The following is a 115,343-nucleotide window of genomic DNA, read 5'->3' on the forward strand; positions in this document are numbered from 1 at the left end:
TAACGGTGTTAAGGCGCTGTCCGATAAGAATGTAGACAGCCCCCTGAGTCAAGTTACTATCCAGTCAATCAGCTAACGTAAATTTATGAGTAGTCCTTTGTTTTCGCCGCTGCAAATCCGCAGCTTGCAGCTGAAAAACCGGCTGGTTATGTCGCCCATGCAGCAGTACCTCAGCCCCGAGGGCCTGGTGGGCGCCTGGCACCTGGTGCACCTGGGTAGCCGCGCAGTAGGCGGGGTAGGGCTGGTAATTACCGAGGCCACGGCCGTGTCGCCGCAGGGGCGCAACACCTTGTTTGATACCGGCTTGTGGAACGAGGCCCAGGTGGCGGCGTGGCGGCCGGTGGTGGAGTTTGTGCAGGCGCAGGGCGCCAAAATAGCCGTGCAGTTGTGGCACGCGGGCGGCAAGGGCAGCCACGCGCACCCCACGGCGGGCTTTCACTACCTGCCGCCCGCCGAAGGCGGCTGGGTCACCAAGAGCGCCTCGGCCGTGGCGCTCGACAAGCAGCACACCTCCGAGGCGCTGACCCTGGCCGAAATAGCCGACTTGGTGGCCGAGTTTGCCCAGGCTGCCACCCGGGCCGTGCGGGCGGGCTTCGATGCCATCGAGCTGCACGCGGGGCACGGCTACCTGTTTCACCAGTTTTACTCGGCGCTGGCCAACCACCGCACCGATGCGTACGGGGGCAGCTTTGAGAACCGCATCCGGCTGCTGGTCGAGGCGGTGGATGCGATTCGGGCCGTCATCCCCGCCACGATGCCGCTGCTGGTGCGCCTCTCGGCCGTCGATTTTTCGGACGAAGAACACGCCTGGCACCTGGCCGATTCGGTGCGGCTGGTAGCGGTGTTGCAGCTGCACGGGGTAGACGTGGTGACGGCCTCGGCCGGTGGGTTTGGCATGCCCGACCGGGCCAAAGTAGTGCCCCTTTACCAAGTACCCTACGCGGAGAAAATCAAAGCGGATACCGGTATCCTCACTGGCGCCGTGGGCCTCATTACCACGCCCGAGCAGGCCAACGCGCTCATCACCAACGGCCAGGCCGACCTGGTGCTACTGGCACGGGAGCTGCTGCGCGACCCGTATTTTGCGCTGCGGGCGGCCACTGAGTTGCACGCTGACGCGCCGGTGCCCGTCCCCTACGTGCGGGCCTTCCCCACCCCTCGTTAGGGGTAGGAGGTCGCTTTTCCCCGCCCACCGCTCATGATTAAACTCACTCTTTTCGGCTCGCCCGATGCGCCGGAGCTCTACCCGCTGCGCGATTTTTTGCAGCGCAGCGTGGTCCAGTACGATTGGGTCGACGCGACGGTCGACTCCGCAGCGCTGCCCGCGGGCCTGCGCCAGGCGTACGCGGCCGGGCAGCGGGTGCCGGCCATCGCTTTTCCCGACGGGCAACTGCTGCTGAATCCCACGGTGCAGGAAGTGGCGCAGCACCTGGGCTGGATTAGCAAGCCCAGCCGCCAAGAATACGACTTGTCCATCTACGGCGCGGGGCCGGCGGGCCTCAGCGCGGCCGTGTACGCCGCCTCCGAGGGCCTGCGCACCGTGCTGATTGAGCGCGAGGCTATCGGCGGCCAGGCGGGCACTAGCTCCTTGATTGAGAACTACATGGGCTTTCCCGAGGGCATTGCCGGGGCCGAGCTGGCCGAGCGCGCCCGCCAGCAGGCCCTGCGGTTCGGGGTCGATATTCTGCTGCTGCGCGAAGGCATCAAGGGCACGTTTTACAACCACCGCATTCACGTGGACCTGGCCAGCGGCGACCAGCTAGTGGCCCGCGCCAATATTTGCGCCACCGGCGTGGAATACGCCAAGCTCGGCCTGCCCAACGAGGCGCAGTTTTTCAACAAGGGCCTGTACTACGGCGCGGGGGCCAGCGAGGCGATGTTTTGCCGGGACAAGGACGTGTTTGTGGTGGGCGGCGGCAATTCGGCGGGGCAGGCGGCCAGCTACTTCGCGGGCTTCGCGCGGAAAGTGTACATGGTGATTCGCAAGGGCAGCCTGGCTGCCACGCTCTCCGATTACCTCGTCAAGCGCGTCACGACCACGCCCAACATCGAAATCCTGTACCACGCCACGGTGCAGGAGCTGGCCGGCCACCAGGTGCTCGAAGGCATCAAGCTGGCAAACTCGGAGGACGGCACCGCCACCTGGCACGAGGCCGGCAAGCTCTTCATTTGCATCGGCGGCCAGCCCAACACCGACTGGGCCCGCGAAACGGCCATCATCCGCGACCCCAAGGGCTACCTCATTACCGGCCCCGACCTGGTGGGCCGCCCCGGTTTCCCCGCGTGCTGGCCCCTGGTGCGCCCGCCCTACCACCTCGAAACCAGCGTGCCCGGCTCGTTTGCCGCCGGCGATGTGCGCCTCAACTCCGTGAAGCGCGTGGCCTCGGCCGTGGGCGAAGGCGCTATGGCGGTGACGCTGGTGCACAAGTACTTAGCCGAGCAGGACAAAATGCCGGGCTAGCCTGAGTATTGCATCCCTCAGCGAGTCCGCACCCCTACTTGAGGTGGTCTAGCTAACCTAAGTTTCGGCCTAGTGCCTAGACTGCTCCAAGGTGTGGATAAATAGAAGGAGAACCAACTATTGGTATGAAGTCCCCGCGGTTACGGCATGGATGTGCTGGAAAAAGCGGGCTGTGGCCTGACTGAATGCGGTTTTCGAGACGCTTGCGAAAGAACTGAATTAAAAAACGTTGTGTAGACTGGCTCCACCTGCGGCAAATCCTTAGAACGGCCCCGTAGTTACCTCAGCAGAAGCTAAGTGTTAATCGGTAATTATCTATTATTAAAATAGTTAACAAATAAAAAAGACAACTACGACCAGTGGCTTAGCCGTAAATCTGAGGGGTAGCAACAAGCTCCCGTGACTTGGCAGTCTGCTTCTGGCAGCTGCCTTTTACTTCTCAATCTATGTCTTCCAAACCCACTGCCCTACCCCCGCAGCACCAAGACCACCAGCCCGGCCTCGAAGCCGAAATGACCCCGCCGCCCTAATACATCCGGGCTAATTACCGCGGCAGCGGCAAGCTCGACGGCAAGGTGGCCCTCATCACGGGCGGCGACTCGGGCATCGGGCGGGCCGTGGAGCTGCACTTTGCCCGCGAAGGCGCCGACGTGGCCATTTCCTACAAAGCGGAGGAGCAGAGCGACGCCAACGAGACCGAGCGCCTGGTGCTGGCCGAGGGCCGCCGCTGCCTCCAGCTGCCTCAATTTTTTTCCGCTGGTGTGGGTGGTGAAAGCCGCTTTGCCACACCTGCACGAAGGCGATTCCATTATCGCCACCTCGTCCATCAATGCCTACCGGGGCAACCAGCAGCTGGTGGACTACACCGCCACGAAGGGGGCCATTACGGCCTACATCCGCTCCATTGCCCAGCAGCTGGCGGAGAAGAAAATCCGGGCCAATACCGTGGCGCCTGGTCCTATCTGGACGCCGCTTATTCCGGCCAGCTTCCCGGCCGATAAGGTGGCCGAGTTTGGGCAGGACACGACCATGAAGCGCCCCGGCCAGCCCTCCGAGGTGGCCCCGGCCTACGTCTTTCTGGCTTCGGAAGACGCGTCCTACATCACGGGCCAGGCCATCCATCCCAACGGCGGCGAGGTGCTCAATACCTGAGGTTTAACCTAGCCGGGGCGGCTTGGCGGCCCCAGCAACTATTCTCCCCCCTAGGATGCTAAAAACTACGCTCTTACTCCTGAGCCTGCCGCTGCTGGCCCAGGCCCAAACGAACGCCCCGGCGGCGCACTTTCCGCTGCGCCACACGGTGTTTGCGGGGGTGCAGCTGCCGCTGAGCTACTCGGCGGGCTACCAGCTGCAGGCCAGCCGGCGCTTTTCGGCGCGGGTACAGGGCGGACTCATCGTGCCGCCCTTCGACCGCTACACCCTCAAAACGCTCGAAGGCTTTGGGCTCGACCAGCAGCTGGGCGATGCTATTGACCGCTCGTTTCGGCGGGGCAGCTCGCTGAGCGTGGGCGTCAACGTGCACGCCAACTCGCCCTGGTATGCGGGGCTGTTTGGGCAGTACGTGCACCTGGCCTCCGGGGCCATCACGCCGGCCGAGGGGCTGGGGGCGTATTTCGGGCGCGACTTCTCGGGCTTTGGCCTGCTGGCTTCGCCAGCCCTGGTCTTCGAGATGCAAACCAACCTGTGGCTGGGCGGGCTGCGGGTGGGGCGCTCGTTCGAGTTCAGCGACTCGCGCTTCGGCCTGAACCTGGAAGCGGGCCTGGGCAAAATCTTCACCAGCCGCAGCCAGTTTGCCTCCAACCGCTCGCTGGTCGATGCCCTAGGGGTCACGCAGCAGCTTTATACCGACCTCGACCACGAAGTCGATACCAGCCTGCGCCGTCATGGCTACCTGCCCACCCTCGATGTGCTGCTCACCTACCGGCTGGCTGGCCCGCGCTGAGTTGGAAGCGGGCTTTTTTGCTCCCTAGGGCCCTGGATTTCTACGGCGCCGGGGGCGGCTTCTTCAGGAGCCGTGTTTACGCACTGTCTGCCATTGCGCAGGGGTCGCCGCACGAAGAAACGAAGTCTTATTTGGCCTTATGCTATTGCTTATCAGATTATTGAGCTATCGTCACTTTCCTCCTCCTCTCTTATGCCCATACCCGTCGCCACCGCGCCGCTCGGCCACACGGCCGTCGCGCTGCCGCCGCAGCACCCCATCACGCTCACCCTCAACGGCGTGGAAAAGCACCTAGAGGTAGCGCCCTGGACCAGCATTCTGGACCTGCTGCGCGAGTACCTCGACCTGACCGGCACTAAGAAAGGCTGCGACCACGGCCAGTGCGGCGCCTGCACCGTGCTGCTCAACGGCACGCGCATCTACTCCTGCCTCACGCTGGCCGTGATGCAGGACGGCAGTGAAATCACGACCATCGAGGGCCTGGCCAAGGGCGACGAGCTGCACCCGCTGCAAGCCGCTTTTATCGAGCACGACGCCTTTCAGTGCGGCTACTGCACACCGGGCCAAATCTGCTCGGCGGCGGGCTTGCTGAGTGAGGGCAAAGCCAAAACAACCGCCGACATCCGCGAGCTGATGAGCGGCAACATCTGCCGCTGCGGCGCCTATCCGGGCATCGTGGCGGCGGTGGAAGAAGTGCTGCACCAGCAAAATCAAGCCCCCGCTTACTCGATATGAACAGCTTTACTTACTCGCGGGCCGACGCCGTGGCCACGGCCGTGCGCGAAACCACCGCCGACCCAGTCGCCAAGTTCATCGCCGGCGGCACGAACCTGCTCGATTTGATGAAGGAAAACGTGGAGCGCCCCGGCCACCTAGTGGACATCACGCGCCTGCCCCTGCACCAAATCGAAACGCTGCCAGAGGGCGGCCTGCGCCTGGGGGCGCTCATGACCAACGCCCAAACGGCCTACCACCCCGAGGTGGAGCGGCGCTACCCGCTGCTGTCGAAAACCATCTTGGCGGGGGCCACGGCGCAGCTGCGCAACATGGCCACCGACGGCGGCAACCTCTTGCAGCGCACCCGCTGCTACTATTTCTACGACACGGCCACGCCCTGCAACAAGCGCGAGCCCGGCACCGGCTGCTCGGCCGTGGGCGGCTACAACCGCATCCACGCCATTCTGGGCACCAGCGAGCACTGCATCGCCACGCACCCCAGCGACATGGCCGTGGCCCTGGCCGCCCTAAAGGCCGTGGTGAACGTGACCGGTCCCGACGGCGAGCGTAGCATCGAACTGGCCGATTTTCACCGCCTGCCCGGCGACGAGCCGCAGTACGACAACACGCTGCGCCCCGGCGAACTGATAACCAGCATCGACCTGCCCGCCCAGGGCTTCGCCGAGCACTACACCTACCTCAAGCTGCGCGACCGGGCCAGCTACGCCTTCGCCCTGGTGAGCGTGGCCGTGGGCTTGGACATGGACGGCGACACCATCCGCGAGGCGCGCATCGCCCTAGGGGGCGTGGCCCATAAGCCCTGGCGCAAGCCCGAGGCCGAGGCGCTGCTGCACGGCCAGCCGGCCACCAAGGAGAATTTTCGGCAAGTGGCCGAGGCGCTGGTGCAGGGTGCCAAAGGCTATAGCAGCAACACGTTCAAGATTGAATTGGCCAAGCGTGCCATCGTGCGCGCCCTGCAACTGGCCGTCGATATGCAGCAACCCTCCCCCGCCCTATGAGCCACCCTACTTACATCGGCAAGCCGATTAGCCGCGTCGACGGCCGCGCCAAAGTAACCGGCGAGGCCAAGTACGCCGCCGAGTTCAACACCCCCGGCCTGACCTACGGCTTCGTGGTGAGCAGCGCCATCACCAAGGGCACCATCACCGGCATCGACGCCACCGAGGCGCTGGGCCTGCCGGGCGTGCTGCAAGTTTTCACTCACGAAAACGCGCCGCACCCGGCCCGGCTCGACCGCAGCTTCAAGGACGAAGACTCGCTTTCGGGGTCGCCCTTCCGGCCGCTCTACAGTCCCGACGTCAAGTTTGGCCAGCAGCCCATCGCGCTGGTCGTGGCCGAGTCGTACGAGGTGGCGCGCTACGCGGCCTCGCTGGTGCGGGTCGAGTACGCGGCCGAGCTGCCCGACACCGACCTGGCCAGCAAGCGCAAGCACGGCTTCGACGCGCCCAAGGGCAAGTCGGGCTTTGAGGCGCCCAAAAGCCGGGGCAACTTTAAAAGCGCCATGAAAAAGGCGCCGGTGCAGTTCGAGGCCGAGTACACCCACATGCCCGAGCACCACAACCCGCTGGAGCTGTTCGGCACCACGGTGGTGCTGGAGGAAGACGGCAAGCTAACCATCTACGACAAGACGCAGGGAGTGGTGAACAACCAGGCGTACGTGATGAAGGTCTTCGGCCTGAAAAAGAGCGAGGTGCGCCTGCTGAGTCCGTACATGGGCGGCGGTTTTGGCTCGGGATTGCGGCCGCAGTACCAGCTCTATTTGGCCGTGATGGCCGCCCGCGAGCTCCGGCGCTCGGTGCGGGTGGTGCTCACGCGCCAGCAGATGTTCAGCTTTGGCCACCGGCCTGGCACGCTGCAAACCGTGGCCCTGGGGGCCGACCTCGACGGCACGCTGCAAGCCATCAGCCACGAGGCGCTGGCCGAAACTTCCACCTTCGAGAACTATACAGAAAACGTGGTGAACTGGTCGGGCATGCTCTACCAGTGCGACAACGTGGACCTAGGGTACTTCCTGACGAAGCTCGACGTTTTCACGCCGATGGACATGCGCGCCCCCGGCGCGGCCACCGGCGTCATCGCCCTCGAAATCGCCCTTGACGAGCTTTCCTACAAGCTAAATATGGACCCGCTGGAGCTGCGCCTGAAAAACTACGCCCCGGAAAACCAGATGGAAGGCAAGCCCTTCTCCAGCAAAGCTCTGCGTGAGGCCTACGCCCAGGGCGCCGAGCGCTTTGGCTGGGCGCGCCGCGCGTCGCAGCCCCGCGCCACCCGCGAGGGCACCAAGCTCATTGGCTGGGGCATGGCCTCGGGCATGTGGGAGGCCAAGCAGGGCAAGGGCTCGGCCAAGGCCCGCCTCTCGGTGACGGGTAAGCTCGAAGTGGGCAGCGCCACCGCCGACATCGGCACCGGCACCTACACGGCCATGACGGTCATTGCGGCCGAAACTCTCGGGCTGCCGCTCGACCAGGTCACCTTCCGGCTCGGCGATACCGACCTGCCCGAAGCGCCCTTCGAGGGTGGCTCGCGCACAGTAGCCACCGTGGGCTCGGCCGTGAAGGAGGTCTGCGAAAAGATAGCCAAGCAGGTATTCAAGCTGGCTCAAAAGGTGGAAAACTCCCCGCTCGCCGACGCCGATTTTGACGAGGTCGAGTTCACGAACGGCTACGTGCAGCGCCGCGACGAGCCCGCCACCGCCGTGTCGTTTACCGAAGCCATGCGCCAGGGCGAGGTCATGTACCTTGAGGAAGAAACGACGGCCATTCCGAGCGTGGTCAACCAGTTGCGCTTCGCCTACTACTCGCACTCGGCCGTGTTTGTGGAGGTGGAGGTAGACGAGGACCTCGGCCAGATTTGCGTGCGCCGGGTGGTGAGCGCTATCGCCGGCGGCCGGGTCATCAGCCTCAAGACTGCTACCAGCCAGATTAGCGGGGCCATCGTGTGGGGCATCAGCATGGCGCTGGAAGAAGAAAGCGTGCTCGACCAGAACCTAGGGCGCTTCATGAACCACAACCTGGCCGAATACCACGTGGCCGTGAACGCCGACATCCACGACATCGAGGTGATTTTCGTGCCCGAGCCCGACGAGCACGTGAATCCGCTCGGCGCCAAAGGCCTAGGCGAAATCGGCATCGTGGGCGTGCCCGCCGCCATTAGCAACGCCATCTACCACGCCACTGGCAAGCGCGTGCGCGACTTCCCGATTACGCTGGATAAGCTGCTTTAGGGCAGCTTATCCAGCACCGCACCCTACAAGCTGGCTCACTTATTCGTTAGTATCCCGGGTTCTGCGTCAGGCGCAGCAAATCAACGTCGGCCTGGGGCAGCGGCAGCAGGCGCGCCCTGCCCACGGTGAAGTTGCTGAAATCGTCGTCGTGCGCCCGCAGCTGGGCGATGCCCGCCTGGTTGTCGAGTAGGCCCCAGCGCTGCAGGTCAAACCAGCGCACGCCCTCGCCGGCCAGCTCGGTGGCCCGCTCGTGCATGAGCTGGGTACGCAGGGCGGCCTGCGTGAGCGCGCCCACCGGCAGCGGGGCCAGCCCGGCGCGCTGGCGCACCTGGTTGATGAGCGGCGCGGCCGCGCTGGGCTGGTTTTGCTCGTTGAGGGCCTCGGCTTGCAGCAGCAGCACATCGGCGTAGCGCATCACGCGGAAGTTATTGGGCGAGTCGAGGTCCTCGAAGGCGCGGTAGTAGTCGCTCTGGTACTTGCGCCAGTACACCCGCGCTCGCTGGGTGCGGGCGGTGGTGCCGGTGGGGTCGTCGGAGGTGGAGCGGTAGCGGCTCAGAAAGCCTACGCCGTAGGCCAGCGTGTCGGCATCGGCGGGCAGGGCGGCGGGAAACTGCGTTTGGTCGCGGCGGTTGTAAAACACGGTGGCCGCTAGGCGCGGGTCGCGCTGGCCGGCGGCGGTGCCCTCGCGCAAGAACTCATTTACCAGCCAGGGCCGCACCTCGCCGTCGTTGTAGCCGGTGCTGCCCACCTGCCCTGGCGTGCTGGGCACGCCCCAAAACTGCGGCCGCTGAAAGCCCTGCGACGAAGTAGCCGTGGGGCCGCCCGCCGCATCGTTGCCGCCTCGGTTAATATCCGAAAACTGCACCTCAAAAATCGACTCCGAATTATTCTCCGACGTGTGGCGAAAATTGTCGGTGTAGGCGGCCGTGAGCCGATACGTGCCCGCGCTGATGACCTGCGCGAACTGGACCTGGGCATCGGCCCAGCGGCGGTTTTGCATGTAGGCCTTGCCCAGCAGCGTGGTGGCGGCCCCGCGGGTGGCGCGGCCTAGGTCGGTGCCGGTGTAAGTGGCCGGCAGGTCGGGCTGCGCGGCCTGCAAGTCGCTGATAATTTGGGCCCAAACTGTGGCCTCGGTACCTTGGGGCGTGGCTTGGCTTAGCTCGGTGCTGTAGGTGAGGGCCAGCGGCACGTTGCCGTAGAGCGACACCAGGTTGAAGTATGATAAGGCGCGCAGAAACCGGGCCTCGGCCACGAGACGCAACTGCAGCGCGGCGTCCATGCCCTGAATTGTGGGCACGCGGTCGATGACCTGGTTGCAGCGAAAAATGGTGCGGTAATGGTCACGCCACAGGTTGTTCGACACCTCAAAATCGTAGTTGTTCTGCACGAAACGCGTGAAGTCGCGCAGCTCGCCCCAGGGGCTTTGGCTGAAGCCGATGTCGTCGCGGATGTCGTAGGCGAAGCTGAGCCAGCGCCGGTACATGCCCAGCCCTTGCAGCCCCGCGTAGCAGGCCACGGAGGCGCGCACGGCATCGTCGCTGGTTTGCCACGACGATTCCACGGTGGGCAGGTTAGGATTTACCTGGTCGAGCAGGTTTTTCTCGCAGGCGGTGGCGCTTAGCAGCAGGGCGGCGGCTACTCCCAGGCGCGGTACGTAGGTGAATTTCATGCTATTACCTAGCTAAATGCGGTGGAGAGAAGATTAAAAGCCGGCCTGAATACCCAGCGTAAACGAGCGAAGGTTGGGGTACGAGCCCACATCGGCCCCGCGCGCCAGGGCGCCTAGGCCCACGGTTTCGGGGTCGAAACCGCTGTAGTTGGTCACCGTAAACACGTTTTGGCCGGTGAGCACCACGCGCAGCGAGGCCACGTATTTTGAGCGCGTCAGCAGGTCTTTGGGCAGCGAGTAGCCGAGCTGCACGTTTTTGAGGCGCAGGTACGAGCCGCTTTCCAGCCAGCGCGTCGAGTTGTAGCGGGCGTTGTAGCCGGCCGCGATGCCGCCTCCGCCCGCAATGATGGCCCTCGGGGTAGTCGTAGAGGGGTTGTCGGGCGTCCAGGGGCTGTAGTCGGCCCGGTAGTTGCCGTTTTCGTCGCTGCGGTCGAGCCAGTAGCGGGTGTCGTTGAAGACGGTATTGCCCTGCACGCCCTGGAAGAAAATCGCCACGTCGAAGTTGGCGTAGCTGGCCGTCAGGTTCAGGCCGTACTGGATTTTGGGAAATACCCGGCCCGCGTGGATGCGGTCGCGGTCGTCGATGGTGCCGTCGCCGTTGGTGTCGCTGTAGCGCACGTCGCCGGGGCTCAGGCCGGCCGGAATGTTGGCCTCGCCGGTTTGGTACACGCCGTCGAAGGGGTAGAGGTAAAACGAGCCCACTTCGTAGCCCACCTCGGTGCGGGTGATGTTGCCGGGGCCGCCCGTCAGGAAGTTGGCCGTCGTGCCCTCCTGCGCCCCGCTGTTTAGGCTCAACACCTTATTACGCAGCGTAGTCAGGTTGGCGGTGATGCCGTACTTGAAGGGCTTGCGGTCGTCGGCGTAGCCGAGCTGAAACTCAAAGCCCCGGTTTTCGAGCTGGCCGAGGTTCTGGTAGGGCAGGTCGCCGGCGTTGCCAGCGGTGGCGGGCAGGTTGGGCTGAATGAGGGCGTCGTAGGTCCGCGAAATGTAGTAGTCGGCCGACAAGCTAAAGCGGCTCTCAAGCAGCGCCAAATCGAGGCCGTAATTTTGGGTGCGGCGCTCCTCCCACTTCACATTGCTGGCCAGCGTCGTCTGGATAGCGCCGTTCTGCACGGCTTGGTTGGCACCTAGGGCGTAGTTGGCGTTGGTGTTGATGAAGCCCTGCGAGATGTACGAGCCGCCGTAGGCCCCACTCAAATACTGGTTGCCGAGGCTGCCGTAGCTGGCCCGCAGCTTCAGGTCGCTGATGAGCTTGATGTCCGCCAAAAACTTCTCTTTCGAAAGGCGCCAGCCTACCGAGGCCGCGCCAAAATTGCCCCACTTGCGGTCGGCCGCAAACAGCGACGAGCCATCGCGCCGAAACGCGCCCGTGACGAGAAAGCGCTGGTTGTAATCGTAGCTGAGCTGCGCAAAAAACGACTCCTTGCCCTGCACGTACGACGAGCCGATGACCTGCGGTGTCTGGTTGCCCGCATCGAGCGCCCAGTAGTACACCGGCCCGGTGCCGTAACCGTAGTTTACGCCGCCCGTGTACTCGTACTGGCGGCGCTGCCGGCTGTAGCCGCCCACCACCGTCAGGTTGTGGTCGCCAAAGCTTTGGTCATACGTGAGCGTGTTTTCGGCCTGGGTGAATAATTCATTGCCCTGGTCTTCAGCAAAATAAGACGGATTGAGCACATCGTTGCGCCGCCACACGCCGTACTTGCGCCGCTGCTGGTCGTGAAAGCCGTGGTACTCCAGCCCTAGGTTGAGGCGGTAGCGCAGGAAGTCGAACAGCTGCACCTCGCCGTACACGTTGCCCAGCACGCGGTTGGAGGTGCCGGTATCATTGAGCAGGTCTTGCAGCGCGAGCGGGTTGGTGCCAAACGTCACGGCGTTGTTGGTGCCGATGCCGTAGCCGCCCGGCTGGGTCGGGTCGTACACGGGCACCACGGGGGGTAGGCGCACGATGTTGGTAAAGGGCGACCCGTTCACGGCCGGCGCGTTGAGGCGGGTTTGGTTAGCGCGCACCAGCTGGAGGTTTTCGCCCACCCGCAGCCGCCCTCGGTTAAAGCCCGTGTTTACGCGCATCGTGTAGCGCTCAAACTCTGGCCCCACCACCGTGCCCTTCTGGTTGAAATAGCCGCCCGTCACGTTAAAATTGGAGTTGGGGCCGCCGCCCGAAAACCCTAGGTTGTAGTCCTGCACCGAACCTTGCCGGAAGAACTCGTCTTGCCATTTGGTGTTGGTACCCGGCAGGGTGGCGGCGTAGGCCTGGCGCAGCAGCCCGGCGTTGTCGTAGGCCTGGTTGTTGATGGCCGCCCACTGCGCGGCATCGGCCAGGTCGAGGCGATGCACCAGGTTCTGCACGCCGCCCTTGGCGTTGAAGGTGATGGCCGGCACCCCCTGCCGGCCCTTACGGGTCGTGATAACAATCACGCCATTAGCGCCCGAGTTGCCATACGGGGCCAGCGAAGCGGCGTCTTTCAGCACCTGCACCGACTCGATGTCGGCGGGGTTGATGTCGCGCCCGGCGCTGCTCGTGGGCTCCAGCCAGAGGCCATCCACCACGTAGAGCGGCGAGCTGTTGGTGCCGCCCAGCGTGCCCAGGCCCCGAATGTTAACGACCGGTGCCTGCCCCGGCGAGCCCGAGTTGGCCACCTGCACGCCCGCCAGCCGCCCCTGAATGGCCTCGCCCACCGACGCCACCGGGGCGCGCTGCACGTTGGCCCCGCTCACGGTGGCCACCGAGCCAGTCACATTCTGGCGCTCCTGGGTGAGGTAGCCCACCACCACGGCCTCCGACAGGTTTTGCACGTCGGGCACCAGCTGCACGCTCAGCGTGGTCTGGTCGGTGAGCGGGATGGTCTGCGTCGCGTAGCCCACCGCCGAGATGATGAGCACCGTACCGGCCGGCACGTCGAGCGTGAAATTGCCGCTGATATCGGTCGAGGTGCCCTGAGTACCGTTGCGCACGCGCACCGTCACGCCGGGCAGTCCCTCGCCCTTCTCGTCGAGCACGCGGCCGGTGATGGGGGCCGTGGGGTGCGCCCGGGCCGCGGCGGGCCGGGCGTGGGCGAGCCGTGGGGCGGCCCCGACAGCCGCGGCGGGCAGCCAGCAAGCCAGCACCGGCCACAGCAAGTAGTTGGGTGGGAGTAACGGCTTAGCCATACAGGTGAGGAATAGGTGGAAGTGCAAGAATGCCTCGTCGCCCGCTACCGCCAGGGGCGCAGGCAGTGGCTGTCAAGGCCGGCGAATAGCCGGCATTTGGGGCCGGTGGGCGGGCCGGAAACGAGCCGCCCGGCCACCGGCGGGAGAGGGCAAAAGTAGAGTTAATTGCCTGTTAGTCAACAGTTGAGCTTTTAAAATAAGGCTTCTGCCCTGGCCGTTAGGTGAATATTTCGGGTGCCGTTGGGCTCGCGGCGGGCGGCACGGTTTTGCTTAACCGGGGCGAGCGCGGCGCAGCTCTCCTGCGTCCCATCCGCTTTTTCGTATACCTTCCTGCCCTCACTTTCTCCGAGGCTCCGGCCTGGCTTTACTGGCTAGGCACCCGTATCCTGCCGCGGCCCGCACCTACACTAATCCCGTTGTGGCCCGCGACTTTCCCGGCCCTTTAGCGGCACCTATTTCCTCACCGAGCACGCCGTCGATTACGGCGTGGCCAAGCATGTGCTGGGGCCCTACCTCGATTCAGGCTCCGATGCCGGGGTGCGGATGCTGCACGCGGTGCCCGGCCACGCGCAGCACCCGCGCCCCGGCCACCACTGCCACACCCTCAGCCCCAACGGCCGCACCGAATACCTGGTCTACCACGCCTAGAACGCCGCCATGACCGAGCGCCAGCTCTGCCTCGCCCCCCTGGCCTGGACCGCCGCCGGCCCTAGGTGCCTGGGGCCAACGTACACGCAGCCGCCCGCGCCGCGCTAGGGCGGGCGGCAGCGGGCTGGTGAATGCTTAGCCAGTCGTTGCGCGGGGTAGCGATTTCATAAAAACAGTTGTCCTTGCGAGCGCAGCGAAGCAATCGCATCACAACGAGCCGCGCTGGCATGATTACTTCGCTGCGCTCGCAAGGACAGGTAGTTTTTGAGCAATTAAGAACACTGCCTACACCAGCGGGAACAGGGTATCGAGCCGCAGCAGCCGCAGGCAGCGGTGCAGCACCGGGTCCACGTTGACCAGAAATACGCGGGCGCCGCCCTGGTGCAGTACTAGCAGCTGCGACACTACGTAGCTGACGCCCAACTGGCGCAGGCAGCGCAGGCGGCTGCAATCAATCAGGAGCTGAGGCGCATCCAGGCCCAGGTCGCGCACCACGAAGGTGGCTTCTACCTCATCTAAATTTACTAGGGTGAAGGAGGCAAGGGCGGCTGGTGGGGATAAAGTAGTACGCATAAAAAATGAGGGGAAATTGGGGACTTGGAATAGCTGATAATCCTGGCCCAGGCCAGGAACTAAGGGGGCGAATAGCAAAGTGACGTGCCGCAATTGATTGCTCGGCGAGCAATCTCCTGCCGCTAGTTGGCTCCCGGATTAGGACGGGTTTATTAGCCCGATAAACCCGTGTTTTCTACCAGAGAAACGTAGCAGCGGGTTGAAAAACCACTAGTTCGGCCTGGCCCCCGGTAGGTCCGGCCAAAGCCCGCTCAGCCGGAAGGCTGCGGGCGCCGCTACCGCCCCGGTAGCCGGCGGCGGCAGGTAGCCGGCAGGCAGCGCCGGGTGCCCCGCCAGCGGGCAGCAAGGATGATAAAAGGCCAGTTGGGGCGGCCGCCCCGCGGAGTAAGATGTTCCTGCGCCATGCCAGAAGGTTAATTAAATCCTAATCAAAGCTAGCTTCTTTCAACGGTGCTACGGCGCGCCGCGGTCGTCTTTTTGACCCCTAACCAGCTTAATTACCAACTTATAAGGAGGACGGTCTCCGACTTTGCCGCAGGCTCAGCCGGCCCGGTCAGGGTTTTGCGCGGCGGCGGCGGCAACCACGTATTTCGGGAGAGTTTAGTACGTAAGCCCGGGCCCGAAACTCGGCTTGGCCACGCCTTTTTGGGCAGCTGCCGACAGTTTCGCTTCACCTAAAAGGCCCATTGGCTTACGCGGGCCGGCTCTTCTTGGTAAGCAATACACTATATCTCCATAACTTTTTCCTCGCTCTCCTTTTCCTCTTTACCATGTTCGACAAGATTGAAATCCTCGAAGACCGGTTTGAATTGAAGCTGCAGAGTTGGTACAACGCCGAAAAGCAACTCGTGAATGCCCTGCCTAAAATGGTGGCCGGGGCCACTGGCCAACGCTTGCGCCTAGGTATCAAAAAGCACCTGCGCGAAACAGAACCCAGGTCGGGCACCTACAACGAATGACCGTGTACACGGCCCCCGTCACGCTTCTAAACCCCGCCGCGCTGCCCGCCGACACCCTGGCCGGCGCGGCGTGGCCACTCTCGGTGGCCCAAATAACTCGCTGGACCTGACGGGCCGGCGCCGATAAACTACAGTTAACTACAGTTATAGGAGCGCCGGGCCGGGAGTCCGTGGCCGGCTAATTTTGCCGGCCTAACAGCGGGGCATGCGCATTGGCGTGGTGGTCCGGCGTCGGCCACGGCTATGGCCACGGCCATATTCGAGCGATTTTGGGTGCGTAATGAGTGATGGGTGGTCTTTTTGCGTCCCGATAGGTAAAAGGCTTGCTTCCAAATTAAGAGAGATAAGAAAACGGGTTATGTTGAACGCAGTGAAGCACGACCCGTTTTTAGCGCTTTCTACCCAAAGAACAAGTTTATTATTCTAAACTCATATCTGCTCCGATAGCTGCCAATAGAACTTTGGAGTACTGGGGCAGGACTTTGCGCCGCTCAGGCGCCAATTCGGCCGCAGTAAGCCCGGCGCTACTTGCTTTCGGCCTTAAACTCAGCTATATCCAAGCTGCCGGGCCTGCGTTGAACCTAGGGTATACCAACAGACGGCCCCCATGGAAGTAAAGACGCGCAGCTTGAAAGGCCTCGATTGGGTAAGCCTGCTCATGGCCGATGTGAAGGATGGCGTGGGCGTCTACTTATCCGTCTACCTGCTCACCGTGCGCCATTGGTCGGCCGACAAAATTGGGATAGTCATTGCCGCGCCCAGCATTGTCGGCCTCTTGGTGCAGGCCCCGGCGGGCGCGTTCATCGACCGGACCCGGCACAAGCGCTTGCTGCTGATGGTGGCCTCGCTCATCATTGCGGGGTGCTGCCTGTCGGTGGTGCTGAACAGCAACTTTTACCCGGTGCTGCTCTCGCAGTTCGGGGTGGGCTTCACGCAGTCGGTGTACGCGCCGTGCGTGGCGGCCATCACGCTGGGCATTGTGGGGCACGCGGCGCTGTCGCAGCGCATCGGGCGCAACGAAAGCTTCAACCACCTAGGCAATATGCTGGCCGCCATCATCGCGGGCGTGATTGGGCGCTACATCTCCTACGAAGGCATTTTCTACTTTTCTATTGTGCAGTGCGTGCTGCTCGTGGGCGCGGTGCTCGTGGTGCGCGAGCAGGACATCGACCACGACCTGGCGCGGGGTGCCGCCACGGCGGCCGGGCAGCCAGTGAGCGCGGCGAGCGTGAGAGAGCTACTGGGCAACCGGAGCATTCTGGTTTTTACGGTGGCCATTGCCCTCTTTCACCTGGCCAATGCGCCCCTACTGCCGCTGCTGGGCCAAAAGCTGGGTTTGGCCGACCAGCAAAACTCGTCGCTGTATTTGTCGGCCGCCATCATCGTGGCGCAGGGCGTGATGGTGTTCGTGGCCAAATACGCGGGCAAGGCCTCCGAAAACGGTCGCAAGAAGGTGCTGCTGGTGGCTTTTGCGCTGCTGCCGGTGCGGGCGCTGCTCTTCGCCTTCATCGACAATCCGTACGCCCTCATCGCTATTCAGCTGCTCGATGGCATCGGGGCGGGTTTGCTGGGGGTAGTCACCATCCTCATGATTGCCGACCTCAGCTCCGGCACCGGCCGGTTCAATCTGCTTCAAGGCGTGGTGTACTCGGCCATCGGGCTGACGGCGGCGCTCAGCAGCATCGGGGCGGGCTACGTGGTCGAGCGCTTTGGCTACGCGGTGGGCTTTTGCGCGCTGGCGGGCGTAGGGGCGCTGGCCACCATTTTTTACTGGGTGCTAGTGCCCGAAACCAAGGATATTCAACTGGCCAAAGTGTAAGGAGGGGTGACGCACGGGGGCCATGCTGCTGGTGGCTGCTGAGTACTACTGTGCACACCAAGCTCCGGCTACTGCCATATGCCTCTTATAACTTACTCAATATGTGTGAGCTAGATTCAAAATGATTCAGTAGATAATTGTATGAAAAAGGAAGAAGTTATTTTTAGTGACTGGCACCGTTGGCTGTTCGGCACTGCCCCCCCGGCCTTCACGGGCGAAGTAGCTATTCGGGCGTTTATCATTTTTACGGTGATGTTGCTAATCGTGCGCCTGCTGGGCCGGCGCATGAAAGGCCAGCTGTCGGTGAGCGAGCTGGCCGTGGTGCTAACCCTAGGGGCCATAATTGCCGGGCCTACCCAAATACCCACGGCGGGGCTGCTGCCCACGGTGGTGGTGCTGGTGGCGGTGCTGGGGATGCACCGGCTCAGCAACTGGCTCGCGTTTAAGTATCGGCGGGTAGAATTATGGCAGCAGGGCGACCTCGCCGTGCTGGTGCGCAACGGCTGCATGGAGATGGAAACCCTGCAACTCCACGCCATTTCGCAGGACCAGTTATTTGGCCTGCTGCGCAACGAAAAGATTGCCCAGCTCGGCGAACTCAAGCGCGTGTACATGGAAGCCAACGGGCGCGTGAGCTGCTACAAGCGGTCGGAGCCCCAGCCGGGCTTGAGCCTACTGCCGCGCGCGGCGGCTGCACCAGCCTCCACCGATGCCGCGTCGGGCCCGCAGGTGTGCGCCACCTGCGGCCGCGTGGCCAAGACCCCCGCCGACCGCACGGATACTCATTGCCCCCACTGCGGCGCCGACAACTGGCAGCCCACCACGCTGGCTTGAGCAGCCAAAGCCAAGTGCTTGATTTTTAACTATTCTATCTAATTAGATATGCCTCCCGCCCCGCCCCCCAAGCTAACCGATTATCTACGTATTCTGATGGGCGACATGCCCTGGAGCTTCCTGCTGGAAGCCTCCATCAGGCTAGTGCTCATGTACTTGCTTTTGCTGCTGGGCTTGCGCCTGATGGGCAAGCGCATGGCGGGCCAGCTCAGCCGCACCGAGCTAGCCGCGCTGATGTCGCTGGCGGCGGCCATCGGTATCCCGCTGCTGTCCGCCGACCGAGGCCTGCTGTCTCCCTTGATAATTGCGAGCGTAGTCGTAATAGGCCAGCAGCTGACGGCACGTTGGTCGGCCCGGCGCCGCCAGGTAGAGCGGGTGCTGCAAAGCACGCTCACGCCCGTAGTCGCCAACGGCGTGCTGCAACTCGACCACATGGAACACGTGGTGCTCTCGCAAGAGCGGCTTTTTGCCGAGCTGCGCGGTGAGAACCTGGAGCACCTAGGCCAGGTCAACTACCTTTTTTTAGAGGCCAACGGCACGTTTAGCCTGGTTGAGGAGAAAGAACCCCAGCCGGGCCTATCCCTCATCCCGGGCTGGGACAAGGAGTTTCGCGACGAGCAGCCAGTAGCGGCGGGCACCTTTGCCTGCATCAGGTGCGGGCAGGTGCTCAAAGCCCCGCAAAAACCGACGAGCACCTGCCCCCATTGCGAGGCGCAGCAATGGGAGCCGGCCGTGCTAGCTTCCAAATAATGTAGCCGGCAAATAGCTAGGTGTTTAACGACTATTTAGATTCTGCGAGCGCAGTTTGGTCAAGAGGAGGTTTGCGCGTAGCGAAGCATGACTGAGAACTATTTCTTCCCAAAAACCCGCTGCAAAATAGCGGTGCTCTGCGCGGCCGGGTTCTGGCGGATTTTGGCTTCCTGCTGGGCCAGCAGGATGAAGAGGCCGTCCACGGTTTGAGCCGTCACGTAGTCGGTGAGGTTGTTTTTGGCGGGCGTCATCAGCGGGATTTTGTTGTAGCGGTCGATGAGCTTGGCGTAGGCGGCGTTGGCGCCCACCTGGTCGAGGCTCTGCACGATGCTGGGGCGCAGGGCGGCGGCGAGGGCGGCCTCCGAGTTTTTGCGCAGCAGCGTGGTGGCGGCGTCTTTGCTGCCGCTGGTCACGAGCGAGAGGGCGTCGGTGAGGGTGAGCTGCTGCACAGCGTTGAGGAAGATGTCCTTAGCGGCGGGCGCAGCGGTTTCGGCGGCGCGGTTGATGAGGTTGGTGGCCTGCTCTACGGCCGCTTTGCCGAGCGGGCCGGGTAGCGAACCTAGGGTAGTAGCCACGAGCTGCGCATCAGCCGGGAAGGGGATGCGGATATCGTCGTTCAGGTTAAAGCCATCTTTTTCGGAGGCGAAGGCCACGGCTTTGGTCACGCCGGTGGTCAGGGCCTCCTTTAAGCCGGTGTTGGCTTCGGCCTCGGTGAGGGGCGCCACGGGTGCGGGGGCCGGAGTGGCGACGACGGCGGGTTTGGCGGCAGTAGTCGTGGCTTTTTTGACAACGGTCGCTTTTTTGGCAGCGGGCTTGGCAACGGCTTTTTTGGTAGTGGTTTTCTTGGTCGTGGTGGTTTTGGTTTGGGCCACGGCCGGCGCGGCGGCGAGCAATGCCAGGGCCAGTAGGAGATTTTTCATAAAAAGCAGGTGGAAAAACGCGGGCTCAAAAACCAGACTGCTCGTATAGCTGTCCTGCAAGCACCGCTGCGCAAAGTTGCCTACAAAACCTTGCCAAACTCCGCACTACCTTCTCATGGACGTTGAAATTATGACCATCGGCGACGAGCTGCTCTACGGGCAGGTCGTGGATACCAATTCGGCCTTTATGGGCCAGCAGCTCGGCCGCCTGGGCCTGCGCGTGCGCCAAATCACGAGCGTGAGCGACCGCGCCGACGAGATAGTGGCCGCCCTCGACCAGGCCCGCCAGCGCGCCAAAGTCATCCTCACTACCGGCGGCCTAGGTCCCACTAAAGACGACCTGACCAAGCACGTGCTGGCCCGCTACTTCGGCCGCGAGCTGGTGCTGCACGAGCCCACGCTGCACCATGTAGAAGAGATTTTCCGGCGCTTCAACCGCCCTATGCTCGACGTGAACCGCCAGCAGGCCATGGTGCCCGAAGGTACCGAAGTGCTGCACAACGCCGTGGGCACCGCCCCCGGCATGTGGATAGAAGACCAGGGCACCGTGTTCATCAGCATGCCCGGCGTGCCCTTCGAGATGAAGCGCCTGATGACCGATGAGGTGCTGCCCAAGCTCCAGCAGAAGTTCAATCTCGCCCCCATCGAGCACGTTGTGGTCATGACGGCGGGCCTGGGCGAGTCGTTCCTGGCCGAAAAAATCAAGGATTGGGAAGCGGCCCTGCCGCCCAACATCAAGCTGGCCTACCTGCCCAGCCTGGGCAGCGTGCGCCTGCGCCTCACCGGCACCGCCGATGGCCAGCCCGACCTGCGCGGCCGGATGCTGGCCCTGCTGCCCGCGCTGCGCGAGCGCATCGGCAGCTACATTTTCGCCGAAGAAGATTCGCCCCTCGAAGTGGTAGTCGGTAAGATTCTGCAAGCCAAAAAATGGCAGCTCGGCACCGCCGAAAGCTGCACCGGCGGCACGGTGGCGGCTCGCATCACGAGCGTGCCGGGCAGCTCGGCCTACTTCCGCGGCAGCGTAGTAGCCTACGACAACGACATCAAAGAAGCCCTCCTGGGCGTGAATGCCGAAACCCTGGCCCAGCACGGCGCCGTGAGCGAAGCCACCGTACGCGAAATGGCCGAAGGCGCCCGCGCCCGCCTAGGCTGCGATGTAGCTCTGGCCACCAGCGGCATCGCCGGCCCCGGCGGCGGCACGCCCCTCAAGCCGGTGGGCACCATCTGCATCGCCTGCGCCACGCCCAGCGGCACCGTAAGCCGCCAAATCAACATCGACCGCGGCCGCCAAACGAACATCGAGTACACCGCCCAGGCCGTGCTGATATTACTATGGCAGCAGCTGGCGGGGCACAAGGAGGCGGAACTGTTAAAGGTGTAGTTCTAACGCAGCGCCTCCCCCCCCGGCCCCCTCTCCGAAAAGGAGAGGGGGAGCCACAGCGAAGACTTATTAAACATCAATAAAAACGGCTTTCAGCGTCTGCTGAAAGCCGTTTTGCTTTTATCAAAAGTCGTCAGGCTCCCCCTCTCCTTTTCGGAGAGGGGGCCGGGGGGTGAGGCACTACGGTCTGCAAGAAGCAACCTAAGCCGCCACCAAAGCCGCAGCCGCTACCCCATCCTGCGCCGCCTGCGCTACCACGGGCGCACCGGCCATAATCTCCGCGTTTGCCGCGGCGGCGTACTTCTCAAAATTGGCCACGAACTTGCCAGCGAGCTTGGCCGCTGCCTCATCGTAGGCGGCTGAGTCGGCCCAGGTACGGCGCGGGTCGAGCAGCTCGGTTGGGATGCCGGGTACTGCGCCGGGCACCTGCACGCCGAAAACGGGGTGCGGGCGGAATTTCACCTCGTCGAGCTGGCCGGTGAGGGCGGCCGTAATGAGGGCGCGGGTGTAGCTCAGCTTCATGCGGCTGCCGGTGCCGTAGCCTCCGCCCGTCCAGCCGGTGTTCACGAGCCACACGTTTACGGGGTGGTCATCCATTTTCTGGCCCAGCATCTCGGCGTATTTGGTGGGGTGCAGCGGCAGGAATACCGCTCCGAAGCAAGCCGAAAACGTGGCCTGCGGCTCGGTAATGCCCATTTCGGTACCCGCTACCTTGGCCGTGTAGCCGCTCAGGAAGTGGTACATGGCGTGGCTTTTATCGAGCTTGCTCAGGGGGGGCAGCACGCCGGTGGCGTCGGCGGTGAGGAAGAAAATATTGGTTGGCACAGGCCCGGTGCTCGGCACCGCGATGTTGGGAATGTAGTTGATGGGGTACGCCGTACGGGTATTTTCGGTCACCGACTTGTTGGCGTAGTCCACGGTGCGCGTGCCGGGTATAAAGCGCGTGTTTTCAACGATGGAGCCGAACTTAATGGCGTTCCAGATTTCGGGCTCTTTTTCGGCCGAAAGGTCGATTACCTTGGCGTAGCAGCCGCCCTCAAAGTTGAAAATACCGCCTTGGCCGGGCAGCCAGCCGTGCTCGTCGTCGCCCACGAGGTGGCGGTTGGGGTCGGTAGAAAGCGTGGTTTTGCCGGTGCCCGAGAGGCCGAAGAACACCGCCGCGTCGCCGTGCGAGCCGATGTTGGCCGAGCAGTGCATGGGCAGCGTGTCCTGCTCGTGGGGCAGCAGGTAGTTCAGCACCCCGAAGATGCCCTTTTTCATCTCGCCGGCGTAGGCCGTGCCGCCGATGAGGATGATTTTTTTAGTAAAATTGAGGATAGCAAAATTCTTCTGCCGGGTGCCATCCACGGCCGGGTCAGCCTCAAAGCCAGGTGCGGAAATGATGCTGAAATCGGCCGCCCAGCTGGTATCAGCACCTGCCTCGGGCCGCAGAAACAGGTTGTAGCAGAATAGATTGTGCCAGGCCAACTCATTGACGATGCGCAGCTTGAGCTGTGAGGCGGGGTGCGCCCCGGCGTAGCCCTCGCGCACGTATAGCTCCTTGTCTTCCAGGTAAGCCACCATCTTCTGGTGCAGCTGGTCAAACTTGGCGGCCTCAAACGGAATGTTGATGTCGCCCCACCACACGCTCTCGGCCGTGTTCTCGTCGCGCACCACAAACCGGTCCTTAGGCGAGCGGCCCGTGAACTGCCCGGTATCCGCCATCAGCGCGCCGGTGTCGGTGAGCACACCTTCTTTGCGGCACAGGGCAGCCTCCACCAGCGCGGCGGGCGGCAGGTTGAGGTGGGCCTGGGCCACGCGGCGGAAGCCCAGGGGTTGCAAGCGGCTCAGGATGTTGGCGGTAGCTGACATAAACGGAGAAATAAATTGATAAAAAGATGGTCTTAGCAGTAGCCAGTGCAGGGTTGAAGCAGCCTTCGCTCTAACCCTGCAAAAGCGGTGAGTGGGAATCTGATGCAAGTATACGGTAGCGAATTTTATTTATTAGCGAATTTTCGCTAATAAATAAAATTCGTGCTGCGTGCCTACTATCTTGCGTTAGTAAAAGGCTGTTTTCATTATTCTAGAGCACTTTTTGAGCGCCGGAAATTTTTAAGCGAAATCGTGCAACCAGTTGGCAGCAAGCAACTCCGAGTGGATCACTGCGCCAGTGCTTCGCAGTTACTCCATACCTTAAAACCCAGCAGCCGACTGCGCCACGTAGCGATACCACGTTTGTAGCCGAGAAGCAGCCTGTGCCGCGTGTGCCGCGTAGCGGTGCCCGAGCAGGTTATTTTTGGCGGGCTCGCCGCTCATGGACCTCACCCCTCAGCCCTATTTTTACCCCTTCCCTATCCTAACTTATGCTGAACCACGGCCAAGTCGTCCGTCTCATTTTTGGCCTGAAGCTGCGCGAGCTGCGGCAAGAGCGCGGCCTCTCGCCGGCCGAGCTGGCGCGCGCCTGCGACCTGAGCGTGAGCTACCTCAACGAGATTGAGAAGGGCAAGAAATATCCCAAGGCCGATAAGATACTGAGCCTGAGCAAGTGCCTCGACATAAGCTACGACCAGCTTACGTCCACCACGCTGCCGCGCCGCCTCGAACCCATCGCCGACCTGCTGCAATCGCAGGCGCTGCAAGAGTTTCCATTGCAGCTCTACGGCCTGGAGCCCATGCAGCTGTTCGAGCTCATCGCCAACGCGCCGGCCAAGATGAATGCCTTCATCAGTACCATCTTCGAAATTGCCCGCAATTACGAGCTGCGCCAGGAGCACTTTTTTGTGGCCGCGCTGCGCTCTTATAAGGAGATGCAGGACAACTATTTTGAGGACTTGGAGCAGGATGCGCGCACCTTCGTGGCCAGCCACCAGCTCGCCGCCGCCCCGCCCTTCGACCTGGCCCGCCTCGAAGCCATCCTGACCCAGGACTACGGCTACACCATCGACCGCACCACGCTGGCCGGGCACCCGGTGGTACTGGCTGGGCGGCTGCGCTCGGTATTCCGCCCCACCACTAAAACCCTGCTTATGATTCCGACCCTGAGCCGGGGCCAGCAGGCGTTTGTCCTAGGTAGGGAGCTAGGCTTCAATTACTTGAAGCTGAAAGAGCGGCACTACGCCAGCCCCAACCCGCTGGAGCCCCGCTCGTTTGAGGAGGTGCTCAATAACTTCCGCGCCTCCTACTTCGCCAGCGTACTGCTGATGGACGAGGACAGCCTGGTGCGCGACGTGCGCGGGCTATTCGCGGCCCCCACCTGGCAGCCCGAGGTACTACTGGCCCTGCTCACGCGCTACGAGGTGAGCCCCGAGATGCTGATGCAGCGCCTCGCCGCACTGCTGCCCAAGCACTTCGGGCTCAATAGCTTATTTTTCCTGCGCTTCGACCAGGCCACCGCCGACGCGCCCTACCACCTCACCAAGGAACTGCACCTCTCGCGCCTGCACAATCCCCACGCCAACGAGCAGCACGAGCACTACTGCCGCCGCTGGGTGAGCCTGCAGCTCCTGGCCGAAGGCCGCGCCCTGCCCCCCACCGGCACCCCCCAGATACTGGCCGCCGCCCAGCGCCCGCAGTACCTAGGCACCACCGACGAGTACCTTTGCTTCTCACTGGCCCGCGTGGGCACCCCCACCGAGCCCGCCATGAGCGTCACCATCGGCCTGCGCTGCGACGATAGCCTGCGCCAGCAAGTCGCCTTCCTGCCCGACCCCGCCCTGCCCCTCATCACCGTCAACGAAACCTGCGAGCGCTGCCCCCTCGCCGATTGCACCGTGCGCGCCGCCCCGCCCACCCAGGTGCAGCAAGCCGCCCGCCGCGCCACCTTCGAGGCAGCCGTGGCGGAGCTGGTGCAGGGGTAGCTTTAGACCGCCGCTAGCTGATGCAGTGGCGAATCCGCCAGTACTATCCGCTTGCTGGGTAGCTCCTCGTGGTAGTCCGCAATAATCTTGCGCAGTATCTCCATATCCTTGGGGCAGGCTTGGGCAAACTCGTGCCAATTAAGTAGCACTACTTCGTCCGGCATTTCTACCACCGCAATTATGGCGTCCCAAAGAGCATCCCAGCTTGGGCCGTACCATTCCGGAAAATCCAGCTCGTGCTTCAGCAGCAGGTGAAAAGCAGCTTTGGTAGTGATGCCAGTGAGGTCAATGGTCATTTATTATGCTGTGCTTTTCTTTTTATGACAGCAACTATTAGCTCAAGATTATTATCGCCGCTAATAGATATTTCTTGTTTTAATTCACTAATAGCCTCAGGATACTTTTTCTGTAAGTTGTATATGAAGGCACTTGCATAATATGCGCCTCCTTCGTTCTTGAATAGCTTTTTCATTTGTTGGCATCTTCGTAATCCTTCCGCTAATCTTCTGGCTTCAATATTTTTTGCAATTAATTTATTCAGTACTGCTATCTTAGTAGAATCTGAAACTGATGCCATTTGAAAATTGCTTTTCAATATTTTAATGGAATCTAGATTAGCTGCTGAACTGTCGATAGGATACCATTTATCATACAGAGCTTCGACTTCTGCCCCATAAGCATCGCATGAAACAACTAGATTCTGCATCATGCTAGACATTTTATATAATTCTCTGGATTTCATAGCGTTCATCTTAGACTTCATGCTGTCCACCGCTGCAACTGAGTCTTGCAGACTATGACCTTCAGGAAGATTAACTGTCTGAGAGTAATTTATACTCTTTATACAAGGTGTCAGCCGAGTATCAATATCACCTTTTTGATTGCTAAAACAATCACATGCTTCTTGGCTCAATTCTGCAATTGACTTCTCCTTGTCGTTGGTGCTTATAACCTCGCTGGAATATTTAATCTCGCAGGAAGAAGCAAAAATTAAAACACAAAGTAAGAGTAAGAGCTTGCAGAAGAATTTGCTAGTGTATCGTAGAGCCATAACTCAAATATACTGCACTCACAGCGCCGTATCCAGCACCTCGTCGCCGTCGTCGGCCATCGTTTTAGCCAGCTTCTCAATATTCAAGCTCCGCGCCGAGGCGTCGAAAATCTCGCGGTAGGTACCGCGCTTTTCGTAGAGTTGCAGGTGGGTGCCGCTTTCCACGGCTTCGCCTTTTTTCATCACGTAGATGCAGTCCGCATCCACAATTTGGGCGAGGCTATGGGAGATGATGACCACCGTACGGCCCTGCTTGATAGCGTCGAGGCTGTTTTTGATTTGCTCGGTGGCGATGGCGTCGAGGCTGGCGGTGGGCTCGTCGAGGAAGATGATGGGCGGGTTTTTGAGGAAGAGCCGGGCGATAGCGATGCGCTGCTGCTGCCCGCCGCTGAGCTGCTGGGCGTCGCTTTGGTAGCCCCTAGGTAGGTCCAGAATCTGGTCGTGGAGGTAGGCTTGGCGGGCGGCGGCCTCCAGCTCGGCCTGGGTGGCGGCGAAGTTGCCGTAGCGGATATTCTCCTCGATGGTGCCCTTGAAAATGTGGTTTTTCTGGAGCACCAGCCCTATTTGCTGGCGCAGGGCGTGGGTGTCGTACTCGGTCAGGGGCTGGCCGTCGAGCAGCACGGTGCCGCCGTTGGGGCGGTAAAACTCGCAGAGCAGGTTGATAATCGTGCTTTTGCCGGCGCCGCTGAGGCCCACGAGCGCGGTGGTTTTGCCGGCTTCGATGGTCATGCTCACATCGTGCAGGGCCGCGGTGCCGCTGGGGTAGGTAAAATCGACGTGGCGCAGTTCGAAGCGTCCGTAGAGGTGGGCGGGACGCAACGGGCCGGGACGCTCGGTCTGGTCGTCGGCGTCGAGGATGGCGAAAAAGCCCTCGGCGTAGGTCAGCGCCTCGTTCATCTCGTCGTAGATGCGGTGCAGCTGCCGGATGGGCGCCGACACATTGTTGAATAGCAAGATGTGAAACATGATGGCCCCGATGCTAATCTGCCCATCCAGCACGAGGTAGGCGGTAAGCACGATGATGGCCACTATCCCGATTTGCTCCACGAAGGTCTTGAGGCCGTCGTAGCGGAAGTTGGTTTTGCGGGTCATGAGCTGGGCTTGCTCCAGGCGGTCTTGCACGGCGAGCTGCTTATCGCCCTCATAGGCTTCGCGCACAAAGCTCTTAATCACCACGATACTGTCGATGATGCTGATGAGGCCGTGGTTTTTCTCCTCGCGCAGGCTCCGCAGGTTGCGGCGGGTGCCGTTGAGGCGGTCGGCCTGCCGGTAGCTCAGCCAGAAGTAGGCCGGCAGCACGGCCAGCGCCACCATACCGACCCATTTGTTGGCAAAAAACATGACCACCAGCGCCACGATGGCATTGGCAAAGAGCGGCAGAATGTCAATAAAGAAGTTTTGCACCAGCTTCATCAAGCTCTCCACGCCCCGGTCGATGCGGGTCTGAAGCTTGCCGGTCTGGTTGCCGCCTTCCGAGAAAAAGCCTAATTCATACCCTAGGATTTTGGTCACGGCCTCCTCGGCCAAGGCGCCCGATACGCTGATGCGGATTTTCTCGCCGTAGTACTTCTGGCCGAAGGTAATGGCCGTGTTTATCAATTCCTTGACTAGCAGCAAGCCACTCACCCACAGCAGCATGTGCCAGCCTGCAGCTAGACCTTGGCCCCGATTCAGCAGACCCTGCACGGTATCGACGGTGTAGCGCAGCACAAACGGATTAACCTGGGCCGCTAGTGAGCCCACCAGCGTGAGCAGTAACGTGCTGACGACCAGGCTGCGGTAGGGCCGCACGAAGGGCAGCAGGCGCTGAATAATTTGCCAAAGACTCATCGATTTACAGAAACGGGAGGGTGAACCGGTATAGACGCGCGCGCCAGGCAGGAGGTTATTCGGCACTGGCTTAGACGGCGCCCTAGGTTAGGATTTAGAGCTGGGGTAATTGCACTACGAACACAACACGTCCACATCACACTTAAATTTTTCGTCACGTACTAAGCAAGCCACAACTAGAGTTAGGAGCACTGTAGCAGCGCGCTACGGCTGGCTTTGCCAGTTACTTCTTTCTCTATCCTCCTTTTTTCTATGCGGACTGCCCTCTTCATCACTGGCTTAATCGGCCTGCTGGCCACGGCGGCCGTGGCTGCCCCCACCGAAAGCGCGTCGGCCACCTGGCGCGGCCGGGGCTTTCGGCACCACCGCCCTAGCCAGGGCGATTACGTGCCAGTGTATGCCAGCTACCGCCACCACAGCCGCGAGCAGCGCGGCGTATTTGGCTTTTTGCACCGCGGCAACCCGGCCGCCCGGCACCATGGCAAGCAGCCGCTTAAGCACGGGGCTAGCGGCCGCAAGCATACTACGGGGCTATTTTAGGGCGGCGCGTTTCCATCCGTTTGCCACGTTTATTCGTAAGGCTGGCTATGAAAAAACTACTTTTTAGCACTGCTGCTGCCGCGTTGGTAGCCGCTGCTGCGGCCCCAGCCGCTCATGCGCAATCGGTTCGCTTTGGCCTCAAGGCCGGCGCCAACCTCTCGAATCTTTCGGGTGACCTCACCAACCAGGACCAGTACAAGAACCGCTTCGGCTTTCACGGCGGCGCCATCGTCAACTTAGGGCTAGTGGCCGACGACTTCCTGGCCATTCAGGTTGAAGGCCTGTATTCGCAAAAGGGCTTTAAGTACGCCGACCAGCAGTACACGATACTAAATAACACGTTCCGCAATACCGGCAACGTGCGCTACGACTACATCGATGTGCCGGTGCTGCTGCGCCTCAAAACGGGCGGCATATTCTTCGAAGCCGGCCCCCAGTACAGCTACTTGCTGAGCATCAGCAACAACCGCACCCTGACCCAGAACGGCAACGTAATTAGCTCCGCCAGCTCGGGCACTTCCGACCTCGACCGCGTGAAGCGCAGCGAGCTAGGCTACGCCGCCGGTCTGGGCTTCCAGGCCGAGTCGGGCTTCCTGCTGGGGCTGCGCTACAACGGCGCGTTCACCGATTTTGCCCGGGACGGCTACAGCAACAACGAGTTTCGCAACGCCCGCAACTCCACCTTTCAGGCCTACGTGGGCTTCATGCTCGGCGGCAAATAGACCGCAGATTTAGCGGATTCAACGGATTGCGCAGATACGCCCGGCTGTGCCGGGCTGACTACTCCAGATTGGATTGGTTGCGCACTTAGGTTATTTAGAATCCAAAAAGTCCCTCCTGACGTTCAGGAGGGACTTTTTTTGTGATTAGCAAGCGTGGTGCTTAGCTGGCGGTTGGGTTGGTTTTCATTTTCAGCTTGCCGTCCTTAACCTTGAGCTTGCCATCTTTCATGCCGTGGCCGTGGTGGCGGCTGGTGGCGAGGGCAGTGTACTTGGTGAACTGCTCGGGCGTCAGCACTTGCTTGAGCTGGTCGTCGTACTTGGTGCGGTTAGCCTGCATTTGCTCGCGGGAGGGGCGGGCGCTGCCATCGGCTCGCAAGGCTTGCATTTCCTGGGCGCGGGCAGCCATTATTTGCTCTACTTTGCTCGACTGGTCGGTGCTCAGACTTAGCTCTTTGCTGAGACGCTTGGCCTGGTGGCCGGCCATTTCCTGGGGCGAGCGGCGGGGGTGGTCACCTTTTTGGGGCGGGGTGGTTTGGGCGGCGGCGCTGAAGGAGATGGCCACAACGGCGAGCAGGGGCAACAAAAACTTTTTCACGAGAAAATATTAAAAAGAAGTGGAAGGAATAAAAGGAACGGAAAGTTGACTAAATAGCTAAGATCTTGTCAGCAAGCACCTAGCGGCGGTAGCTAGCCTCCCAACGGGCGCGCTCCTGGGGCGTCACGCGGTGGTTTTGGTCGTAGCCGTAGTTGTGGCCTTCTTCCCAGTGGCGGCGCTCGTCGCGGGTCACCTTATGGTCGCGGTCGAAGCCATAGTTTTGGTTGCGGTCGAAGCGGTCATCGGTGCGGCGGTCGTTGTTGGGGCGGTTGTCCGCGCGGCGGTCGTTGCGATGCTGGGCCTCCCAGCGGGCGCGCTCCTGGTTAGTTACGCGGTGGTTTTTGGCGTAGCCGTAGTTAAAGTCGCGGTCGCCGGGGCCCTGGGCAAAGCGGGGGCCGTCGATATCGCGGCCGGGGCCGGGGAGCGGGGCGGCGAAGGTGCTAGTGGCCGTGAGCAGTACAGCGGCGAGCGTAGCGAAAAGGGTATTTTTCATGGGAAGGAGTGCAGCGAAGCACTTAGTAAGCAAGTTGTTGAGTACATTCAGCGGCGACTACCGCTGCTTGAACCAACTTATGCAAACCCCCGGCCGAAAATGGCCCGCCCGCAAAAAATACGGGCGTACGCCCGCCAAACCCCGACCAAGCCCCCAAATTTCCAGACCTACCCCGCGTAGCCGCCAGGGCTGCCTCACTCACGAGCCGGCCTAGCCCCTCGCTTTATGCCAAACGCCGCCGCTGGCTACCCTTAATTGGTAGCCAGCGGCGGCGTTTGAGAGCCTTAGCGCCTCTTTCTTCGCGCCAGCTAACCTAGGCGCCTGGGCCCGGCATCAGCCGCACCGGAGCCGCAGCAGCACCTGCAGCTGGCAGCCCGGCAATGGCTGCGGCAACTCGCGCCGCGGGATTTGCGAAAAGGAGACACTGCCCCAAACGGGCGCTGCCGTAGCCGAGGTGTTCCATATCGCCGGGGCAGACCAATGTGGGCGGAGTGGCACGCAGGTTTTCATAGGTGACATTGGTGGGGACAGAGTGGCCCCGGCTTTTGCACCATAATGCTTATTTATAGCACAAAGTCAGGATTAATTGCAAAGCAACTACATCCGGCGGGGCCATCCAATACCTATAAGTAGGTATTTGTGAAGGCAAGCTGAATACTAGGGTCCGTCTGCTTGTTGCGTTCTGCTACCAAGCTCCTTAGCCGCGCCGCAGCCACCTTAGGGAGGGTATTTGGCGCAGTTCGCTGGCCTTGCTTGGGCCGCCGCCAACCTTGGCGTACCAAACCCGGTTCACTTTGCGGCTACCTTTGCGGCCACAAGCTCCCTCCCACTCTACCCTCTCCCTTAATCCCCCCGACCTTTTTTATGGCCCGAGTGGAAATGACGATGCCCAAGATGGGCGAATCCATCATGGAAGGCACCGTACTCAAATGGCTCAAGCAAGTTGGCGATGCCATCGAGCAAGACGAGTCGGTGCTGGAAGTAGCTACTGATAAAGTAGATACCGAAGTGCCCGCTCTGCACGCGGGTACCCTGGCCGAAATACTGGTGCAGGAAGGCCAGGTGGTGGCCGTGGGTGCGCCCATTGCCCGCATCGAAACCGATGCCAGCGCCCCCGCGCCCGCCCCGGCCCCCGCCGAAAGCAACGACGACCTGGAAGAGGCCAGCGCCAACCCGCCCCTGACGCCCGACAACATTCCGCCGCTGCCCACCGCGCCCCCCGGCCCGGCCGAGGTGCCCTACCTGCCCAGCCCCGGCACGCCCATCGCCCCGGCCGCCCCGGCCGCCCCGGCGGTGGCCGACGAGCACCCCGTGCAGGCCGGCCGCTTCTACTCGCCGCTGGTGCTCAGCATCGCCCGCGAAGAAGGCGTGAGCATGAGCGACCTCGAGCGCCTGCCCGGCACCGGCCAGGAAGGCCGCGTCACCAAAAAAGACATCCTCGACTACGTAGCGGCCGGCAAGCAGCCACTGGTGCCCGCCCCGGCCGCCAGCGCCCCTGCAGCCCCCGCGCCACCGGCCCCGACCCAAGAACCAGCTCCGGCGGCACCAGCCCCAGCGGCATCAGCGGCGGCGCCCGCCGCCCCGGCCCCTAAAGAGGCCGCGGCCCCCAGCGCCAATGGCCAGCAAGCCGCCACCGCCAAGCCCGAGCCGCCGAGCCCCAAGCCCCAGGCCCCGGCCGCCAAGCCCGCCCCCTCGGTGTCGGGCAGCCAGGAGCTGGTGGAGATGGACCGCATGCGCAAGCTGATTGCGCAGCGCATGGTCGATTCAAAGCGCATTTCGCCGCACGTCACCAGCTTCGTGGAAGCCGACGTGACGGAGCTCGTGAACTGGCGCAACCAGCACAAGGACGCCTACAAGAAGCGCACCGGCGAAAATCTGACCTTCACCCCGCTCTTCGTGTGGGCCGTGGCCCGCGCCATCCAGGACTACCCCAACATCAACGTGTCGGTGGATGGCGATTACATCATCAAGAAGAACGACATCAATATCGGCATCGCCGTGGCCCTGCCCTCGGGCAACCTCATCGTACCGGTCATTCACAACGCCGACCAGCTCAACCTCAACGGCCTGAGCAAGAAGGTCAACGACCTCGCCAACCGCGCCCGCCAGAATAAGCTGAAGCCCGAAGACCTGGAAGGCGGCACCTACACGCTCTCCAACGTGGGCTCGTTTGGCAACGTCATGGGCACGCCCATCATCATGCAGCCGCAGGTGGCCATTATGGCCGTGGGTGCCATCAAGAAGAAGCCCGCCGTGATTGAGACGCCCCAGGGCGACCTCATCGGCGTGCGGCAGTTTATGTTCTTGAGCCACAGCTATGACCACCGCGTGGTCGATGGCTCCCTAGGGGGCATGTTTGTGCGCAAAGTGGCCGATTACCTCGAGCAGTTCGACCCGAACACGGCTATCTAGGGCTACGTTTCTGCTCATCTCATGACGTCCGTCATGCTCATCTGGCGTCCGCTTGTCGAAGCATCTCTACCGCTTCATCCAGACCGTTCAACGGTGCGGTAGAGATGCTTCGACAAGCGGACGCCAGATGAGCATGACGGACGTTTTTTAGCTTACTCACCATTTATGAAAAACATCCTTTTCATTGGAGCCCTGGTCATTGCCCTAGGTCTCATCGCCTTTCTCTACCAGCGCCTCGGCGCCACCGAAACCGCGCTCAAGGAAGCGCAGAAGCGTTTTACCGACTGCGAGCAGGTCACCTTTCAGCTCCAAAACCAGCTCAGCGCCGACGAACGAAACGCCGAGGCCCTAGGCACTACTGCGCCTTCCATCAGAAAGTAATGCAAACGAGATTGGGGCGTTATTTGCGCGTTCGGCTGGCTCGCCGAATGCGCAAATAACGCCCCAATCCCGTTTGTAAGGCCGGCTTATAACTAAGACTTTTCGCCCAGCAAAAGCAGCATAAACGCGTACTGCCGCGCTACGTCGTGCAGGGCCTTGAAGCGGCCCGAGGCGCCGCCGTGGCCGGCTTCCATGTCGGTGTGCATGAGTAGCAGATTCTTGTCGGTCTTGGTGGCGCGGAGCTTGGCTACCCACTTAGCGGGCTCGAAGTACTGCACCTGCGAGTCGTGCAAGCCGGTGGTAACGAGCATATTGGGGTAAGCCTGCGCCTTTACGTTGTCGTAGGGCGAGTACGAGAGCATGTAGTCGTAGTACTGCTTTTGGGCGGGGTTGCCCCACTGGTCGTATTCGCCGGTGGTGAGCGGAATGCTGGCGTCCGACATGGTCGTGACCACGTCCACGAAGGGCACGGCCGCGATAACGCCTTTGTAGAGGTCGGGGCGCATGTTTACGACCGCGCCCATGAGCAGGCCGCCGGCGCTGCCGCCCATGGCGAAAAGCTTGGCCGGCGAGGTGTACTTCTGCTTCACCAGGTACTCCGAGCAGTCGATGAAGTCGTTGAACGAGTTGATTTTGTGCAGCATGCGGCCGTCCTCAAACCACTGGCGGCCCATTTCCTGCCCGCCCCGGATGTTGCAGAGCACGTAGGCAAAGCCGCGGTCGAGCAAGCTCAGGCGCGCCGCCGAGAAGGTCGGGTCCATGGAGGCGCCGTAGGAGCCGTAGGCGTATTGCAGCACCGGGCCGGTACCGTCCTTCTTGAAGCCCTTTTTGTAGACGATGGATACGGGAATCATCTTCCCGTCCCGCGCTTTCACAAAGGCGCGCTCCTCGGTATAATTGGCCTTGTTGAAGCCACCTAGGACGGGCTGCTCCTTCAGCAGGGTCTGCTGGTGGGTGGCCATGTTATAGTCGTAGGTCGAGCTGGGCGTGGTGAACGACGTGTAGTTGAAGCGCAGCTGCTGGGTATCGAACTCGGGGTTGGCGCCGATGCTCGACGTGTAGGCTACCTCGTTGAATTTCAGATACTCATCCTTCTTATCCTGCCACCGGATAACCCGCAACTGGAGCAGGCCATCCTTGCGTTCGTTCAGCACGAGGTAGTCTTTGAAAAGCTCCATGCCGGCAATGAACACTTCCTGGCGGGCCGGAATCACGTCTTTCCAGACCGTTTTGGCGGTGTTCGTGAGCGGCGTACTCACGACGCGGAAGTTGGGCGCCTGCCAGTTGGTGTGCACGTAAAACTGCCCGTTGGCATCTTCCACATCGTAGAGATGGTCGGCCTCGCGGGGCAAGAATACCTTGAACTCGCCGGTGGGCTTGGTGGCGTCGAGGTAGCGCGTTTCGGACGAGAGCGAGCTATGCAGTACGACAAAGAGATACTTTTTCGACTTGCTGCGGGCAATGTGCGTGCTGAAGGTGTTGTCCTTTTCCTCGTACACCAGCGCATCCTGCTGGGGGTCGGTGCCTAGGGTGTGCCGGTAGATTTGAAACGCTAAGAGCGTGGTAACGTCCTTTTTGGCGTAGAAGAACGTTTTATTGTCGGCGGCCCATACGCCGGCACCTTCCACGTTCGGAATTTGCTCGGGGTACAACTCGCCGGTTTTCAGATTCTTAAAGCGCACTGTATAAAGGCGGCGGCTCACGATGTCGGTGCTGTAGGCCAACAGCTCATTGCTGTCGCTCACCTCGTAGCCACCGATGGCGAAGTACGTGTGGCCCTTGCCCATCTCGTTGCCATTGAGCAGCACTTCCTCGGGCGCTTGCAGGCTACCCTTCTTGCGGCAGTAGAGCGGGTACTCGCCGCCCGCCTCGTAGCGCGAATAATAGTAGTAGCCGTTGTCGCGGTACGGCACCGACTGGTCGGTTTCCTTGATGCGGCCCTTCATCTCGGTGAACAGCTTCTCTTCCAGCGCCTTCACGGGGGCCATCTGCTGGTCGAAATAGGCATTTTCGGCCTTGAGGTAGTCGAGCACCTGCGGGTTCTCGCGCTCGTTGAGCCAGTAATAGTTGTCGGTGCGCGTGCCGTTGGGCGACGCGAGCTGCTTGGCCTTGATGGTGGCCACGGGGGGTTGAGGCATAGAAGTGGTAGTGGTGGCCTGGGCCTGCGCGGCAAACGTTGCCAGCGCACCTAGGCAACCTAGCCAGAGGGTAGGAAGTGCATTCATGGGCTAAATCAGAGTTGGGGAGCCCAAATAAACGACTATAAATTCATTGTTAGTTCTTATTTTTCACTGATAACCCCTCCGCTGAAGGGGTAGCGCCCAGACTACGCGCCCACCTAGGGGCGCGTGGCAAACGCATAGGTGCCGGCGCCCACCTCGTACACTGCCTTGCCGTGCTCCAAGCGCAAGAACTGCACGCCCGGCGCCTGGGCGGCGCGGCGGCCGCCTTCGGTCACGCGGCGCTCTTGGGCGGCGGGCAGGTACAGGGTGGCCGAGGTGTTGGCGGGCACCACCAGCCGGTACTGGTAGGTGGCGCCGACTTTCTCCCAGCCGCTCTCGATGCGGCCGTACATCGAGTCGTAGTAGCCTTTGGCGTAGGTCATGGCGCCGGTGGGATCAGGCGTGGGTTGCAGAATAAAGTGCTGAAAACCGGGCGACTGCTCATCGCGGGCGATACCCAGCGACGTGTCGCAGAGCCACGCGCCCACCGCCCCAAACGAGTAGTGGTTGAAGGAGTTCATGCGATTATTACCGCCGAAGCCCTCGGTGCGGGTGTAGGAGTTCAGCCGCTCCCAGATGGTGGTGGCGCCCTGCTCGACCGAGTACAGCCAGGACGGATACGTGGTTTGCTGCAACAAGCGGTAAGCCACGTCGGGGTGCCCGTTTTCCGAAAGCACCTTCGAAATCCAGGCCGTACCGATGAAGCCCGTCATGAGCGAATACGGCGGGGCCGTGCCGCCGCCGTCGAGCTTGTTCTCCCGCGTGATGGTGGCCAGCAAGTTGGCCACCGCCGGGGCCTGGTTATCGGGCGCGTAGCCCCCTAGGGCCAGCGGCAGCACGTAGGAGGCCTGCGTATCGACCAGGTCGCCGGGCCGGGGGTTGGTGTCGGGGTACTGCCGAAAGCCCGAGTGCACGGTGCGCTTGGTTTGCTTATCGACGTAGGTGGCGTTGAAGAACTGCTGACGCTGCGCGTGCAGCGCGGCAAACTCTTGGGCATCAGTATTTTCACCTAGCACCGTGGCCACTTTGCGCATAATGTCCAGGTCGAAAAGGAAGTAGGCTTCCCAGAGCAGCGTGTTGTCGTTGCGGCCCTGCTCGGGCCCCAGCCAGTCGCCTAGGTTGCCCTCGGTGAGGATACCCGTTTTGGGGTCGAGGTAGCGGCGCAGGTAGGCGATGTAGCTTTTCATAGCCGCGTAGTGCTCGGCCAGCAGCTGCTGGTCGCCGTACTGCTGGTAGCTTTCCCAGGCCACGGTGAGGCCGGCGCTGCCCCACAAGGCGCCCCCAAAACCGCCGCCCAGCGGGGCCACGTCGGAGAAGCGGCCGTCGGCCCGCTGCACGTCGCGCATGGCTTGCATGTGGCGGCGCAGGAACTGCGGCACCTGCCCTAGGTAGGTGGCGGTGCGCGAAAACACCGAGATGTCGCCGCTCCAGCCCAGGCGCTCGTTGCGCTGCGGGCAGTCGGTGGGGATGGACAGGAAATTGGCCCGCGTCGACCAGGTGATATTCTCCCAGAGCTTGTTGACCAGCGGGTTCGAGGTTTCGTAGTGCGCGGCCAGCCCGTCGAGCGAGCTGAGGACTGTGCCCTGTACCGCGGCCAGCGGCAAGGCCCGCTCGATGCCGGTTATTTCGACAAACCGGTAGCCGTGGTAGGTGAAGCGCGGGGCAATGGTTTCGGCGCCGCCCTTGGCGATATAAATGTCCTGGGCCATCGCGGCCCGGATGTTTTCCAGCATCAGCGTCCCGGTATTGCCTTTGTACTCGGGCAGGTCAGGGTATTTCACCTCGGCGTAGCGCAGCACCAGGCGCTGGCCGGGCCGCAGCCCGGTAAGGCTAATGCGCGGTACGCCCACCATGTTCTGGCCCATGTCGTAGACGAACACACCGGGGCGCACCTCGGCCACCGACTGGGCCGTGAGCTCGGCCACCGGGCGCACGGAGGGGCCAAACTGGCCCAGCAGTTGGAGCTGCGAGTAGTCGTCCACGGGCGGCATGTTGGCGCGGGCATTGGCTTCGTCGTGGCTGATGTGGCCCTCCAAGGCTACTTCCTGCGCCGGGTGCCAGCCGGTGGCCGCGTAGGCGGGCGTGCTCCACCCGGTCACTTGCGCCTCGCGGGTAGCGTCGTATACCTCGCCCTGAAAGAAGCTGCCGTACACCGTCGGGCCGCCGCTGTAGTACGACCAGGTGGCCGGGTTGCTCACCACAACGTCTTGCTTGCCATCGGTATAAGTGATGACCAACTTGGCCAGCAGCGACTGCCGGTCGCCGAAGAAATTCCAGAACTGGCCCATGTAGGTGGCGCCGCCGCTCCACCAGCCCTCGGCCAGAATGGCGCCGAGGGCGTTGGGGCCGGGGCGCACTTGGGCGGTCACGTCGTAGGTCTGGTAGAGGTGGGTTTTGATGTACTGCGTGAGGCCGGGGTTGAAGTAGTCCTCGCCGATACGGCTGCCGTTCAGGTACACGTCGTAGATGCCGCGGGCCGTGACGTAGAGGCGGGCCTTGGCAATCTTGGCTGGGGCCGCCGCGAAGGTGGTGCGCAGCATGGGCGTGGCATTGCGGCTCGGGTTACCCAGCACAAACGCGCCCGCCGCCCCGCCCGCCACCTGGTACGCTCCGTTGCGCACGCGCACGGCGGGGGCCGCCGCAAAAATGCCCGCGTAGGGCGCCGCCGTCAGCGGCTCATCAAACAGCACGTTGGCGGGGCTGCGCAGGTTGCGCACCGCCACGCCGGAGAAGGCGGCCGCCTGCCCTTTCGGTACCGCGAAGCCGATATCCCCCACCACCGGGAAGGCGATGTAATCGCCACCCTGGCCCAGCGGGTTCAGGTTGAGCTCGGCCACCTGGTTTTCGCGCTTCGTGCCATCTAGATAAACACGGGTAGCGCCTAGGTCGGAGCTGAGCTCGAAGGTGTGCCGGGCGTACTTATTATCGTTGTGCAGGAGCGCGGCGGGGATGGGGTAGCTCTTAAAAGGTACTTCGGGCTTATCATCGGGGTGGTAGCCGGCCCGGTAGATGCGCAGCTGGGCGCTGCCTAGGGTAGCCAGCGGGGCAATATCCAGCTCCAGCCGCAGGTAGGCCGCGTTGGGCTGGTTTTGCAGGTGGTACAGGTTTTTATTCTTGTCGAGCAGGCGCGGGTCGTTGGCCCCGTACACGAAGCTGGCGCGGGTGCTGCGGGTGGCGGCGTCCAGCTGCACGGCGTAGGTCAGCTTGAATACGGGCAGGTAGGGCGCGTACAGCACCATGTCCGCATCGCCGCCGCCTATCCACTTGGCCCCGCCCCAGGCCGCGAGCTGGGGGTCGGGGTTCAGCAGGCCGGTTTCAAACCACGAGCTGGCCGTGTGCTGGGCCTGCTGCTGGTCCCACACCGCCACCGCCCAGGTGTAGCGGGTGGTGGCAGCCAGCGGCCGGCCGGCGTAGCGCACGTTCAGCGAGGTGGCGCCCGATACTTTGCCCGAGTCCCAGACCAGCTCGCCGGCCTCGTTGGTCACGCGCAGTTGGTAGGCCACTTGCCGGCTGCCGCGCGGCTGGTTGGGCACCGCAGCCAGCTGCCAGCTAAAGCGCGGCGCCGCCACATCCATACCCAGCGGCGTGGGCGTGTACTCCACTTGCAGATTCGCAACGCGCAGCTCGGCGGCCAGCAGCGCACCGGGCAGACAGGACAGCAGCAGCAAAAGCCAGGTTCGGATGGTCATGGGCGGGAAGGATAGCGCGGCGGGGCAGGCCACGCCTGCGCGCTAAAAGTACGGGCTGGGCTACTCCCGCGCGGCGGCAAAGCGCGCCCACATCCCTGGCCCGCCTTACTTTGGGCTTATGGATGAAGCAGAAAAAGGCGCCGCGCCCGTCGAAGCTACCCTGGTGCGGTCGCTGGGGGTGGTCACGGGCACGCTGCTCGTGGCCGGGGTGATTATCGGCTCCGGGGTGTTCAAGAAAATAGTGCCCCTGGCCCAAACCGGCCTCAGCGAAGCCTGGATTCTGGCGGCCTGGGTGGCGGCGGGCCTGCTCACCTTGGGCGCGGCCTTCAACCTAGCCGCCCTCACCACGCTCACCAAGGAGTCGGGCGGGATTTACGAATACCTGCGCCTGGCCTTTGGCAACCCCGCGTCTTTCCTGTTTGGGTGGACTGATTTTACCATCATCGGCTCGGCTTCGGTGGCCGCCCTAGGCTTCATTTTTGCGCAGACGGTCAACAGCTTCTTGCCCCTGCCCAACCCCTTGCAGGCCTGGGCCCACCTCTCGATTGGTCACCTAGTGTACCCGTTTGCCGACTCCGGTATTAAGCTGCTGGCCCTGTGTACCATCGGCCTGCTTACGGGGGTGAATTACCGCGGCGTGGCGGCCGGCGGCACGCTCAGCAACGTCTTCACGGGTGCCAAAATTCTGGGTTTGCTGCTGCTCATGGTGGTGGGCCTGCTGGTGGCCAGCCCCGCCCCGGCGCCGGCCGCCCTGCCCAGCCCGGCGGCGGCGGGCGCCGGCCCCTCGCTCTGGAGCGCGTTTTTCAGCGCCCTGCTCAGCATCTTCTGGGCGTATGATGGCTGGGTGGACCTCTCGTTTGTGACGGGCGAAATGAAAAACCCCACCCGCGACGTGCCGCGGGCCATTATCGGGGGCGTGGCCATTGCCATTGGGGTGTATGTGCTGGTCAACTATGCCTACCTGCACGTGCTGTCGCTGGCCCAGCTCGCGGCCGTGGGGCCCAACGAGATTGGGGCGGCCGTGGTGGCCGAGGCGGCGGTGGGCCGGTGGGGCAAAATCGGGGTCACAGCCCTCATCATGGTCAGCGTCTTCGGCACCCTCAACGCGGTGCTGCTCTCGCACAGCCGCATTTACTTTCGCATGGCGCAGGAGCAGTTTTTCTTCGCCCGCGCCGCCGTGGTGCACCCGCGCTACCGCACGCCCCACCTGGCCCTGCTCTACACGCTGGGCTGGAGCAGCCTGCTGGTCGTGTCCGGCACCTTCGACCTACTCACGGACCTAGTCATTTTCGCCACCTTTTTCTTCTACGGCCTCGTAGCCGTGGCGGTGCTGAAGCTCAAGCAGCAGGGCCGGCTGACGGGGCCGGTGCGGGGCTACCCTTTCCTGCAAATATTCCTGCTCCTCTTCGCCCTCACGCTGCTGGTCAACACCGTGGTGACGCAGCCCACCCAGTCGCTGCTGGGGCTGGGGCTAATGGCGACGAGCCTGCCGTTTTACGCGTACTTCAGTCGGCGCGCCAAAGCAGTTTCCAAGTGAAGAGCTAAGGGTTTAGAACTTACGCAAAAGTCGCCTGTCATTGCGAGCATGTTGCGCATCAAGCAAGGACGAAGCAATCACACCTGAATGGTTCGTTGTGATGCGCAACATGCTCGCAATGACAGGCGACTTTTGCGTAACTCCTGCCCTACCCTATCTCCAACCGCCATGACCAAAGAACAAGCCCCCAGCTTGTGCCCTAGCAGCCCGCAGCAGTGGCGCGAGTGGCTACTGGCCCACCACGCCACCGAGCGGGGGGCCTGGCTGGTGTACTACAAAAAAGCGGCCGGCCAGCCCTCGCTGAGCTGGAGCGAAGCCGTGGACGAGGCCCTCTGCTTTGGCTGGATAGACAGCCAGGCCAAGCCCCTGGACGCGCAGCGCTACCAGCAGTTCTTCAGCCCGCGCAAGCCCACCAGCGGCTGGTCGCGCATCAACAAGCAGAAGGTGCAGCACCTCACGGCCGCCGGCCGCATGACCCCGGCCGGCCTGGCCAGCGTGGCCGCGGCCCAGCAAAACGGCACCTGGGCGCTGCTCGACGACGTGGAGGACCTGCGCCTGCCCCCCGACCTGGCGCAGGCCCTGGCGGAGCGGCCAGCCGCCGGCGAGTACTTCGCCCGCCTGAGCCGCACCGCCAAGCGCTCGCTGCTACTGGGGCTGGCCCTGGCCCGGCAAGCCCCCACCCGAGCGCGCCGCATAGCGGCTATTCTGGCGCAGGCCGAGGCAAGCATCCTAGGCCAAAGCATTCAGGACCAATCGCCTATATTAAAGCCGTAGGTGCTCTTCCTCTCTCCCAGGTATGGTGCAGGTGAAATTAATCGACACGGACCCACTCCTTCCAGAGCTTAAAATCAAGTAAGCGTCCTTACTCCCCGAAGTTTTGGCCATGCGGGCTGGTAGCGACCACGCGGCCGGACAGGCGTAACGCGGGGTTGCCACCGGCGAGGGTAAAGCCGGTAGGGCGGGCAGCGGGGCCCGGCGGCGCAGCCGGCTTGTTGAATGGTAGGTGAAGGGCTGCTGAAGAAACCGTAACCGATAGGCTTGGGCAGGAAGGTCAGCGGATAACTAATTGAACCTATCCGTTCTAGTGGCGTATGCGGTTCATCTTATCTGGGGCAGCCAGCCGATTTTCTGGCTGGTCAGTATTGCTGCTCGGCAGCCGTTTTTCTCCCCTTCCTCCCTGTGGCTGAAGCACCTTGCCCGCTTCCCAGTGAGCGCCGGCCCCTAGGGTACGTACCAGCCGCCGCCCGGGCCAGGCATGGGCAACGACGCGGCCAGCATCGGCGCCGGGGAAGATAACGGCACCCTGAGCACGCAACTCGGCCCCAACCGCAACGCCCGGCCGTTGCACCCTAGCCCTTAACCTATTTTCTTCAGCAGTAGCCACCTAATGTCAACGAGTGTAATCTTAATTTGGGTAATCTCGGCGCTATCCATCGCTTTAGTTATCACGCGCCCTTTTAAAGTGCCGGAGTTTGTGTGGGCGGCGGGCGGGGCCGTGCTGCTGCTCGTGCTGCGCCTCCTCACGCCCGCCGAGGGCCTGGCGGGCGTAGCGAAGGGCCTGGACGTATACCTGTTCCTGACGGGCATGATGCTGCTGGCCGAGGTGGCCCGCGAGGAAAAGCTCTTCGACTGGCTGGCCGCCCACGCCACGCGGCTGGCCCAGGGCTCGGCGCAGCGGCTGTTTCTGCTTATTTATTTGGTGGGGGTGGTCGTCACCACGTTCCTTTCCAATGATGCTACGGCCGTGGTGCTCACGCCGGCCGTGGCCAGCGCCGTGCGGGCGGCCAAGGTCAAAAACCCGCTGCCCTACCTCTTCATCTGCGCCTTTATTGCCAATGCGGCCTCGTTTGTGCTGCCCATTTCCAACCCGGCCAACCTCGTTATCTACGGCGCGCACATGCCGCCGCTGCTCGAATGGCTGCCGCGCTACCTGCTGCCGGCGGCCGTGGCCATTGCGGCCACCTACGCCATTCTGCGCTACACGCAGCGCGCTGAGCTGAGCCAGGCTATCGAGAAGGACATCGAAATCCCCGACCTAGGGCGCGGCGGGCAGGTGGCGCTGGGCGGCATCGGGCTCACGGCCGTGGCGCTGCTCGCGGCGTCGGCCTTCGACCAGCCGCTGGGGCTGCCCACGGCCATTACGGGCACGCTCACCACGGCCGTGGTGCTGCTCATTGCGCGCAAAAACCCGCTGGTGGTGGTCCGCAGCGTGTCGTGGGCGGTGCTGCCGCTGGTGGCGGGCTTGTTTGTACTGGTGGAGGCCCTCAACAAAACGGGCGTCACGCACTGGCTGAGCGGGCTGCTCACGCGCGGCGCCAGCGAGTCGGCGGCCGGCACCACCTGGGCCAGCGGGGTGGGCGTGGCCCTGCTCTGCAACGTGCTGAACAACCTGCCCGCCGGCCTCATCACCGGCAACGTGCTGCAAACCGCCCACGTGTCGGAAACTGTCAAGAGCGCCATGCTCATCGGCATCGACGTCGGTCCCAACCTGTCGGTGACGGGCTCGCTGGCCACCATTCTGTGGCTAGTGGCCCTGCGGCGCGAAAACATCGAGGTCGGCGCCTGGCAGTTTCTCAAGCTGGGCGCGCTGGTGATGACCATTCCGCTGCTGCTCTCCATCGGGTCGCTGTTTTTGTAGAGCGGTTTCAGAATCAGTGTACGGGTGGGTGTAGAGGCGCCTCTTTGCGTCTCACGTCAGACGAGCTCAACAACGACGAGACGCAAGGATGCGTCTCTACACCCACTCATACATCGTTCCCGAAACTGCTTTAAGGTGGTAAAGCTGTCCTGCTGAGCGCAGCGAAACATCTCGTATGGCGCAGCAAAAAAGGGGGTAGAGACGCAAGATTTTGCATCTCTACCCCCTTGCAGCGAAGCTATCAAGGATTAAATCGAACACCCTCTCCTTCTGGCATTGCCACCCACCCTAGGTGCCCAGTTGCGCTTCGCCTGGGCCGTCGACCCGGTCGCGGGTTTCGGGCATCATCACCCAGAAGAACACCAGGCCCACGAGGGCGATGCTGGCCAGCACGTAGAACGTGAAGTCGTCGCCCCGGCTTTTGGCCAGGTAGCCGGCCACCGAATTACTCAAAAACGCCCCTAGGCCCTGCGCCGTGGCAATGGCGCCCTGCGCGGCGTTGAAGCGGCCGGTGCCCTTGGTGAGGTCGGCGATGATGAGCACGCCCACCACCCCAAAAATGCCCGCGCCCAGCCCGTCCATGCACTGCACGGCGATGAGGGCGGCCGGCGCGTGGCTGACCGTGTAGAGCACCCCGCGCAGCGCCAGCGCCGCAAAGCCAAACAAAAACAGCGGCTTGCGGCCTATCTTACTGGCCAGCTTGCCGCTGAGCGCCGCCACCACCATAAACACGAGCTGCGAGGCCAGCATGTAGCCCGAGGTGAAGAGCACCGCCTGCTTCACGCCCACGCCGCGGGCCAGCAGCTGCGTCACGAGGGGCACCATGGCCGCGTTGGCAAAGTGAAAAATAACCGCCGACACCAGAAAAACCACCACCGGCCGCTGCGTGAGTAAGTCGCGGAAACCAGCCAGTATCTCCTTGAGGCCCTGGGCCGCGCTGCCCGCCGCTACCGGAGCCACGGTTTTTTGGGAGTCACCGCTGGGCGCCGCGTCGGCCCCGCGGGCCAGGTCAAAGTCAATGTCGTCGCCCTTGATGCGCAGCACGCACAGCACGGCCCCGGCGCACAAAATGCCCACCAGGTAGAACATCCAACGCAGGTTGAAGTAGTAGCCCACCGCGCCCAGCACCAGGGCCGCGAACATGTTGCCGGCCGCGTTGTAGGCCTGGTTGGTGCCCTGGGCCTGGTCAAATTTGCGGCGGCCCACCAGCCCTAGGGCAATGGCCGCCAGGCAGGGCGGGAAGATAGCCCCCGCAATGCCCACCAGCGCCTGCCCGCCCATCACCGCGGGCCGCACCGGGAAGAACGCCGTGGCCAGCACGCCCAGCGCAATCAACCCGATGCCCAGCAGCAGCAGCGTCCGCTTGGGGCGCAGGCGGTCGATGAGGGCGCCGGCCGGGGTTTGGGCCAGCACCTGGGCGATGTTGCCGGCCGCCAGCGCCGAGCCAATCTGGGCCGGCCCCCAGCCCACGCCGGCTTGCAGAAACAGGGCCATGTACGGCCCCATGCCGTTCTGCACGTCAGCCAGAAAAAAATTGAGCACCCGCAGGGCCCGGATGCTGCCCCGCTTGGGGTCGTGGGCCAGGTCGAGGGGGGCGTCTTGGTCGGTAGGGTCAGGCACGGGAAGGAGAAATATTCGCCACACATACGGAGTTAGACATCCTTATGGTGGCGCTTTTGAAGTAATAGGCCCGCGGGCGTAGCTGCGCAAAAGCCCTTCTGCGGGCTCGGCAAGCGAAACCGCAGAAGGGCTGGCAGCCCCAGGGCTACCCTAGGTGGCTAGTGCAGCAGAAAATTGTCGGGGCCAAGCGTCAGCAGCTCAACCTGCATCGGGGCCGGGTGGGCGGCCACCTCGCCGGGGCGCGGGGCGCGCTGCGGGCCGCTGGCCGTGATGGCCGCGCCCGGCACGAGGCGCCCGGCCAGCTGCTGGCCTAGGTGGGGTGGCAGGCGCAGTTCGGTTTCGTGGCCCGCCAGGCGCAACCCGTGCAGGTCGCCCTTGGGGGTGTGAAGCAGCTCCCCGATGGTACCCGTTAGGGTCACGGCCGCGGGGGCGCCGGGCGCCGCAGGCCGGGCCGAGGTACCGGCCGCATCGAGGCGAGCCAGGTGCAGGTGCTCCTCGCCCTTGGGCGTGGGGTGCAGGTAGCCCAGCACCGCTACCTCCTGGCCCGGCTGGGCCAGGGCGCGCAGCGCTTCGCCAAAGTGGGGCGGAAACTTCACGGTGCGGGCCGGCGCCCCGGCCGTTTCCAGCGCGAAGCGGTCGTACACGCCGTCGGGGTTGGCCCCGAAGGCGCCCACCGTGCCGGCGTAGGTGTGCAGCGGCCGCAGCTGCTTTTCGGGCTTGTCTTTGGGGCCGGGCTTGGGTTTGCCGGCTGCCTTCGGGTCGGGTTTGGGCTTAGGGGCGGCGGCTGGTTTGGCGGCCGCGGCGGGGTCGAAGGCGGTTTTTTTCGAGGTATCAGACATGGGATAGCGCATTGTAAAGGGCACTGGTGTAAGTGCTCTGCAAAGCTCCCGGCCCCCGCTGAAGACGAGCTTAAGTCGGCCTTAATTTTTCCTTAGCTACGTGAAAGCACGCTGAAGCTGGCCCGCCGTCCAGCCAGAATACCGCTAAATCCTCGGTTTGTACCGTTTTTGGTGATTCAGAAGCCCTAGGTTTGCGGCGCCACCCGTGGGGGCAACCTAGGCGGCGGCATTGCGCGGCCTAGGTTGCCCCGCAAAAGCACTTTTACGTTATCCATCAATGGCTTACCTCATGTACTCGCGTTGTCTTTTACGTTCCCTACTGGTTTGCCTGAGCCTGCTGCTAGCATGGCCAAGCAATGGGCAGCCCACCGCGCCCGCCCCTGCCGCACCCAACCTCCAGCAATTGCAGCAGCAGTTCGTGGACCTGCGCTTCGGCATGTTTATTCACTTCAACATCCCGACCTATCTCAACCAGGACTGGGCCGACCCGGAGGCGTCGCCGGCGCTCTTTAACCCCCGCAAGCTGGACGCCGCGCAGTGGGCCGCGGCCGCCAAATCGGCCAACATGACCTACGGCTGCCTCACCACCAAGCACCACAGCGGCTTCTGCATCTGGGATACCAAGAGCACCGATTACAGCGTGATGCACAGCCCGTATAAAAAGGACGTGGTGAAGCAATTCGTGGACGCCTTTCGGGCCCAGGGCCTGAAGGTCATGCTCTACTACTCCATCCTGGACACCCACCACAAGCTGCGGCCCAACCAGATTACGCCGGCCCACATCGCCCTTGTCAAAACCCAGCTCACCGAGTTGCTGACGCATTACGGTAAGATTGAGGCCCTCATTATTGACGGTTGGGATGCGCCGTGGTCGCGCATTTCCTACGATGCCGTGCCCTTCGAGGACATCTACGCCCTGGTCAAATCCTTGCAGCCCAACTGCCTGGTGATGGACCTGAACGGGTCCAAATACCCGGCCGAGGGCCTGTACTACACCGACATCAAAACCTACGAAATGGGCGCCGGCCAGCGCCTGGCCCCCGGCACCAAGCGCCTGCCGGCGCTGGCCTGCCTCCCGCTCAACAGCGCCTGGTTTTGGAAAACGGACTTCCCGACCGTGCCCGTGCGAGACCCGCAAAAGCTGGTGGCCGAGACCCTAGGGCCGCTCAATGAGAATAGCTGCAACTTTATCCTGAACGTGGCCCCCAACCGCGACGGGCAGCTGGACGCGAACGCCCGGCAGGCGCTGCGCGACATCGGCGCGCGCTGGCAAAACGCGGGCCCCACCACCCCGCTCGCGCCCCTCGCGCCGCCCATCACGGCCAGCAACCTGGCCAAAAACCAGCCGGCCAACTCCAGCTGGAGCGATGATATGAACATCATGGACTTTGCCAACGACGACGACTACCACTCCAGCTGGCGCGCTAACGCTACCGTGCAGGAGCCCTGGTACGAGATTGATTTTCGCCAGGCCCGCAGCTTCAACACAATAGTCGTGGCCGAGGAAAAAGCCAACATCAGCGGCTACCTGCTCGACTATTGGGACGGCGTGGCCTGGCAGCCGCTGGCCACCGGCACCGACGGCAGCCGCATCAAGCTGCACCGGTTTGAGCGCGTGTGGGGCAGCAAGGTGCGCATCCGCATCACGCGCTACGACCACCAGCCCTCCATCGCCGAGTTTCAGATGTTTGATGAGCGCCGCTAGGCGGGGCGACCCGGCCCGCAGGCCCCAGAGGTACTGAGCGGGTGCAGCAGCCCGGCCCCAAGGAGATTTTTTCTACACCGCTGGCCGTGCCTGTGCTGGGCGCTTTGCCAAGATGAACCAGGCCGACTGGAAGGCCTTGATGTAAAGACAGCTTGGGGGTGAAAGCGCCCAGTTGCTCAACCCAATGGCTTTGGGTATCTGGGCGTCCGTCAGCAGATTACCGTAAACCTAGGCCTATCATTCACGTAGGCACCAGACCGGTATCCTCCTATTCCAGCTGCTATGCCTACGCTCCCGTTGCCCGTCTCTACCCGGCACGCCTCTGCGCCACGGCGGGCGCTCGACCTCGTTTCGCCCCGCACCCACGCCATCCTCGACCGGCTGTGCCTGCCCGTTTTGCTAGGCTGTGCGGTGTGGGCGGCCCGGCGTAGCAAGCCCGCGGCGGCCATCATCCTGGCGCACGCAGTGGGCGAGGGCACCGTCGGCTGCCTCACGCGCTTCCCCACGGGGGTGTGGCCGGTGTTCAGCTTCCGCACGCACGTGCGGATTGGGCAGGTGGCCGGCACCTCGCTGCTGGCGCTGAGCTTTTTGCTGCCCGCCCGGCCGCGCGCCGAGCGCAACGTGGCTATTTTCTGGGGCCTGGTGCCGCTGGTGCTCAACAGCATCAGCGATATTGCGGGGCCGGATGCCGAGTAGCTTGACTTTCTCTTGGTAGCCTTGGTAGCTTACCAGTTCACTTTCCTGCTCCCTAACGTGCTGGCCCAACGCTGCTTCCTAGGCGTCCTATTTTGGCTGAAGCTGCTCGGCTGCTTCGGCCAGGCTGGGCCCAGCGGGGCCGCTGTTTCGCCAGCGCTACCTCCCATGACTGCCGCCAACCAAACCCGCTTGCACGCCGACGTGGCGTTTCTGACTTCGCTCCAGCCGGCCCGCAACTACCAAAACCTGGCTTCGCTGAACAAGGCGGCCGACTACATCTACGCCGAACTGGCGAAGCTGGGCGGCTCGGTGCAGGAGCAGAAATACCGGGTCGAGGGCCACGAGTACCGCAATATCATTGCCTCGTTTGGGCCGGCTGCGGCCGAGCGCCTCATCGTGGGGGCGCACTACGACGTGTGCGGCGACCAGCCCGGCGCCGACGACAACGCCAGCGCCGTGGCCGGCCTGCTCGAAACGGCCCGCCTGCTCCACGCGCAGTCCCCGACGCTAAAGCATCGCATTGATTTTGTGGCGTATTCGCTGGAAGAGCCACCTTTTTTTGCCACCGAGCACATGGGCAGCGCCGTGCACGCGCAGTCGCTGCACGACGCCAACGTGCCCGTGCGGGCCATGATTTGCTACGAGATGATAGGCTATTTCCGCGACGAGCCGGGCTCGCAGCGCTTCCCCGACCCGGCCCTGGCCAAGCGCTACCCCAGCACCGGCAACTTCATCACGGTGGTGGGCCAGCTGGGCCAGGAGGCCTTCACGCAGCAGATGAAAACGCTGATGCAGGCGCACTCGACCATTGACGTGCAGAGCATCAACCTACCCGCCACCCAGAGCCTGGCCGGCCTCTCCGACCACCGCAACTACTGGCACCACGGCTACCAGGCCGTCATGATTAACGACACGTCCTTCCTGCGCAACCCCCACTACCACCAGCCCACCGACACTATCGACACGCTCGATTTTCGGCGCATGGCCGAGGTCGTAAACGGCGTGTATAGGGCGCTGCTGGCCTTGTAAGGGGCTCGGCTGGCTACTCCTAGCTCCTGCCTGACAACCGCTGGCGTTCACTAGGCCAGGCGGTTGTTAGGCAGGAGCTTTCGCTCGGCCACCCCCGTAGTTCTACGGAGCGGCGGGGGCGGAGTCTCGGCGTAAAATCCGTAGTTATCCGCTGGCTTCCCGCAAGGAAAAAGCCGTTAGACAGGGGCCGGACACGTGTTTTTCGGCTTCTGAACTGCCCTGCTCCCTTATGGAAAACAGCCCCAACACCGACCCCAGCCAGGCCGGCAAAACCGAGCAGCAAACCGCCACTAACAACGTGCCTAAGAGCGGCGAACGGCCCGACCAGGGCGCGGCCCCCGTGATGAACCCCTGGGCCGACTCCAACAAGGACGACGCCGACAAGCGCATTATGACCGCGCCCGATACCCTAGGCGCCAAGCACGCACACCCCATCCTGGCGCAGCCGCCCGAGGAGCTGCTCAAGCTCAAGCTGGGCCGCCCGGCCACGGTGGCGGCCGGCATCACGGCGGTGCTCAAGTCGGGCAGCTTCAGCTTCAGCGAGGATGGACCGGTGCGGGGCACGCACGCGCTGCTCAAGCTGAATCAGAAGGATGGCTTCGACTGCTCGTCGTGCGCCTGGCCCGACCCCGATGAGCACCGCTCGTTCGCCGAGTTTTGCGAAAACGGCGCCAAGGCCACGGCCTCCGACGCGCAGTCGGACCCGGTGGGGCCGGAGTTTTTCGCCAAGCACAGCCTGGCCGACTTGTCGCGCATGACCGACCGCGACCTCAACAACGCCGGCCGCCTCACGCACCCGATGGTGCTGCGGCCGGGCGCCACGCACTACACGCCCATCTCGTGGCCCGAGGCGTTTCAGCTGGCCGGTGATGAGTTGAACGCGCTGCCCTCGCCCGACGAGGCCATTTTCTACACCTCTGGCAAGGTACCCAACGAGCCGGCGTACTTGTACCAATTGTTTGTGCGGCAGTTTGGCACCAACAACCTGCCCGACTGCTCTAACCTGTGCCATGAGAGCAGCGGCGCGGCCATGAGCCCCACCACCGGCCTCGGCAAAGGCTCCGTCACCCTCAACGACATGTACGAGGCGGAGGTCATCCTCATCATCGGCCAGAACCCCGGCACCAACCATCCGCGCATGCTCTCGGCGCTGCAAAAGGCTAAAAAGAACGGGGCCAAGATTATCAGCATCAACCCGCTGCACGAAGCGGGCCTGCTGCACTTCAAAAACCCGCAGGATTTCATGAACCCGCTCAAGGCGCTGGGGGTCCTGCTCGGCGACGGCACACCCATCACCGATATCTACCTGCAGGTGCGCATCAACAGCGACCAGCTGGTGCTGCGCGGCCTGATGAAGTGCCTGCTCGAAGCCGAGGAGCTGAACCCCAACCAGGTGCTCGACCACGAATTTATCCGGGACTATACCACCGGCTACCCCGAGCTGGTGAAGAACCTACACGAGACCAGCTGGGCCGATATCGAGGAAACCAGCGGCGTCACCCGCGCCCAGATTCAGGAAGCCGCCAGCCTCATCGCCCGCCACAAGAAGGTGATAACGTGCTGGGCCATGGGCCTCACGCAGCAGAAAAACGGCGTGTACACCATCCAGGAAATCATCAATATGCACTTCATGAAGGGCGCCATCGGCATTGCGGGGGCGGGCCTGTGCCCGGTGCGCGGCCACTCCAACGTGCAGGGCGACCGCAGCATGGGCGTGTGGGAACGCCCCGGCCCCGCCTTTCTCGACGCGCTCGAAAAGGAATTCCGCTTCAAAGCGCCGCGCGAGCACGGCCTCGACGTGGTGGACTCGGTAAAAGCCTTGCACGATGGCAAGGTGAAAATATTCATGGCGATGGGCGGCAACATGCTCTCGGCCTGCTCCGACACCGAGTTTGTGGCCGAGGGCATGCGCAAGCTGCGCCTCTCCATCCACGTCACGCCCAAGCTCAACCGGGGCCACCTCACCAACGGCGAAATGGCGCTGCTGCTGCCCTGCTACACCCGCATCGACATCGACCGCCAGCAGAGCGGCCAGCAGTTTATGAGCTGCGAAAACTCGATGGGCGTGGTGAGCATGAGCAAGGGCGTGCTGGAGCCTATCCCCGGCCAGATGCTGAGCGAAGTCGCCATCGTGTGCGGCATCGCGCTGGCCACGCTCGGCGAGCGCACCACCGTGGACTGGGTAGGCTGCACCCAGAACTACGACCTCATCCGCGAGTACGTGGCGCGCACCATCGCGGGCTTCGAGGATTTTAACACGAAGCTGCGCCACCCCGGCGGCTTCTACCTGCCCAACGGCCCCCGCGAGCGCAACTTCACCACCGACAACGGCAAGGCCAATTTCTCGACCACGCCCTACGAAAAGCACGTGCTCGAACCCGGCCAGCTGGTGCTGATGACCATCCGCTCGCACGACCAGTTCAACACCACGGTCTACGACTACAACGACCGCTACCGCGGCGTGTACAACGAGCGGCGCGTCATCTTTATGCACGCCGCCGACATCGCCGAGCGCGGCCTGCGCGAGAAGCAGCTCGTCACCATCACCAGCCACTTTGAGGGCCAGCAGCGCCACGCCGAGAAGTTTATCGTGGTGCCCTACGACATTCCGCAGGGCAACTGCGCCGTGTACTTCCCCGAAGGCAACGTGCTGGTGCCCATTGGCTCGGTAGCCTACAAGAGCAACACGCCCACCTCCAAATTCGTGGTCGTGACGGTGGCCCCGATAGAGATGCCGGCTGGTACGCGCCTGCCGGTTGCGCAGCAGGTAGCGGTGCCCGCTTGAAGGGAGTTAAGAGTTTTGAGTTAAGAGTTAAGAGTTGAAAATGCCGAAGCTTACATCAGCCCATAATTCCTATCCCAGCTAGCAGGCTGTGGTTCCAGAACCTTGTACCTCAACTCAAAACTCCTAACTCTTAACTCAAAAACATGGCCTCTCCCAAGCTGCGTGGCAACGACCTGCGCAAACTCGGCTACCCCGAAGGCCGCGCCACCACGCTGGCGCTCGACATTCTGGCCGACAAGCAGCTGCGCACCCTCGATAAAGGCAGCGCGCTAGCCCTGCTGCAAAAGATAAAAGACGACCCCTACGCCTACCTGCGCGATTCGCTGTGGCGCGAGCTGGCCAAGGAATTTGTGCCCGACCCCAGCCGCAGCGTGGGCCTCAACCCGGCAGTAAAAGACTACCGCCGCTACGGCGAGGCCGGTATCGAAGACGGCGCCCGCCGCCAGATGGACACCGCCATGCAGCTGCCCATCACGCTCGACGGCGCCCTCATGCCCGACGCCCACCAGGGCTACGGCCTGCCCATCGGCGGCGTGCTGGCCGTGGACAATGCCGTGATTCCCTACGGCGTGGGCATGGACATCGGCTGCCGCATGGCCTTGTCGGTCTTTGACTTGCCGCCGCGCTACCTGGCCCAGCGCACCCAGGAGCTCAAGAAAATGCTGCACGCCCACACCCGCTTCGGCGGCAAGGAAGTCTTCAAAAATCCCGCCGACGACCCCATCCTCGACCGGCCCGAGTTCAAGGAGATTGCCGTGGTGCGCGGCAAGCTCGACGCAGCCAGCAAGCAGCTGGGCTCGTCGGGCTCAGGCAACCATTTTGTGGAGTGGGGCTTGGTTGATATCACCACCGCGGACAACGAGCTAGGCGTGCCCGTGGGCCAGTACCTAGGCCTGCTCTCGCACAGCGGCTCGCGGGGGCTGGGCGCGGCCGTGGCCCAGCACTACACCAAGGTGGCCATGGCCAAGTGCCCGCTGCCGCCCGAGGCGCGCTACCTGGCTTGGCTCGACCTCGACACTCAGGAAGGCCAGGAATACTGGCGCGCCATGAACCTGGCCGGCGACTACGCCTCGGCCTGCCACCGCGACATTCACCGCCGCCTAAGCCAAGTGCTGGGCGAGAAGCCGCTGGCCAAGGTCGAAAACCACCACAACTTCGCTTGGAAGGAAACCCTGCCCGACGGCCGCGAAGCCATCGTGCACCGCAAGGGCGCCACGCCGGCCGTGGCGGGCGTGCTGGGCGTCATTCCGGGCTCGATGACGGCGCCGGGCTTTATCGTGCGCGGCCGGGGCGAAGCTGGTTCCATTCAGTCGGCGGCGCACGGGGCGGGGCGACGCATGTCGCGCACCCAGGCCAAGCAAAGCGTGTCGGAAGGCGAGCTGCGCCGCCTACTGCGCGACAAGGGTGTGGAACTCATCGGCGGCGGCCTTGATGAGGCCCCGATGGCTTACAAAGACATTCACCAGGTCATGGCCCACCAGCAAGACCTGGTGGACGTGCTCGGCTCGTTCACGCCCCGCATCGTGCGCATGGACGCGGGCGGCGGCGGGGCCAACCAGTACGGCGGCGAATAGCGGCGGCCGCGCCGGCTGTTTCGGCCGTATACCAATCCCTGCCTTTTCTTTTATTTCTTAAAAAACGCTATGCCTACCAACACCATGCTAGTCGTCGGCGGCAACGGCATCATTGGCCGCAACGCCGCCAGCTACCTGCACGCCACGGGCCGCTGGAACGTCATCGTGACGTCGGCCTCGCCGCTCGACTACGAATCGCCGGCGCCCTACGTGCAGCTCAATCTGCTTGATGCCCAGGCCGTGGCCGGCCAGGCCGAGCAGCTGCGCGAGGTCACCCACGTCTTGTACACGGCCTACATCGAGGGCAAGACCCTGGCCGCCCAAACGCAGGTCAACCTCGATTTGCTGCGCAACCTGGTGCTGGGTCTGGAGCAGGTGGCGCCCCACTTTCAGCACCTCACCTTCATCCAGGGCGGCAAGGCCTACGGGGCGCACCTAGGGCGCTACAAAACGCCGGCTTTGGAAACCGACCCGCGCCATTTTCCGCCTAATTTTTACTACAGCCAGGAAGATTTTTTGCGCACCCACGCGGTGGGCAAAGCCTGGAGCTGGACGGCCCTGCGCCCCGACATCGTGGTGGGCTTTGCCGTGGGCAACCCCATGAACCTGGCCAACCTGCTGGCCGTGTACGCCAGCTTTTGCAAGGAGCTAAAAGTGCCGTTTCGCTTCCCCGGCAGCCTAAAGGCCTACGGCGTGCTGGTGAACGTGACCGATGCCACGCTGCTTGCCAAGGGCGTGGATTTTGTGGCGACGCGCGCCGAGTGCCGCGAAGAAATCTTCAATATCACCAACGGCGACATCTTCCGCTGGAGCCAGCTCTGGCCGCGCTTCGCCGCGTATTTCGGGGTCGAATACGCCGAGCCCATCACTTTTCCCTTGCAGGAATACATGGCCGACAAAGCCGAGCTCTGGCAGCAGCTGGTGCAGCAGCACGGCCTGCAGCCCCACGCGCTGGAAGAGCTGGCGCAGTGGGGCTTTGGCGACTTCATCTTCAACGTGGAAGCCGACGCTTTTCTGGACGTAAACAAGCTGCGCCGCGCCGGCTTTCACGAGCAGCAGCTCGACAGCTTCACCTCATTTCGCAACCAGTTTGAGCACCTGAAAACCGCAAAAATCATTCCCTAGGGGCGGCGGCCGGACTACTACTAGCTTAGTTGTTTAGTTGTATCGGCTGCGTGAAAGCCACTGCCTGGTGCACAGCGGGATAGCACGCTATGACACCTCAGCAGAAAAGCCCCGCCTGACAACTCAGGCGGGGCTTTTCTATGGCCTTAGGGGGCGGTGGGCTACACCAGCGTGCTCAGGGCCTCGCGGCTGTAGCCCTTGAGCTCGGCCGTGCGGCCGTGCCGGATGTTCTCGACCCAGTTGGGGTCCACGATGAGCTGGCGGCCCACGGCCACTAGGTCAAACTCCTCGCGGTCGAGGCGGCGATGCAGCTCTTCGAGCGAGCGGGGCTCCGAGGCTTCGCCCGCGAAGCCGGCCAGAAACTCGCCCGACAGCCCCACCGAGCCCACTGTGATGGTGGTTTTGCCAGTGAGCTTCTTGACCCAGCCCGCGAAGTTCAGGTCCGAGCCTTCGTGCTCAAACTCGGGCTCCCAGAAGCGGCGCTGCGAGCAGTGGAAGATATCGACGCCGGCATCGGCCAGGGGCGCGAGCCAGGTGGCCAGCGCCTGGGGCGTGCCGGCCAGCTTGGCCTCGTAGTCCTGCTGCTTCCACTGCGAGAGGCGCAGGCTGATAACGAAGTCTTCGCCCACCTGCCGGCGCACTTCCTGCACCAGCTCCACGGCCAGGCGGCTGCGGCTGGTGAGGTCGTCGCCGCCGTAGACATCGGTGCGCTGGTTGAGGCCGTCCCAGAAGAACTGGTCGATGAGGTAGCCGTGGGCCCCGTGCAGCTCGAGGCAGTCGAAGCCCAGACGCTTGGCATCGGCGGCGGCCCGGCCAAAGGCGGCGATGGTGTCCGTGATGTCGTTCTCGGTCATGGCGTTGCCCTTGGGCACGCCGGGCGCCAGCAGGCCCGAGGGCCCTTCAAAGGGCTGGGCGGGCGTCCAGCCCGAACGGTGCTCGCCCATCACGCCCATGTGCCAGAGCTGCGGGCCGATTTTACCATCGGCGGCGTGCACTTCTTCCACCACCTGCTGCCAGCCACCTAGGGCCTGCTCGCCGTAGAAGTGCGGAATGTTGGGGTCGTTGGACGAGGCGGGGCGCTCTACCACGGTGCCTTCGGTCAGAATCAGGCCCACTTGGCCTTCGGCCCGGCGGCGATAGTAAGCGGCCACGTCGGCGCCCGGCACGCCGTTGGGCGAAAACGAGCGCGTCATGGGCGCCATCACAATGCGGTTTTTGAGCTGCAATGATTTCAGCGAAAACGGCGAGAACAGCGCGTTAGCAGACATATATAAGGAGCGTCGCCCTAGGGTAGCGACAGGCCTCATAACCCACCAACCCGCTTATTTGATTTAGCAGCGCTAGGAGTCAGTAGCGCGAACTTTGTAGTTCGCGTTTTCGAGCGCTGGAAAACGCGAACTACAAAGTTCGCGCTACGACCAAGCCAATGCCTAGCTACCAATTGGTTAGCGCAGCTCCGAGAGGCTGCTGACGCCCAGCCCGCGCCGGCAGGTGTAGCCCTCGGCGTAGCCCACGCCGATGCTTTCGCCCAGCACCCGCGCCCGCGCCTCCAGCGTTTGCAGAAAGCACGCGGTAGAAATGTAGGTCTGAATAGCTTCCTCGTAGTCGGGGTGAAAAAACTGGCTTTGGAACGCTTGCAGGGCCGCCAGCTTCTGCGGCCAGTAGGCCGTGATGTCGACCACCACATCGGGGCGCACGTAGGAATTGTGAATGGCTTGCAGCACCAGCCGGGGCCGCCACGGGGCCTGGGGCGCGCCGGCGTCCTCGGTGTGCAGGGCGGGCAGGCCGGCCAGGTAGGCGGCCTCGTGCACAATGTCGGCGGCGCGGCCGTGGTCGGGGTGGCGGTCGACGTTGGGATTAGTCAGGAGAATATCGGGCTGGTAGCGGCGAATAACCTGCACCACCAGGCGCTGCGTGGCCTCGTCATTGACAAAGAAGCCATCGCGCAGGCGCAGGTTTTCGCGCACGTGCAAGCCCAGCAGCTGCGCGGCGGCGGTGGCTTCGGTATCGCGCTGCTCGGCCGAGCCCCGGCTGCCCAGCTCGCCCCGCGTGAGGTCAACCACCCCTACCTGGCGGCCGGTGGCCACCTGTTGCAGCAAGGTGCCGGCGCAGCCCAGCTCCGCATCGTCGGGGTGCGCGGCAATCATCAGCACGTCGAGCTTCATAGGCAAGCAAGGAGGCGTTAAATACTTGTTGGGCTGCTGGTTACTGACTACAGGTAAGTACCTGGCAACCAGCAGCCGCTACTTGGCAAGGCTAGGGAAAAGCAACCCTGGGCAGCCTACCGAAATAGCAGCGAGGCAATACCCAACGTGACGAAGATATTGAAAGTCTGGGCCAGCAAGAAAGCGTAGAGCGGCCGTTTATTCTCCTGCTTAAACAGGTCGCTGAAGTTGGTTTCCAGCCCGATGCTGGTGAAGGCCAGCGCAAACCACAGCCCCTGCGCACTCTTCAGTCCACCCTTCACGGCTTCGGTGGTGGCGGGCGCCACGAAGAACGAAAACAGCAGCGAGGCCGCCACGAAGCCCAGCACGAATTTGGGAAACCGCTCCCAGATGATGGACAGCGTGGGCTTGGCTTCGGCCTCGCTGGCGGCGGGGTGGTTGGTGTAGGTCCAGTAGAGCGAGATGGCGAAGGCCGCGGCGCCCAGCAGCACGTTCTGCGAGAACTTCACGATGGTGCTGATTTTCAGGGCCGTTTCGCCTACCAGCGAGCCCGAGGCCACCACCGCGCCGGTGGTGTCGATGCTGCCGCCGAGCCAGGCGCCGGTCACTTCCTGCGAGAGGCCCAGCCAGCGGGCGGCGTAGGGCATGAGTATCATCATGGGCACGGCCGTAATGAGCACCAGCGAAATGACGTAGGAGAGCTTCTTGGGGTCGCCCTTGATGGCGCCCGACGTGGCAATGGCCGCCGACACGCCGCAGATGGATACGCCGCTGGCAATCATCATGGTTAGCTCGTCGTCTACCTTCAGCTTGCGGCACAGCCAGAAGGCGAAGTACCATACCGAGAGCACCACCACCAGCGCCTGCACCAGCCCCAGCGAGCCGGCCTTGAGAATATCCGAGAAGATGACGCTGGTCCCCAGCAGCACCAGCCCGATTTTCACGAACAGCTCGGTGGTGAGCGTGGCCCGCAGCCAGTCGGGCAGCCCCAGCACATTGCTGACCAGCAGCCCGATAAGCAGGCTGAAAATCACGGCTTCCAGCCCGAAGCCCCGCGCCTGCGCGCTGCCCGCCACCACCAGCGCCACCAGCGTGAGCCCGTACACGAGCGGAAACCCGAGGGCGAAGTTGCGCACCGACTTGCCCGTGAGCCACGCCCCGATGCCGGCCACGGCCCCTAGGTACACAAACTGCGTGGCGATGAGCTGAAGGTTGCTGGCGCTAAGCACTTTGCCGGTGAGCTCGGCGGTAGAAGCCCAGTTGAAAACCGGCGCCACGAAGGGCAGGCCAAGCAGCGAAAGCGCAATGAGCAGCGCCCCGAGCACGACCACCACCCAGTCTTCGTGCAGGGTAAAGGCGCGCTTGGTAAGCACGGGAGAAATGGTAGACATGAGTAGGTAAAAAAAGATTGAGAGGAGATGAAAAGTTGCGTGCTGTCATGCTCATCTGGCGTCCGCGCAGCCGAAGCATGACGGTAAAATCAGCCTTGGTAAAGCGGCGCAGCGCTCAGCCGAAACACGTCGCGCAGGGCGCGCCGGGCGGCGTAGTAGCCGCACATGCCGTGCACCCCGCCGCCGGGCGGCGTGGCCGACGAGCACAAGTACAGCCCCGCCTGCGAGGTGCGGTAGGGCGAGGCCCGCAGCGCCGGCCGCGTGTACAACTGACTGATATTGAGCAAGCCGCCGTTGATGTCACCGCCCACGTAGTTGGGGTTATAGTCCTCCAGCTGGGCCGTGTCGAAGGTGTGGCGGCCGATGATGCGCTCGCGGAAGCCGGGCGCAAAGCGCTCGACCTGGCGCTCGATGGCCGCGATTCGGTCTACCCGCGAGCCGTTGGGCACGTGGCAGTAGGCCCAGGCGGTGTGCTGGCCGGCCGGGGCGCGGGTGGCGTCGAAGACGCTTTGCTGGGCCAGCAGCACGAAGGGCTTGTCGGGGTGCTGGCCCTGGGCGGAGGCCCACTCGCCGGCCGCTATTTCGGCCTGGGTGCCGCCTAGGTGCACGGTGCCGGCCGCGCGGCAACCAGCGGCGGTGAAGGGAATGGCCTCGGCCAGCGCCCAATCGACTTTGAACACGCCCATGCCGTAGCGGTAGCGCCGCAGCTGCCACTGGTAAATGCGGCTCAGGCTGTGCCCGGCCATTTGCAGGAGCTGCGCGGGCGTCACGTCGAGCAGCACGGCCCGCGCCGGGGGTAATTGGGCCAAGGAGCGCACGTAGGTGCCGGTTTCGACGTGGCCGCCGAGGGCGCGGAAGTGCGCCACCAGCGCATCGGCAATGGCCTGCGAGCCGCCCTTGGGCAGCGGCCAGCCGCCCCGGTGCGCCGCAATGAGCAGTACCAGCCCGATGGCCGAGGTCGTGACGTTGCTCAGGGGCTGAATGGCGTGGGCCGCCATGCCGGCAAACAAGCCCTTGGCTTTTTCGCCAGCAAAGCGCCGAGTGAGCACCGTGGCCGGCAGCAGCGCCGGCAGGCCAAACCGGGCCATGTCCAGCGGGTGCTTCGGAAAACCCAGCGGGGCCAGCACGTCGTTGGCGATGCCGGGCCAGCTGGCTACTAGCGGGGCCAGCAGGCGCCGGTAGGCGCCGGCATCGGGCCCTAGGTCGCGGGCGGTGTCGGCCAGCGAGGTTAGCACGGTGGCGGCCGTGCCATCGTCGAAGGGGTGGGCGGCAGCCACGGGCGGCGTGAGGTACTCCAGGCCGTACTGGGCCAGCGGCAGGGTCTGGAAAAACGGCGAGGCCGCCGCCAGCGGGTGAATGGCCGAGCAGATGTCGTGACGAAAGCCGGGCAGCGTCAGCTCGGCCGTGCGCAGGCCGCCGCCCAGCTCTTTTTTGCCTTCGAGCAGCAACACCGACAAGCCGGCCTGCTGCATGGTGATGGCCGCCGCCAGCCCATTGGGACCGGAGCCGATGACGACGGCATCATACGTGGAATCACTCATATAGAATAACTTAGTTGAGATACGAACGGGGGAAGGTGGGTAGCTAGCCAATGGCGTATCGCATCTCTATACGTGCTGTCATGCTGAGCGCAGCCGAAGCATCTCTACCGCACCGTTGAACGGTCTAGATGAAGCGACCAAGATGCTTCGGCTGCGCGGACGCCAGATGAGCATGACAGTACATATTATTTGATTGACTTACAGAAGCTAATACTGCCCCGCCACCAGCGCAGACTCCGACAAGGTGTACTTCCGGTCGGCCCGGTCGAGTACCACGTACAGCGAGTCCTGGTGCTCGTCGATGCCGCGCAGCACCACGTGGCGGCCGCCGTTGGTGGCGGTGTAGGCTAGTACCAAGTGGTCGCGCTTTTCGGGGCGTTGCTCGGCCCGGATGCCGCGGACGCGGCGGGTGCTGTAGGCGAGCGGGTTGATTTTGAGGGTTTCGTCGCCGATGCGGGCCAGCGCGGCGGCGGGTATCCACTGGGCCAGCGCGGCCCGGTAGTTGGCTTGCTGCGCGGCTACATTGGCACCTAGGTAGCTGCCGCCCGCGTCGCCGCCGTAGCCATTGGCGTGGCCCGCCGCAATGCTGCTGCCGCGCGGTGCGCCGGCCTCGGCGGCGGCTGGGCGGCGGCCGAGCCGCTTGCGGTCGTCGCCCGTGCGGATTTTACTCTGTAAGTACAGCGTGTGGGCGATGGTGTCGGCCTCGTAGTAAAACACGCGCTGGCCCCCGGCCAGGCCCGTCGTTTCGAAGGTGCGGTTGATGTCGCGCATGGGCGAGCCGCCGCCGTTCGACAAGTCCAGCTTTAAGGGCCGGTTAACCTTGTAAGTCAGCGTCGTCCACTTCTCGAACGTGGCCTGTTGCCAGCGCACGCTGTCGAGCGGCGAGTACGGGATGGCCCGGCCATTGAGGCGAAACTCGGTGACGTGGTAGAGCCCGCGCAGCGCGGCCACACCCTTCTGGGCGGGCTGCTTGTAGGGGTCAAAGGCAAAATTGAGGTATTCGAGGTAAGTCAGGTACCCTAGGAAAATGCCGATGGTCGTCCCCTTCAGCCCCAGGCGGCCGAAGCGCTGCCACGCCGCCCGGAAGTGCGGGTAGTAGTGCCGCGGCACCGTGTAGCGCTCGCGCACCAGCAGGTTGTAGAGGTTGGGCACGTCCGACACCATCAAAAAAGCCGCCAGTAGCACAAAATACGAGCTGTAGACGTGCACCCCGCCGTCGTAGGCGAAGTTGACGAACACGATATCGCCCAGCGCGCCCAGCAGCAGCGCGGCCCCCAGGAAGGTGGTGCGCCGGAAAAACAGCAGCACTCCGGCCAGCGTCTCCACCACGCCCGCAAACACCTGGTACCAGGGCACGATGCCGACTTGCAGCCAGAAGATTTTTTGGGCCGTCATGTCGCCAAAGTCGCTGTTGAGCAGGCCGATGGACGGGTAAGGCATCTGAGTCGGAAACAGCTTGGTGAAGCCAAAGCCGATGATGCCGATGCCCGCCCGAAACCGCACAATTACGCGCAGCCAGTAGTACAGCACCTCGTACTCCGCGCGCTTGCGGTCGAGCAGCGTCCAGACAATGCCAATAACCAAGGCGATACCCAGGGCAATAAACCACTTGTCGTAGCCCAGCAGCAGGGGTGCGCCGCCCTCGGCCCCGCCGCCCAAAAAGAACGTGGGCGAGAAGCGGGCAATGTCGTACACGTCGCGGTAGTGCCCGTGCAGCCAGTTAATAGTGACCAGGTTCTTGTACCAGCCCGCATCGCTGGGCAGCGACAGCAGCACGAAAAACGGAAAGGCAATGCGGAACAGCACCCGCTGCCAGGGTTGCCAGGGCGGCCGGGCGGCAGTAGCGGGCGGCGCGGTGGCCGCAGCGGCGGCGGGGGTTACTAGCGTGCTGGTTGCCATAGGGATAAGGGGAATCACGATTAGAAAACGTCTGTCATGCAAAGCGCAGCGAAGCATGACGGAATAGTTACAGCCGGAGCCCGCCGCGGCGGCCGGTCTTGCTGGCTTCTTCGAGCAGGTACTTCTTGTTGCGCTTTTCGAGCACCACGTAGAGGGCGCGGCCCTGCTCGTCGTGGCCGGTTAGGGTGATGGTGCGGGCATCGGGGCGACCTAGGCGCAGCACCAGGGGCCGGCGGTTTTCGTGCGGATTGCGGTTGCGCAGGGTCAGGGTTTGGCCATCGGGGGCGAGGGTGTAGCCGTAGTAGTGGCGGCCCGCCGCGCCGGCGTACTCAAAGCTGCGCTCGGTGTCCAGCGCCGGAATCGTCTCCGTGTTGCTCGGGTCGAGCGCCACCGGCTGGTTGGAGCGGACGCTGAGCGTGGCCCAGTGCTCCAGCACCACATCCTGCCAGCGCTCGGGGTCGGTAGCGGAGTACGGGCGCACCTCCCCCGCCAGCCGAAACTCGCGCACGTTGTAGAGGCCCGCCGCGCCCGGCAGGCCCGGCGCCGTGGGGTAATGGTACGTGCCCTGCTGGTACGCGGCGTAGGCTTTCACGCCATACAGCCCCACAAAGAGTAGCACAAACGCCGCCTTGGCCACGCGCTGGCCGGCCCGGGGCCACCCCGCGGGCAGCACCAGCCGAAAGTGGTTGGGCCGCGTGGGCAGCTCCAGGGTCAGCAGCCGGTTGAGGCGGGCCAGGTCGTACCAAAGCACCAGCAGCCCCAGCGTGATGAGGTAGCAGCTGTACACGTACTCGCCGCCCTCATAGGCCAGGTTCGAGAGAAAGACGTTGCCCAGAAACGTGAGCACCAAAAACGCCCCGGTGCTGGCCGTGCGCCGGCCCAGCAGCAGCGCCGCCCCCAGGATTTCGACCAGCCCCAAAAACGACTGGTACGAGGGCACGATGCCCAAGCTCAGGGCAAAGATTTTCCAGTCGCTGAGGTCGCCGTAGTGCGTGTTGAGGTGACTGAGCGAGGGCAGCGGGGCCTGCATCGGAAACAGTTTCAGGAAGCCATAGCCCAGCAGGGCCGCCGCCAGCCGGTAGCGCACCAGCACCCGCAGCCAGTAGTATAACGTGTTGTATTCGGCCCGATTACGGTCCACCGCGCCCCACCCCACGGTACCCACCGCCGCAATGGCCGCCACCACCGTCCAGTTGGCAAAGGTGTCGGGCCCGTCGAAAAAGCGCGGCGTGTAGTGCGTCAGGCGAAATAAATCGCCCAACGACACCCCCGCCCAGTGCGCCACGATGTCGCGGTAAAACTTCCAGTCGAGCGGCACGACTTGCAGGAAGAAGTATAGGAATGCGAACCGAAATACCGCCTTTTCCGCGCCGGTCCAGGCGTTGCTTTCCGGAGCTGGCCCCGGCCCTAGGTCGGCCGCCGGGGGCCGGGCCGCTACCGGCGCCGTGCCCCCGCTGGGCGGGTTGCTCATGGGCGCAAAAAAGTAGGCCGAGGGAAAGCCCGACTCATCGTGCTGCGCCCGCGACACGGCCGCTAGTTGGTCATCAAGCTGGTGAGACATGGCGGAGGATTACTAAAACATGATTAATAGCCAGGGTTTTGCACCAGTGCCGCATCTACTTGCAGCTGGCTGATGGGCACTGGCAGCAGCAGCCGGAAAGCCGGCAGCGGCGCCCCGCTGCTCAGCGGGTCGGCGAATACGGTGGTGGCCCGGCCGGTGCGCGCCAGGTCAAACCAGCGGTGCGGCTCCAGGGCAAATTCCAGCCGACGCTCGGCCTCAATGGCCAGCAGAATATCAGCCTGAGTAGCGGCCGGGCTGGCGGCCAGCCCGGCGCGAGTGCGCACGGCGTTGAGGTCAGCTAGGGCGTCGGCCAGCTTGTTTTGGCGGGCGCGGGCCTCGGCCCGAATCAGGTATTGCTCGGCCAGGCGCAGCACGTAGCTGGGGTCCGAGCCGGGGTTGCGGTAGTAGAGGTTGCCGTACCAGGTGGTGCCGGTGTTGGCAATCAGCGTGCTGCGGCCGTTGGCCGTGTTGTTGGGCGCGGTGGTCAGCAGCGTTACCAGCGCGGCATTGGGGGCCCACTGCCGGGTGCCGCCGTTGGCGGTGGGCTGCCAGTTGCTGCGGTGGGTGTTCGGCTCGGTCGTGCCGTTGTAGAAAATCTCGAAAATCGATTCCCGGGTGCCCCGCGCATTATTGGCAAACCAAGCATTGAAGGGCGCAAGCAGCTGGTAGTTGGCCTGGTCGCTGATAACGCGGGTGGCGTAGTCCTCGGCCAGCGCCCAATTGCCCTGGTACAAGTACAGCCGGGCCTTGAGGGCCCAGGCAGCCTTGCGGGTGGCGCGGTAGCGGTCGTTGGCGCCCAGCGTAGCGGGGTTGGGCAGCAGCGGCTCGGCCGCGTCGAGGTCGCGCAGGGCCTGGGCGTAGGTATCGGCCTGGCTGGCGCGGGCCACGCCCTGGTTATCAGTAGCCGTGAGGGTAGGCTGCGTGATGAGCGGCACCCCGCCAAAGGTGCGCCCCAGGTCGAAATACGCCAGTCCCCGCACGAAATACGCCTCGCCTAGGTACTGATTACGCAGCGCGGTGGTCAGCAGCGGGTCCGTCACGCCGGGCACGCTGGCCAGCACTTGGTTGGCGCGGTTGATGGTGGTGTAAATGCTCGACCACACCGTGCTGATGGTGGAGTTGTCGGCCCGCACGTTGTGGGTGATAAACTCCTGCACCTGCGACTGCGTGCCGGTCCACTGAATATCGCCCCCGCCCAGGTAGCCAACCGACTGAAAGCTAGTGCCGTAGTAGCCGCCGCTGCCTAGGGCGCTGTACACGCCGTTGAGCGCCGTCAGGGACGACTGCTGGTCCACGATGGTGGCGTCGTCGGCAATAGCCTCGCGGGGCTGCACGTCGAGAAAGCTGCTGCACGCCCCCAGGGCCAGCACCAGCGCCATTACCAGGAAGGGCGCGATGCTGCGTAGATAAGCCTTGGAGAAAACCGAGAGCTGCACGGTTTGGCGCAGCTGCGCCGCCCGGCGCCGAATGGCCGCCCGCTGGCGAAAAGTAGTAGCTGACATAAAAGTATGACCGTTAAAAAGTTGCGTTTACGCCCAACTGCCAGCTGCGCGGCTGGGGCGGCGTGCCCAGGTCGATGCCCTGCTGGTTGGCGTCGCTGCTGGCCGCCGACTCGGGGTCGAGGCCGGTGTATTTGGTGAGCAGCACCAGGTTGGTGCCCTGGGCGTAGAGGCGCACCGTGCCGCCGAGCAGGTGCCGGGTCACGCGCTCGGGCAGGGTGTAGCCGAGGCTCACGTTGCGCAGCCGGATGAAGGAGCCGTCCTCCAGCCAGCGGCTGCCCCCGTCGAGGTAGTTGTTCACGTTGATGCCGTCGGGCCGGGGCACGTCGGTCACGTCGCCGGGCTTTTGCCAGCGGTCCAGGTTGCTGGCAAAAATCACCCGCGCCTCGTCGCGCGCCCCGCCGCCCTCGCCGAAAAAGCGGTTGTGGTTATACACCTTGTTGCCCGATTGAAACGACACCAAGGCACTGGCATCAAACCCCTTGTAGGTAAACGTATTGGTAATGCCGCCGAAGAACTTGGGCCAGATACTACCCACAATCTGCCGGTCGGCGGCCGTGATTTTGCCGTCCTTGTCCACGTCGTCGTACACGGCGTTGCCGGTCTGCGGGTCCACGGAGAGCTGCTTGTACACCCAAAACGAGTAGAGCGGGTGCCCCTGCTGCTGCAAAATCAGGTTACGGCTGCCAAACTGAATGGGCGTGGCCAGCTTTTCAGTGTTGTTGACGTTGCTGGCAATATTGAAATTGGTGGTCCAGTTCAGCCCGCCCGCGCTGCGCAGGTTCACGGTATTCAGGGCAAATTCCAGCCCTTTGTTGCTGATTTCGACCGCGTTGCTCCAGTACGAGCTGAAGCCCGTAGTGGCCGGCTCGGTCAGCTGAATGAGCCCGTTTTTGGTGTACTTGTAGTAGGCGTTGAACTCCACGCTCACGCGGTTTTCGAAGAAGCCCAGGTCGAGGCCCACGTTGGCCTGGCTGGTTTGCTCCCACTTTAGGTTCTCATTACCAAGCTGCTGCGGCGCAATGCCGGCGCCCCCTAGGTAGTTGGTGCCGCCGCTCCACAGCCCGCGGGCCGCGAAGTTGCCGATGCCGTTCTGGTTGCCGGTCAGGCCGTAGCTGGCGCGCAGCTTCAGGTCGCTCAGCCAGCGCACATCCTGCAAGAAGCTTTCCTGCTTGAGGCGCCAGGCGGCCCCTAGGGTCGGGAAATAACCCCACTGGTTGGCCGCCCCGAAGCGCGACGAGCCATCGGCCCGGAAGCTGACGTTCAGCAGGTAGCGGTCGTCGAAGTTATAATCAACCCGCCCAAAAAACGAGGCCAGCCGGTAGCCCGTCCAGTTCTCGGTGCTGCTCGTGACCGAGGCCGCTGAGATTTGCTTAAACGAGTTGTTCGGGAAGCCCGTGCCCTGGGCAAACGTGCGGTGGTAGGTATCGGCCTGCAAGCCCTGGCCCAGCACCACGCCCACCCGGTGCTTGCCCCACTGCTGCCGGTAGGTCAGCGTGTTCTCGTTGAGCAGGGAGGTGTACTGCGCGTTGCTCGCCGTGGCCAGCCCGCCCACGCCCGCCCCCGCAATGAGCAGCGTGTTCCAGTACTCTTTCTCGTCGTAGTTGTTGAAATCAACCCCTAGGCTGGTCCGAAACTTCAGGTTGGGCAGGATTTGCACGTCGCCGTACAGGTTGCCGATGTAGCGCAGGCTGGTCGAGTTAACGTCGTAGTTATCAAGGAGCAGCTGCACATTGTCGAAGCTCGCGCGGCCCACCAGGCGCCCGCTTTCGTCGGTGGGCGAGAGCAACGTGGGCGTGTGCAGGGCGGCTTGCAGCAGCCCGCCGGCCGGGCCGTCGCCGGCGCGGCCCTCGTTGCGATAGGTGCGGGTGAAGGTGTTGCTCACCCCAATCTGCACCTTGTCGGAGAGCTTCTGGTCGAGGTTGAGCTTGAAGTTAGCCCGCTGAAAATCAATTGGCTGCAAGATGGACTCCTGCTTGGTATAGCCGCCCCCCAGGTAGTAGCGGCTGGCGGCGTTGCCACCCGACACCGACACGTCGTAGTTCTGCAAGCGCGCCGTGCGAAATACCTGCCCCAGGCGGTCAAAAGTCGGCTGCTCCTCAGGCAGCCCGCGCCCGCCTTCCGAGGCCGGGCGGTAGGGCCGGTTGGCGAAGGTGTGGGCCGGCGAGCCGCTGGTATTCAGCCAGTTCTCATTGACCAGGGTGGCGTGCTCGGGGCCGGTGGCCAGGTCCCAGAGCTTGGCCGCCTGGGCCCAGCCCTGCGACACGTTCACGCTCACCTTGGCCTTCTGGTTGAAGTCGCCGCGCTTGGTGGTTACCAGGATGACGCCGTTGGCCCCGCGGGCGCCGTAAAGCGCCGTGGCATCGGCATCCTTCAGCACCTCAATGCTCTCAATATCAGCGGGACTGAGGTCGGCAATGGGCGACGACGCCTTGCCGCCGGTGCTGATGGTTTGCAGGCTGTTATTGTTGATAAACACGCCATCTACCACGTACAGCGGCGTGTTGGAGCCGTTGATGGTGGTGGCGCCGCGCACCCGCACGTTCACCGCCTGGCCCGGCACGCCGGTGCTCGACGAAATCTGCACGCCCGGCACTTTGCCTTGCAGCTGCGCGTCGAAGCTGCCCACCGGCAGCTCCTTGGTATCGCTGGGGTCTACTTTAGCGATGGAGCCGACCAGGTTTTTGCGCTGCTGGGTGCCGTAGCCCACCACCACCACCTCGTTGAGCTGGCCCTGGGCGGGCACCAGCCGCACCGTCAGGCTACCCGCGCGCCCCGCCTTGATTTCCTGCGCTTTATAGCCCACGTAGGACACGAGTAAGGTGGCATCTTCCGGCGCGTTGGCCAGGGTAAAATTGCCCTGGTCGTCGGTGGCGGTACCGGCCGCGCCGCCCTTCACGCGCACCGTAACGCCGGGCAGGCCGGCGCCGTTTTCATCGAGCACTTTGCCCGTGAGCGGCCCGTCGGCCACCAGCGCAGCGGGTAGCCGGGCGGCCCCGTGGGCCGCGGACAGCGCGGCCGGCAGCCCCAGCGTCAGCAGGAGCGTGGGTATTGGAAATTTCATAAATCAACAATTATCCTGAAAGCGAAAGCTGGGGGATGCTGGGCTGCGGCAGCGAGGAAGGCGACGGCGCAAAGCGCAAAGCCGTCGGGGCAGCGAGTGGCTGAAATGCCCTGATTGGACCAGCCTAGGGCACGAATGGGCCACAGCGGGCCTTAGCAAGCGCACCAACGCGCTTGCGGAGAAAGCCCAGGCCAGGAAAAAGCACGCGGTGCCGGTAGGGCCGCCGCCGGACCAGTGGCCGGGGCAGTTAGGGATAATACTGTTTTCAGGCGAAGCCTACGGTTGGTGCGGCAAGCGCACAACCTACTCTGGTAGTTTCCCAATACCCAAACCCGAGTACTAGAAAATCCCAGCTAAGCGCCGTAAACCCGCTAAAAAACAGTAAAATGCGCTCGCCAGCCCTGCTCGTAGCACAGCTACGCTCATAAGAATGCTGAGCCCCCGCCTACCCGGTACTTCCCGTAGTAACTACTTGCGTCAGTGTTACTTCGTGCCCGTGGCTACGGCCGACATACCGCAACAACAGCACTGCGCAGCAGTACCGGTGGCGGAGGGGGCGAGAACGTAGCTAAAGTTGGACACGGTGGTTGTTTTTATAAGCGGCCAGGCACCCTGCGCTGGCCTTCAGTTGGCACCGTTCCAGCGGAAGGCTGGGGGTTGCCGGCGGTTCAGCGAGTCTGTCTCTCCGCGCCTCGGTATAAAAACCCTCCTTCTTGCGAAGGAATTGAATGGGCCAAAGGTAGAGGAATAATTAATCGGATTACAATTAATTATTGATTGTTTTCTACCTCATACGGTATAACCCATTATTCAACTACTTATTAGCCACACCAATACTTACGTAAATATTCCTGTTAATATCTTGAATTTACTTTCTCAGGCTACCAATATAAGCTCAACCAATAAAATACTGACAGTTACCTATATCATGGGTTAGCAACCACTTGAATAGCAATTGAAATACTATCGACATAGGGTTAACACCAGGTTTCGCGCTCACTTAAAAACCAAACATATCTTATTGTTGCTAAATACCTTTTATCTAGGCAATGCATAGCTTAATAAGCACTACAGGTTGTCCGCTTTAGCGCTTACTTTACTGTCACGGCCGATTACTAATTGGTAAATGCCCAATGCTGAACAGACTCTCGCCTTTACTGATGGGCGGCGTGGCGCTCATCGTGAGCACCACCCCCTCTACCGGGGCCAGGATGTCGGCCAACGGCTGGCCAAATAAGTCGATGACGTAACCTAGGCGCCGGCCTTTGGCAATGAACTCGCCGGCTTTCACCAGCGGATGGAAAAACCCGGTGTGCGGGCTGCTGACCGTGGTGCGCTGCGCGATGAGGCTGGCGGTGGGCACTGGCAGCTCGCCCGGAATTAGCTGCAAATGCACCAGCAAATTGTGCAGCGCCTGCATGATTAGCAGCACGTTGTCGGCCTCCACCTGCCCTAGGCGGCCACACTCGATGTCGACCGCTGGGATGCCGCGCTTGATGGCCTCGCGCGAGCAGTACATGGCCGCCTCTTGCAGGCTGGGCTCGTTGCCGAACTGCACCACGTAGGGAAAGCCCAGCGCCGCGGCCATCTGCCGGCCCTGGCCGGAGAGGGCGGGCGTGTCGGCGTACTCGTAGTAGCCGGCGTAGGGGCGCAGGTCCTCGTTGGCATCGCCGGCGTGCACGTCGATGACGTGGGTGCAGCGGCCGATGATGTCGTTGCTCAGGCGCCAGGCCAGGCGCTCGGTAACGGTGCCATCGGCACGGCCGGGGAATACGCGGTTCAGGTTTTTGCCATCCTGCGGGTTAACCTGAAGGCGGCGACCTAGGAAGCCGGGCACGTTGGCCAGGTGCACCAGCAGCACGGTGCCGCTGAGTTGGGCTGGGTCGAGGGTTTGGGCGAACTGCTGGGCCGCGATGATGGGCGGATACTCGTAGCCGTGCACGCCCGCAATGATGCCCAGCACTGGCCCAGGGCGCTGGCCGTGAAACACCGTTACCGGAATGACCGTGCTGTCGCGGCCATCCGTTACGGGCAGCAGCACCGAGAGCTTGTGGCCGGGCGCTACCGCCTGGTTGTTGAAAAAGAATGGTTTCACGGGGGCAGCGCGTAGGTTTAGGGTAGCGAGCAAGCAGGAGAGGAATAGATAAGCAGCACGAGCGAACATAGACGGCAGGGAATTGAGCAGCATTCGGGAAGCATAAGTTTGCAACATTGTATCATCTACTAATTAATGCCTACATTTGTTCTTCATGTCAGGCAGCTCGGCTACTTCTCTTCGGCAGCAACTGTGCGCGTGGTGGCTGCTGCTGCTGCTCGCCCGGGTGCTGACGCCCGAGGCCGCCGTGCTGCACCTGCACGCCCACGCCCACACCGAGGCCGAGCCGGCTTTCGCGAAGCAAGCCAAGGGCAAAGCCCAAAAGCTGCTTACCTCCAAGCACCAGCATTGCCACACCGAGCAGCTGTACCAGCTGCCTTTCGCCCCGGCCGTCCCCGTCGAGGTGCCGGCTGCGGTGCGTCAGCTGGCCTATGCTACTTACCGGGCCCAGGCGCCCGTGTGCCGGCAGGCCCACCTACTGGCTGGTGCCTGCCTACGTGGGCCGCCTGCCCTGGGCTAAGTTACTGATTATAAAGCTAAGCGCTGGCATTGCCCCCTATTCAAAATGGGAGCAATATAGCCTAGTAACGTGGCCGTTAACGGGGCGCGCACGCACGCAGCGAACATCAATAAGCCGGGTAATTACCAGCGTGAGCCGTTTGCTTGCGAACGATGCCGTTCGCCCAATCGCCGGCGTCATCCCCCTACCCTCTCCGCCGGAGAGTGGCCGCTGGCCGTTGCGCCGCCCCTACCCCCGCGACCGCCGACCTAGGCCTGCGCATCCCCTCATTTATTACCTACCCCCTACCTACCAGCCGCCCGGAAAGCGCGTTGGCTGAGGCAATTTTTTATGCAACGACTACTGCTTTTTTTCTTTTTATCAATCCCTTTTCTAATTGAAGCTCAGGGCCTAGGTCACCTTGCCGGCCGCATTAGCAGCGCGGCGGGGCAGCCGCTGGAGGGCGTGTCGGTGGTAGACCAGGCGGGGCGCTTCGCAACCCTCACCGATGGCCAGGGCCGATACACGCTCGACCAGCTGCCGCTCGGCGCCTACGTGCTCATCACCCGCAGCCTAGGGCACGCGGAAGCCCGCCGCGAGGTGGTACTGAGCGCCCAAAACCCCAGCGCCACGGTTGACTTCACCCTGCAAACCAGCACCAACGCTGTGCAGGAAGTGGAGGTGCTGGGCCGCCAGGAAACCACCTACAAAAGCAACTACAGCTTGGTCGGCACCCGCACCTCAACCGACCTCCTCGACGTGCCGCAGTCCATCTCGACCGTGACCAAAGAGCTCATGGAGGACCGTCAGGCCTACCGCCTCACGGAGGTGGTGAAAAACGTGGCCGGCGTAACGCAATACTCACACTACGACGACTTTACTATCCGTGGCTTTCGCAACGGCTACGAGAGCGGCTTTCGGCTGCTCAATGGCCTGCGCTCGGGTTTTAGCTACGGCAATGCCTTTACGCAGGCCCCGCTGACGGTGAACCTAGAGCGCGTGGAGGTGCTGAAAGGGCCGGGCGCGGCGCTGTTTGGCGATATCAACCCCGGCGGCACCATCAACATGGTGACCAAAAAGCCGCTCGCGGTAGACCGCAAGGCCGTCACGTTTTCGACGGGCAGCTTCAACACCACCCGCATGACGGCCGACTTCACCGGCCCGCTCACCGACCGGCAAAACGTGCTCTACCGCTTCAATGCGGGCTACGAGAAAACCAACACCTTCCGCGACGTGAACGACATCAAGTCGCTGATGCTGGCCCCGACCGTCACGTTTTTGGTGTCTGACAAAACCACGCTCAACGCCGAGCTGGTGTACACGCACAGCGACGGCTTTCTCGACCGCGGCCTGCCCATCAAGAGCAACGACTTATACGGCGTGCCACGCTCATTTACGCTCAGCCAGCCCAGCGACTACTTCCGCACCAGCACTTACTACCTCAACGCCTCACTGAATCACAAGTTCACCAACTGGCTCTCGTTCAACGCGTCTTATTTGGATTTTACTTATAACGAGAACCTAAGCGAGCACCGCACCCTCAACAGCTACGACAACTCGGACCCCACGAAGCCAGCCAATTCCATTATGAATCTGCGCTACTTCGACCGCCGGGCCGAGGAGTACACCAAGAACCTGTCGGCCTACTTCGTGCTGAGTCGCAGCACCGGCGCGCTGGCCCACAAGGTGGTCGTCGGGGCCGACTACATCCGCTTCAATACCGACAAGGAAAGCGCCATGTTCGAGGCCCGGCAGCGCGTGGCCACCACCGTGGCGGGCAGCACGATAACGCAGCGCGTGGTGCCGCTGCAATTCGACCTCAACCAGCCGACCTACGAAATCCGCGACCCGAGCACCTATATCCGCCGCCCGACGCCGCAGTTTTTCACCGACTACCTCAACTCGATTTACCACACCACGGGTATTTATGTGCAGGACCAAATCGAGGTGACGCCGCGCCTAGGGTTGCTGCTGGGCGCCCGCTACGAGCTGTTTGCCGACGAGCGCGACTACGGCGATGGCCTGGCTAACATCGCGCAAACCAAGCTGTTGCCCCGCGCCGGCCTCACGTATGCGCTGCGCGACAACCTCAACTACTTCGCCAGCTACAGCGCGGGCTTCCGGCCGCTCAAGCCCGAGTACATCCGCTTTCCCGCGCGCTACGGCCGCACCGAGCCCTTCAGCCCCGAAACCAGCTACCAGCTCGAAACCGGTCTAAAAGGCGAGTTTTTCGACCGGGCGCTATTTGCCACCGCCGCCATCTACCAGATTGTCAAGCGCAATCAACTCGTGAACACCGGCTCGCTCACGGCCGATGGCGCGCCCGTGTACCGCCAAAACGGCCAGGCCCGCTCGCGCGGAATAGAGTTGGAATTGACCGGTAATATCCTGCCCAATTTCAGCCTGAACGCCAACTACGCCTTCAACCACACCCAGGTGCTGGAGGCCGACCTAGCCGCCGAAAACGGCCAGCCGCTGGCCAACGCCCCCAAAAACTCGGGCGGCCTGTGGGCCAAGTACACCTTTCTCACGCCCGCGCTGCGCGGCCTGGGCCTGGCCGTGGGCGGCAACTACGTGGGCCGCCGCCGCTTCGAAAACCAGGTGGCAGCCCTTGATGGTGGCGCGCCCTACTGGGCCCACTGGCCCAGCTACGCGGTGGCCGATGCGGCGCTGTTTTACACCGTCAACCGCTTCAATTTTCACGTCAACGTCAACAACCTGTTCGACAAGTACTACTTCGTAGGCGGCTACGACTTCTTCCGGGCCAGCCCCGGCGCGCCGCGCAACTACATGGCTACCCTAGGGTACTCGTTTTAATTACTGTATGTCTTATATCCTCGAAGCCAAGGACCTGCGCAAGCAGTACCCCGACAAGCTGGCGCTCAAAAACCTTAACCTCCAGCTCGCGCCCGGTGAAGTATTCTGCCTGCTCGGCCAAAACGGCGCGGGCAAGTCCACCACCATCAACCTGTTTCTGGGCTTTATCGCCCCCACTTCGGGCGCGGCCTATGTCAATGGGCTGGAGGTGGCCAGTAATTCCTTGAAAATAAAGCAGTTTTTGGCCTACATCCCCGAAAACGTGCTGCTCTACCCGCACCTGACGGGGCTTGAAAACCTGGCGCTATTCAGCAGCCTGGCGGGCTTTCGCTACCGCGAGAGCGAGCTACGCGACTACCTGACCCAGGCGGGCCTGCCGGCCGAGGCCGTAGCGCGCCGGGTGGGTAGCTACTCGAAGGGCATGCGCCAGAAGGTGGGCATCGCCATCGCGGTGGCCAAGCACGCCAAGGTACTGCTGCTCGACGAGCCCACCTCGGGCCTCGACCCCAAAGCCTCGAACGAGTTTTCGGAACTGCTGCGCCAGCTTAGTGGGCAGGGCACGGCCGTGTTCATGGCCACGCACGACATTTTCCGGGCCAAGGAAGTGGGCACGCGGGTGGGCATCATGCGCGAGGGTGAACTGGTGGACGTGCGCCCCACCGCCGCGCTGAACGCCAGCGAGTTGGAGCAGCTCTACCTCACCTACATGCACGACTAGCCGATGATAACGAGCATTGCCCAAAAAGAGCTGCTGAGCACCCTGCGCGACCGCCGCTTCGCGGTGCTGAGCGTACTGGTACTGAGCCTGCTGCTAGCTGCCACGCTGGTGGGTCGCCGCGCGGCCGCCGCCTTGCAGCACGAGCGCACCGCGGCCCAACACACAGTAGATGAGCAGTTTCACCACCAACCCAACCGGCACCCGCACCGGGTGGCGCACTACGGCTCGTTTGCTTTCCACTTCACCTAGTAAAAAACAACGTCCGTCATGCTCATCTAGCGTCCGCGGAGCGAAGCATCTTAGTAAGAAACGTTAGGGTTATTCCTTACGCAATCAGCCAAGATGCTTCGCTCCGCGGACGCTAGATGAGCATGACGGACGTTATTTTACGCTGCAACCTACGCTATTCCAGCGCCTTCAGCGCTTGCTCCAGCGCCGCGATTTTAGCCTCGGCATCAGCCAGCTTCTGGCGCTCGCGCTCCAATACGTCAGGCTTGGCATTGGCTACGAATTTCTCGTTGCTTAGCTTCTTGTTCACCGAGTCGCGGAAGCCGATGGCGTAACCCAGCTCTTTTTCCACGCGCACGCGCTCGGTAGCGGCATCTACTTGAATATCAAGCGGAATGAAGAACTCATTGCCGCCCAGCACGAAGCTGACCGCGCCGGCCGGCGCATCTTGCGTAAACGACAAGTCGCTGAGGTTGGCCAGCTTACGCACCAGCGGCGCGTAGGTCAGGATGGCGGCCTGGTCGTCCGTTTTCACGGCCAGCTCCAGCGGCTTCACCGGGCCTAGGTTCTTCTGGTTGCGCACGTTGCGCACGCCGGCCACGATGGCAAGGGCCTTTTCCATCTCGGCCAGCGTGTCGGCGCTGTTGGCGGGGGCCGTCACCTTGGGCCAGTGGGCCACGCACACGTAGTCCTTAGGGCCGCGCTCGGCCAGCTCGTGCCACAGCTCTTCTGTGATGAATGGCATAAACGGGTGCAGCAGCTTGAGCAGCGTTTCGAGGAAATCGACGGTGGCACGCAGCGTTTCGGCATCAATTGGATGCTGGTAAGCCGGCTTCACCATTTCGAGGTACTGCCCGCAGAAGTCGTCCCAGAGCAGCTTGTATACCGTCAGTAGGGCGTCGCTCATCCGAAACTTCTCGAAATGCTCGTCGAGCACCACCACAGTTTCGGCTAGCTTGGCCTCAAACCACTGCACCGCCTGCTCGTTGGCAAAGGGCAGCGCGTTATCCACCTCCCAGCCTTTTACGAGGCGGAAGGCGTTCCAGAGCTTATTATTGAAATTACGGCCCTGGTCAATCAGCTTCTGGTCGTAGAACAAGTCATTGCCGGCGGGCGATGAGAACAGCATCCCCGTGCGCACAGCGTCCGCGCCAAAGTCACGGATGAGGTCGAGCGGGTCAGGCGAGTTGCCGAGCTGCTTGCTCATCTTGCGACCTTGCGCATCGCGCACAATACCAGTGAGGTACACGTTTTTGAATGGCACTTCCTTGCGGAATTCCAGGCCGGCCATAATCATGCGGGCCACCCAGAAAAACAGGATTTCGGGGGCCGTTACGAGGTCGTTGGTCGGGTAGAAGTAGTTGATGTCAGCATTATCAGGGTCGTCGAAGCCATCGAACACCGAGATAGGCCACAGCCACGACGAAAACCAGGTATCGAGCACGTCCTCGTCCTGGCGCAGGTCGCTGGCTTGCAGCTCGTTGTTGCCGGTTTGGGTGCGGGCGAGCTCTACCGCTTCGGCCTCATTCTGAGCCACTACAAACGAACCATCGGGCAGGTAGTAAGCCGGAATGCGCTGGCCCCACCACAGTTGGCGCGAGATGCACCAGTCGCGCACGTTCTCCATCCACACCCGGTACATGTTCTTGAACTTGGGTGGGTGCAGCTTGATGGTATCATTTTCCACCACTTCGAGCGCGGGCTTGGCCAGATGCTCCATTTTCATGAACCACTGCAAGCTCAGCTTGGGCTCAATCACGGCCCCGGTGCGCTCCGACGTCTGCACGATGCTGGCGTACTCTTCAATCTTATCAAGCAAGCCGGCTTCCCCTAGGTCCTTCACGATGTTGCGGCGGGCCGCAAACCGGTCCTGGCCCACGTACAGCTCCGCCTTCTCATTCAGCGTGCCGTTATCATTCAGAATATCAATTACCGGCAGGTTGTGTTTCAGACCCAGCTCGTAGTCATTGAGGTCGTGGGCGGGCGTAATTTTCAGCGCACCCGTGCCGAAATCTACCGTCACGTACTCGTCCTGAATAACCGGAATTTCGCGACCTAGGAGCGGAATGCGCACGCGCTGCCCAGCCAGGTCCTGGTAGCGCGGGTCGGTGGGGTTCACGGCCACGGCCACGTCGGCCATCACGGTTTCGGGGCGCGAGGTAGCTACCGTGAGGAAGCGGCCGGGCTGGCCCACCACCTCGTAACGCAGGTGGTACATTTTGGCCTGGGTATCCTTGGCAATCACCTCCTCGTCGGAGATGGCAGTGCCGCCTAGCGGGTCCCAGTTCACCATGCGTACGCCGCGGTAAATCAGGCCTTTGCGGTACAGGTCCACGAACACGCGCAGCACGGCCTCGGTCAGCTTGGGCTCCATCGTGAAGCGCGTGCGGCTCCAGTCGCAGGAGGCGCCGAGCTGCTTCAATTGCTCCAGGATGATGCCGCCGTACTTCTCCTTCCAGGCCCAGGCGTGGGTCAGAAAGTCTTCGCGGCTCAGGTTTTTCTTATTGATACCCTGCTCCTTGAGCATGGCCACTACCTTGGCCTCGGTGGCGATGCTAGCATGGTCGGTGCCGGGCACCCAGCAGGCTTCCTTGCCCTGCATCCGGGCGCGGCGCACGAGCACGTCCTGGATGGTATTGTTGAGCATGTGGCCCATGTGCAGCACGCCCGTCACGTTGGGCGGCGGAATGACCACGGTGTAGGGCTGCTTGCGGGGGTTGGGTTTGGCTTGGAAAAAGCCCTGCTCCTGCCAGCGCTGGTACCATTTGGCTTCAACGTCGGCGGGCGAATAGGTTTTGGCAATCACAGATTTAACGGATTTAACGGATTTCGCGGATACGCCTGCTAAAGCAGGCTGGCTAGCTGGCCGCGTGGCGTGCGAAATCGGATTGAGTAGTAGCCGGCAAAAGTACGGCGGGCGGGGTTGGGGTAGTTAGGGTGGTGGGCAATGACGTAATTTTCCGCTCTGGTCATTACTTAGCTCTGCAAAGATTATGAGTGAGCTTATTGGTTTTGGCTATTGGCGTAGCCTGAACGAGCCTGATTTGCCTAACCCGGCTTGATTTATCGATGCGTCGTGGGCCATGGATGAACGCCAGCGAGTAGTCGCTTATTTGCGCCAAGGGCGTTCATTCGTCAGTTGGATGGGTTATAGCTGGTGCCGTTTTCGGTGCGGTATTTCTCAGGGTGCAATGGGAGCCGATGACTTGACAGATGGCACTTACTGCTGGCCTGAAGGATTGACCCATTATATTCTAGAGCACAACCTACGCCTGCCAACCGAGTTGGTACGGCATATTCTGGCTCAACCTACTTTTCCCATCGAGCAGGCCAAGCAGATTTCACCAACGTGTGAAGTGAGCCTGGACTGGTGGTACACGCAGAAAGGCTGGAACCCGGCCGCAAAAAGCTTCCTCAGTGAAACTGACCAGGAAATAAAAGACTTTATCCGACGGTACGACCAGAACAAGCTTTTCTTCGAGGACTACACGGAGGATGGACTTAGAGCAATCATGCAGCTAGCTCAAGAATTAAAGTCTAATCCGAACGCTTAATGTCCCTCACCTTCCCCCCACCCACCGCCGCGCGCGACGACCTCGACGGCCTGCTGCTGCTTGGTGGCCAGCCCACCGTCGAAAACCTGGTGGCGGCGTATGCGCAGGGCATTTTTCCGTGGCCGGTGCCGGGGTGGCCGCTGGCCTGGTTTTGCCCACCTAGACGGGGTATTTTGCGCCTCAGCGAGCTGCACGTGGGCCGCAGCCTGGCGCGGGCGCAGCGGCAGTCGCCGTGGCGCATCAGCTTTGATGAGGCCTTTGGGCAGGTGATGCGGGCCTGCCAGGCCCAACCGCGCCCCGGCCAGGATGGCACCTGGATAACGCCGCAGCTGGTACGTGGCTATGAGGCGCTGCACGCCGCCGGCCACGCCCACAGCGTGGAGGTTTGGGAGGGCGAAGAGCTGGTAGGCGGCCTCTACGGCGTGGCCGTGCGGGGCGTATTCGCGGGCGAAAGCATGTTTCACCACCGCCCCAATGCCTCCAAGCTGGCGGTGCTGGCGCTGGCCGGGCACCTGGGGGAGCGCGGGGCTAGCTTTTTCGACATTCAGCAGCTCACGCCGCACATGCTGGCGCTAGGCGCGGAAGAGGTGTCGCGCGACGAGTTTTTGGCGCTGCTGGTGGCGGAGCAGGATGCTAGCCGATTGCTTTTCGAGGAGTAACAAAAAGGGTGTCATGCTGAACGCAGTGAAGCATCTCTACCGCACCGTTGAACGAATCCGAACGGTGCGGTAGAGATGCTTCACTGCGTTCAGCATGACACCCTATGTTGTAATTCGCGGACTCGCAGAGTCCGCGCTACATGCCTACGCGGCTGTTTTGTGCAGCCACTGCTGCTTCTGAGCGAGGCGCTCGCGGGTTTCGCGGTGGTCGGGGTCATCTACGCAGCAATCGACGGGGCACACGGCGGCGCACTGCGGCTCCTCGTGGAAGCCCACGCACTCGGTGCATTTATCGGTTACGATGTAGTAATACTCGTTGGATACCGGGCGCTGGGGGTCGGTGCCGCCCACCTGCTTGCCGTCAGCCGTTTCTACGTCTTTGAGCTTGGTGCCATCGGCCCAGCGCCACTGGGCGCCGCCCTCGTAAATGGCGGTGTTGGGGCATTCCGGTTCGCAGGCACCACAATTGATGCACTCGTCGGTTATCATGATGGCCATTGCCGTCGTCTCCTTATACTAGTGAATAATTTTGCTGGTCAAAGCTGCCCGGCTGTACGTAAAAGCACTGCGTTTGGCCGCTTCGAACCCTCAAAAGTACGGCCCATTCTGGCTCGCCGCTACTCCTTTCTATGCTGAATCACGCTTCCCGCCTCGCCGCCTTCGCGGCCCTGGGCCAACGCCTCGCCGCCCTCACCGACGACGAACTGACCGATATCGCCGCCCGCGCCCGCAACCGCAACGGCTGGTTTGACCTATCCAACGTGCGCACCGCCATCGCCGGCATCGCCCACCAGCTCGCAGAACCCAAGCTCTCGCAGTGGGCAGGCCACTACCCCGCCGAGCCCGCGCAGCCGCGCCAAGTAGGCGTGGTCATGGCCGGCAATATCCCGCTCGTGGGCTTTCACGATATGCTGTGCGTGCTGCTCAGCGGCCACACCTTGCTGGCTAAAGCGAGCAAGGAAGACACCGTGCTCATGCTCTGGATTGCCAAGGAGTTAACCGATATTGAGCCGGCTTTCACTGAGCGCATCAACTTCGTGGAGCGCCTCAATGCGGCCGATGCGTTCATCGCCACCGGCTCGGATAATACGGCACGCTACTTTGAATTTTATTTCAAAAACAAGCCCCACCTCATCCGCCGCAACCGCACCAGCCTAGGTATCCTCACGGGCCACGAAACGGCCGAGGAGCTGGCCGCGCTCGGCCCCGATATTTTCCAGTATTATGGCCTAGGGTGCCGCAACGTGAGTAAGCTCTACGTGCCTGAGGGCTACAGCTTCGTGCCCCTGCTCGACGCCCTGCAACCCTGGCAGACGGTGCTCAACCACCACAAATACCAGAACAACTACGACTACAACAAAAGCATTTTGCTGGTAAATGCCGTGCCGCACTTCGACAACGGTTTCCTGCTACTCACCGAGCGCGAGGCGCCCGTGTCGCCCATCTCGGTGGTGCATTACAGCACCTACACCCAGGAAATTGACCTGCTCGACCAACTCACCAACGTGGCCGCCCAAACGCAGTGCCTCGTGTCGGCGGGCGGGCGCTACCCCGGCTCGTTTCCTTTTGGCCAGGCGCAGTATCCCGGCGTGGCTGATTACGCCGATGGCATCGACACGATGGAGTTTTTGGCGGCCGAAGTATAACGGCAAGCCTCATTATGAAGTATTGATGAAGCAAATTTGCTTATCTTTCCCCATCCTCACTTAGTCCCGCTTACGATGTTCACCCCACCCACCGACCAACTCATCGAAACCATTGACCGCAAGGAGCTTCCCGCAGTAGCGTTCAGCCACGACGACGTGCTGGCCACCGACCCCGCCGCCCAGCAGCTCCGCCGCGCCGAAGCCGACCGCGCCATGCTGCTGGCCAACGCCCACCAGGCCAAAACCACCATCTTCTTCCGTACCGCCGATGGCCACACCAAGCGCGTGCGGGCGCACGTACTAGGTGCCCATGCCGAGTACCTAACCCTCAAAGACGGGCTGCTGCTGCCGATTCGCGCCGTCCTAGGGTTCGCCACATAATCACAGATTTAACTGATTCAACGGGTTGCGCAGATACGCTCGCCTGCGGCGAGCTGACTCCTAGCCGGGTAATAAATAGAAAAAGCCGCCCGAAAGGCGGCTTTTTCTATTGTGCAATTTCCTCATTTGGTTAGTCAGCGCGCCACAGGCGAGCGTATCTGCGCAATCCGTTGAATCAGTTAAATCTGCGATTAAATTAGTGATAAGGTGCGTGCTATCAGGCGGTCCACAATGTCGCCCGCGTCCGAGGCAAATTCGCCGGTGGCGCGGTTGGCTACAATGGCGTTGAGGCTCAGCACCTCGTGGCCCAAAAGCTGCCCTAGGGCATAGTAGCCGGCCGTTTCCATCTCAAAGTTGCTGAGGCGGAAATCACCCTCCGGGCTTTGGTGGCGGAAGTTTTGGAGGCGCGTCATGTAGTCGGGCGTGCGCAGGGCCAGGCGCAGCATGCGGCCCTGCGGACCGTAAAAGCCGGGGCAAGTCACGGTGTTGCCGATGAGCAGGTCGGCGGCCAGTTGCTCGCGCAGCAGGTCGGAGCCGCGCACTACGTAGGGCGCGAAAGGCAGACCTAGGGTTTGTTGCAGGTCCTGCGCCACTTGCGTTTCGAGGCCGGTTTCCATGAAGGGGTAGAACTGCATCAGGCTATCGAGGCCCACGGCGTGCTGGGTGGCCAATAGCGCGCCCACCGGCACGTCGGGCTGGAGGCTGCCGCTGGTACCTAGGCGGATGATGCGCAGGCTCAGGCGCTCCTCGGGGGGGCGCACGGTGCGCGACATAAAGTCGATGTTCACCAGCGCATCAAGCTCATTCATGACGATGTCGATGTTGTCGGTGCCCATGCCGGTGCTCAGCACCGTGAGGCGCTTGCCGCGGTAGTAGCCCACGTGGGTCACAAACTCGCGGTGCGTGCCCTCAAACTCGATGGAGTCGAAATGCCGGCTCACCTGCGCCACCCGCGCCGGGTCGCCCACCGTCAGGATGGTGTCGGAAATATGGTCAGGCAGCAGATTCAGGTGATAAATCGTGCCGTCGGCGTTCAGGATAAGTTCGGATTCAGGAATCATGAGCTGGGTTATTAACGATTGTCCTTACGAGCGCAGCGAAGCAATCGCATCAGAATAAAACTCGGTGGGTACTACCGTGCTAGTGCGATTGCTTCGCTACGCTCGCAAGGACAGCCGGAACAGTACACTACCCCCGATACGACGCCAGCCCCTGCGCGGGCGTGTAGTGGTTGCTGATTTTCGGATACGTGCCCGTGCCATCGTACGGCCGCTTGTCAGGGTGCTCGGCGCAGGCCTCTGAACAGGCTCCATCCAGCAACTCGCCGCAGCTTTCGCAGAGCGGCAGGTGGGCGTTGCAGTGCGGATTGGCGCAGTTGATGAGGCGGGGTGAGGGCTGCTGGCAGTGGTGGCAGCGCGAGATGACGGTGGGGTTCACCGTATTCACGTCCACCGCCACGCGACCATCAAACACATAGCACTGACCATCAAAGTCTTCGCCGCCTACTTCGTGGCCATACTTGATGATGCCGCCGTGCAGCTGGTACACGTTTTCGAAGCCCTGCTCCAGCAAAAAGGCACTGGCTTTTTCGCACTTCACGCCGCCGGTGCAGTAGGTCAGAATCTTCTTGTCCTTAAACTCCTGCAAGCGCTCGACGCGCTCCGGGAAGTCGCGGAAATTCTCGATGTCTAGCGTCACCGCGTTTTTGAAGCGCCCTAGGTTATACTCGTAGTCCGAGCGCACGTCCACTACCACGACGTCGTCGCGGTCTTTCAGCTCCTTAAACTCCTGGGGCGTAAGGTGCTGGCCGGTGCGCTCGTGGGGCCGCACGTGGCGCAGGCTGCTGTGCACGATTTCATCCTTCAGCCGCACGTGCAGCTTCCGGAAGGTGTGGCTCTCCACGTCGTCAATCTTGAACTCCAGCGCCGCAAAGCGCGGGTCGGCCTTCACGGCAGCCATGTAGGCGGCGCACGCCGCGCGGGTACCCGATACGGTGCCGTTCAGCCCCTCGGCCGCCACGATGATGCGGCCGCGCAAGTCCAGGTCGAGGCACAGCCGGTGGTGCTCGCCGCGGAACTGCTCGGGGTTTTCGAGGGGCGTATAGCAATAGTAAAGAAGGACTTGATACATTTTTTAAATTAAAAATTATGAATTAAAAATTATGAATTGACGCTTGTGCCACTTCTTAGCATTCGTGGCAAACAGCAATTTTTAATTCATAATTTTTAATTTTTAATTTACACCTTAACCGCCGGGTTGCCGAATACCGTCTGGTTGGCGGGCACGTCGGCCACTACCACCGAGCCGGCGCCCACGCGGGCTTTATCGCCCACTTTTACGCCGGCCACCAGCACCGCGCCAGCGCCCACAAAAGCGCCCGCGCCCACCGACGCCCCAACGCCGAGCTGCGCCCCGCTGCCAATTTGGGCGTAGTCACCCACGCTGGCCTGGCCCTCAATCACGGCATTCGGGCCGACCAGGACACCGGCCCCAATCTTGGCCGTGGCGGCTACTACCGCATTGGGACCTACGTAGTTGCCGTGGCCCAGCTCGGCGTGGATAGATACGCTGGCGCGCTGGTGAATCGAATTCACGGGCACCACCTGGTACTCGTCGTGCAGCATCTGGGTGAGGCTGCGGCGGCTGGCGGCGTCTTCGGTGGCCACAAATACTTCGCACTTTTTGCCGATGAGCTTGAGCAGCTCGCCGTCGTCGGTGTTGCCCATCACGGGCACGTCGAGCAGCTCGGTGCTGTGCAGTTTGGGGTCATCGTCGAGAATGCAATACACGACGACATCGTTGGAGAGAAACGCATCCAGGGCGGCGGTGCCGACGGCCTGCGCGCCAAGAATGATAACGGGGTTTTCCATAAAAAGCAAAGTTACGCGCTACGTGCAGCAGTAACCAGTGTAACGCAACCCGCCCAGGGGCCTCCCGGTTCAGTCGCCGAGCCCGAGCCTCCGCAGCAGGCGGCGGGCGTAGTCGTTTTGCAGCAACAGCCACAGCAGCCACGGCAGCAGTACCGTGCGGTAGCGCAGCAGCGTCCCTAGGTTGGGGGTGCTCAGGCCGATGAGGCCGGCCAGCACTACGCAGTACAGCAGCAGCGTCAGCACCAGGGCCGCCGGCAGCCGACCGGGCCGGCCGCGCACCACGGCGGTGGTGGCTAGTACCAGCAGCCCGAGCAACAGCAGGTTTTCGAGGCCCACACCCACGTACCGCAGCCCCGCCGACTCGCCCAGCCAGGGGCGCACCAAGGTTTGGGCGGCGGCCACGGGAAAGTGACTGGCCATGCTACCCAGCGTGGGCTGCAAGCCAGGGTATTCTAGATGTGGCCGGCCTGCGGAGGTGGCCACGCCGTGCAGGTAGTTACCCCAAAGCTGGCTAGTTACGAAGGCTTTGGATACCGGCTCCCCTCCTGCTGCCACTACCAGCGGCCCGGCCAGCGCCACCCCCGCCAGCAGCCCGAGCCCCTGCGCCCGCCACCCCGCGGGCAGCCAGCCACGCCGCTCGGCTCGCACCACTCCCACCAGGGCCAGCAAGCTGCCTAGCAACGGCAGCGCGAAAAAATAACGCAACCGCACCTGCAGCCACCCTAGACCCAGCAGCAGCCCCCACCAGCCCAGCTGCTGCCACCCAGCCGCCGGCAGCCGGTAGTAGAGGCTGTTGAGTAGCATCGCCACCAGCGCCGCCCCGCTGCCCAGCACTAGCGTTTCTTTGGTGATGCCCGCCGACCACCACACCACCGAAGGCCACAGCAAAAAAGCTAGGACCCCGGCCCCCACGGGCGCCGCGGGCCAGAGCTGGCGCAGCGTGCGCACTAGCCCCCAGCAGGCCACGTAGCACCCTAAGCTCAGGTACACGCCAGCTAGCCAGAAGCTACCTAGCGTCACGAAGTTCAGCAAAGCCAGTATTTTACTGACGAATAAGGCGTTAGACCAGCGATACACGCTCCAGGTGTGGGGCCCGTACCAGACCTGGTGGCCCTGCCATAAGGCCAGCCCGCCCGCCGCCGGCCGCATCCAGAACTGCGCCGTAAAGCCTTGCCCCCAGGCGTGCAAAAAGTACGCGTCGGAGCTATGCTGAAACGTGCCAGCCACCACACGCAGCACCAGCGCCGGCAGCAGCCAGCGCCGCAGCACCGGCCCGGCCCGGCGGTACTCGCGGCGCAGCCACCACCCTAGGGTGACTAGTAGCCCTAGGTTCAGCAGCAGGGCAACGGCCAGCTTCATCGGTTGGCGCGCAGCCGCGCTGGCTCGCCGCCCACCAGCCGCCCCCCGATGGCGCAGTGCAGGCAGCGCCGCGGCTGGCAGTATCCCTTGTGCAAGGCCAGCAAGCCCTGCGAGTCGGCCGCCGTGCGGTGCTCAAAGCCCAGGTCCTGGTAGAGGTCGGTGTACTGGTTGTGCTCGGCCGGCAGCTCGCTCAGCAGGCCCACGCTGCTCTCTACGAGGTCGGGCTGGCCGGTGTGGCGGGCGTAGGCCACGCGCAGCGGCACCACTACGTTGATGATTAACAGCTCGATGCTGCTCTTACCCAGGCCCGGCACCTTGCCCGGCCGGCCGGGCCGAAAGTGCTGCTGCCAGTACGCCGGGGCCGGCGCGCCGGCAAAAAACTCGCCGAGCGCTACCACGCTCTGCGCCGTGAGCAGGGCATCGAAGAGCGCGGGGCGGCGGTGCAGCAGCCCCACCAGCTGCCCCAGGCGCACGGCCGGGAAGTTGGCGGGCCGGAGCCTTAAATAATTCCACTCGTGGGCGGCCAGCGCAGTGGGCCCTAGGTCGTATTTGTGACCCAGAAACGCGTGCTCCTGCCGCAGGTCGTGCAAGTACTCATCCGCGGCCGTCTCGTCGTTTTCAATCAGCATGCCGGCCTGCCCAAACAGCAGGGCTTCGAGTTGGCGCTGGTCGTGGCGGTGGCGCCGCACCAGGGGCAGCGGCACCGCCTTAGCGAGGCGGGCCAGGGGCTCGCTGTTTTTTTGAAAGCCGAAAGCCGCCATCAGGGCGTGGTAGGCGGTGGCTTCCCAGTCTTGCCCCAGGTGCTGGTGCAGCGCGGCAATCACGTCGGCTTTTTGCTCTACGCGCTCCAGCAGCGCCCGCTCGGTCATCATCGTGCGCACCAGCATCGGCACCTGGCCCAGCAGCGGGGCGCAAGGCAGCGGCGCGGCCGATGGCGCCTGCACCAGGGCTTCGTAGCGGCTCAGCAGGTCGGGCGCGAGGCGCGGGGCCAGCGCCAGGGCCGGAATGAGGCTGCCGTTGGTGCGGTGCACGTCGGCGTCGGCCTGGTGCACCACGTGCAGCACCACTTGGTCGTACTTCTTGTCGGTCTGGTGGTTATGGCGCTGCCAGTCGCTGGCGCGCAGGTGGATTTCTACGGCCCCGTTCCACTCTACCTCGCCCAGACGTAGGCGAGCGTTGAGGAAATCGGGACCGGCGTCGGCGTTGCGCTGGCCGGGCCGCAGCACCTGGATTTCCTCGCCGCCGGTGGTGCGCAAGTCGCTCTTATCGAAGTACTGGTGCTGCCAGACGTAGTGGAGGAAATCTTCTTTCATCAGGAAAATAAAAACCCCGGGCAATTTGCCGGCGGTAGCGCTCCGTAAAAGTAAAACGCCCCGCTTCGGACTGAAGCAGGGCGTTTCGAAAATTCGCACCTAAAGGCTGGCTACTAAGTAAGTAGGCACCCTAGGGGTTACCTACCGCAAATCCACCACCTTCACGCCGGGATACTGGGCTTTATCGAAGGCAAAGGTGCTGGCCGCAACGGGCACGTTGGGCTTGAAGTTCTTGAGGGTGAAGGTCGTGCGCGTGCCGTTCTTCTTAAAAGTTTTCACGCTGTGGATGGCTTTGTCGGCCGTGCCCACAATTAGCTGCACCTTAAACACGTCGTTCGTCTTGCTATCCGGCGACAACTCGATGAGGTCGCTGGCCACGCCCGCATCCTTGAGCGACTTCACGTAGGTGTATTTGTAGCCCTTCTTGTACATGCTGTACATCTGGGTGGGCGACATGTCCTGGTTGTTGGGGTCCGACTCCGACACGTTCACCTCGTTCTCGTTTTTGAGGTAGGTCCAGGTGTTTTTGCCGTCGTTGAGCACCTCTTGGCCGTTGGCCTTGAGGTGGTATTTCTGGCCGCTCACGGTCACCTCGCCGTTGATGTTCTGCTTGAGCTTGGCGGCGGGGTTTTCCAGGGTTTGGGTAAAGCCAGCCTGAAACGACTTGAGGGCCGTGTACTTCGCACTCACGGCGTCAAGGATTTTACCGGCTTTCGGGTCTTGCTGCGCGGCGGCGGGCAGGGCTAGGGTAGCGGCCAGGGCCAGCAGGGAAAATTTCTGCGTCATATAGAGGTAAAAACCCAGCTGATTGGAGCCGGATGAGCCTGATACGCAAAAGCAAGGCCAAAGTGTCAGTTATCAATTATCAGTCATCGGTTATCAATTGGAAGGGCCTGTCTACTAATGCAGACAGGCCCTTCCAATTGATAACCGATGACTGAATTATTTCATCGTGTTCAGCAGCTGCTCGAGTTGATACTCGTCGGGGATGAGCACGGCGCGGGCCTTGCTACCCTCAAACGGGCCCACGATACCGGCCTGCTGAAGCTGGTCCATGAGGCGGCCCGAGCGGTTGTAGCCGAGCTTAAGTTTGCGCTGAATGAGCGAGGTGGAGCCCTGCTGATGTAGCACGATGCAGCGGGCGGCCTCGGCAAACATGGAGTCGCGCTCGCTGGGGTCCATCTCGTCCTGGCCGCTGCCCTCGTCGCCGTCGGCGCCGGCCACTTCGGGCAACAGGTAAGCGTCGGAGTAGCCCTGCTGCTCACCAATGTAGTCGCAGAGGCGGTCTACTTCGGGCGTGTCGATGAAAGCGCACTGCACCCGAATGAGGTCCGAGCCAGCCGAAAACAGCATGTCGCCCTGGCCAATGAGCTGGTCGGCCCCGCCGGTGTCGAGAATGGTGCGCGAGTCGATTTTGCTGGTCACCTTGAAGGAAATCCGGCACGGAAAGTTGGCCTTGATGATACCCGTAATCACGTTTACGCTCGGGCGCTGGGTGGCCACGATGAGGTGAATACCGATGGCGCGTGCCAGCTGCGCGAGGCGCGCAATGGGCGTTTCCACTTCCTTGCCGGCCGTCATCATGAGGTCGGCGAGCTCGTCGATTACCAGCACGATAAACGGCAGGAAGCGGTGGCCTTTCTTAGGGTTCAGGCGCCGCTCCACAAACTTGAGGTTGTACTCCTTCAAGTTGCGGCAGCCGGCTTCCTTCAGCAGGTCGTAGCGCCGGTCCATCTCCATGCACAAAGAATTCAGCGTGTTCACCACCTTTTTGGTGTCGGTAATGATAGCCTCCTCGGTGTCGGGCAGCTTGGCCAGAAAGTGCCGCTCAATCTTATTGAAGATACTGAGCTCCACTTTCTTAGGGTCAACCAGCACGAATTTGAGCGTGGCGGGGTGGCGCTTGTAGAGCAGCGAGGCCAGAATCACGTTCAGGCCCACCGACTTGCCCTGGCCGGTGGCGCCGGCCATCAGCAAGTGGGGCATTTTGGCCAGGTCGGCCACGAAGACTTCGTTGGTAATGGTGCGGCCGAAGGCCACCGGCAAATCCATTTCGGTGCGGGCAAACTTCTCGGAGCCCAGCACCGAGCGGATGCTTACCATCTCCTTCTTAGTATTCGGCACCTCGATACCGATGGTGCCCTTGCCCGGAATCGGGGCGATGATGCGGATACCTAGGGCGGCCAAACTCAGGGCAATGTCATCTTCCAGGCTCTTGATTTTGGAGATGCGGATGCCCGCCTCGGGCACAATCTCATAGAGCGTGACCGTGGGCCCGATGGTGGCCTTGATGCTGGCAATGGCAATATTGTAGTGCCCTAGGGTCTCCACAATGCGGTCCTTATTGGCCTCCAGCTCCTCCTTGGTTACCTGGGCTTTGGCCACGCCGTAGTCGTTGAGCAGCTCCAGGGTCGGGAACTGGTAGCGCGAGAGGTCGAGCGTGGGGTCGTAGTTGACGTCCGGCATCTGGTCGGCGTCCTCGTCCTCGTCGGCCACCGCCGCGATATCGGCCCCGGCGCTGGGGTCGAGGTCGTCGCGGCTGGGCACGGTTATCTCTAGGCTAGTGCTGGGTACCTGGGGCCTGAGGCTGGGGGCGGGCAGCGGCGCATCCGCATCGGCGAGGTCGGCCAGCGAGAGCGGTGTCGGGATGCTCGATACTATTGGCGCCACCACTTCGGGCTCGGCTTCGGGCAACTCGAAGGAGAAAGCAGGGCCGGTGGCCGCGGCGGCTATTGGCAGCACCACCGGCGCACTCAGCGCCGGAGCGGCCAGCGCGGCGGCGCCCCCTACCCCACTGGTCAGCGCTACTTCGAGCGCGGGCTCGTCGGCAGTGCTGGACGCTATTTCAAAGCTCGGGCCAGCCAGCGGCACGGGGGCTTTGAGGGCGCTGGGGCGCGGCGGGGCGGGCTCGTACTCGGGCTCGCGGTCAAGCAGCGAGGCGTCGTCTTCGTACTCAGCCTCGGCCAGCGGGGCCACTTCCTTCGGAGCCGGGCGGGCGGCTTTGGCGGCGGGTACCGCGGCGGCGGCGGGCGGCGGCGCAAACTCTTCGTCTAGCTCGGCATCCTCCTCATCTTTGCTGCCCAGGCCAAAGTCAAGGTCTAAGCTGGTGATATTGAAGAAAAACACCACGAACATGAGTAGCCCAAAGGCCAGTAGCAGCACCGTGCCCCAGCCAATGAGCGATTGGAGCCAGAACGCCATTTCGTAGCCCACGCCGCCGCTGAGCCAGTCGAAGCGATGGGCCTCGATGGGGTCGGTGCCGGGCTGCTCCATCTGCACCACCACGTAGCCGAGCAGCGCGCTGGTCCACAGCATCGTGAACAAGCCCAGCGCCAGCACGTAGCTCACCGAGCCCCTAGCCCGCCGAAACACGATTTTGTACCCTAGGAAGAAAACTATCGGAATCAGAGCGTAGGCCGACAGGCCAAAGCCCCGGTAGATGAGCTTTTCTGAGAGCCAGGCCCCAAGCAGGCCTAGCCAGTTGCCCGACTCCTGCCCGGCTTCCTTCACTGGAATGGTACCTAGGGCGGCCACCACGCTCTGGTCGGCGCGCCCGCTAAACAGGAACGAGGTGAACGCGATGGTGAGGTAAAGCGAACCCAGCAGCAAGCTGAACCCCACTAGGAGGTGAAAGCGCCGGTCCTTGAGCAGCGCCAGCACATTGCCGAAACCTAGGCGGGGCCCTTCTGCGCGGGGCGGCTTGGGAGAAGCCGCCGGGCGGGCGGGCGCCCCGGCCGCCGCGCGGGCGCGCGGGGCGGCGGGCGCGGGCCGGGCGGGGCCAGGCGCCGCCGTGGGTGGCGCGCTAGTGGCCGGGCGCGGGGTATTGCCGCGGGGGCGCGCCGCCCCGTTGTCGGGGGGCGCGGCGGGGGTCGGGCGATTGGTAGCCGCCGGGCCAGTCGTCGAATTTTTATAGTTGTTAGAGGCCATGCGCGGAGCAAGCGTAAAAGTCAAATCTACGCTACGGGCCGCGGTTTCGAAGCAACCCCAGGCCGGGCTTTCCCGTCAACTAACATAACTTTCGAGCTTTTATCCGCCCTACTGCTTACTATATAATAGCCTTCCGCTGCTGCATTTTTCTAATGCTTACCTACCATTCTTCACATCCTGACGGCCGGGAATACTGCCGCGCCGAATACAACGAAACCGACCACTGGCTGCACGCAACCTGGAAAGGCGTGGTGACCACCCCCGACGGCCAGCGCGCGGCGGCCAAAATGCTGCAACAGCTCCACTTGACGCAGGTGCCCTACCTGCTCAACGACAACAGCCAGGTACTCGGGCCGTGGTTTGATTCGGTCGATTGGCTCCAGCATATCTGGGCGCCCCAGGCCACGCGGCTGGGCCTGCGCTACGTGGCCCACGTGCTCCAGCCCCACACCGAAGACGACCTAGGTCTGTTGTTGCAGCACAATCCGTTTGCCGGCAAGTTTGAATTGCAGTTTTTCACCAACCTCGCCGATGCCACCACCTGGCTGCGCGACCGCCAGCGGCTCGATGCCCAGCGCAGCCCAGCCCCCACATTGCCCGCGCCCAGCACGGCCACGGCGTAGGGTAGTTGTTAGTGGGTAGTGTTTAGCGTTTCGGTAAAATTCTGATTACCCACCACCCACTACTACCTAATCACCACCCACTATCAGCTAATCACTGAACAGCAGGCAGAGCTTCGTAGAGATGCAGCCGCCAGTAGGCGCCCGAGTCTTCGAACACGCCCAGCAGACGCAGGCCGCTTTCGGCGGGCCGGGCCAGGCGCACGGCCGAAAGCACGTAGCGGCCGCCCAGCCGCCGAAACGCCGCCGCGTCGAAGGCCCAGTGCTGTACGGTGCGCACCGGCCGCTTGCCCACCAGGAAGCTGCGCCCGAGCTCGGCCGAAAAGAGGTAGCAGCGGTTGCCCCAGGCATCGAAGTACGTGGCCAGCTCGGGGCTTTTGGCGAGCTCACCGGCGATGAGCGGCCGGAAGGCGTGCTTGTAGGCCAGCGGATAAAGCGTCTGGTACGAGTCGAGGGTGTAGAAGCCGTTGAGCTGCGCCACGGCGGGCGGCAGCCCCAGGCACGCCACCCGGTAGGCGGCGGGTGGCTGCCCGGTTTGGGATTGGATGAGCGCCCGCGCCTGCCCCAGCAGCCCCGGCGCCACGTAGGCGGCGTAGCCGGGCGCATCGGCCTTGGGCCGGCCGGCCAGGGCGCGCACGTTGTTGACGAACTCGGGGTTAGCCGCCAGCACCAGCAAAAACTGGAGCGCCAGCAGCGCGTAGGCCAGCCGCCCGGCGGGTAGCTGCCGCAGCACCAGCACCAACACCAGCACCCAGGGCAAGGCCAGCAAAAAGTAAAACCGGCCCAGCGAAAACGCGTGCAGCAGCGGCAGCCGGCCTTGCAGCCGCGCGGCCAGCTGCGGCAGCAGCCCCGCCAACAGGCACAGCCCCGCAATGGCCGCCAGCAGCCACAGCACCTGCCGCCCCAGCTGCCCGCGCGCCGGACCCACCAGCCGCCCCAGCCCCACGGCCACCGCCAGCACGATGCCGCCCTTAAAAAACGGACTGGCGTGGTAGTGCCCCAGCCAAAACAGCTGCCCCGCCTCGCGCAACCCGCGGCCCAGGCCCACCGGCGCCAGCCGCGCCAAGTCGAACTCTTCGCGGTGCGCCACGAAGGCTTTGGCCACCAGCAGGCCGTAGAACAGCTGCCACTCCACCACCACGTAGCCGGCCAGCAGCAGGGCCAGCCCGGCCGCCCCGCGCGCCGTGGCGGGCCATGCCGCCCGGCCGCGCCGCCCTAGGTCGAGCAGCAGGCCCAGCCCCCACGCCACCGCCACAAACGGCCCCACCAGCACAAACGACGACCACCACGGCAGCGCCGCGCAGACCAGCCACTCGGGCCAGCGGGCGCGGCCATCGCGCAGCCCTAGGGCGGCCCGCAGCAGCGCCGGCTGCCCCAGCACGCTCAGCCCAAAGATGCTGTAGGCCGGCAGCACTGCCCACAGCAGCGCCACGGCCGCCGCCAGGCCGCGCAGCTCGGGCCGGGCCAGGCCGTAGCGGCGCAGCAGCCAGTACATGCCCAGCAGGCCCGCCACGCGCGCCAGGGCTTCGTGCAGTAGGTAGGCGGCCAGCGGCGCCGTGGGCAGCAGCTCGAAGACCAGAATCGTGATGCTCAGCCCCGAGCGCAGAGCGGCCCGCGGCAGCCCATTCATGATGGGCGGCACCACCGCGCCGGGGCCGTGGGCCAGCGCCAGGTGCAGCTTGGCCAGCAGGTGCGCCCACACCACTTCGGCCTCCAGGTTATCGTGCAGCAGAATGAACGTGCGCGGCCCAAGGGCCACCAGCGGCAGCATAAAAACTACAAGCCACAACAGGGCGCGGTAGAGAGGCTTCAATTCTTAGCGGTGAGAGAGTGAGGTGGTGAAGGGTGAGAGGGTAAAAGAGTGAAGAGGGTAAGCGGTTGTCATTGCGAGCGCAGCGAAGCAATCGCACTAGGGCAGGCTGTTCGGATTCCCGACAGGTGCGATTGCTTCGCTGCGCTCGCAATGACAACCGCTTGCCTTCTTGCCTTCTCATCCCCTCATCTAGCTCCTGGGGTGAAACTCGGTGATGACTTGGCGTAGGTAGTCACGGTCGAGGTGGGTGTAGATTTCGGTGGTCGTGATGGAGATGTGGCCCAGCATTTCCTGCACCGCGCGCAGGTCGGCGCCGCCTTCGAGCAGGTGGGTGGCGAAGGAGTGCCGCAGCGTGTGCGGGCTGATGGTTTGGCGCAAACCCGCCAGCTCAGCCAGCTTCTTGATGGTGGTAAACACCGTGATGCGTGAAAGCTGCCGGCCCCGGTGGCTCAAAAACACGATATCCTCGTAGCCGGGCTGCACGGCGAGGTGCTGGCGCACGCCGCCTAGGTAGAAGTGCAGGTGCTTCACGGCCTCGCGGCCCACGGGTACCAGCCGCTCCTTATTGCCCTTGCCCAGCACCCGCATAAAACCCTGCTCGAAGTAGAGGTTCGAGAGCTTGAGGTCGCACAACTCACTCACGCGCAGGCCCGACGAGTACAGCACCTCCAGCAGGGCGCGGCTGCGCAGCCCTTCGTTGGTGCTGAGGTCAATAACGCCGAGCAGCTTTTCAATGTCGGGGTACGAGAGCGTATCGGGCAGGTGCCGGCCGGCCTTCGGCGATTCCAGCGTGTCGGTGGGGTCTATTTTGAGCAGGTCTTCCATGATGAGAAACTCGTAGAAAGCCTTGATGCCCGAGAGCGTGCGCGCCTGCGACGTGCTCGACAGCCCTAGGTCGGTGAGCGTGGCCAGGAAATCGCGCAGCAGCCGGGTGGTTACTTGCAGCGGGCCGGCCTTTAGGCTTTCGGATTCCAGCCACTGGTGCAGCTTGCGCACGTCGCGCCGGTAGGCCTCCACTGAGTTGGGCGAGAGCGATTTTTCCAGGCGCAGGTAGCCGTCGAATTGTTTGATAGCTTGGGGCCAGGTCACGTGGGGCGGGATGAGGTAGGTGCGGCGGGCGCGGGGTTTTGCAGCCGCAAAAGTCGTGGGTATTCGCCTTACGGATGGCGGTTGCCTAGGAAATTTTGCACACTGCATCCGTCAGGCAGCGCGCTGCGAAGTAGCTCGCGTGGGGCAGTAACCCCATGCGCTTGCAAACGCGCAGCATGACGGGCGGTGACGCTTTCTAGCGGAAAAGATTATTGCGCCACGCGAGCTACTTCGCGGCGCGCTGCCTGACGAACGTTGTTTTTAACGAATTCCTGAGCAACTTCACGAAATTCTACTTGGCAGCTAAAACGTTTTTTTAGCTGCCAGCCTACCCATTCTCTCTTCTCTCCCCAAAGCACCTCCACCTTCAATATGATGCTACCCCGACTACTAGCCCGCCAGCTGCCCGCCCTAGGTGGCTGCCTGACGCTGCTGCTGGGCCTGGCCGCCCGGCCGGCCCAAGCCCAAACGCCAGCCGCCGGCAAGCTCTGGTACAAGCAGCCCGCCCGGCAGTGGGTCGAGGCCTTGCCGCTGGGCAACGGCCGCCTCGGGGCAATGCTGTTTGGCGGGGCCGAGCAGGAGCTGCTGCAGCTAAACGAGAGCAGCCTATGGAGCGGCGGCCCGGCGCGGCCGGGCATAAACCCCGGCGCGGCGGCCGTGCTGCCCCAGGTGCGCCAGGCCCTGCTGCAAGACCAGGACTACGGCCGGGCCGACCGCCTCACCCGCCAGATGCAAGGCCTGTACTCCGAGTCGTACTTGCCGCTCGGCGACGTGCGCCTGCGCCAGGACCTAGGCGGCCAGGCGCCCGCCGACTACTACCGCGACCTTGACCTGAATACTGCCACCGCCACCACCCGCTTCACGGCCGGGGGCGTGCGCTACGAGCGCACAGCGTTTGCGTCGGCCCCCGATAAGGTGCTGGTGCTGCGCCTCACCAGCAGCCAGCCCGGCAAATTGAGCTTTGACGTGGCCACCCGCTCGCAGCTGCGCTACCGGGTGGCCGCGGCCGCGCCGGCCGAGCTGGTGGTGCGCGGCAAGGCCCCGGCCCGCGTGGACCCCAGCTACTACAACCGGCCCGGCCGCCCGCCCGAGGTGTACGCCGACACGAGCGGCTGCAACGGCATGCGCTTCGAGTATCGCCTGCGCGCCCTCACCAAGCAGGGCACCGTGACCGCCGACACCGCCGGCCTGCACGTGCGCGGCGCCACCGAAGTAGTGCTGCTGGTGAGCGCCGCCACCTCGTTTAATGGCTTCGACAAGTGCCCCGACAGCCAGGGCCTGAACGAAGACGCGCTGGCCGCCGCCGCCCTGCGCGAGGCGGCCGGCCGCAGCTACGAAACCCTGCGCCGCCGCCACCTGGCCGATTATCAGGCGCTATTCAACCGCGCCACACTCACGCTGGGCGGCCCCGGGGCCCTCGCCGGCGGCCCGGCCCTGGCCACCGATGAGCGCCTGCGCGCCTACACGGCCGGCGCCGCCGATGCGGGGCTGGAGGCGCTGTACTTTCAGTTTGGGCGGTATTTGCTCATTTCGGCGTCGCGCCCCGGCGGGCCGCCCGCCAACCTTCAAGGCATCTGGAACAAGGAGCTGCGCGCGCCCTGGAGCTCGAACTATACCATCAACATCAACACCCAGATGAACTACTGGCCGGCCGAGGCCACCGGCCTCAGCGAGCTGCACCAGCCGCTGCTCGACTGGCTGCCCGGCCTGGCCCAAACCGGCCGCACCACGGCCCGCGAGTTTTACGGCGCGCGGGGCTGGGTGGCGCACCACAATTCGGATATCTGGGCCCTGTCGAACCCCGTGGGCGACCGCGGCCAGGGCGACCCGGTGTGGGCCAACTGGTACATGGGCGGCAACTGGCTGTGCCGCCACCTCTGGGAGCACTACCTCTACACCGGCGACCAGGCGTTTTTGCGCCGGGCGTACCCGATTATGAAATCGGCTGCCCAGTTTTCGCTCGACTGGCTGGTCGAAGATGGCAAAGGCCACTTGGTCACGGCCCCGTCCACGACGCCCGAAAACAAGTTTAAGGACGCCGCCGGCCGCGAGCAGGGCGTGTCGGTGGGCACCACCATGGACTTATCCATCATCCGCGACCTGTTTGCCAGCGTGCGGCAGGCCTCGGCTACCCTAGGCGTAGATGCGAGCCTGCGCGACAGCCTGCAAGCGGCCACGGCCCGGCTGCTACCGCTGCAAGTGGGCAGCCAGGGGCAGCTGCTGGAGTGGTCGCAGGAGTTCACCGAAACCGACCCGCGCCACCGCCACGCCTCGCACCTCTACGGCCTGTACCCCGGCTGGGAAATCACGCCGCACACCAACCCCACCCTGCTGGCCGCCGCCCGCAAAAGCCTCGAAACCCGCGGCGACGAGGGCACCGGCTGGAGCAAAGGCTGGAAAATAAACTGGTGGGCCCGTCTGCTCAACGGCGACCACGCCCACCGCCTCGTGCGCCAGCTGCTCACCTACGTAGACCCCGAAAAGGGCGGCGCCGGCGGCACCTACCCTAACCTCTTCGACGCCCACCCGCCCTTCCAGATTGACGGCAACTTTGCGGGCACCGCCGGCATGGCTGAAATGCTGCTGCAAAGCCACGACGGCGCCCTGCACGTGCTGCCCGCCCTGCCCAGCGCCTGGCCCGCGGGCACAGTCACCGGCCTGCGCGCCCGCGGCGGCTTCGAGGTGGTGGCGCTGCGCTGGGAGCAGGGCCGCCTCGCCGGCCTCACCGTGCGCTCGGCCCTAGGGGGCAACCTGCGCCTGCGGCTGCCCCAGGGCGCCCAGCCCGCCGCCGGCCCCACCCTCACGCCCGCCACCGGCCGCAATGCGAATGCTTTTTACCAGCAGAGCGCGTATTTCGGCGCCCAAGCCGGGGCCAGCGTACCGGGCGCCACGGCCGACTACGACCTGGCTACAAAGGCCGGCAAAGCGTACACCTGGCGCTGGTAGGGTGCGGGGCTGGCCCCCACCCGGCGTTGCTCGGTCACGCATACGTAGCCGAACCACGCCAACCGCGCCCGGCGTGGTTCGGCTACGTATGCACAACAACGCCGGGCGGGGGCAAGCCCCGCACCCTACCAACCAATTATTTGTCAATCCTGTGAACATCCTCCTCCTCAACGGCCCCAATCTCAACCTCCTAGGTCGCCGCGAGCCGCACATCTACGGCCACCGCTCGTTCGAAGACTACTTGCCCGAGCTACAGGCCGACTTCCCCGACCTCACGCTGACTTCTTTCCAGAGCAACCACGAGGGCGCGCTGCTCGACCGCCTGCACGCCGCCGCCGGCTGGGGTGACGCTGGCTCCGAGAGCGCCAGCCAGGCCGTGGTGCTCAATGCGGGCGGCCTCACCCACACCAGCGTGGCGCTGGGCGATGCCGTGGCGGCCGTGGCCGGCGCGGGCCTGCCCGTTATTGAGGTGCACCTCAGCAACTTAGCGGGGCGCGAGGAATTTCGGCACGTCAGCTACATCGGTAAGCACTGCGTGGGCAGTATCGCGGGTTTTGGGCTGGAAAGCTACCGGCTGGCGCTGCACTACTTGCTCAGCCAGCGGCCCCGGCCGGTGGGTTTTGGGCGGCGGTAGGGTAGCAGTAGCTTGGACTTTGTAGTCCGAGCGCGAGCAAGGCTCGCATCTACGCAAGAACGGCCCGTACCCAACGTACCCTGACCGCAGATGCTCGCTGCGCGCGCGCTCGGACTACAAAGTCCAAGCTACTGCTGAATACCTTTGCCGGTACTATGGCAATCCTCCCGACTTACACTTTCAATCCCGGCCCCGCGGCCGTGTACCCCGAGCTACGCCAGTACCTGACCGACGCCTATGAAGAAGGCTGGCTGTCGGCGCCGCACCGGGGCGAACGCTTCGCGGCGCTCGTGCGCCACTGCCTCGAGCAGGCCCGCGCCAAGCTCAACATCCCGCAAGACTATACCATTCTGTTCACGTCGTCGGCCACCGAGTGCTGGGAAATCCTGACCCAGAGCCTCACGCCGCGCCGTTCGTTTCACCTCTATAATGGGTCGTTTGGGCAGAAGTGGTTTGACTACGCCCGCGCCCTGCGGCCGGGCTGCACTGGCCTACGCTTCGACATCAACGACGTGCCCGACCCGGCCAGCCTGCCCTTCAACCCCGAGGAAACCGACCTCGTGTGCCTCACCCAAAACGAAACCAGCACCGCCACCCAGCTGCGCGACTCGTTCATCCTGAACGTCTTCAACCGCCTCGGGCCGGCCCTGCTGGCCGTGGATGCTACGTCGTCCATCGGCGGCGTGCAGCTCAAGTTTATCAAGGCGGATGTCTGGTACGGCTCGGTGCAGAAGTGCCTGGGCCTGCCCGCCGGCCTGGGCCTCATGGTGCTCTCGCCACGCGCCGTGGCCCGCGCCCGCGAAATCGGCGACAAGGCGCACTATAACAGCCTCAACAGCATGATATCCAACATGCTGAACTTCCAGACCACCCACACCCCTAACGTGCTGGGTATCTACCTTCTGAGCCGCGTGCTCAACATGCGCGAGCCCATCAAGGTCATTGCCCCGCACTTGCAGGAGCGCGCCCAAAAGCTCTACGACTACTTTGGGCAGGTGCAGCCCCTAGGTCTGCGCCCGCTCATCGAAAACGTGGATGCCCGCTCCACCACCGTTATCGGGGTGCAGGGCCCGCCCGCCCTCATCGAGGAGGTCAAGCGCCGCGCCCGCGACGAGGCCGGCCTGCAACTGGGCTCGGGCTACGGCGACCACAAGGCCACCAGCTTCCGCATCGCCAACTTCCCGGCCGTGCCGGATGCCGCGTTTGAGGCCCTGGTACAGTTTTTCGAGAAAATCCGGAATGAGGAAGCGGTAGCGAAGTAGATAAGTGATAGAAGCCGTCCGTCATGCTAAGCGCTGCGCTGCGCTCAGCATGACGGACGGTTTTACTCTCGGCCCTATTCCTTCCTACCCCCTCACCCTCCTACCCTCCTACCCCAAAAAGTGATTACCCTCTTCACCGATGGCTCGTCGCGCGGCAACCCCGGGCCCGGCGGCTACGGCACCATTCTGCGCTACGGCCCCCACGAAAAGGAGCTGAGCCAGGGCTTCCGCCGCACCACCAACAACCGCATGGAGCTGCTGGCCGTGATAGTGGGCCTCGAAGCCGTGACGCGCCCCGAAATCCCCATCCTGGTCGTGTCCGACTCCAAGTACGTGGTCGATGCTGTCGAAAAGCGCTGGGTCTTCGGCTGGGTCAAAAAACCCGATTTTGGCAAAAAAGCCAACGAGGACCTGTGGCGGCGCTTCCTGCGCATCTACGAGCAGCGCAAAGTCTCTTTCAAATGGATAAAAGGCCACGCTGGCCACGCCGAAAACGAGCGCTGCGACGTGCTCGCCGTGCAAAGCGCCCTAGGTAAGGGTTTGCTCGTAGATGAGGGGTACGAGGCGCTGGGGTAAGCTTATGAGCATCCTTCCCAAACTGCTCCGCCTGGAAACTCTTGGCCCCAAGCGGCTCGTTGGCCAGCGGCAGGTGATGTCGCTAGCTGCCAATACCACAACCGAGCTATGGCGCGGCTTTATGCAAGAGCGCGCCGCGCTACCAGGTGGCAGGGCTCGCTATTCACTCCAGCGTTACCCGCTGGGGTATTTCACTCGCTTTTCGCCCGAAACACTTTTTGAAAAATGGGCCGCCCAGGAAGTAGCTGACCCTTCCTTTGTGCTGCCGGCCGGCTTCGAAATGCTTGAGCTAGCGGGGGGGCTTTACGCCGTGTTTTTGCACCAAGGTCCGGCCAGCCAGGGGGCGGCCACGTTTCAATATATTTTCAAAACTTGGCTGCCTGGCTCCAACTACGTGCTTGACGACCGGCCACATTTCGAGTTGTTAGGCGAAAAATACCGCAGCGATGCGCCAGATTCAGAGGAAGAAATCTGGCTGCCCATCAAGCCCCGCTAAGTCCCGCAAATTTTGCCCAACGACTACTTCCAGTTCCAGCAGTTCCGCATCAACCAAGCCGACTGCGCTCAAAGAGTGAGCAGTTCTGCCGGCCTCCTGAAACTGCTGGAGTCATTGCCCTAGATACCGCTGCGGCTACGGCTACGGATTGAGCGCCCCGAATAGCGCGTCCTTCTGCTGGCGCAGGCCCTCCGCGATGCCGATGCCTACCTCGTACTGGTCCTGCGCCAGCACCCGGAGCACTTCCTGTACGAAGTCGTTCACGTTCATGGCATTGTCGTTGGAAATATCATAGCCGCCCACCTGGCTGAACTCGGTGTGCACGGCCGGGGGCACTATTTCGAACACCCGCACGGCCGTGTCGCGCAGCTGGTAGCGCAGCGACAGGCAAAAGGAGTGCAGGCCGGCTTTGGCGGCGCAGTACACGGGCATCGAGGCCAGGGGCGTGAAGGCCAGGCCCGAAGTCACGTTGATAATCGCGGCGGTGGGCTGCTGCGCCAGGTGCACGGCCAGCAGGCTGCCTAGGTGAATGGGCGCGATGAGGTCGGTCGTGATTTCGGCCGTTATCTTCTCGCTGTCAAGCGCCTGGGTGAGGTCGTGGAGCTGCATAAAGCCCGCGTTGTTGACCAGCACGTTGAGGCTGGGGTAGGTGGCGGTGGCCCAGGCGGCCAGGCTTTCGCGCTGGGCGGCCTCGCTCACGTCGCACACCCGCGTGGCCAAGCCAGGGTGCTGCGCAGCCAGCTCAGCCAGCCGCTCCTGGCGCCGGCCGCAGATGATAACCTGGTTGCCCAGCTTGTGCAGCTCGATGGCCAAATTCAGGCCGATGCCAGAGGTAGCGCCGGTGATGAGCACCGTTTGATTCGTTAAGTTCATGGATAAAAAGGACGCGGGGACGGGAAAATAAGCGTCTGGCCGGGCCGCGGCCAGGTGCTGGCCTGGTTGAAATATCGGATACGGAAATAAGTAGGTAACCGTCGCTGGTCCAGTTAGCGCGTTATAAAATCAGGTAGTTAAGATGGCTGTTGTCCAGGATAAAATATTCTTTCGGCTGGCTGCCTGAGGCAGCCAAGCCGTGCGCCTACCGCCCCAGCCAGTCCTTGAAGTCGGCCACCCGGTCGCCGCTCACGAACACGTCGTGGCGCGGGGTGGGCACGAGCTCCAGCTTGAGCTTGCCGGCCGAGTAGGTGTGCACGGTGCGGATGGCGGCCAGGCTCACCAAATACTGCCGGCTCACGCGAAAGAACTGGCGCGGGTTGAGCAGCTGGGTGAGCTTGTCGAGGCTGTATTCGAGGGGCAGCATGGTGCCCTGCTGGTTGGCGAGGAAAGTGAGTTTTTCTTCGAGGAAGAAGTAGGCGATTTCGCTCACTTCCACGCTGCGCAGCTTGGGGCCGATGCTTACCATAAAGCGGTCGCGGTAGGCAGGCTCGGCGGGCTTGCCGAGTAGCTGGAGCAGGGCCGTGAGGTCGGGCGGCGGGGCGGGCGCGAAGTGCTGGCGCAGGGTTTTGTACTTGTCGAGGGCGGCGGCTAGGGCCTCGTAGTCGATGGGCTTGAGCAGGTAGTCGATGCTGTTGACCTTGAAAGCCTGCACCATGTACTCGTCGTAGGCGGTGGTGAAAATGACGGGCGTGCTCACCTGCACCTGCTCGAAAATGCGGAAGCCCAAGTCATCCTCCAAATGAATGTCGAGGAAGAGCAAATCGGGCGCGGGGTGGGTGCGCAGCCAGGCTACGGCCCGCGCCACGGAGGGCAGCCGGTCGAGCACCACGATGGTGGGGTCGTAGCGCAGCAGCTGGCTTTCGAGCCGGCGGGCCGTCAGGTTTTCGTCTTCAATAACGAGTACGTTCATGGCAGGAGCGGAATACGGACTTCAAACGTGCCGGCGACTTCGCCGATGTGAATGGGCAGGGGCGTGAGCAGGTGGTAGCGATTGAGGATATTTTGCAGTCCGACCCCTGTGGAGGCCGTCGCCAGCGGCAGGGGGCGGCGCTGTAAGGTATTGCGCACCACCAGCTCATCGGCCACTACCGCGATGCTGACCAGGAGCGGGTGCGCGGCCGACATCTGATTGTGCTTCACGGCGTTCTCGACCAGTAGCTGCAAGGTGAGCGGGGCCACCCGGTAGCGGTGGCGCGTGGCGTCCGGGATGTCGAGCACCACGTCGAACTTGTCTTCGAAGCGGATTTTGAGCAAAAAGGTATAGGACTTAATGAAGTCCAGCTCGGTGCTAAGCAGTACTAGGTCGTTGTCCTTTTGCTCCAGGGTGTAGCGGTAGGCGCGGGCCAGCTGCTCGACAAAGCGCTCGGAAAGCGCGGCATCGACGTGGACCAGCGACGACAAGATGCTGAGGCTGTTGAACAGAAAATGCGGGTTGACCTGGTTCTTGAGGGCCGCCAACTGGGCTTGCAGAGTCGAGTTTTCGAGCTGCTCGGCGCGCTGGTGGAAGGCCCGCACCCGCAGCAGCGCCTGGCTATTGGCGATGAGGTAGAAGGCCGTGAGCATCAGCATGAGGAAGAAGCCCTTGTTGGCCCGCAAAAACAGGGCACGGTGCTCGGAGCTCAGGTTCAAAGCTTCGGGCGGGGGCGTTATCAACTGGAGTAATAGTTCCCGCACGGTCCCCTGCACCACCCCGTAGGCCGCGATGAACACGGCCGCCAGCACCAGCGAAATACCCAGCGTGGCGAGCTGGGCCGGCAGCTTCATTTCCAGCAAAAAGTCGTCGCCAAAGCGCCCCGGTAGCCGGCCCTGAATCCACTCTACCATATTGAGCCACAAGAAGTAAAATCCCAGCGTGACTACAATGCCCACCACTTGAACGGGCAGGGTGCGCACCACCCCGGCCCAGCTGTGTTCCCACTCCGGAAAGTCGATGTAAAATAGGATGGGGTAGTAGAGCAGCACCAGGCCCGCCGCCAGCTTCCACTTCTGGCGAACGGTGAGGTGGAAAGCGGTGGCAGCAGGAGACATGAAGCAAAGGAAAGAGTGAGGCAGCTTGCGGCCCAGATTAGCCGCGCCACAAGCTAAGCGATTACTGCCAGCCGCCGCCTAGGGCCTGGTACAGCGTCGTAATAGCTTGCAACTGCTGCTGCCGGTCGCTGACGCCGCTGAGCTGGGCGGCCAGCAGGCTTTGCTGGGCCGTGAGCACCTCGGTGTAGTTGGCGAAGCCGCTGGCCAGCAGCTTCTCGCTGAAGGTCACCGACTTTTGAAGGGCGTCGAGCTGCTGGGTACGCTCCACTACTTTGTCGCTGGCGGCCTGGTACGAGTAGAGCGAGTTGGCCACGTCGCGGCCACCGGTGAGCACGGCGGTTTGGAAGTTGAGCTGCGCCTCGGTTTGTTGGGCGCGGGCTACCCGCAGCCGGGCTTTGTTGGCGCCTTTGCTAAAGATGGGCTGCACCAAACCCGCCGCCAGGGTACCGAAAATGGAGGCTGGGTTGAAGATGGTGCTGGGTGTGTAGGTCGAGAAGCCGCCGTTGGCCGTGAGGGTGAGGGCGGGGTAGAAGTATGTGCGGGCCGCGTTGGTGAGCTGAAAGGCCGACTCATAGGCGTATTCGGCCTCCTGCACCTCGGGGCGGTAGCGCAGCAGCTGGGCCGGCACCCCGGTTTGCAGGGTGGTCACGGGCTGCTGCGCCTCGATGGTGCCGCGGGCGATGGGGCCGGGCGCGCGGCCCAGCAGCAGGCTGATGGTGTTCTCGGTTTCGCGGATTTGCTGCTTGAGGTCGGGGATGCTGACGGAGGCGGCGTAGCGGCTGGCCTCGGCCTGCACCACGGCCGCGCCGGTCACGATGCCGGCCTCGCTCAGGGCACGCATGGTTTTCACGGTCTGGTCGCGGCTAGCCACGGTTTGCTGCGTGATGGCCAGCTGCTTGTCCAGGGACAGCAGCAGGTAGTAATCGGTGGCGATGCTCGACACCAGCGAGGTTTGCACGGCGCGCTGGTACGATACGCTCTGGCGCAGCAGCGCCAGGTACGAGCGCTTGGCGCTGCGCAATTGGCCCCACACGTCGGCCTGCCAGCTGGCCGTGCCGTAGAGCTGATACTGCGTAGCGGCCGGAAACGACCCCAGCCCCGCAAACGCCGCTTGCTTGACCCGCGCCACATAGGCCGTGCCCGAGAGCGAAGGCAAAAACGCCGCCTTGCTCTCGCGGAAGTACGCATCGGCCTGCTGCACCCGCGCCACGGCCACCTGCAAATCGAGGTTGTGGGCGATGCCATCGGCCAGCAAAGCCTGCAATTGCGGGTCGGTGAAGAGCGTGCGCCAGGGCAATTGGGCCAGCGTGAGCGTGTCCTTCGGCACCTCGTCGCGGTAGAGGCCGGTGGTGTCGATGGGGGGCGCCTGGTAGGGCTTCACCACCTTACAACTAGAGATATAGCAAAGCAGCAGCAGGCTCAGGAGCCCGCGCAACAGGGAAGGTTTCATATTGGTAATGAGGTAGCGAGCTGGGTGGTGCTAGCGGGCGTGCCCTAAGTGTGCAGCCCCACCCCCTGGCCCCCTCCCCTGCGGGGGAGGGGGAACCTAGGCGGCGTTTTTGGCTCTAATCGTTTAAAAATCGTTAGACTCTCCCTATGCCTTTCGTAGAGGGAGCCGTCCCCGAAGGGGTCTCATGAGGCGCCCCTTCGGCGAGTAACCAACCGGCTAGACCATCATCAACAGCCGCCACTTCTGCCGCCACCGGCGGGCCGCTGATGCGCTCCTGCAAGCCCTGGAAAATCACGAACAAAACCGGAATCACGAACACCCCGAACACGGTGCCGATGAGCATGCCGCCCACCGCCGCCGTGCCGATGGCGCGGTTGCCGAGCGCGCCGGCCCCGTTGGCCAGCATCAGCGGTAAGAGGCCCAGGATGAAGGCGAAGGAGGTCATCAGGATGGGGCGGAAGCGGGCCTTGGCGCCCTCGATAGCCGCCTCTAGCAGGGGCAGGCCGTGGCGCCGCCGGGCCAGGGCAAACTCTACGATGAGGATGGCGTTTTTGGCCAGCAGGCCGATGAGCATGATGAGCGAAATCTGGAGGTAGATGCTGTTATCAACCCCGAAGATTTTGGCGAAAATAAATGCGCCCGCCAGGCCGATGGGCAGCGAAAACAGCACCGCAAACGGTAGAATGTAGCTCTCGTACTGCGCGCTCAGCAGGAAATACACGAACACCAGGCAGAGCCCAAAAATGTACATGGTCTGCGAGCCGGCCGAAATTTCCTCCCGCGTGAGGCCCGAAAACTCGTAGCCCCAGCTGGCGGGCAGCGTCTGCTTGGCCACTTCCTCCACGGCCTTGATGGCGTCGCCCGAGCTGTAGCCGGGGTTGGGGCTGCCCGTCACGGTCACGGCTGAGTAGAGGTTGAAGCGCGACAAGGTTTCGGGGCCGAATACCCGGGTGAGGGTGATGAACTCGGTGATGGGCGCCATGGTGCCGGTGCTGCTGCGCACGAAAATGCGGTTCAGGCTCTCGGCATTAACGCGGGCGCTGGCCTCGGCCTGCACCATCACGCGGTACTGCTTGCCAAACTGGTTGAAGTTGGAGGCGTAGAGACCGCCGAAGTAGCCTTGCAGCGTGCTCAGCAGGTCGTTGGGCGTGAGGCCGGCTTCCTTGGTGCGCGCCACGTCGATATCGACCTGGTACTGCGGGAAATTGGGGTTGAATCCGGTGGTGGCAAACTGGATTTCGGGCCGCTTGGTGAGAGCGGCTATAAACTGCTGGCTCACCTTGCCCATCGTGGCGATGTCGCCGCCGGCCTTGTCTTGCAGCTGCAATTCAAAGCCGTTACTGGTGCCGAAACCTTGCAGCGTGGGCGGCGAAAAGAAGATGATGTTAGCCCCCCGGATGTGGGCCGTTTTGGCAAACAGCTCGCCGATGGTGGCCGCAATGGGCTTGTTGGTGCGCTGGTCCCAGGGCTTCAATTCGCCAATCACCATGCCGTAGGCGCTACCCGAGCCGTTGATGAAGTTCTGGCCCGCAATCTGGCTGTGGGTGTTCAGCTCGGGCAGGCTCGCCACGATGCTATCGACCTCATTTACTATCTTTTGGGTGCGCTCCAACGAGGAGGAGGGGGGTAGGCTGATATTGGAAAAGAGCGTGCCGCTGTCCTCCGTAGGCACGAAGCTGCTGGGCGTGGTCTTCAGGCCCCACCAAAATATCCCCCCGAACAGCGCGATACCCACCAGCGCCACCCACTTGTGGCGGTTCAGGCCGCCCACGGCCCGCGTGTAGCGCCCCGTCACGGCCTCGAAGCTGGTGTTGAAGGCGGCGTAAAACCGCTGGAGCAGGCTGCTGTGCGCGTGCTCGCCCTGCGGGTGCGGCTTGAGCAGCAGCGCGCACAGCGCCGGACTCAGGGTCAGGGCATTAACCGCCGAAATGATGATGGCCACGGCCAGCGTGAGGCCAAATTGCTTGTAGAACACGCCTGCCGAGCCGGTGATGAACGTGACCGGCACGAACACGGCTGCCATCACCAAAGTAATCGAAATGATGGCCCCCGAAATCTCGCTCATGGCCGAAAGCGTGGCCTGCTTGGGCGAGTTTTCGCCCGCGTCGAGCTTGGCGTGCACGGCCTCGACGACCACAATGGCGTCATCGACCACGATGCCGATGGCGAGCACCAACGCAAAGAGCGTGAGCAGGTTAATGGTAAACCCGAAGAGATTGAGAAAGAAGAACGTGCCCACGATGGCCACCGGCACGGCAATGGCCGGGATGAGCGTGGAGCGGAAATCCTGCAAGAAGATGAACACTACGATGAACACCAGAATAAACGCCTCGGCCAGCGTGTGCAGCACCTTTTCGATGCTGGCATCCAGGAACTTGTTGGCGTCGGTGAGGGTGGCCGTTTTGATACCCTTCGGGAACGTCTTGGCGGCTTGGTCGATGAGGGCTTTGCAGTCGATTACCACGTCCTGGGCGTTGGAGCCGGCGGTTTGGCTGATGGCCACAATCACGCTGGGCTTGCCCTGGGTAGAGGTGGTGGCCGAGTAGCTCAGGGCCCCTAACTCGATGCTGGCCACGTCTTTGAGGCGCAGCACCTGCCCGCCCGCCAGGGTGCGGATGACGATGGCGCCGTACTCGGTGGGCTGCACCAGCCGGCCCTTGTACTTGAGGATGTATTGGAAGGCCTGGCCGCCGTTTTCGCCCAGCTTGCCGGGCGCGGCCTCGATGTTTTGCTCGGCCAGCGCGGCCGATATATCGCTTGGAATGAGGCCGTAGCTGGCCATCACGTCGGGCTTCAGCCAGATGCGCATCGAGTAGTCGCGCGTGCCGAATACGGAGGCGCTGCCCACGCCCGTCACCCGCTGCAGCTGCGGCAGCAGGTTGATTTTGGCGTAGTTCTGCAGGAAGGTCTGGTCGTAGGCTGGGTTGTCGCTGTAGAGCGAGAAGATGAGCAGGTTGCTGCTCTGGCTCTTGGTCACGGTCACGCCGGTTTGGGTGACTTCGGCGGGCAGCAGGGGGGTGGCTTTGCTCACGCGGTTCTGCACGTTCACGGCGGCCAGGTCGGGGTTGGTGCCCTGCTTGAAGTAAATCGTGAGAGAGGCCGAGCCCTCGTTGTTGGAGGTGGAGGTCATGTAAGTCATGTTCTCCACGCCGTTGATTTGCTCTTCCAACGGCACCACCACCGAGCGCAGCACCACGTCGGCATTGGCCCCGGTGTAGCTGGCCGATACCTGCACCGTGGGTGGCGCAATATCGGGGTACTGCGACACGGGTAGCGACACCAGCCCCAGCACCCCGAGAATCACCAGGAGCACCGAAATAACTGTCGAGAGCACCGGCCGCTCAATGAATACTTTAAACATAACGAACTGTTGGATAAGAATTAACGCGCGCTAGCTACCGGCGCGGCGGCTGGGGTGGCCACCGCCGTCGCCGTCGCGGCCGTCACCGGGCGCGGCTTGATGGCTTGCCCGTCCTGAAGGTTATTCACGCCCTCGGTCACGATTTGGTCGCCGGCCTTGAGGCCGCTGCTCACCACGTAGTTGAGGCCGTCGGTGAGGGGTAGGACGTCGATGGCGGTGTTCACTACCTTGTTGCCGGCGCCCACCACGTACACGAAGCGCTTGCCTTGCAGCTCGTAGGTGGCGGCCTGCGGCACGAGCAGGGCGTTGGGTACGGTTTGGGGCACGCGCACCCGGCCGGTGGCGCCGCTGTGCAGCAGCCCATCGGGGTTAGGAAAGTCGGCCCGCACCTGCACCGAGCCGGTGCTGCTGTTCACGAGGCCGCTGGCCGCCTCCACGCGGCCGGGGCGCTGGTAGAGCTGGCCGTTGGCCAGTACCAGCTGCACGCGCGGCAGCTTGGCCAAGCGCTGGGCCGCCGACAAGCCCTTGTTGGCTTCGCCGAGGGTAAGCGCATCTTTCTCATTAATAGAGAAATACGCCCGAACCGAGCTGTTGCTCGATACCGTGGTGAGGGGCTGGGTGCTGGTGGCGTTCACCAGGCTGCCCAGCTTGTAGGGCAGCGTGCCAATTACGCCATCCACGGGGCTGTTGATGCGGGTGTAGCTCTGCGTTTTCTGGGTGCCGATGAGCGAGGCGCGCGACTGGGCCAGCAAGGCTTTTTTGGCTTGCAGCGTGGCCCGGTAGGCGTTGAGGGTGTAGGCACTCAGGATTTTATCTGCTACCAGCGGCTCGGTTTTGCTAACGTCGAGCTGGGCCGTGGTCACGTCGGCCTGGGCGCTGAGCACGGCCGATTGGGCGGCGCGCACCTGTTGGTCGGCCTCGTCACTGTTGAGGCGGAACAGCAGCTGGCCCTTGCGCACGTGTGCGCCCTCATCCACCAGCACCTGGTCGATAAAGCCCTCCACCTTGGGCCGGATTTCCACGTCGGCCTGCCCTTGCAGCGCGGTGGGGTAGTCGGTGTGCAGCTCGGCCGTGCTCGGCTGGAGGGTGAGCACCCCGTAGTCGAGCACCTGGGCCGGGCCGCCGGAGCCGCCACCTGGGCCGCCCGCGCCGGGTGGGCCGCCGCCGGCCGCCGCTTGGTCAGATTTAGAATTGCAGGCGCTGGCGGCCAGCATAAGGCACAGGAGGCTAGCCGCCAGCGAAGAAGCTACTTGTTTCATGTCCCAAAGCTCCTGTGTGCGCCTAGGCCCTAGAAATAAAGGTTGGCGAATGCCGGTTTTAGGCGGCGGAATGCCGGGAAAGCGGCGCGGAGTTTTGGGACGGTGAGTAGAACAGTCTAGCCGGAGATAGCAGCGGGTGGCCCTTAATCAACGCCGCACCTGTTTTTTATCACCTAGGCGGAGGTTCGGTTAACAACTAGCCACGCTTTCTACCTTTACCTACACTCCTCCCCGACCTCCGGTGGTGCTGCCATCCGCTTCAATAACGGGTTCTTTTATTTTTTTCCGTTGCCCAACGACTACTTCCAATTCCAGCAGTTCCGCATCAACCAGGCCGACTGCGCCCAAAAGGTGAGCACCGATGCCTGCCTCCTGGGCGCGGCGGCTGACCTAGGCGGGGCCACCCGCGTGCTCGACCTCGGCACCGGCACCGGGCTGCTGGCCCTCATGGCCGCCCAACGCGCGCCGGCTGCTACGATTGAGGCAATCGAAATAGACCCCACCGCCGCCGCCCAAGCGGCGGCCAACGCGGCGGCCAGCCCCTGGGCCCGCCGCATCCGGGTGCACGCGCTGAGCCTGATAGCCTACGCGGCCACGCGGCCAGGCTCTTTCAGCCACATTGTTTGTAATCCGCCGTTTTTCCGGCGCAGCCTGGCCCCGCCCGATGCCGCCCGCGCCACGGCCCGGCACGAGGGCGCGGGCTCGCTCACGTTTGGTGATATTATCGGCTTTGCGGCGGGGCACCTAGGGCCGGGCGGCACGCTTACGGTGCTGTTGCCGCCGCCCGAGATGCAGCAGTTTGAGCAGGGAGCGGCGGCAGGCGGGCTACCCGCGCAGGCGCGGCTGGTAGTGCAGCACCGGCCGGGCGGGCGCGCCACGCGCAGCATCAGCACGTTTGGGCGGGGCTCGTCGGCGGAGGTTAAAGCGGATAGCTTAGTGATTCAGGACGCTGATGGCGCGTATTCGGCGGCGTTCCGGGTGCTGTTGAGCGGGTTTTATTTGGCGCTTTAGCGCGGACTCTGCGAGTCCGCGCAAGGAGTGGCTGGCGCAACCACCGAAGCCCTTCGCGGACTCGCAGGGTCCGCGCTACTCACAGCAGCGTGCGCAAGTGGGCCAGCTTTTCGCCATGCAACGCCGCCAACAAGTCGGCCTCTAGGGTGCCAAACTCGGCGGCCGCGTAGTGGCGCTGCACCCGGCCGGCTACCAGCACGCTGGCCTCGTCGGCTACCTCGGTAAGGGTACCTAGGATGTGCGAAGTCAGCAGCAGGCCGGTGCCGCGGTCGCGTAGGCGCTTCAGGATTTCTTTGAGCAGCAGGTTGGCTTCGAGGTCGAGGCCGTTGAAGGGCTCATCCAGAATGAGGAATTGAAAATCCTGCACCAGCACGGCCAGCAACGCCAGTTTTTTCTTCATGCCGGCCGAGTATTCATTGGCGTACTGGTCGAGGGGCAGCTCCAGCAGCTGGTTCCAGGGACCTAGGTCGGGCACGGGGCGGCCCCGCGCCTGCAGGCAAAACTGCACGTACTCGCGCCCCGTCAGGCGCGGGTAGAAGTACGGCTCGTAGGGCACCAGGCCCGTGAGGTCGCGCACTTGCTTGCCCCCGGCAGTGCCGGCCCGCACGGTGCCCGTAAAGCCCGTTTCCAGGCCGTAGAGGCAGTTGATGAGCGTGGTTTTGCCCGCGCCATTGGCCCCTATCAGGCCGTGGATGGTGCCGGGCCGCACCGCCAGGCTCACGCCGCGCAGCACTTCGTGGCGGCCGTAGGCTTTGTGCAGGTCCGTTATTTCGAGCATAAATTGCTGCGTACTTATATCGCTCCAGAGCCGCAAATAACCACGCCCGCGCCGCCCAGCCGGACCGCAGCCTGAATTCTGGCCCTGGCCTCCCCATTTTGCCATGAGCTTTATTCGCCGTTTTAAGCCAGCTTACGCGTTTTATAACCTCTTTCAACACCGCCGGCTGGCGCACAACGCAACGCTTTACCAAAAGCTGGGCCTGCGCAAATCGTACTTTTCTTCCGTCTCCAGTCAGGATTTTGCCCACCTGCCCGCCCGCCCCAGTAGTCCGGGCCCCAGCCTGGCCGAACGGCTCGTTGGCAACGAAGCGTTCGAAGCGCTGCCGGCCGCTGCGCAAGCCAGCTTGCTAGGCTTTGACGCCCAGGGCTTTGCCGTGTTGCCAGGCTTTTTTTCGCCCGAGCGCGTCGAGGCCATTAATACGGCCCTGGAAAAACTGGTGGCAACGGGCCAGCTTAAGTTCAGGTACCGCAACAAGCTCATGCTGGCTTTTGAGAAGTCGCCCCTCATTCGCCAGGCCGCCGAAGACCCGCAGCTACGCACATTGCTGACGGCGCTACTAGGCCACGAAGCCCGGCTTTTTCAAAGCATTAACTTCTTGTCTGGCAGCGAGCAGCACACGCATTCCGACAGTATTCACATGAGCACCTACCCCCTAGGGGGCCTCATTGCGGCCTGGGTAGCCCTCGAAGACATCACGCCTGAAAACGGGCCCCTGCACTATTTTCCGGGTAGCCACCAGCTGCCTTATTACCTCAATGCCGACTACGATAACCAAGGCAGCGCGTGGTTTATCGGCGCCAAGGACTACTCGGCCTACGAGGACTTCATCAAGCAGCGCGTAGCCGACCTAGGCCTGAAAAAGCAGGTTTTTCTGGCCAAGAAGGGGGATATTTTTATTTGGCACGCCAATTTGCTGCACGGCGGCGAACCCCAGACCAACAAGGACCTTACGCGCAAGAGTATGGTGCTGCACTACTTCAGCCCCGACCACATCTGCTACCACGAAATCACGCAGCGGCCGGCCTTGCTAGCGCAGTCGTAGACGATAGCTCACGCGCTAGCCGGCGCCGGGCCTGCCAGGGCAGGCCGCCGGCCGCCACCAGCAGCAGCACCGGGTACAAGGGGTTGCCAATCAGCGCCAAGGCTATCGCCAGCACCAAGCCTTGCGTGCTGCGAAAGTGCGTCTCGTTGGGGTAGAAGGCGTATTTCGCCACGATAAACAGCGCTACCAGCGCCAGCCAGGCCACAGCCACGGCGAGCGCCCCGCCCCGGCCCGCCGGCCCGCTCGCCAGCAAAACCCAGAAGGGCGCGGCCGTGGTGGCCGCGTAGCCGAGCCCCAGCCCCAGGCGCCGCCGCAAAAACTGGCCCGGCGCGCGGGCCGCCAGCGCCAGCATCGTGGCCGGCTCGGCAGTGCCGTAGCAGGCCAGCACCACCAGCAGCCAGCCGAGCAGCGCCGCCAGCGGGGCCAGCGGCGAGGCCCGCTGCCAGCTGGCCAGCCCCAGCAGCACGGGCCACAGCCACAAGCCCTTAGTGGCCCGCATGCCACTCACCCACTCAAACGCCTCGCTGCGAAACGGGCTGCGCCACCGGCGCCGGCTGGCGCGGTCCTCGCCGGCCGGCGGGGCCCAGGCCACCAGCGGGGCCAGCAGTAGCAGCCCAGCCGGCCCGTAGGCGCGCCCGGCCAGCAGCACCGCCCCTACCGGCAAGGCCAGCAGCGCATATTCCCAGGCCAGCCAGGTCTTGAAGCCCGGCGCCGTGGTGGCCAGGAAGCGGTAGTCGCCCCGCTGTCGGTGCGCCGAAAGCAGCAGCCAAGCTACTACCACCGGCACGGCCCAGCGCCCCCGCGGGTGCACCGTGGCTACGGCCAGCGCCTGCCCCACCGATAGCAGCAAAAACGGCAGCAGCAGCGCCAGCCGCACGGCCCCTATCTCCCGGCCCAGCCGGCCCAGCAGTCGCAGCCGCAGGCGGAGGTAAGCCGCGGCGGGCGCCCACTCGCCAGTCCTAGCGCGGCGCATCCTGCTCCTGAAACACGATGCCGTAGTCGGCCGCCAGCTCGGCCAGGATGGGCTCGTACAAGTCGGGCGTGGTCGGGATGACAACGCCGCGGCCGGCTACCTCGCCGCGCAGCACCCGGCGCACGGCCATACCCAGGGGCAAGCCCACGGTTTGGGCCATGGCGGTGTGGGTGGCGTCGCGGCCCGTGACCACCAGTGAGGCGGTGCGGCGGCGCGGCGCACCCTCCAGCTCGTAGTCAAATTGGTGCTGCATCACTACCTGGTCGCGGTCGTGGGGACCTAGGGCCCATTTTTCGACCAGCAGATGCTCTAGCAGCTGGGCCGCGGTGGCGTTGTGCAGGCCCACCACCTGCTCGCTGAAGATGCCCAGCCAGGCCAGGCGCTCCAGCTCGGGGCCGTGCGTGTCGAGGTGCAGCTGGGCGGCGAGCTGAGCGGCCGCCTCGGCGGGTGCGGCGGGCTGGGGCAAGCGGCTGGCTACCAGCGCCTGCCAGGGCAGCGTAGCCGCATTATTCAACTTTTGGGTGTCGTCGGTGAGGCCTAGGGCCACGAGCACCTGCCAGGCGCCGCAGTAGCCGGGGCGGCGCAGGGTGCCGCGCAGCATGGTTTGCAGGTGGGGCAAGCCGTAAACAGCCTGGTAGCTAAGCGAATCGCGGTTGGCGTAGCCCTCGAAGTGGCCGTGGCCGGGCACCGCCAGCACCTCGGCCCGGCTGAATAGCTCCTCGTAGGGTATGGCCCGCAAAGCCCCGTTTTCTAGGTACTGCGCGGGGCCGCCCTGGCCGGCCAGCACCACGTTGCGCGGGTTCCAACTGAGCTTGTAGCGCCAGGGGTTGGCCCCTTCCGACTCGGGCGCCACCAGCCCGCCGCAGTACGATTTGAAGCCCGTGAGGCGCGCGCCATCCCGCTGCAAATCAGCGATTGTCTGCATGGCCGACATATGGTCGAGGCCGGGGTCGAGGCCGCATTCCATCAGAAAAATCAGCCCGGCGGCGGCCGCTTCAGCGTGCAGGGCCCGCACCTCGGGGCTTACGTAGCTGGCGGTGGCCAGGTGCCGGCCGTGGCGCAAGCAAGCCCGCGCCACCGCCAGGTGCAGGGCGGCGGGCAGCATCGAAATCACGAGGTCGGCCTGGCTCACCAGCTCGTCGAGTTGCGCCGCGTTGTGCCCCTCAAAGGCCACGGGCCGGGTATAGGCCGAGTGGGCGGCCAGCACCGGCACCAGGTGCGCAGGCTGCGCATCGGCCACGGTCAGAAACCACTTTTCGGCCGGCGCGTGGGCCAGTAGGTACTGAATTAGGGCGGTGGCCGAGCGGCCGGCCCCGAGCAACAGAAGGCGGGTGGAATGGGTCATGCCGGGCAAAAGTACACGGGGTGAGAAGGTGAAAGAGTGAGAAACGTTTTCACTCCTCACCTTCTCACTTTACCACTTGGTGCTTACTTTGCCGCCCCGTTTTTTATTCCCTTGCATGGCCGTCCTCTCCCCCGACCCTTCTACCCGCCGCCAGCTTAGCCTCCACTACGACGAGCTGGCCACTCCCGACCAGCTCAGCGCCCCCGAGCGCCAAGTCTGGGACGCCGCCCGCGCCGCCACGGCCCACTCCTACGCGCCCTACTCGCACTTCCACGTGGGGGCGGCGCTGCTGCTAGCTGATGGCACTGTTTTTCAAGGCACTAACCAGGAAAATGCGGCCTATCCCTCGGGCCTATGCGCCGAGCGCACGGCGTTGTTTGGGCTGGCCGGCAGCCAGCTGGGGCCGCCGCCCCGCATTCTAGGTATGTCGGTAGCCGGCCGGCCGGCGCAGGGCGAATTTGCCGCCGCGCTGCCCTGCGGCGCCTGCCGCCAGGTAATGCTGGAGGCCGAAATGCGCCAGGGCCAGCCCATTTGGCTGCTGCTGCCGGGCGCCGCTGGCACGGTGCTGCGCTTCGAAAAGCTAGCTGATTTACTACCATTTCACTTTTCACCCGCCGATTTGCCGCCCCGGCTTTAGCAGTAGAGTAGGGAGTAGTGAGGTGGCGAATGGCTGAACAAAGCGACAGGATTCTCCTTTTATTGCTCACTACTTTCCTCCTACTCACTCCTCAATCTACCGCATGTCTGCTCGTCTTATTTTACAGCTGGCCGCTTTGCTCGGCGCCCTCACCGTGGCCATTGGGGCCTTCGGGGCCCACGGCCTGCGGGCTATGCTGGAGGCCAGCGGCCGCTTCGACACCTTCGAAACTGCCGTGCGCTACCAGTTTTACCACACCCTGGCGCTGCTGGCGGTGGGCGTACTGGCCGTGGTGCGGCCCGAGCTGCGCGGCCCCCTCGGCACCACGGCGGCGCTGTGGCTCGGAGGCATTTTGTTCTTTAGCGGCTCGCTTTACTTGCTGTGCTTCACGGGCATTACCAAGCTGGGGGCCGTGGCGCCCATCGGTGGGCTGCTGCTGATAGCCGGCTGGGTGCGCCTGCTGCTGCTGGTGAGCAAGCTCTAGCTCGCCCTAGGGCTGCAGCCCTAGGTACCCCCCCCACGGACAAAAAAAGAGCGGCCCGGCAGTAATTGCCGGGCCGCTCTTTTGCGTGGTAGCCAGCTAGCTGACTACGACTTTTTTACTTTGGCTTTCAATTTTGCGTCGCCGTCTTTGGTTTTCTGCTTGCCGGCATCGGCCGTGTTCACGTCGGCGGTGGCCGAAGCAGCGGTCGGGTCTTTCACCTCGCCCACCAGCGATACGGTGGCGGCACCAGCAGCGGCGTTCGACTCGATGGTCAGCACTTTGGTTTGCATACCCATCTTGCCGGCCGAGTTGAATTTGGCCGAAATCATACCCATTTTGCCGGGCCCTACGGGCTCCTTCGTCCAGTCAGGAATGGTGCAGCCGCAGCTAGCCTGCACGTTCGAAATTACCAGCGGCTGGGTGCCCGTGTTCTTAAACTTGAACACGTGGTCTACCACGTCTCCCTGCTTAATGGAGCCAAAGTCGTACTTCTCTTCCGAGAACTTAATTTGGGCGCCGCTCGTCTTAGTGGCAGCAGCAGTAGTCTGAGCCTGAGCAGTATAGCTTCCGGCAAATGCGAGGCCTAGGGCCAATAGCAGCACTTTATTCATGGCAAGTAGAAGTAAAAGAGGGAGTAGGAGGAATAAACAAATTTACGCGCCAAGCCGGCCCTGGCAAATCGGGGGCCAAACTAGCTCGCCCGCATAGCTGCCGCGGGTTGCCCCGCCTAAACCCCACCGTTAGCTTTTGAATTCCTTGGAGTACGGAAATTGACGCGAGGCTTTGCGCATTATCACCATCACGATGGTTGAGGTATTAGACCCTAGGCCCCGCGACAGGCTCTTGTCGTACTTCCACAGCAACTCGCCGGTTTTGCCGTCGTTGATGTTGATAGTCAGCTTGCCCGAGTTGGTGGGCGCCCCGAAGCCCACCACCATCGTCATGGCTATCGCCGCGCCGTTCGACATGGGCTGGCTGCTCTCGAAGGTACCCGAGATGATGCCATCCACGCCCAGCAGCTGCGCCAA

90 protein-coding genes, 1 pseudogene and 1 riboswitch (2 of these 92 only partly in view) are annotated in these 115,343 nt (G+C 63.2%); of the genes and pseudogenes, 46 read left to right on the top strand and 45 right to left on the bottom strand.

What is annotated here, in order from left to right; all coding sequences use genetic code 11:
• The 8 genes and pseudogenes from ACFSDX_RS11405 to ACFSDX_RS11440 all read left to right on the top strand — a co-directional run.
• Positions 1-3: the end of a hypothetical protein gene (locus ACFSDX_RS11405; RefSeq protein WP_382313540.1), read on the top strand. The gene continues 981 nt to the left of window position 1, outside the view; 3 of the gene's 984 nt are visible here — the last part of the coding sequence; its start codon lies off the left edge, out of view; its stop codon occupies positions 1-3.
• 82 nt (positions 4-85) lie between these two features.
• Positions 86-1,165, top strand: a complete 1,080-nt coding sequence (locus ACFSDX_RS11410; protein ID WP_382313542.1) for an NADH:flavin oxidoreductase/NADH oxidase — start codon at positions 86-88, stop codon at positions 1,163-1,165.
• 33 nt (positions 1,166-1,198) lie between these two features.
• A complete protein-coding gene (locus ACFSDX_RS11415) occupies positions 1,199-2,461 on the top strand; it encodes an NAD(P)/FAD-dependent oxidoreductase (RefSeq protein ID WP_382313544.1) in 1,263 nt (420 codons plus the stop codon).
• 446 nt (positions 2,462-2,907) lie between these two features.
• Positions 2,908-3,613, top strand: a pseudogene (locus ACFSDX_RS11420) (SDR family oxidoreductase).
• Positions 3,614-3,668: 55 nt separating this feature from the next.
• Positions 3,669-4,403, top strand: a complete 735-nt coding sequence (locus ACFSDX_RS11425) for a hypothetical protein (protein WP_382313545.1) — start codon at positions 3,669-3,671, stop codon at positions 4,401-4,403.
• 192 nt (positions 4,404-4,595) lie between these two features.
• Positions 4,596-5,138: a (2Fe-2S)-binding protein gene (locus ACFSDX_RS11430; protein WP_382313546.1), complete on the top strand. Its 543-nt coding sequence runs from the start codon at positions 4,596-4,598 to the stop codon at positions 5,136-5,138.
• Positions 5,135-6,139, top strand: a complete 1,005-nt coding sequence (locus ACFSDX_RS11435; RefSeq protein WP_382313548.1) for an FAD binding domain-containing protein — start codon at positions 5,135-5,137, stop codon at positions 6,137-6,139. The genes ACFSDX_RS11430 and ACFSDX_RS11435 overlap by 4 nt, the downstream gene beginning before the upstream one ends.
• A complete protein-coding gene (locus tag ACFSDX_RS11440; RefSeq protein WP_382313549.1) occupies positions 6,136-8,364 on the top strand; it encodes a xanthine dehydrogenase family protein molybdopterin-binding subunit in 2,229 nt (742 codons plus the stop codon). Before ACFSDX_RS11435 ends, ACFSDX_RS11440 begins: the two co-directional genes overlap by 4 nt.
• A 46-nt stretch (positions 8,365-8,410) precedes the next feature.
• On the opposite strand, the gene ACFSDX_RS11445 is transcribed toward ACFSDX_RS11440, so the two are convergent.
• Together ACFSDX_RS11445 and ACFSDX_RS11450 are read right to left on the bottom strand one after the other, a co-directional pair.
• Entirely contained in the window at positions 8,411-10,033 is a 1,623-nt protein-coding gene (locus tag ACFSDX_RS11445) for a RagB/SusD family nutrient uptake outer membrane protein (RefSeq protein ID WP_382313550.1), read from the bottom strand.
• Between the two features lie 33 nt (positions 10,034-10,066).
• Positions 10,067-13,183, bottom strand: coding sequence for a SusC/RagA family TonB-linked outer membrane protein (locus ACFSDX_RS11450; RefSeq protein ID WP_382313551.1), 3,117 nt, complete (start codon positions 13,181-13,183; stop codon positions 10,067-10,069).
• Positions 13,184-13,669: 486 nt separating this feature from the next.
• On the opposite strand from ACFSDX_RS11450, the gene ACFSDX_RS11455 reads away from it, so the two are divergent.
• Entirely contained in the window at positions 13,670-13,831 is a 162-nt protein-coding gene (locus tag ACFSDX_RS11455; RefSeq protein WP_382313552.1) for a hypothetical protein, read from the top strand.
• A 285-nt stretch (positions 13,832-14,116) separates the two neighbouring features.
• On the opposite strand, the gene ACFSDX_RS11460 is transcribed toward ACFSDX_RS11455, so the two are convergent.
• A complete protein-coding gene (locus tag ACFSDX_RS11460; protein WP_382313553.1) occupies positions 14,117-14,404 on the bottom strand; it encodes a hypothetical protein in 288 nt (95 codons plus the stop codon).
• Between the two features lie 770 nt (positions 14,405-15,174).
• Here ACFSDX_RS11460 and ACFSDX_RS11465 point away from each other — a divergent pair.
• The 4 genes from ACFSDX_RS11465 to ACFSDX_RS11480 all read left to right on the top strand — a co-directional run bounded on the left by ACFSDX_RS11465 (position 15,175) and on the right by ACFSDX_RS11480 (position 18,766).
• Positions 15,175-15,363, top strand: a complete 189-nt coding sequence (locus ACFSDX_RS11465) for a DUF892 family protein (protein ID WP_382313554.1) — start codon at positions 15,175-15,177, stop codon at positions 15,361-15,363.
• Between the two features lie 607 nt (positions 15,364-15,970).
• Positions 15,971-17,182 carry an MFS transporter gene (locus ACFSDX_RS11470; protein WP_382313555.1) on the top strand — a complete coding sequence of 404 codons (1,212 nt, stop codon included), beginning with the start codon at positions 15,971-15,973 and terminating at the stop codon, positions 17,180-17,182.
• A gap of 141 nt (positions 17,183-17,323) precedes the next feature.
• On the top strand, positions 17,324-18,016 hold the full coding sequence (locus ACFSDX_RS11475) for a DUF421 domain-containing protein (RefSeq protein WP_382313556.1): 693 nt from the start codon (positions 17,324-17,326) through the stop codon (positions 18,014-18,016).
• A gap of 48 nt (positions 18,017-18,064) precedes the next feature.
• Positions 18,065-18,766 (top strand): YetF domain-containing protein, encoded by a 702-nt coding sequence (locus tag ACFSDX_RS11480; RefSeq protein ID WP_382313557.1) that lies wholly within the window; start codon positions 18,065-18,067, stop codon positions 18,764-18,766.
• A 98-nt stretch (positions 18,767-18,864) separates the two neighbouring features.
• Here ACFSDX_RS11480 and ACFSDX_RS11485 read toward each other — a convergent pair whose 3' ends face one another.
• A complete protein-coding gene (locus ACFSDX_RS11485; protein ID WP_382313558.1) occupies positions 18,865-19,686 on the bottom strand; it encodes a DUF4197 domain-containing protein in 822 nt (273 codons plus the stop codon).
• 115 nt (positions 19,687-19,801) lie between these two features.
• Between ACFSDX_RS11485 and ACFSDX_RS11490 the strand changes: the two genes are divergently transcribed.
• Entirely contained in the window at positions 19,802-21,067 is a 1,266-nt protein-coding gene (locus tag ACFSDX_RS11490; protein ID WP_382313559.1) for a competence/damage-inducible protein A, read from the top strand.
• A 201-nt stretch (positions 21,068-21,268) separates the two neighbouring features.
• Here ACFSDX_RS11490 and pckA read toward each other — a convergent pair whose 3' ends face one another.
• Complete coding sequence (pckA, locus tag ACFSDX_RS11495; protein ID WP_382313560.1) at positions 21,269-22,918, bottom strand: phosphoenolpyruvate carboxykinase (ATP); 1,650 nt, start codon at positions 22,916-22,918, stop codon at positions 21,269-21,271.
• A gap of 491 nt (positions 22,919-23,409) precedes the next feature.
• Here pckA and ACFSDX_RS11500 point away from each other — a divergent pair, with 491 nt between their 5' ends.
• Positions 23,410-24,903 (top strand): helix-turn-helix domain-containing protein, encoded by a 1,494-nt coding sequence (locus ACFSDX_RS11500; protein WP_382313561.1) that lies wholly within the window; start codon positions 23,410-23,412, stop codon positions 24,901-24,903.
• 2 nt (positions 24,904-24,905) lie between these two features.
• Here ACFSDX_RS11500 and ACFSDX_RS11505 read toward each other — a convergent pair whose 3' ends face one another.
• From ACFSDX_RS11505 to ACFSDX_RS11515, 3 genes are read right to left on the bottom strand one after another with little or no spacing between them, the layout of a single operon-like run.
• The gene (locus tag ACFSDX_RS11505; RefSeq protein WP_382313563.1) at positions 24,906-25,199 is read right to left on the bottom strand and encodes a barstar family protein; all 294 of its coding nucleotides are present in this window, start codon (positions 25,197-25,199) and stop codon (positions 24,906-24,908) included.
• Positions 25,196-25,954 carry a hypothetical protein gene (locus ACFSDX_RS11510; RefSeq protein WP_382313565.1) on the bottom strand — a complete coding sequence of 253 codons (759 nt, stop codon included), beginning with the start codon at positions 25,952-25,954 and terminating at the stop codon, positions 25,196-25,198. Before ACFSDX_RS11510 ends, ACFSDX_RS11505 begins: the two co-directional genes overlap by 4 nt.
• An 18-nt stretch (positions 25,955-25,972) precedes the next feature.
• On the bottom strand, positions 25,973-27,784 hold the full coding sequence (locus ACFSDX_RS11515; RefSeq protein ID WP_382313566.1) for an ABC transporter ATP-binding protein: 1,812 nt from the start codon (positions 27,782-27,784) through the stop codon (positions 25,973-25,975).
• Positions 27,785-28,036: 252 nt separating this feature from the next.
• Between ACFSDX_RS11515 and ACFSDX_RS11520 the strand changes: the two genes are divergently transcribed.
• Both ACFSDX_RS11520 and ACFSDX_RS11525 read left to right on the top strand, forming a co-directional pair.
• Complete coding sequence (locus ACFSDX_RS11520) at positions 28,037-28,324, top strand: hypothetical protein (protein ID WP_382313567.1); 288 nt, start codon at positions 28,037-28,039, stop codon at positions 28,322-28,324.
• Positions 28,325-28,371: 47 nt separating this feature from the next.
• Complete coding sequence (locus tag ACFSDX_RS11525) at positions 28,372-29,046, top strand: porin family protein (RefSeq protein WP_382313568.1); 675 nt, start codon at positions 28,372-28,374, stop codon at positions 29,044-29,046.
• A gap of 160 nt (positions 29,047-29,206) precedes the next feature.
• Here the strand turns inward: ACFSDX_RS11525 and ACFSDX_RS11530 are convergent, their stop codons facing one another.
• Both ACFSDX_RS11530 and ACFSDX_RS11535 read right to left on the bottom strand, forming a co-directional pair.
• A complete protein-coding gene (locus ACFSDX_RS11530) occupies positions 29,207-29,641 on the bottom strand; it encodes a hypothetical protein (RefSeq protein ID WP_382313570.1) in 435 nt (144 codons plus the stop codon).
• A 79-nt stretch (positions 29,642-29,720) separates the two neighbouring features.
• Positions 29,721-30,134 carry a hypothetical protein gene (locus tag ACFSDX_RS11535; protein WP_382313571.1) on the bottom strand — a complete coding sequence of 138 codons (414 nt, stop codon included), beginning with the start codon at positions 30,132-30,134 and terminating at the stop codon, positions 29,721-29,723.
• Positions 30,135-30,998: 864 nt separating this feature from the next.
• Between ACFSDX_RS11535 and ACFSDX_RS11540 the strand changes: the two genes are divergently transcribed.
• Positions 30,999-32,546, top strand: coding sequence for a dihydrolipoamide acetyltransferase family protein (locus tag ACFSDX_RS11540; protein ID WP_382313572.1), 1,548 nt, complete (start codon positions 30,999-31,001; stop codon positions 32,544-32,546).
• A 165-nt stretch (positions 32,547-32,711) separates the two neighbouring features.
• Complete coding sequence (locus tag ACFSDX_RS11545) at positions 32,712-32,927, top strand: hypothetical protein (RefSeq protein WP_382313574.1); 216 nt, start codon at positions 32,712-32,714, stop codon at positions 32,925-32,927.
• Positions 32,928-33,019: 92 nt separating this feature from the next.
• Here ACFSDX_RS11545 and ACFSDX_RS11550 read toward each other — a convergent pair whose 3' ends face one another.
• Together ACFSDX_RS11550 and ACFSDX_RS11555 are read right to left on the bottom strand one after the other, a co-directional pair.
• A complete protein-coding gene (locus ACFSDX_RS11550; protein WP_382313575.1) occupies positions 33,020-35,152 on the bottom strand; it encodes a S9 family peptidase in 2,133 nt (710 codons plus the stop codon).
• Between the two features lie 113 nt (positions 35,153-35,265).
• Complete coding sequence (locus tag ACFSDX_RS11555) at positions 35,266-38,838, bottom strand: alpha-L-rhamnosidase (RefSeq protein ID WP_382313577.1); 3,573 nt, start codon at positions 38,836-38,838, stop codon at positions 35,266-35,268.
• Positions 38,839-38,956: 118 nt separating this feature from the next.
• On the opposite strand from ACFSDX_RS11555, the gene ACFSDX_RS11560 reads away from it, so the two are divergent.
• From ACFSDX_RS11560 to ACFSDX_RS11570, 3 genes are all read left to right on the top strand, one after another.
• Positions 38,957-40,375, top strand: coding sequence for an APC family permease (locus tag ACFSDX_RS11560; RefSeq protein ID WP_382313578.1), 1,419 nt, complete (start codon positions 38,957-38,959; stop codon positions 40,373-40,375).
• A gap of 168 nt (positions 40,376-40,543) precedes the next feature.
• Entirely contained in the window at positions 40,544-41,149 is a 606-nt protein-coding gene (locus ACFSDX_RS11565; RefSeq protein WP_382313579.1) for a YdeI/OmpD-associated family protein, read from the top strand.
• A 613-nt stretch (positions 41,150-41,762) separates the two neighbouring features.
• Positions 41,763-43,013, top strand: a complete 1,251-nt coding sequence (locus ACFSDX_RS11570; RefSeq protein ID WP_382313580.1) for an arsenic transporter — start codon at positions 41,763-41,765, stop codon at positions 43,011-43,013.
• Between the two features lie 288 nt (positions 43,014-43,301).
• Here ACFSDX_RS11570 and ACFSDX_RS11575 read toward each other — a convergent pair whose 3' ends face one another.
• Together ACFSDX_RS11575 and ACFSDX_RS11580 are read right to left on the bottom strand one after the other, a co-directional pair.
• Positions 43,302-44,633: an MFS transporter gene (locus ACFSDX_RS11575; protein ID WP_382313582.1), complete on the bottom strand. Its 1,332-nt coding sequence runs from the start codon at positions 44,631-44,633 to the stop codon at positions 43,302-43,304.
• A gap of 158 nt (positions 44,634-44,791) precedes the next feature.
• Positions 44,792-45,472 (bottom strand): hypothetical protein, encoded by a 681-nt coding sequence (locus ACFSDX_RS11580; protein ID WP_382313584.1) that lies wholly within the window; start codon positions 45,470-45,472, stop codon positions 44,792-44,794.
• A gap of 277 nt (positions 45,473-45,749) precedes the next feature.
• Between ACFSDX_RS11580 and ACFSDX_RS11585 the strand changes: the two genes are divergently transcribed.
• The 6 genes from ACFSDX_RS11585 to ACFSDX_RS11610 all read left to right on the top strand — a co-directional run bounded on the left by ACFSDX_RS11585 (position 45,750) and on the right by ACFSDX_RS11610 (position 54,386).
• Positions 45,750-47,177: an alpha-L-fucosidase gene (locus tag ACFSDX_RS11585; RefSeq protein ID WP_382313585.1), complete on the top strand. Its 1,428-nt coding sequence runs from the start codon at positions 45,750-45,752 to the stop codon at positions 47,175-47,177.
• Between the two features lie 282 nt (positions 47,178-47,459).
• Positions 47,460-47,873, top strand: coding sequence for a hypothetical protein (locus tag ACFSDX_RS11590; RefSeq protein WP_382313586.1), 414 nt, complete (start codon positions 47,460-47,462; stop codon positions 47,871-47,873).
• A gap of 165 nt (positions 47,874-48,038) precedes the next feature.
• On the top strand, positions 48,039-48,902 hold the full coding sequence (locus tag ACFSDX_RS11595) for a M28 family peptidase (RefSeq protein ID WP_382313587.1): 864 nt from the start codon (positions 48,039-48,041) through the stop codon (positions 48,900-48,902).
• A 229-nt stretch (positions 48,903-49,131) separates the two neighbouring features.
• Positions 49,132-51,687, top strand: coding sequence for an FdhF/YdeP family oxidoreductase (locus tag ACFSDX_RS11600; RefSeq protein WP_382313588.1), 2,556 nt, complete (start codon positions 49,132-49,134; stop codon positions 51,685-51,687).
• Between the two features lie 143 nt (positions 51,688-51,830).
• Entirely contained in the window at positions 51,831-53,261 is a 1,431-nt protein-coding gene (locus ACFSDX_RS11605) for an RtcB family protein (protein WP_382313589.1), read from the top strand.
• A gap of 69 nt (positions 53,262-53,330) precedes the next feature.
• Positions 53,331-54,386 (top strand): SDR family oxidoreductase, encoded by a 1,056-nt coding sequence (locus ACFSDX_RS11610; RefSeq protein ID WP_382313590.1) that lies wholly within the window; start codon positions 53,331-53,333, stop codon positions 54,384-54,386.
• A 161-nt stretch (positions 54,387-54,547) separates the two neighbouring features.
• Here ACFSDX_RS11610 and ACFSDX_RS11615 read toward each other — a convergent pair whose 3' ends face one another.
• The 9 genes from ACFSDX_RS11615 to ACFSDX_RS11655 form a co-directional block, all read right to left on the bottom strand.
• Positions 54,548-55,654 carry an NADH:flavin oxidoreductase gene (locus tag ACFSDX_RS11615; RefSeq protein ID WP_382313591.1) on the bottom strand — a complete coding sequence of 369 codons (1,107 nt, stop codon included), beginning with the start codon at positions 55,652-55,654 and terminating at the stop codon, positions 54,548-54,550.
• Positions 55,655-55,831: 177 nt separating this feature from the next.
• Complete coding sequence (gene bshB1 / locus ACFSDX_RS11620) at positions 55,832-56,551, bottom strand: bacillithiol biosynthesis deacetylase BshB1 (RefSeq protein WP_382313592.1); 720 nt, start codon at positions 56,549-56,551, stop codon at positions 55,832-55,834.
• A gap of 116 nt (positions 56,552-56,667) precedes the next feature.
• Entirely contained in the window at positions 56,668-57,942 is a 1,275-nt protein-coding gene (locus ACFSDX_RS11625; protein WP_382313593.1) for a YeiH family protein, read from the bottom strand.
• A gap of 89 nt (positions 57,943-58,031) precedes the next feature.
• Complete coding sequence (locus tag ACFSDX_RS11630) at positions 58,032-59,483, bottom strand: phytoene desaturase family protein (RefSeq protein ID WP_382313594.1); 1,452 nt, start codon at positions 59,481-59,483, stop codon at positions 58,032-58,034.
• A gap of 207 nt (positions 59,484-59,690) precedes the next feature.
• Entirely contained in the window at positions 59,691-61,382 is a 1,692-nt protein-coding gene (locus ACFSDX_RS11635) for a hypothetical protein (RefSeq protein WP_382313595.1), read from the bottom strand.
• A 67-nt stretch (positions 61,383-61,449) separates the two neighbouring features.
• Entirely contained in the window at positions 61,450-62,943 is a 1,494-nt protein-coding gene (locus ACFSDX_RS11640) for a DoxX family protein (RefSeq protein WP_382313596.1), read from the bottom strand.
• A 23-nt stretch (positions 62,944-62,966) separates the two neighbouring features.
• Entirely contained in the window at positions 62,967-64,445 is a 1,479-nt protein-coding gene (locus ACFSDX_RS11645; RefSeq protein ID WP_382313597.1) for a RagB/SusD family nutrient uptake outer membrane protein, read from the bottom strand.
• A gap of 13 nt (positions 64,446-64,458) precedes the next feature.
• On the bottom strand, positions 64,459-67,506 hold the full coding sequence (locus ACFSDX_RS11650) for a SusC/RagA family TonB-linked outer membrane protein (RefSeq protein ID WP_382313598.1): 3,048 nt from the start codon (positions 67,504-67,506) through the stop codon (positions 64,459-64,461).
• A gap of 590 nt (positions 67,507-68,096) precedes the next feature.
• Positions 68,097-68,210: riboswitch (SAM riboswitch) on the bottom strand.
• 398 nt (positions 68,211-68,608) lie between these two features.
• Positions 68,609-69,601: a succinylglutamate desuccinylase/aspartoacylase family protein gene (locus ACFSDX_RS11655; RefSeq protein WP_382313599.1), complete on the bottom strand. Its 993-nt coding sequence runs from the start codon at positions 69,599-69,601 to the stop codon at positions 68,609-68,611.
• Between the two features lie 154 nt (positions 69,602-69,755).
• On the opposite strand from ACFSDX_RS11655, the gene ACFSDX_RS11660 reads away from it, so the two are divergent.
• The 4 genes from ACFSDX_RS11660 to ACFSDX_RS11675 all read left to right on the top strand — a co-directional run bounded on the left by ACFSDX_RS11660 (position 69,756) and on the right by ACFSDX_RS11675 (position 73,884).
• Complete coding sequence (locus ACFSDX_RS11660) at positions 69,756-70,121, top strand: hypothetical protein (protein WP_382313600.1); 366 nt, start codon at positions 69,756-69,758, stop codon at positions 70,119-70,121.
• A 330-nt stretch (positions 70,122-70,451) separates the two neighbouring features.
• Entirely contained in the window at positions 70,452-72,917 is a 2,466-nt protein-coding gene (locus ACFSDX_RS11665; RefSeq protein ID WP_382313601.1) for a TonB-dependent siderophore receptor, read from the top strand.
• A gap of 7 nt (positions 72,918-72,924) precedes the next feature.
• Positions 72,925-73,635: an ABC transporter ATP-binding protein gene (locus tag ACFSDX_RS11670; protein WP_382313602.1), complete on the top strand. Its 711-nt coding sequence runs from the start codon at positions 72,925-72,927 to the stop codon at positions 73,633-73,635.
• 3 nt (positions 73,636-73,638) lie between these two features.
• Entirely contained in the window at positions 73,639-73,884 is a 246-nt protein-coding gene (locus ACFSDX_RS11675) for a hypothetical protein (protein WP_382313604.1), read from the top strand.
• A gap of 154 nt (positions 73,885-74,038) precedes the next feature.
• Here the strand turns inward: ACFSDX_RS11675 and ACFSDX_RS11680 are convergent, their stop codons facing one another.
• Positions 74,039-76,669, bottom strand: a complete 2,631-nt coding sequence (locus ACFSDX_RS11680; protein WP_382313605.1) for a valine--tRNA ligase — start codon at positions 76,667-76,669, stop codon at positions 74,039-74,041.
• A gap of 277 nt (positions 76,670-76,946) precedes the next feature.
• On the opposite strand from ACFSDX_RS11680, the gene ACFSDX_RS11685 reads away from it, so the two are divergent.
• Together ACFSDX_RS11685 and aat are read left to right on the top strand one after the other, a co-directional pair.
• The gene (locus tag ACFSDX_RS11685) at positions 76,947-77,417 is read left to right on the top strand and encodes a hypothetical protein (RefSeq protein WP_382313606.1); all 471 of its coding nucleotides are present in this window, start codon (positions 76,947-76,949) and stop codon (positions 77,415-77,417) included.
• Positions 77,417-78,076: a leucyl/phenylalanyl-tRNA--protein transferase gene (aat, locus tag ACFSDX_RS11690; RefSeq protein WP_382313607.1), complete on the top strand. Its 660-nt coding sequence runs from the start codon at positions 77,417-77,419 to the stop codon at positions 78,074-78,076. The genes ACFSDX_RS11685 and aat overlap by 1 nt, the downstream gene beginning before the upstream one ends.
• Positions 78,077-78,220: 144 nt before the next feature.
• Here aat and ACFSDX_RS11695 read toward each other — a convergent pair whose 3' ends face one another.
• On the bottom strand, positions 78,221-78,574 hold the full coding sequence (locus tag ACFSDX_RS11695) for a 4Fe-4S binding protein (RefSeq protein ID WP_382313609.1): 354 nt from the start codon (positions 78,572-78,574) through the stop codon (positions 78,221-78,223).
• Between the two features lie 131 nt (positions 78,575-78,705).
• On the opposite strand from ACFSDX_RS11695, the gene ACFSDX_RS11700 reads away from it, so the two are divergent.
• Both ACFSDX_RS11700 and ACFSDX_RS11705 read left to right on the top strand, forming a co-directional pair.
• Entirely contained in the window at positions 78,706-79,722 is a 1,017-nt protein-coding gene (locus tag ACFSDX_RS11700; protein WP_382313611.1) for an acyl-CoA reductase, read from the top strand.
• Positions 79,723-79,797: 75 nt separating this feature from the next.
• A complete protein-coding gene (locus tag ACFSDX_RS11705; RefSeq protein WP_382313613.1) occupies positions 79,798-80,103 on the top strand; it encodes a hypothetical protein in 306 nt (101 codons plus the stop codon).
• A 191-nt stretch (positions 80,104-80,294) separates the two neighbouring features.
• On the opposite strand, the gene ACFSDX_RS11710 is transcribed toward ACFSDX_RS11705, so the two are convergent.
• From ACFSDX_RS11710 to ACFSDX_RS11740, 7 genes are all read right to left on the bottom strand, one after another.
• Positions 80,295-81,164, bottom strand: coding sequence for a nucleoside phosphorylase (locus ACFSDX_RS11710; protein WP_382313614.1), 870 nt, complete (start codon positions 81,162-81,164; stop codon positions 80,295-80,297).
• A 127-nt stretch (positions 81,165-81,291) separates the two neighbouring features.
• Positions 81,292-82,233 carry an oxygen-dependent tRNA uridine(34) hydroxylase TrhO gene (gene trhO, locus ACFSDX_RS11715; protein WP_382313615.1) on the bottom strand — a complete coding sequence of 314 codons (942 nt, stop codon included), beginning with the start codon at positions 82,231-82,233 and terminating at the stop codon, positions 81,292-81,294.
• Positions 82,234-82,340: 107 nt separating this feature from the next.
• Positions 82,341-82,973 carry a DapH/DapD/GlmU-related protein gene (locus tag ACFSDX_RS11720; RefSeq protein WP_382313617.1) on the bottom strand — a complete coding sequence of 211 codons (633 nt, stop codon included), beginning with the start codon at positions 82,971-82,973 and terminating at the stop codon, positions 82,341-82,343.
• A gap of 69 nt (positions 82,974-83,042) precedes the next feature.
• Positions 83,043-84,332, bottom strand: coding sequence for a hypothetical protein (locus tag ACFSDX_RS11725; RefSeq protein ID WP_382313618.1), 1,290 nt, complete (start codon positions 84,330-84,332; stop codon positions 83,043-83,045).
• A complete protein-coding gene (locus ACFSDX_RS11730; protein WP_382313619.1) occupies positions 84,329-85,645 on the bottom strand; it encodes a DUF2851 family protein in 1,317 nt (438 codons plus the stop codon). The genes ACFSDX_RS11725 and ACFSDX_RS11730 overlap by 4 nt, the downstream gene beginning before the upstream one ends.
• Before the next feature lie 141 nt (positions 85,646-85,786).
• A complete protein-coding gene (gene lolA1, locus ACFSDX_RS11735) occupies positions 85,787-86,431 on the bottom strand; it encodes an outer membrane lipoprotein periplasmic chaperone LolA1 (RefSeq protein WP_382313620.1) in 645 nt (214 codons plus the stop codon).
• Positions 86,432-86,587: 156 nt separating this feature from the next.
• On the bottom strand, positions 86,588-89,572 hold the full coding sequence (locus ACFSDX_RS11740; RefSeq protein ID WP_382313621.1) for an FtsK/SpoIIIE family DNA translocase: 2,985 nt from the start codon (positions 89,570-89,572) through the stop codon (positions 86,588-86,590).
• 152 nt (positions 89,573-89,724) lie between these two features.
• Between ACFSDX_RS11740 and ACFSDX_RS11745 the strand changes: the two genes are divergently transcribed.
• A complete protein-coding gene (locus ACFSDX_RS11745) occupies positions 89,725-90,195 on the top strand; it encodes a hypothetical protein (RefSeq protein ID WP_382313622.1) in 471 nt (156 codons plus the stop codon).
• Positions 90,196-90,286: 91 nt separating this feature from the next.
• Here the strand turns inward: ACFSDX_RS11745 and ACFSDX_RS11750 are convergent, their stop codons facing one another.
• Both ACFSDX_RS11750 and xerD read right to left on the bottom strand, forming a co-directional pair.
• The gene (locus ACFSDX_RS11750; RefSeq protein WP_382313623.1) at positions 90,287-92,005 is read right to left on the bottom strand and encodes a DUF6044 family protein; all 1,719 of its coding nucleotides are present in this window, start codon (positions 92,003-92,005) and stop codon (positions 90,287-90,289) included.
• Positions 92,006-92,194: 189 nt separating this feature from the next.
• Positions 92,195-93,094, bottom strand: coding sequence for a site-specific tyrosine recombinase XerD (gene xerD / locus ACFSDX_RS11755; RefSeq protein ID WP_382313624.1), 900 nt, complete (start codon positions 93,092-93,094; stop codon positions 92,195-92,197).
• Between the two features lie 372 nt (positions 93,095-93,466).
• Between xerD and ACFSDX_RS11760 the strand changes: the two genes are divergently transcribed.
• From ACFSDX_RS11760 to ACFSDX_RS11780, 5 genes are all read left to right on the top strand, one after another.
• Positions 93,467-96,040 (top strand): glycoside hydrolase family 95 protein, encoded by a 2,574-nt coding sequence (locus ACFSDX_RS11760; RefSeq protein ID WP_382313625.1) that lies wholly within the window; start codon positions 93,467-93,469, stop codon positions 96,038-96,040.
• A 151-nt stretch (positions 96,041-96,191) separates the two neighbouring features.
• Positions 96,192-96,674, top strand: a complete 483-nt coding sequence (locus ACFSDX_RS11765) for a type II 3-dehydroquinate dehydratase (protein WP_382313626.1) — start codon at positions 96,192-96,194, stop codon at positions 96,672-96,674.
• Between the two features lie 155 nt (positions 96,675-96,829).
• Complete coding sequence (locus tag ACFSDX_RS11770) at positions 96,830-97,936, top strand: aminotransferase class V-fold PLP-dependent enzyme (RefSeq protein WP_382313627.1); 1,107 nt, start codon at positions 96,830-96,832, stop codon at positions 97,934-97,936.
• Between the two features lie 120 nt (positions 97,937-98,056).
• Positions 98,057-98,512, top strand: a complete 456-nt coding sequence (locus ACFSDX_RS11775) for a ribonuclease H family protein (protein WP_382313629.1) — start codon at positions 98,057-98,059, stop codon at positions 98,510-98,512.
• A 4-nt stretch (positions 98,513-98,516) separates the two neighbouring features.
• Positions 98,517-99,008: a GyrI-like domain-containing protein gene (locus ACFSDX_RS11780; protein ID WP_382313631.1), complete on the top strand. Its 492-nt coding sequence runs from the start codon at positions 98,517-98,519 to the stop codon at positions 99,006-99,008.
• 141 nt (positions 99,009-99,149) lie between these two features.
• Here the strand turns inward: ACFSDX_RS11780 and ACFSDX_RS11785 are convergent, their stop codons facing one another.
• The 6 genes from ACFSDX_RS11785 to ACFSDX_RS11810 all read right to left on the bottom strand — a co-directional run bounded on the left by ACFSDX_RS11785 (position 99,150) and on the right by ACFSDX_RS11810 (position 108,042).
• Entirely contained in the window at positions 99,150-99,881 is a 732-nt protein-coding gene (locus ACFSDX_RS11785; protein ID WP_382313632.1) for an SDR family oxidoreductase, read from the bottom strand.
• Positions 99,882-100,086: 205 nt separating this feature from the next.
• Positions 100,087-100,854 (bottom strand): LytR/AlgR family response regulator transcription factor, encoded by a 768-nt coding sequence (locus tag ACFSDX_RS11790; protein ID WP_382313633.1) that lies wholly within the window; start codon positions 100,852-100,854, stop codon positions 100,087-100,089.
• Positions 100,851-101,972 (bottom strand): sensor histidine kinase, encoded by a 1,122-nt coding sequence (locus tag ACFSDX_RS11795; protein ID WP_382313635.1) that lies wholly within the window; start codon positions 101,970-101,972, stop codon positions 100,851-100,853. Before ACFSDX_RS11795 ends, ACFSDX_RS11790 begins: the two co-directional genes overlap by 4 nt.
• A gap of 61 nt (positions 101,973-102,033) precedes the next feature.
• Positions 102,034-103,422, bottom strand: coding sequence for an efflux transporter outer membrane subunit (locus ACFSDX_RS11800; protein ID WP_382313636.1), 1,389 nt, complete (start codon positions 103,420-103,422; stop codon positions 102,034-102,036).
• 133 nt (positions 103,423-103,555) lie between these two features.
• The gene (locus tag ACFSDX_RS11805) at positions 103,556-106,783 is read right to left on the bottom strand and encodes an efflux RND transporter permease subunit (protein ID WP_382313637.1); all 3,228 of its coding nucleotides are present in this window, start codon (positions 106,781-106,783) and stop codon (positions 103,556-103,558) included.
• A 20-nt stretch (positions 106,784-106,803) separates the two neighbouring features.
• On the bottom strand, positions 106,804-108,042 hold the full coding sequence (locus ACFSDX_RS11810) for an efflux RND transporter periplasmic adaptor subunit (RefSeq protein ID WP_382313638.1): 1,239 nt from the start codon (positions 108,040-108,042) through the stop codon (positions 106,804-106,806).
• Between the two features lie 288 nt (positions 108,043-108,330).
• Between ACFSDX_RS11810 and ACFSDX_RS11815 the strand changes: the two genes are divergently transcribed.
• Complete coding sequence (locus ACFSDX_RS11815; RefSeq protein ID WP_382313639.1) at positions 108,331-109,053, top strand: tRNA1(Val) (adenine(37)-N6)-methyltransferase; 723 nt, start codon at positions 108,331-108,333, stop codon at positions 109,051-109,053.
• A 79-nt stretch (positions 109,054-109,132) separates the two neighbouring features.
• Here ACFSDX_RS11815 and ACFSDX_RS11820 read toward each other — a convergent pair whose 3' ends face one another.
• A complete protein-coding gene (locus ACFSDX_RS11820; protein ID WP_382313640.1) occupies positions 109,133-109,831 on the bottom strand; it encodes an ABC transporter ATP-binding protein in 699 nt (232 codons plus the stop codon).
• A 103-nt stretch (positions 109,832-109,934) separates the two neighbouring features.
• On the opposite strand from ACFSDX_RS11820, the gene ACFSDX_RS11825 reads away from it, so the two are divergent.
• Positions 109,935-110,876, top strand: coding sequence for a phytanoyl-CoA dioxygenase family protein (locus tag ACFSDX_RS11825; RefSeq protein WP_382313641.1), 942 nt, complete (start codon positions 109,935-109,937; stop codon positions 110,874-110,876).
• On the opposite strand, the gene ACFSDX_RS11830 is transcribed toward ACFSDX_RS11825, so the two are convergent.
• Positions 110,842-111,849 carry a hypothetical protein gene (locus tag ACFSDX_RS11830; RefSeq protein ID WP_382313642.1) on the bottom strand — a complete coding sequence of 336 codons (1,008 nt, stop codon included), beginning with the start codon at positions 111,847-111,849 and terminating at the stop codon, positions 110,842-110,844. The genes ACFSDX_RS11825 and ACFSDX_RS11830 overlap by 35 nt on opposite strands.
• A complete protein-coding gene (locus ACFSDX_RS11835; protein WP_382313643.1) occupies positions 111,836-113,194 on the bottom strand; it encodes a saccharopine dehydrogenase family protein in 1,359 nt (452 codons plus the stop codon). The genes ACFSDX_RS11830 and ACFSDX_RS11835 overlap by 14 nt, the downstream gene beginning before the upstream one ends.
• A gap of 115 nt (positions 113,195-113,309) precedes the next feature.
• On the opposite strand from ACFSDX_RS11835, the gene ACFSDX_RS11840 reads away from it, so the two are divergent.
• Both ACFSDX_RS11840 and ACFSDX_RS11845 read left to right on the top strand, forming a co-directional pair.
• On the top strand, positions 113,310-113,831 hold the full coding sequence (locus ACFSDX_RS11840; RefSeq protein WP_382313644.1) for a cytidine deaminase: 522 nt from the start codon (positions 113,310-113,312) through the stop codon (positions 113,829-113,831).
• A 103-nt stretch (positions 113,832-113,934) separates the two neighbouring features.
• Positions 113,935-114,315, top strand: a complete 381-nt coding sequence (locus ACFSDX_RS11845) for a DUF423 domain-containing protein (protein WP_382313646.1) — start codon at positions 113,935-113,937, stop codon at positions 114,313-114,315.
• A 104-nt stretch (positions 114,316-114,419) separates the two neighbouring features.
• Here ACFSDX_RS11845 and ACFSDX_RS11850 read toward each other — a convergent pair whose 3' ends face one another.
• Entirely contained in the window at positions 114,420-114,926 is a 507-nt protein-coding gene (locus ACFSDX_RS11850) for a DUF1573 domain-containing protein (RefSeq protein WP_382313647.1), read from the bottom strand.
• Between the two features lie 129 nt (positions 114,927-115,055).
• Positions 115,056-115,343 carry the 3' portion of a hypothetical protein gene (locus ACFSDX_RS11855; protein WP_382313649.1) on the bottom strand. Its footprint extends 372 nt past the window's final position, so the window shows 288 of its 660 coding nt (coding positions 373-660); the start codon falls outside the window, past its right edge — the gene reads right to left on this strand; the stop codon is at positions 115,056-115,058.

This window comes from Hymenobacter bucti, from assembly GCF_042681145.1.
Classification (GTDB): domain Bacteria; phylum Bacteroidota; class Bacteroidia; order Cytophagales; family Hymenobacteraceae; genus Hymenobacter; species Hymenobacter bucti.

Excerpts from the sequence above, each read along its gene's own strand:
- ACFSDX_RS11410 (WP_382313542.1), top strand. The coding sequence starts at position 86 with ATGAGTAGTCCTTTGTTTTCGCCGCTGCAAATCCGCAGCTTGCAGCTG.
- ACFSDX_RS11415 (WP_382313544.1), top strand. The coding sequence starts at position 1,199 with ATGATTAAACTCACTCTTTTCGGCTCGCCCGATGCGCCGGAGCTCTAC.
- ACFSDX_RS11425 (WP_382313545.1), top strand. The coding sequence starts at position 3,669 with ATGCTAAAAACTACGCTCTTACTCCTGAGCCTGCCGCTGCTGGCCCAG.
- ACFSDX_RS11430 (WP_382313546.1), top strand. The coding sequence starts at position 4,596 with ATGCCCATACCCGTCGCCACCGCGCCGCTCGGCCACACGGCCGTCGCG.
- ACFSDX_RS11435 (WP_382313548.1), top strand. The coding sequence starts at position 5,135 with ATGAACAGCTTTACTTACTCGCGGGCCGACGCCGTGGCCACGGCCGTG.
- ACFSDX_RS11440 (WP_382313549.1), top strand. The coding sequence starts at position 6,136 with ATGAGCCACCCTACTTACATCGGCAAGCCGATTAGCCGCGTCGACGGC.
- ACFSDX_RS11445 (WP_382313550.1), bottom strand. The coding sequence starts at position 10,033 with ATGAAATTCACCTACGTACCGCGCCTGGGAGTAGCCGCCGCCCTGCTG.
- ACFSDX_RS11450 (WP_382313551.1), bottom strand. The coding sequence starts at position 13,183 with ATGGCTAAGCCGTTACTCCCACCCAACTACTTGCTGTGGCCGGTGCTG.
- ACFSDX_RS11460 (WP_382313553.1), bottom strand. The coding sequence starts at position 14,404 with ATGCGTACTACTTTATCCCCACCAGCCGCCCTTGCCTCCTTCACCCTA.
- ACFSDX_RS11465 (WP_382313554.1), top strand. The coding sequence starts at position 15,175 with ATGTTCGACAAGATTGAAATCCTCGAAGACCGGTTTGAATTGAAGCTG.
- ACFSDX_RS11470 (WP_382313555.1), top strand. The coding sequence starts at position 15,971 with ATGGAAGTAAAGACGCGCAGCTTGAAAGGCCTCGATTGGGTAAGCCTG.
- ACFSDX_RS11475 (WP_382313556.1), top strand. The coding sequence starts at position 17,324 with ATGAAAAAGGAAGAAGTTATTTTTAGTGACTGGCACCGTTGGCTGTTC.
- ACFSDX_RS11480 (WP_382313557.1), top strand. The coding sequence starts at position 18,065 with ATGCCTCCCGCCCCGCCCCCCAAGCTAACCGATTATCTACGTATTCTG.
- ACFSDX_RS11485 (WP_382313558.1), bottom strand. The coding sequence starts at position 19,686 with ATGAAAAATCTCCTACTGGCCCTGGCATTGCTCGCCGCCGCGCCGGCC.
- ACFSDX_RS11490 (WP_382313559.1), top strand. The coding sequence starts at position 19,802 with ATGGACGTTGAAATTATGACCATCGGCGACGAGCTGCTCTACGGGCAG.
- pckA (WP_382313560.1), bottom strand. The coding sequence starts at position 22,918 with ATGTCAGCTACCGCCAACATCCTGAGCCGCTTGCAACCCCTGGGCTTC.
- ACFSDX_RS11500 (WP_382313561.1), top strand. The coding sequence starts at position 23,410 with ATGCTGAACCACGGCCAAGTCGTCCGTCTCATTTTTGGCCTGAAGCTG.
- ACFSDX_RS11505 (WP_382313563.1), bottom strand. The coding sequence starts at position 25,199 with ATGACCATTGACCTCACTGGCATCACTACCAAAGCTGCTTTTCACCTG.
- ACFSDX_RS11510 (WP_382313565.1), bottom strand. The coding sequence starts at position 25,954 with ATGGCTCTACGATACACTAGCAAATTCTTCTGCAAGCTCTTACTCTTA.
- ACFSDX_RS11515 (WP_382313566.1), bottom strand. The coding sequence starts at position 27,784 with ATGAGTCTTTGGCAAATTATTCAGCGCCTGCTGCCCTTCGTGCGGCCC.
- ACFSDX_RS11520 (WP_382313567.1), top strand. The coding sequence starts at position 28,037 with ATGCGGACTGCCCTCTTCATCACTGGCTTAATCGGCCTGCTGGCCACG.
- ACFSDX_RS11525 (WP_382313568.1), top strand. The coding sequence starts at position 28,372 with ATGAAAAAACTACTTTTTAGCACTGCTGCTGCCGCGTTGGTAGCCGCT.
- ACFSDX_RS11535 (WP_382313571.1), bottom strand. The coding sequence starts at position 30,134 with ATGAAAAATACCCTTTTCGCTACGCTCGCCGCTGTACTGCTCACGGCC.
- ACFSDX_RS11540 (WP_382313572.1), top strand. The coding sequence starts at position 30,999 with ATGGCCCGAGTGGAAATGACGATGCCCAAGATGGGCGAATCCATCATG.
- ACFSDX_RS11545 (WP_382313574.1), top strand. The coding sequence starts at position 32,712 with ATGAAAAACATCCTTTTCATTGGAGCCCTGGTCATTGCCCTAGGTCTC.
- ACFSDX_RS11550 (WP_382313575.1), bottom strand. The coding sequence starts at position 35,152 with ATGAATGCACTTCCTACCCTCTGGCTAGGTTGCCTAGGTGCGCTGGCA.
- ACFSDX_RS11555 (WP_382313577.1), bottom strand. The coding sequence starts at position 38,838 with ATGACCATCCGAACCTGGCTTTTGCTGCTGCTGTCCTGTCTGCCCGGT.
- ACFSDX_RS11560 (WP_382313578.1), top strand. The coding sequence starts at position 38,957 with ATGGATGAAGCAGAAAAAGGCGCCGCGCCCGTCGAAGCTACCCTGGTG.
- ACFSDX_RS11565 (WP_382313579.1), top strand. The coding sequence starts at position 40,544 with ATGACCAAAGAACAAGCCCCCAGCTTGTGCCCTAGCAGCCCGCAGCAG.
- ACFSDX_RS11570 (WP_382313580.1), top strand. The coding sequence starts at position 41,763 with ATGTCAACGAGTGTAATCTTAATTTGGGTAATCTCGGCGCTATCCATC.
- ACFSDX_RS11580 (WP_382313584.1), bottom strand. The coding sequence starts at position 45,472 with ATGTCTGATACCTCGAAAAAAACCGCCTTCGACCCCGCCGCGGCCGCC.
- ACFSDX_RS11585 (WP_382313585.1), top strand. The coding sequence starts at position 45,750 with ATGGCTTACCTCATGTACTCGCGTTGTCTTTTACGTTCCCTACTGGTT.
- ACFSDX_RS11590 (WP_382313586.1), top strand. The coding sequence starts at position 47,460 with ATGCCTACGCTCCCGTTGCCCGTCTCTACCCGGCACGCCTCTGCGCCA.
- ACFSDX_RS11595 (WP_382313587.1), top strand. The coding sequence starts at position 48,039 with ATGACTGCCGCCAACCAAACCCGCTTGCACGCCGACGTGGCGTTTCTG.
- ACFSDX_RS11600 (WP_382313588.1), top strand. The coding sequence starts at position 49,132 with ATGGAAAACAGCCCCAACACCGACCCCAGCCAGGCCGGCAAAACCGAG.
- ACFSDX_RS11605 (WP_382313589.1), top strand. The coding sequence starts at position 51,831 with ATGGCCTCTCCCAAGCTGCGTGGCAACGACCTGCGCAAACTCGGCTAC.
- ACFSDX_RS11610 (WP_382313590.1), top strand. The coding sequence starts at position 53,331 with ATGCCTACCAACACCATGCTAGTCGTCGGCGGCAACGGCATCATTGGC.
- ACFSDX_RS11615 (WP_382313591.1), bottom strand. The coding sequence starts at position 55,654 with ATGTCTGCTAACGCGCTGTTCTCGCCGTTTTCGCTGAAATCATTGCAG.
- bshB1 (WP_382313592.1), bottom strand. The coding sequence starts at position 56,551 with ATGAAGCTCGACGTGCTGATGATTGCCGCGCACCCCGACGATGCGGAG.
- ACFSDX_RS11625 (WP_382313593.1), bottom strand. The coding sequence starts at position 57,942 with ATGTCTACCATTTCTCCCGTGCTTACCAAGCGCGCCTTTACCCTGCAC.
- ACFSDX_RS11630 (WP_382313594.1), bottom strand. The coding sequence starts at position 59,483 with ATGAGTGATTCCACGTATGATGCCGTCGTCATCGGCTCCGGTCCCAAT.
- ACFSDX_RS11635 (WP_382313595.1), bottom strand. The coding sequence starts at position 61,382 with ATGGCAACCAGCACGCTAGTAACCCCCGCCGCCGCTGCGGCCACCGCG.
- ACFSDX_RS11640 (WP_382313596.1), bottom strand. The coding sequence starts at position 62,943 with ATGTCTCACCAGCTTGATGACCAACTAGCGGCCGTGTCGCGGGCGCAG.
- ACFSDX_RS11645 (WP_382313597.1), bottom strand. The coding sequence starts at position 64,445 with ATGTCAGCTACTACTTTTCGCCAGCGGGCGGCCATTCGGCGCCGGGCG.
- ACFSDX_RS11650 (WP_382313598.1), bottom strand. The coding sequence starts at position 67,506 with ATGAAATTTCCAATACCCACGCTCCTGCTGACGCTGGGGCTGCCGGCC.
- ACFSDX_RS11660 (WP_382313600.1), top strand. The coding sequence starts at position 69,756 with ATGTCAGGCAGCTCGGCTACTTCTCTTCGGCAGCAACTGTGCGCGTGG.
- ACFSDX_RS11665 (WP_382313601.1), top strand. The coding sequence starts at position 70,452 with ATGCAACGACTACTGCTTTTTTTCTTTTTATCAATCCCTTTTCTAATT.
- ACFSDX_RS11670 (WP_382313602.1), top strand. The coding sequence starts at position 72,925 with ATGTCTTATATCCTCGAAGCCAAGGACCTGCGCAAGCAGTACCCCGAC.
- ACFSDX_RS11675 (WP_382313604.1), top strand. The coding sequence starts at position 73,639 with ATGATAACGAGCATTGCCCAAAAAGAGCTGCTGAGCACCCTGCGCGAC.
- ACFSDX_RS11685 (WP_382313606.1), top strand. The coding sequence starts at position 76,947 with ATGGATGAACGCCAGCGAGTAGTCGCTTATTTGCGCCAAGGGCGTTCA.
- aat (WP_382313607.1), top strand. The coding sequence starts at position 77,417 with ATGTCCCTCACCTTCCCCCCACCCACCGCCGCGCGCGACGACCTCGAC.
- ACFSDX_RS11695 (WP_382313609.1), bottom strand. The coding sequence starts at position 78,574 with ATGGCCATCATGATAACCGACGAGTGCATCAATTGTGGTGCCTGCGAA.
- ACFSDX_RS11700 (WP_382313611.1), top strand. The coding sequence starts at position 78,706 with ATGCTGAATCACGCTTCCCGCCTCGCCGCCTTCGCGGCCCTGGGCCAA.
- ACFSDX_RS11705 (WP_382313613.1), top strand. The coding sequence starts at position 79,798 with ATGTTCACCCCACCCACCGACCAACTCATCGAAACCATTGACCGCAAG.
- ACFSDX_RS11710 (WP_382313614.1), bottom strand. The coding sequence starts at position 81,164 with ATGATTCCTGAATCCGAACTTATCCTGAACGCCGACGGCACGATTTAT.
- trhO (WP_382313615.1), bottom strand. The coding sequence starts at position 82,233 with ATGTATCAAGTCCTTCTTTACTATTGCTATACGCCCCTCGAAAACCCC.
- ACFSDX_RS11720 (WP_382313617.1), bottom strand. The coding sequence starts at position 82,973 with ATGGAAAACCCCGTTATCATTCTTGGCGCGCAGGCCGTCGGCACCGCC.
- ACFSDX_RS11725 (WP_382313618.1), bottom strand. The coding sequence starts at position 84,332 with ATGAAGCTGGCCGTTGCCCTGCTGCTGAACCTAGGGCTACTAGTCACC.
- ACFSDX_RS11730 (WP_382313619.1), bottom strand. The coding sequence starts at position 85,645 with ATGAAAGAAGATTTCCTCCACTACGTCTGGCAGCACCAGTACTTCGAT.
- lolA1 (WP_382313620.1), bottom strand. The coding sequence starts at position 86,431 with ATGACGCAGAAATTTTCCCTGCTGGCCCTGGCCGCTACCCTAGCCCTG.
- ACFSDX_RS11740 (WP_382313621.1), bottom strand. The coding sequence starts at position 89,572 with ATGGCCTCTAACAACTATAAAAATTCGACGACTGGCCCGGCGGCTACC.
- ACFSDX_RS11745 (WP_382313622.1), top strand. The coding sequence starts at position 89,725 with ATGCTTACCTACCATTCTTCACATCCTGACGGCCGGGAATACTGCCGC.
- ACFSDX_RS11760 (WP_382313625.1), top strand. The coding sequence starts at position 93,467 with ATGATGCTACCCCGACTACTAGCCCGCCAGCTGCCCGCCCTAGGTGGC.
- ACFSDX_RS11770 (WP_382313627.1), top strand. The coding sequence starts at position 96,830 with ATGGCAATCCTCCCGACTTACACTTTCAATCCCGGCCCCGCGGCCGTG.
- ACFSDX_RS11780 (WP_382313631.1), top strand. The coding sequence starts at position 98,517 with ATGAGCATCCTTCCCAAACTGCTCCGCCTGGAAACTCTTGGCCCCAAG.
- ACFSDX_RS11785 (WP_382313632.1), bottom strand. The coding sequence starts at position 99,881 with ATGAACTTAACGAATCAAACGGTGCTCATCACCGGCGCTACCTCTGGC.
- ACFSDX_RS11790 (WP_382313633.1), bottom strand. The coding sequence starts at position 100,854 with ATGAACGTACTCGTTATTGAAGACGAAAACCTGACGGCCCGCCGGCTC.
- ACFSDX_RS11795 (WP_382313635.1), bottom strand. The coding sequence starts at position 101,972 with ATGTCTCCTGCTGCCACCGCTTTCCACCTCACCGTTCGCCAGAAGTGG.
- ACFSDX_RS11800 (WP_382313636.1), bottom strand. The coding sequence starts at position 103,422 with ATGAAACCTTCCCTGTTGCGCGGGCTCCTGAGCCTGCTGCTGCTTTGC.
- ACFSDX_RS11805 (WP_382313637.1), bottom strand. The coding sequence starts at position 106,783 with ATGTTTAAAGTATTCATTGAGCGGCCGGTGCTCTCGACAGTTATTTCG.
- ACFSDX_RS11810 (WP_382313638.1), bottom strand. The coding sequence starts at position 108,042 with ATGAAACAAGTAGCTTCTTCGCTGGCGGCTAGCCTCCTGTGCCTTATG.
- ACFSDX_RS11820 (WP_382313640.1), bottom strand. The coding sequence starts at position 109,831 with ATGCTCGAAATAACGGACCTGCACAAAGCCTACGGCCGCCACGAAGTG.
- ACFSDX_RS11825 (WP_382313641.1), top strand. The coding sequence starts at position 109,935 with ATGAGCTTTATTCGCCGTTTTAAGCCAGCTTACGCGTTTTATAACCTC.
- ACFSDX_RS11830 (WP_382313642.1), bottom strand. The coding sequence starts at position 111,849 with ATGCGCCGCGCTAGGACTGGCGAGTGGGCGCCCGCCGCGGCTTACCTC.
- ACFSDX_RS11835 (WP_382313643.1), bottom strand. The coding sequence starts at position 113,194 with ATGACCCATTCCACCCGCCTTCTGTTGCTCGGGGCCGGCCGCTCGGCC.
- ACFSDX_RS11840 (WP_382313644.1), top strand. The coding sequence starts at position 113,310 with ATGGCCGTCCTCTCCCCCGACCCTTCTACCCGCCGCCAGCTTAGCCTC.
- ACFSDX_RS11845 (WP_382313646.1), top strand. The coding sequence starts at position 113,935 with ATGTCTGCTCGTCTTATTTTACAGCTGGCCGCTTTGCTCGGCGCCCTC.
- ACFSDX_RS11850 (WP_382313647.1), bottom strand. The coding sequence starts at position 114,926 with ATGAATAAAGTGCTGCTATTGGCCCTAGGCCTCGCATTTGCCGGAAGC.